At 72.1% G+C, this 114033-nt stretch carries 106 protein-coding genes, 2 tRNA genes and 2 pseudogenes (1 of these 110 only partly in view); 62 read left to right on the forward strand and 48 right to left on the reverse strand.

All coding sequences use genetic code 11. The annotated features are described in order from the left end of the window. Positions 1–119 precede the first annotated feature (119 nt). A complete protein-coding gene (locus V6U90_RS06500; protein WP_334432084.1) occupies positions 120–1160 on the reverse strand; it encodes an EamA family transporter in 1041 nt (346 codons plus the stop codon). 91 nt (positions 1161–1251) lie between these two features. Here V6U90_RS06500 and V6U90_RS06505 point away from each other — a divergent pair, with 91 nt between their 5' ends. Both V6U90_RS06505 and ychF read left to right on the forward strand, forming a co-directional pair. Then, a complete protein-coding gene (locus V6U90_RS06505; RefSeq protein ID WP_334432086.1) occupies positions 1252–1767 on the forward strand; it encodes a MarR family winged helix-turn-helix transcriptional regulator in 516 nt (171 codons plus the stop codon). 81 nt (positions 1768–1848) lie between these two features. Beyond that, positions 1849–2934, forward strand: a complete 1086-nt coding sequence (ychF, locus tag V6U90_RS06510; protein ID WP_334432088.1) for a redox-regulated ATPase YchF — start codon at positions 1849–1851, stop codon at positions 2932–2934. 41 nt (positions 2935–2975) lie between these two features. Here the strand turns inward: ychF and V6U90_RS06515 are convergent, their stop codons facing one another. Next, positions 2976–3557 (reverse strand): Uma2 family endonuclease, encoded by a 582-nt coding sequence (locus V6U90_RS06515; RefSeq protein WP_334432090.1) that lies wholly within the window; start codon positions 3555–3557, stop codon positions 2976–2978. Between the two features lie 140 nt (positions 3558–3697). Between V6U90_RS06515 and V6U90_RS06520 the strand changes: the two genes are divergently transcribed. Next, entirely contained in the window at positions 3698–4105 is a 408-nt protein-coding gene (locus V6U90_RS06520) for a VOC family protein (RefSeq protein ID WP_334432092.1), read from the forward strand. A gap of 33 nt (positions 4106–4138) precedes the next feature. On the opposite strand, the gene V6U90_RS06525 is transcribed toward V6U90_RS06520, so the two are convergent. From V6U90_RS06525 to V6U90_RS06545, 5 genes are all read right to left on the reverse strand, one after another. Next, positions 4139–4933, reverse strand: coding sequence for a maleylpyruvate isomerase family mycothiol-dependent enzyme (locus tag V6U90_RS06525; RefSeq protein WP_334432095.1), 795 nt, complete (start codon positions 4931–4933; stop codon positions 4139–4141). Positions 4934–4991: 58 nt separating this feature from the next. Beyond that, entirely contained in the window at positions 4992–5762 is a 771-nt protein-coding gene (locus V6U90_RS06530) for a TIGR03089 family protein (RefSeq protein WP_334432098.1), read from the reverse strand. Between the two features lie 49 nt (positions 5763–5811). Continuing rightward, positions 5812–6270 (reverse strand): hypothetical protein, encoded by a 459-nt coding sequence (locus V6U90_RS06535; RefSeq protein WP_334432101.1) that lies wholly within the window; start codon positions 6268–6270, stop codon positions 5812–5814. A 366-nt stretch (positions 6271–6636) separates the two neighbouring features. Next, a complete protein-coding gene (locus V6U90_RS06540; protein WP_334432104.1) occupies positions 6637–6900 on the reverse strand; it encodes a DUF6244 family protein in 264 nt (87 codons plus the stop codon). A gap of 302 nt (positions 6901–7202) precedes the next feature. Next, on the reverse strand, positions 7203–7421 hold the full coding sequence (locus V6U90_RS06545; RefSeq protein WP_334432107.1) for a winged helix-turn-helix domain-containing protein: 219 nt from the start codon (positions 7419–7421) through the stop codon (positions 7203–7205). A 279-nt stretch (positions 7422–7700) separates the two neighbouring features. Between V6U90_RS06545 and V6U90_RS06550 the strand changes: the two genes are divergently transcribed. The 3 genes from V6U90_RS06550 to V6U90_RS06560 are packed head-to-tail and all read left to right on the forward strand — an operon-like array spanning position 7701 to position 9234. Beyond that, on the forward strand, positions 7701–7880 hold the full coding sequence (locus V6U90_RS06550; protein ID WP_334432109.1) for a hypothetical protein: 180 nt from the start codon (positions 7701–7703) through the stop codon (positions 7878–7880). Then, positions 7877–8734, forward strand: a complete 858-nt coding sequence (locus V6U90_RS06555; protein WP_334432111.1) for a hypothetical protein — start codon at positions 7877–7879, stop codon at positions 8732–8734. The genes V6U90_RS06550 and V6U90_RS06555 overlap by 4 nt, the downstream gene beginning before the upstream one ends. Beyond that, positions 8731–9234, forward strand: a complete 504-nt coding sequence (locus V6U90_RS06560) for a hypothetical protein (RefSeq protein WP_334432114.1) — start codon at positions 8731–8733, stop codon at positions 9232–9234. The genes V6U90_RS06555 and V6U90_RS06560 overlap by 4 nt, the downstream gene beginning before the upstream one ends. 7 nt (positions 9235–9241) lie before the next feature. Here the strand turns inward: V6U90_RS06560 and V6U90_RS06565 are convergent, their stop codons facing one another. Genes V6U90_RS06565 through V6U90_RS06575 form a run of 3 tightly spaced genes read right to left on the reverse strand, consistent with a single transcriptional unit; the run spans position 9242 to position 10991 of the window. Continuing rightward, positions 9242–10267, reverse strand: coding sequence for a phosphotransferase family protein (locus V6U90_RS06565; protein ID WP_334432115.1), 1026 nt, complete (start codon positions 10265–10267; stop codon positions 9242–9244). A gap of 8 nt (positions 10268–10275) precedes the next feature. Beyond that, the gene (locus tag V6U90_RS06570) at positions 10276–10638 is read right to left on the reverse strand and encodes a PH domain-containing protein (protein ID WP_208814354.1); all 363 of its coding nucleotides are present in this window, start codon (positions 10636–10638) and stop codon (positions 10276–10278) included. A 38-nt stretch (positions 10639–10676) separates the two neighbouring features. Beyond that, entirely contained in the window at positions 10677–10991 is a 315-nt protein-coding gene (locus V6U90_RS06575) for a pterin dehydratase (protein ID WP_334432470.1), read from the reverse strand. A gap of 254 nt (positions 10992–11245) precedes the next feature. On the opposite strand from V6U90_RS06575, the gene V6U90_RS06580 reads away from it, so the two are divergent. After that, positions 11246–11638: a (deoxy)nucleoside triphosphate pyrophosphohydrolase gene (locus V6U90_RS06580; RefSeq protein ID WP_334432472.1), complete on the forward strand. Its 393-nt coding sequence runs from the start codon at positions 11246–11248 to the stop codon at positions 11636–11638. Positions 11639–11758: 120 nt separating this feature from the next. Here V6U90_RS06580 and V6U90_RS06585 read toward each other — a convergent pair whose 3' ends face one another. From V6U90_RS06585 to V6U90_RS06610, 6 genes are all read right to left on the reverse strand, one after another. Beyond that, positions 11759–12826 carry a succinate dehydrogenase/fumarate reductase iron-sulfur subunit gene (locus tag V6U90_RS06585; protein WP_334432119.1) on the reverse strand — a complete coding sequence of 356 codons (1068 nt, stop codon included), beginning with the start codon at positions 12824–12826 and terminating at the stop codon, positions 11759–11761. After that, the gene (locus V6U90_RS06590; RefSeq protein WP_334432474.1) at positions 12826–14751 is read right to left on the reverse strand and encodes a fumarate reductase/succinate dehydrogenase flavoprotein subunit; all 1926 of its coding nucleotides are present in this window, start codon (positions 14749–14751) and stop codon (positions 12826–12828) included. The genes V6U90_RS06585 and V6U90_RS06590 overlap by 1 nt, the downstream gene beginning before the upstream one ends. Positions 14752–14759: 8 nt before the next feature. After that, positions 14760–15581: a hypothetical protein gene (locus V6U90_RS06595; protein WP_334432121.1), complete on the reverse strand. Its 822-nt coding sequence runs from the start codon at positions 15579–15581 to the stop codon at positions 14760–14762. Between the two features lie 627 nt (positions 15582–16208). After that, positions 16209–17600, reverse strand: coding sequence for a TldD/PmbA family protein (locus tag V6U90_RS06600; protein WP_334432123.1), 1392 nt, complete (start codon positions 17598–17600; stop codon positions 16209–16211). Positions 17601–17661: 61 nt separating this feature from the next. After that, complete coding sequence (locus V6U90_RS06605; protein WP_334432125.1) at positions 17662–19098, reverse strand: TldD/PmbA family protein; 1437 nt, start codon at positions 19096–19098, stop codon at positions 17662–17664. Between the two features lie 47 nt (positions 19099–19145). After that, the gene (locus tag V6U90_RS06610; protein ID WP_334432127.1) at positions 19146–19694 is read right to left on the reverse strand and encodes a Uma2 family endonuclease; all 549 of its coding nucleotides are present in this window, start codon (positions 19692–19694) and stop codon (positions 19146–19148) included. 377 nt (positions 19695–20071) lie between these two features. Here V6U90_RS06610 and V6U90_RS06615 point away from each other — a divergent pair, with 377 nt between their 5' ends. The 5 genes from V6U90_RS06615 to V6U90_RS06635 all read left to right on the forward strand — a co-directional run bounded on the left by V6U90_RS06615 (position 20072) and on the right by V6U90_RS06635 (position 26034). After that, positions 20072–21094, forward strand: a complete 1023-nt coding sequence (locus V6U90_RS06615; RefSeq protein ID WP_334432476.1) for an ABC transporter ATP-binding protein — start codon at positions 20072–20074, stop codon at positions 21092–21094. After that, entirely contained in the window at positions 21091–22110 is a 1020-nt protein-coding gene (locus V6U90_RS06620; RefSeq protein ID WP_334432129.1) for an ABC transporter ATP-binding protein, read from the forward strand. The genes V6U90_RS06615 and V6U90_RS06620 overlap by 4 nt, the downstream gene beginning before the upstream one ends. A gap of 61 nt (positions 22111–22171) precedes the next feature. After that, positions 22172–23185, forward strand: a complete 1014-nt coding sequence (locus tag V6U90_RS06625; RefSeq protein ID WP_334432132.1) for an ABC transporter permease — start codon at positions 22172–22174, stop codon at positions 23183–23185. A gap of 12 nt (positions 23186–23197) precedes the next feature. Continuing rightward, a complete protein-coding gene (locus tag V6U90_RS06630; RefSeq protein WP_334432135.1) occupies positions 23198–24184 on the forward strand; it encodes an ABC transporter permease in 987 nt (328 codons plus the stop codon). A gap of 113 nt (positions 24185–24297) precedes the next feature. Continuing rightward, a complete protein-coding gene (locus V6U90_RS06635) occupies positions 24298–26034 on the forward strand; it encodes an ABC transporter substrate-binding protein (RefSeq protein ID WP_334432137.1) in 1737 nt (578 codons plus the stop codon). Positions 26035–26149: 115 nt separating this feature from the next. Here V6U90_RS06635 and V6U90_RS06640 read toward each other — a convergent pair whose 3' ends face one another. Further along, positions 26150–28285 (reverse strand): S9 family peptidase, encoded by a 2136-nt coding sequence (locus tag V6U90_RS06640; RefSeq protein ID WP_334432139.1) that lies wholly within the window; start codon positions 28283–28285, stop codon positions 26150–26152. An 85-nt stretch (positions 28286–28370) separates the two neighbouring features. Between V6U90_RS06640 and mshB the strand changes: the two genes are divergently transcribed. The 3 genes from mshB (at position 28371) to V6U90_RS06655 (ending at position 30362) form a co-directional block, all read left to right on the forward strand. Next, the gene (gene mshB, locus V6U90_RS06645) at positions 28371–29354 is read left to right on the forward strand and encodes an N-acetyl-1-D-myo-inositol-2-amino-2-deoxy-alpha-D-glucopyranoside deacetylase (RefSeq protein WP_334432142.1); all 984 of its coding nucleotides are present in this window, start codon (positions 28371–28373) and stop codon (positions 29352–29354) included. A 17-nt stretch (positions 29355–29371) separates the two neighbouring features. Continuing rightward, on the forward strand, positions 29372–29818 hold the full coding sequence (locus tag V6U90_RS06650) for a hypothetical protein (RefSeq protein ID WP_442933542.1): 447 nt from the start codon (positions 29372–29374) through the stop codon (positions 29816–29818). A gap of 79 nt (positions 29819–29897) precedes the next feature. Further along, positions 29898–30362: a hypothetical protein gene (locus V6U90_RS06655; RefSeq protein WP_334432146.1), complete on the forward strand. Its 465-nt coding sequence runs from the start codon at positions 29898–29900 to the stop codon at positions 30360–30362. Between the two features lie 106 nt (positions 30363–30468). Here V6U90_RS06655 and V6U90_RS06660 read toward each other — a convergent pair whose 3' ends face one another. After that, positions 30469–31434 carry a GNAT family N-acetyltransferase gene (locus V6U90_RS06660; RefSeq protein WP_334432148.1) on the reverse strand — a complete coding sequence of 322 codons (966 nt, stop codon included), beginning with the start codon at positions 31432–31434 and terminating at the stop codon, positions 30469–30471. A 79-nt stretch (positions 31435–31513) separates the two neighbouring features. Here V6U90_RS06660 and fdxA point away from each other — a divergent pair, with 79 nt between their 5' ends. From fdxA to V6U90_RS06685, 5 genes are read left to right on the forward strand one after another with little or no spacing between them, the layout of a single operon-like run. Then, positions 31514–31840, forward strand: a complete 327-nt coding sequence (gene fdxA / locus V6U90_RS06665; protein ID WP_312882260.1) for a ferredoxin — start codon at positions 31514–31516, stop codon at positions 31838–31840. Further along, a complete protein-coding gene (dapC, locus tag V6U90_RS06670; RefSeq protein WP_334432478.1) occupies positions 31837–32940 on the forward strand; it encodes a succinyldiaminopimelate transaminase in 1104 nt (367 codons plus the stop codon). Before fdxA ends, dapC begins: the two co-directional genes overlap by 4 nt. Before the next feature lie 39 nt (positions 32941–32979). Continuing rightward, on the forward strand, positions 32980–34032 hold the full coding sequence (locus V6U90_RS06675; RefSeq protein ID WP_334432152.1) for a prephenate dehydrogenase: 1053 nt from the start codon (positions 32980–32982) through the stop codon (positions 34030–34032). Between the two features lie 4 nt (positions 34033–34036). Beyond that, positions 34037–34684 carry an SIMPL domain-containing protein gene (locus tag V6U90_RS06680; RefSeq protein ID WP_334432155.1) on the forward strand — a complete coding sequence of 216 codons (648 nt, stop codon included), beginning with the start codon at positions 34037–34039 and terminating at the stop codon, positions 34682–34684. Then, positions 34681–35331, forward strand: coding sequence for a nucleoside/nucleotide kinase family protein (locus V6U90_RS06685; protein ID WP_334432158.1), 651 nt, complete (start codon positions 34681–34683; stop codon positions 35329–35331). The genes V6U90_RS06680 and V6U90_RS06685 overlap by 4 nt, the downstream gene beginning before the upstream one ends. Positions 35332–35464: 133 nt before the next feature. Here V6U90_RS06685 and V6U90_RS06690 read toward each other — a convergent pair whose 3' ends face one another. Beyond that, the gene (locus V6U90_RS06690; RefSeq protein WP_334432160.1) at positions 35465–38062 is read right to left on the reverse strand and encodes a hypothetical protein; all 2598 of its coding nucleotides are present in this window, start codon (positions 38060–38062) and stop codon (positions 35465–35467) included. A 287-nt stretch (positions 38063–38349) separates the two neighbouring features. On the opposite strand from V6U90_RS06690, the gene V6U90_RS06695 reads away from it, so the two are divergent. Beyond that, the gene (locus V6U90_RS06695) at positions 38350–41712 is read left to right on the forward strand and encodes a S8 family serine peptidase (RefSeq protein ID WP_334432162.1); all 3363 of its coding nucleotides are present in this window, start codon (positions 38350–38352) and stop codon (positions 41710–41712) included. A 53-nt stretch (positions 41713–41765) separates the two neighbouring features. Here V6U90_RS06695 and dapD read toward each other — a convergent pair whose 3' ends face one another. Continuing rightward, positions 41766–42725: a 2,3,4,5-tetrahydropyridine-2,6-dicarboxylate N-succinyltransferase gene (dapD, locus tag V6U90_RS06700; protein ID WP_334432164.1), complete on the reverse strand. Its 960-nt coding sequence runs from the start codon at positions 42723–42725 to the stop codon at positions 41766–41768. Between the two features lie 80 nt (positions 42726–42805). Here dapD and dapE point away from each other — a divergent pair, with 80 nt between their 5' ends. After that, entirely contained in the window at positions 42806–43873 is a 1068-nt protein-coding gene (dapE, locus tag V6U90_RS06705) for a succinyl-diaminopimelate desuccinylase (RefSeq protein ID WP_334432166.1), read from the forward strand. Positions 43874–43927: 54 nt separating this feature from the next. Here the strand turns inward: dapE and V6U90_RS06710 are convergent, their stop codons facing one another. Then, on the reverse strand, positions 43928–44101 hold the full coding sequence (locus V6U90_RS06710) for a hypothetical protein (protein ID WP_334432168.1): 174 nt from the start codon (positions 44099–44101) through the stop codon (positions 43928–43930). A 211-nt stretch (positions 44102–44312) separates the two neighbouring features. Here V6U90_RS06710 and V6U90_RS06715 point away from each other — a divergent pair, with 211 nt between their 5' ends. The 6 genes from V6U90_RS06715 to V6U90_RS06740 all read left to right on the forward strand — a co-directional run bounded on the left by V6U90_RS06715 (position 44313) and on the right by V6U90_RS06740 (position 54760). After that, a complete protein-coding gene (locus V6U90_RS06715; protein ID WP_334432171.1) occupies positions 44313–45164 on the forward strand; it encodes a TIGR00730 family Rossman fold protein in 852 nt (283 codons plus the stop codon). Positions 45165–45167: 3 nt separating this feature from the next. Next, on the forward strand, positions 45168–45713 hold the full coding sequence (locus tag V6U90_RS06720) for a TIGR00730 family Rossman fold protein (protein ID WP_334432174.1): 546 nt from the start codon (positions 45168–45170) through the stop codon (positions 45711–45713). Positions 45714–45843: 130 nt separating this feature from the next. Continuing rightward, entirely contained in the window at positions 45844–49170 is a 3327-nt protein-coding gene (locus V6U90_RS06725; RefSeq protein WP_334432480.1) for an ATP-dependent helicase, read from the forward strand. A 104-nt stretch (positions 49171–49274) separates the two neighbouring features. Then, positions 49275–52688, forward strand: coding sequence for an ATP-dependent helicase (locus tag V6U90_RS06730; RefSeq protein WP_334432176.1), 3414 nt, complete (start codon positions 49275–49277; stop codon positions 52686–52688). A 237-nt stretch (positions 52689–52925) separates the two neighbouring features. Continuing rightward, a complete protein-coding gene (gene cspE / locus V6U90_RS06735; protein ID WP_007464836.1) occupies positions 52926–53129 on the forward strand; it encodes a transcription antiterminator/RNA stability regulator CspE in 204 nt (67 codons plus the stop codon). 329 nt (positions 53130–53458) lie between these two features. After that, entirely contained in the window at positions 53459–54760 is a 1302-nt protein-coding gene (locus V6U90_RS06740; RefSeq protein ID WP_334432224.1) for a DEAD/DEAH box helicase, read from the forward strand. Positions 54761–54768: 8 nt separating this feature from the next. On the opposite strand, the gene V6U90_RS06745 is transcribed toward V6U90_RS06740, so the two are convergent. Next, the gene (locus V6U90_RS06745; RefSeq protein ID WP_334432226.1) at positions 54769–54960 is read right to left on the reverse strand and encodes a hypothetical protein; all 192 of its coding nucleotides are present in this window, start codon (positions 54958–54960) and stop codon (positions 54769–54771) included. A 151-nt stretch (positions 54961–55111) separates the two neighbouring features. Here V6U90_RS06745 and V6U90_RS06750 point away from each other — a divergent pair, with 151 nt between their 5' ends. Further along, positions 55112–55366, forward strand: coding sequence for a hypothetical protein (locus V6U90_RS06750; protein ID WP_334432228.1), 255 nt, complete (start codon positions 55112–55114; stop codon positions 55364–55366). A 72-nt stretch (positions 55367–55438) separates the two neighbouring features. Further along, a complete protein-coding gene (locus V6U90_RS06755) occupies positions 55439–56335 on the forward strand; it encodes a hypothetical protein (protein WP_334432230.1) in 897 nt (298 codons plus the stop codon). A 58-nt stretch (positions 56336–56393) separates the two neighbouring features. Here V6U90_RS06755 and V6U90_RS06760 read toward each other — a convergent pair whose 3' ends face one another. The 4 genes from V6U90_RS06760 to V6U90_RS06775 are packed head-to-tail and all read right to left on the reverse strand — an operon-like array spanning position 56394 to position 59562. Beyond that, positions 56394–56837, reverse strand: coding sequence for an Rrf2 family transcriptional regulator (locus tag V6U90_RS06760; protein WP_334432233.1), 444 nt, complete (start codon positions 56835–56837; stop codon positions 56394–56396). Positions 56838–56847: 10 nt separating this feature from the next. Continuing rightward, a complete protein-coding gene (locus tag V6U90_RS06765) occupies positions 56848–57726 on the reverse strand; it encodes an ABC transporter permease (protein ID WP_334432235.1) in 879 nt (292 codons plus the stop codon). Next, positions 57716–58498, reverse strand: a complete 783-nt coding sequence (locus tag V6U90_RS06770) for an ABC transporter ATP-binding protein (protein WP_334432237.1) — start codon at positions 58496–58498, stop codon at positions 57716–57718. The genes V6U90_RS06765 and V6U90_RS06770 overlap by 11 nt, the downstream gene beginning before the upstream one ends. Next, positions 58495–59562, reverse strand: coding sequence for an ABC transporter substrate-binding protein (locus V6U90_RS06775; protein WP_334432239.1), 1068 nt, complete (start codon positions 59560–59562; stop codon positions 58495–58497). Before V6U90_RS06775 ends, V6U90_RS06770 begins: the two co-directional genes overlap by 4 nt. 157 nt (positions 59563–59719) lie before the next feature. On the opposite strand from V6U90_RS06775, the gene V6U90_RS06780 reads away from it, so the two are divergent. Genes V6U90_RS06780 through nudC form a run of 4 tightly spaced genes read left to right on the forward strand, consistent with a single transcriptional unit; the run spans position 59720 to position 64502 of the window. Then, on the forward strand, positions 59720–60877 hold the full coding sequence (locus V6U90_RS06780) for an LLM class flavin-dependent oxidoreductase (protein ID WP_334432241.1): 1158 nt from the start codon (positions 59720–59722) through the stop codon (positions 60875–60877). A 36-nt stretch (positions 60878–60913) separates the two neighbouring features. Next, complete coding sequence (locus tag V6U90_RS06785) at positions 60914–62224, forward strand: M16 family metallopeptidase (protein ID WP_334432243.1); 1311 nt, start codon at positions 60914–60916, stop codon at positions 62222–62224. Further along, positions 62221–63564: a M16 family metallopeptidase gene (locus tag V6U90_RS06790; protein WP_334432246.1), complete on the forward strand. Its 1344-nt coding sequence runs from the start codon at positions 62221–62223 to the stop codon at positions 63562–63564. The genes V6U90_RS06785 and V6U90_RS06790 overlap by 4 nt, the downstream gene beginning before the upstream one ends. Next, the gene (nudC, locus tag V6U90_RS06795; protein WP_334432249.1) at positions 63561–64502 is read left to right on the forward strand and encodes an NAD(+) diphosphatase; all 942 of its coding nucleotides are present in this window, start codon (positions 63561–63563) and stop codon (positions 64500–64502) included. Before V6U90_RS06790 ends, nudC begins: the two co-directional genes overlap by 4 nt. A 180-nt stretch (positions 64503–64682) precedes the next feature. Here the strand turns inward: nudC and V6U90_RS06800 are convergent, their stop codons facing one another. From V6U90_RS06800 to V6U90_RS06810, 3 genes are all read right to left on the reverse strand, one after another. Next, on the reverse strand, positions 64683–64928 hold the full coding sequence (locus V6U90_RS06800; protein ID WP_334432252.1) for a hypothetical protein: 246 nt from the start codon (positions 64926–64928) through the stop codon (positions 64683–64685). 254 nt (positions 64929–65182) lie between these two features. Then, entirely contained in the window at positions 65183–65428 is a 246-nt protein-coding gene (locus V6U90_RS06805; protein WP_334432255.1) for a DUF397 domain-containing protein, read from the reverse strand. A 76-nt stretch (positions 65429–65504) separates the two neighbouring features. Beyond that, positions 65505–66491, reverse strand: a complete 987-nt coding sequence (locus V6U90_RS06810; RefSeq protein ID WP_334432258.1) for a helix-turn-helix domain-containing protein — start codon at positions 66489–66491, stop codon at positions 65505–65507. Between the two features lie 226 nt (positions 66492–66717). Here V6U90_RS06810 and V6U90_RS06815 point away from each other — a divergent pair, with 226 nt between their 5' ends. Further along, entirely contained in the window at positions 66718–67992 is a 1275-nt protein-coding gene (locus tag V6U90_RS06815; protein WP_334432261.1) for an MFS transporter, read from the forward strand. Positions 67993–68081: 89 nt separating this feature from the next. Here V6U90_RS06815 and V6U90_RS06820 read toward each other — a convergent pair whose 3' ends face one another. After that, positions 68082–68327, reverse strand: coding sequence for a mycoredoxin (locus V6U90_RS06820; RefSeq protein ID WP_334432263.1), 246 nt, complete (start codon positions 68325–68327; stop codon positions 68082–68084). Between the two features lie 113 nt (positions 68328–68440). On the opposite strand from V6U90_RS06820, the gene V6U90_RS06825 reads away from it, so the two are divergent. From V6U90_RS06825 to V6U90_RS06835, 3 genes are all read left to right on the forward strand, one after another. Then, positions 68441–70600, forward strand: a complete 2160-nt coding sequence (locus tag V6U90_RS06825) for an ATP-dependent DNA helicase UvrD2 (RefSeq protein WP_334432266.1) — start codon at positions 68441–68443, stop codon at positions 70598–70600. 124 nt (positions 70601–70724) lie between these two features. Beyond that, the gene (locus V6U90_RS06830) at positions 70725–71000 is read left to right on the forward strand and encodes a hypothetical protein (RefSeq protein ID WP_334432269.1); all 276 of its coding nucleotides are present in this window, start codon (positions 70725–70727) and stop codon (positions 70998–71000) included. 130 nt (positions 71001–71130) lie between these two features. Further along, complete coding sequence (locus V6U90_RS06835; RefSeq protein WP_334432272.1) at positions 71131–71496, forward strand: WhiB family transcriptional regulator; 366 nt, start codon at positions 71131–71133, stop codon at positions 71494–71496. Between the two features lie 315 nt (positions 71497–71811). On the opposite strand, the gene V6U90_RS06840 is transcribed toward V6U90_RS06835, so the two are convergent. From V6U90_RS06840 to V6U90_RS06850, 3 genes are all read right to left on the reverse strand, one after another. After that, entirely contained in the window at positions 71812–73167 is a 1356-nt protein-coding gene (locus V6U90_RS06840; protein WP_334432275.1) for an ABC1 kinase family protein, read from the reverse strand. Positions 73168–73171: 4 nt separating this feature from the next. Further along, the gene (locus V6U90_RS06845) at positions 73172–74290 is read right to left on the reverse strand and encodes a TOMM precursor leader peptide-binding protein (protein ID WP_334432278.1); all 1119 of its coding nucleotides are present in this window, start codon (positions 74288–74290) and stop codon (positions 73172–73174) included. 194 nt (positions 74291–74484) lie between these two features. After that, positions 74485–74652, reverse strand: coding sequence for a DUF5679 domain-containing protein (locus tag V6U90_RS06850; RefSeq protein WP_334432482.1), 168 nt, complete (start codon positions 74650–74652; stop codon positions 74485–74487). 517 nt (positions 74653–75169) lie between these two features. On the opposite strand from V6U90_RS06850, the gene V6U90_RS06855 reads away from it, so the two are divergent. The 4 genes from V6U90_RS06855 to V6U90_RS06870 are packed head-to-tail and all read left to right on the forward strand — an operon-like array spanning position 75170 to position 78454. Continuing rightward, positions 75170–75697 (forward strand): M48 metallopeptidase family protein, encoded by a 528-nt coding sequence (locus tag V6U90_RS06855; RefSeq protein ID WP_334432281.1) that lies wholly within the window; start codon positions 75170–75172, stop codon positions 75695–75697. A 40-nt stretch (positions 75698–75737) separates the two neighbouring features. Continuing rightward, on the forward strand, positions 75738–76331 hold the full coding sequence (locus V6U90_RS06860; protein ID WP_334432283.1) for a hypothetical protein: 594 nt from the start codon (positions 75738–75740) through the stop codon (positions 76329–76331). 57 nt (positions 76332–76388) lie between these two features. After that, positions 76389–77081: a response regulator transcription factor gene (locus tag V6U90_RS06865; protein WP_334432285.1), complete on the forward strand. Its 693-nt coding sequence runs from the start codon at positions 76389–76391 to the stop codon at positions 77079–77081. Next, positions 77078–78454, forward strand: coding sequence for a sensor histidine kinase (locus V6U90_RS06870; RefSeq protein WP_334432288.1), 1377 nt, complete (start codon positions 77078–77080; stop codon positions 78452–78454). The genes V6U90_RS06865 and V6U90_RS06870 overlap by 4 nt, the downstream gene beginning before the upstream one ends. Positions 78455–78480: 26 nt before the next feature. On the opposite strand, the gene V6U90_RS06875 is transcribed toward V6U90_RS06870, so the two are convergent. Then, positions 78481–79782 carry a zinc-dependent metalloprotease gene (locus V6U90_RS06875; RefSeq protein ID WP_334432291.1) on the reverse strand — a complete coding sequence of 434 codons (1302 nt, stop codon included), beginning with the start codon at positions 79780–79782 and terminating at the stop codon, positions 78481–78483. A 146-nt stretch (positions 79783–79928) separates the two neighbouring features. Between V6U90_RS06875 and V6U90_RS06880 the strand changes: the two genes are divergently transcribed. From V6U90_RS06880 to V6U90_RS06900, 5 genes are all read left to right on the forward strand, one after another. Next, positions 79929–80942, forward strand: a complete 1014-nt coding sequence (locus V6U90_RS06880) for a YlbL family protein (RefSeq protein WP_334432293.1) — start codon at positions 79929–79931, stop codon at positions 80940–80942. A gap of 93 nt (positions 80943–81035) precedes the next feature. Then, positions 81036–84023, forward strand: coding sequence for a UPF0182 family membrane protein (locus V6U90_RS06885; RefSeq protein ID WP_334432295.1), 2988 nt, complete (start codon positions 81036–81038; stop codon positions 84021–84023). Positions 84024–84129: 106 nt separating this feature from the next. Beyond that, a tRNA-Met gene (locus V6U90_RS06890) sits at positions 84130–84203 on the forward strand. A gap of 235 nt (positions 84204–84438) precedes the next feature. Further along, positions 84439–84512 (forward strand) — tRNA-Met (locus V6U90_RS06895). A gap of 118 nt (positions 84513–84630) precedes the next feature. Beyond that, on the forward strand, positions 84631–84876 hold the full coding sequence (locus V6U90_RS06900; protein WP_334432298.1) for a hypothetical protein: 246 nt from the start codon (positions 84631–84633) through the stop codon (positions 84874–84876). Positions 84877–84915: 39 nt separating this feature from the next. Here V6U90_RS06900 and V6U90_RS06905 read toward each other — a convergent pair whose 3' ends face one another. Beyond that, entirely contained in the window at positions 84916–86247 is a 1332-nt protein-coding gene (locus V6U90_RS06905; protein WP_334432300.1) for an ABC transporter substrate-binding protein, read from the reverse strand. 189 nt (positions 86248–86436) lie between these two features. On the opposite strand from V6U90_RS06905, the gene V6U90_RS06910 reads away from it, so the two are divergent. Beyond that, positions 86437–87273: a phosphoribosylaminoimidazolesuccinocarboxamide synthase gene (locus tag V6U90_RS06910; protein WP_334432302.1), complete on the forward strand. Its 837-nt coding sequence runs from the start codon at positions 86437–86439 to the stop codon at positions 87271–87273. A gap of 22 nt (positions 87274–87295) precedes the next feature. Here the strand turns inward: V6U90_RS06910 and glpK are convergent, their stop codons facing one another. Together glpK and V6U90_RS06920 are read right to left on the reverse strand one after the other, a co-directional pair. Then, entirely contained in the window at positions 87296–88783 is a 1488-nt protein-coding gene (gene glpK / locus V6U90_RS06915; RefSeq protein ID WP_334432304.1) for a glycerol kinase GlpK, read from the reverse strand. A gap of 76 nt (positions 88784–88859) precedes the next feature. Then, positions 88860–89315, reverse strand: coding sequence for an ATP-binding protein (locus V6U90_RS06920; protein WP_334432307.1), 456 nt, complete (start codon positions 89313–89315; stop codon positions 88860–88862). Positions 89316–89469: 154 nt separating this feature from the next. On the opposite strand from V6U90_RS06920, the gene macS reads away from it, so the two are divergent. Together macS and V6U90_RS06930 are read left to right on the forward strand one after the other, a co-directional pair. Further along, a complete protein-coding gene (gene macS / locus V6U90_RS06925; protein WP_334432309.1) occupies positions 89470–90591 on the forward strand; it encodes a MacS family sensor histidine kinase in 1122 nt (373 codons plus the stop codon). A gap of 55 nt (positions 90592–90646) precedes the next feature. Then, on the forward strand, positions 90647–91312 hold the full coding sequence (locus V6U90_RS06930) for a response regulator transcription factor (RefSeq protein WP_334432311.1): 666 nt from the start codon (positions 90647–90649) through the stop codon (positions 91310–91312). Positions 91313–91384: 72 nt separating this feature from the next. Here the strand turns inward: V6U90_RS06930 and V6U90_RS06935 are convergent, their stop codons facing one another. The 3 genes from V6U90_RS06935 to V6U90_RS06945 all read right to left on the reverse strand — a co-directional run bounded on the left by V6U90_RS06935 (position 91385) and on the right by V6U90_RS06945 (position 93834). Then, entirely contained in the window at positions 91385–91951 is a 567-nt protein-coding gene (locus tag V6U90_RS06935) for a DUF5709 domain-containing protein (protein WP_334432314.1), read from the reverse strand. 82 nt (positions 91952–92033) lie between these two features. Next, positions 92034–92762, reverse strand: coding sequence for an ATP-binding protein (locus V6U90_RS06940; RefSeq protein WP_334432316.1), 729 nt, complete (start codon positions 92760–92762; stop codon positions 92034–92036). 46 nt (positions 92763–92808) lie between these two features. After that, positions 92809–93834 (reverse strand): SDR family oxidoreductase, encoded by a 1026-nt coding sequence (locus V6U90_RS06945; protein ID WP_334432318.1) that lies wholly within the window; start codon positions 93832–93834, stop codon positions 92809–92811. Positions 93835–94115: 281 nt separating this feature from the next. On the opposite strand from V6U90_RS06945, the gene V6U90_RS06950 reads away from it, so the two are divergent. Then, complete coding sequence (locus V6U90_RS06950) at positions 94116–95315, forward strand: glycosyltransferase (RefSeq protein ID WP_334432320.1); 1200 nt, start codon at positions 94116–94118, stop codon at positions 95313–95315. Here V6U90_RS06950 and V6U90_RS06955 read toward each other — a convergent pair. The 4 genes and pseudogenes from V6U90_RS06955 to aroA form a co-directional block, all read right to left on the reverse strand. Further along, positions 95270–96278: pseudogene (locus V6U90_RS06955) on the reverse strand (hypothetical protein). The gene V6U90_RS06950 and the pseudogene V6U90_RS06955 overlap by 46 nt on opposite strands. A 118-nt stretch (positions 96279–96396) precedes the next feature. Next, positions 96397–97179: a histidinol-phosphatase gene (gene hisN / locus V6U90_RS06960; RefSeq protein ID WP_334432323.1), complete on the reverse strand. Its 783-nt coding sequence runs from the start codon at positions 97177–97179 to the stop codon at positions 96397–96399. A 114-nt stretch (positions 97180–97293) separates the two neighbouring features. Beyond that, on the reverse strand, positions 97294–98229 hold the full coding sequence (rsgA, locus tag V6U90_RS06965) for a ribosome small subunit-dependent GTPase A (protein WP_334432325.1): 936 nt from the start codon (positions 98227–98229) through the stop codon (positions 97294–97296). 136 nt (positions 98230–98365) lie between these two features. Then, on the reverse strand, positions 98366–99673 hold the full coding sequence (aroA, locus tag V6U90_RS06970) for a 3-phosphoshikimate 1-carboxyvinyltransferase (RefSeq protein WP_334432328.1): 1308 nt from the start codon (positions 99671–99673) through the stop codon (positions 98366–98368). Positions 99674–99800: 127 nt separating this feature from the next. On the opposite strand from aroA, the gene V6U90_RS06975 reads away from it, so the two are divergent. The 5 genes from V6U90_RS06975 (at position 99801) to rsrA (ending at position 103118) form a co-directional block, all read left to right on the forward strand. After that, positions 99801–100517: an SOS response-associated peptidase gene (locus tag V6U90_RS06975; protein WP_334432331.1), complete on the forward strand. Its 717-nt coding sequence runs from the start codon at positions 99801–99803 to the stop codon at positions 100515–100517. Between the two features lie 198 nt (positions 100518–100715). Then, positions 100716–101111: a WhiB family transcriptional regulator gene (locus tag V6U90_RS06980; protein ID WP_334432333.1), complete on the forward strand. Its 396-nt coding sequence runs from the start codon at positions 100716–100718 to the stop codon at positions 101109–101111. A gap of 44 nt (positions 101112–101155) precedes the next feature. Further along, positions 101156–101773, forward strand: coding sequence for an alpha/beta hydrolase family protein (locus V6U90_RS06985; protein ID WP_334432335.1), 618 nt, complete (start codon positions 101156–101158; stop codon positions 101771–101773). 240 nt (positions 101774–102013) lie between these two features. Continuing rightward, positions 102014–102829 (forward strand): sigma-70 family RNA polymerase sigma factor, encoded by an 816-nt coding sequence (locus tag V6U90_RS06990; protein WP_334432338.1) that lies wholly within the window; start codon positions 102014–102016, stop codon positions 102827–102829. 1 nt (position 102830) lies between these two features. Continuing rightward, on the forward strand, positions 102831–103118 hold the full coding sequence (gene rsrA / locus V6U90_RS06995; protein ID WP_334432341.1) for a mycothiol system anti-sigma-R factor: 288 nt from the start codon (positions 102831–102833) through the stop codon (positions 103116–103118). A 160-nt stretch (positions 103119–103278) separates the two neighbouring features. Here the strand turns inward: rsrA and V6U90_RS33905 are convergent, their stop codons facing one another. Beyond that, positions 103279–103353 carry a 50S ribosomal protein bL37 gene (locus tag V6U90_RS33905; RefSeq protein WP_369752275.1) on the reverse strand — a complete coding sequence of 25 codons (75 nt, stop codon included), beginning with the start codon at positions 103351–103353 and terminating at the stop codon, positions 103279–103281. A gap of 124 nt (positions 103354–103477) precedes the next feature. On the opposite strand from V6U90_RS33905, the gene V6U90_RS07000 reads away from it, so the two are divergent. Both V6U90_RS07000 and V6U90_RS07005 read left to right on the forward strand, forming a co-directional pair. Then, on the forward strand, positions 103478–103744 hold the full coding sequence (locus V6U90_RS07000) for a biotin/lipoyl-binding carrier protein (protein ID WP_334432486.1): 267 nt from the start codon (positions 103478–103480) through the stop codon (positions 103742–103744). Further along, a pseudogene (locus V6U90_RS07005) lies at positions 103741–104241 on the forward strand (GNAT family N-acetyltransferase); the annotation flags it as partial. The gene V6U90_RS07000 and the pseudogene V6U90_RS07005, both read left to right, overlap by 4 nt. 160 nt (positions 104242–104401) lie before the next feature. Here V6U90_RS07005 and V6U90_RS07010 read toward each other — a convergent pair. Continuing rightward, positions 104402–104968, reverse strand: a complete 567-nt coding sequence (locus V6U90_RS07010) for a TetR/AcrR family transcriptional regulator (protein ID WP_334432343.1) — start codon at positions 104966–104968, stop codon at positions 104402–104404. Between the two features lie 112 nt (positions 104969–105080). Here V6U90_RS07010 and V6U90_RS07015 point away from each other — a divergent pair, with 112 nt between their 5' ends. Beyond that, positions 105081–106757: an MDR family MFS transporter gene (locus tag V6U90_RS07015; RefSeq protein WP_442933539.1), complete on the forward strand. Its 1677-nt coding sequence runs from the start codon at positions 105081–105083 to the stop codon at positions 106755–106757. A 142-nt stretch (positions 106758–106899) separates the two neighbouring features. Here the strand turns inward: V6U90_RS07015 and V6U90_RS07020 are convergent, their stop codons facing one another. Next, the gene (locus V6U90_RS07020) at positions 106900–108741 is read right to left on the reverse strand and encodes a tetratricopeptide repeat protein (RefSeq protein ID WP_334432488.1); all 1842 of its coding nucleotides are present in this window, start codon (positions 108739–108741) and stop codon (positions 106900–106902) included. 216 nt (positions 108742–108957) lie between these two features. Here V6U90_RS07020 and V6U90_RS07025 point away from each other — a divergent pair, with 216 nt between their 5' ends. Beyond that, complete coding sequence (locus V6U90_RS07025) at positions 108958–109992, forward strand: SIS domain-containing protein (RefSeq protein ID WP_334432490.1); 1035 nt, start codon at positions 108958–108960, stop codon at positions 109990–109992. A gap of 90 nt (positions 109993–110082) precedes the next feature. Next, the gene (locus V6U90_RS07030; protein ID WP_334432345.1) at positions 110083–111603 is read left to right on the forward strand and encodes a sensor histidine kinase; all 1521 of its coding nucleotides are present in this window, start codon (positions 110083–110085) and stop codon (positions 111601–111603) included. An 83-nt stretch (positions 111604–111686) separates the two neighbouring features. Here the strand turns inward: V6U90_RS07030 and V6U90_RS07035 are convergent, their stop codons facing one another. After that, entirely contained in the window at positions 111687–113102 is a 1416-nt protein-coding gene (locus tag V6U90_RS07035) for a glycosyltransferase family 39 protein (protein ID WP_334432347.1), read from the reverse strand. Between the two features lie 386 nt (positions 113103–113488). Here V6U90_RS07035 and V6U90_RS07040 point away from each other — a divergent pair, with 386 nt between their 5' ends. Next, on the forward strand, positions 113489–114033 hold the 5' portion of the coding sequence (locus V6U90_RS07040; protein WP_334432350.1) for a nitrite/sulfite reductase. It continues 1177 nt past the right edge of the window; 545 of the gene's 1722 nt are visible here — the first part of the coding sequence; it begins with the start codon at positions 113489–113491; the stop codon falls past the right edge of the window.

The following is a 114033-nucleotide window of genomic DNA, read 5'->3' on the forward strand; positions in this document are numbered from 1 at the left end:
AAGGACCAACTCGCCCTAGCCGCATGACCCGGACAACAACCTCACTCAAAAAGAAACGCACCCGCTGGTGGACGGACGACGCCATGTGCTCCCGTGTCCCTGACCATCTGTCGCGCGTTTCAGCGGTTGTCCGATCTGATTATTCCTGCTTCGCTGCACAACTGCCCGCGTCGCCCGTCCGAAGCCCTCCGAGCCCGTCCAAGGTCGTCCGAGCCCGTCCAAGCCGGGAGGGGTTCCGTCGGTTGCCGGACGGGTGCCGGGGGCCGGTCCGTCTGGCGTCCCCGGCGGTCGGGGAGCTGCCCGGCGGCGGTGGCGGCGAGGGCCACCGCGAATCCGGCCGTCTGCAGGGCGGTCAGGGTCTGTCCGAGTACCAGCCAGCCGAGTAGGGCGGCGGTCAACGGGCTGAGCGCGCCGAGCAGTGACACCTGCACCACCGGGAGCCGTTCCGCGCCCCGGAACCACAGCGCGTACGCGAGTGCGGTGCCGGCCAGGGCCAGCCACGCGTACCCGGCGAGGGCCGGGCCGGTCAGGGCCGGCGGCGGCCCCTCGACGGCCAGGGCCAGCGGGGCGAGCAGTACGCCGCCGGCAGTCAACTGCCAGCTGGTCACGGCGAGTACCCCGGCGCCGGGCGGGCGGCCCCAGAGCCGGGTCAGGACCAGCCCACCGGCCATCGATGCGCTCGCGGCGAGGCCGGCGGCCACGCCGACCGGGTCGAGACCGGCGCCGGGCTGGACGACGACCAGTGCGATTCCGGCAGGAGCGGCCAGCGCGGCACCGATCCGCCGGGTGCTCTGAGGCTGGTGCAGCAGCAGCGCGGTGAGGGCGGCGACCAGCAGCGGCTGGGCCGCGCCGAGGACGGCGGCCACCCCGCCCGGCAGCCGGTACGCGGAGAGGAACAGCAGCGGGAGGAACGCGCCGAAGTTGAGCAGTCCAAGCAGGGCGGACCGGCCCCACCAGCGACCCCGGGGACGGGTGCGGGTGACGGCGAGGAGCAGCAGGCCGGCCGGGAGGGCCCGCAGGGTGGCGGCGAGCAGGGGGCGCCCGGGCGGTAGCAGCTCGGTGGTGACCAGGTAGGTGCTGCCCCAGGCGATCGGGGCGGCGGCGGTCAGTGCGATATCGGCCGCCCGCCTCCCGCCGGGGAAGATGCGTAACGGGCTCATGGCCGCCTCCGATCAGGTTTTCTTGACGCTAATTAGCTTAGTGCTAAGCTAATTAGCGTCAAGAAGATCAGTGGTGATGCACAATACGGTGATGTCTCGCACCCAGGGCTCCGACGGCGATGCCGTGGACGTGATCGTCGAGCAGTGGCGCCGGGAACGCCCGGGGATGCACCCCGAACCGATGGCGGTCTTCGGCCGGATCTACCGGCTCGCCCGTCTGGTCGGCGACGCCCAGGAGCAGCTCTACCAGCGGTGGGGGATCGGCCGGGGCGAGTTCGACGTGCTGGCCACGCTGCGCCGCTCCGGCCCGCCGTACGCCCTGGCGCCGAAGGCGATGACCGGGGCGCTGATGCTCACCTCCGGAGGAATGACCGGCCGGCTGGACCGGCTGGAGCGGGCCGGACTGGTCCGCCGTGCCCCGGACCCGGACGACCGGCGCTCACTGCGGATCATCCTCACCGAGCAGGGCCGCCAGGTGGCGGAGGAGGCGGCCGACGCGGGTCTGACGGTCCAGCGGCAACTCCTCGACGCGCTCCCCGCCGCCGACCAGGCCCGGCTCGGCGACCTGCTCCGTACCCTGCTCGCCGCCGCCGAACCGCCCCACTGACCCGGCGTCCGCTGCCCGCCGAACCGCCTGCGGGCCCGGCGCCTGCGCCACGGCCCCCCGACCCGCGTAGACTGGCCGCCCGTGAGTCTCACCATCGGGATCGTCGGCCTGCCCAACGTCGGCAAGAGCACCCTCTTCAACGCCCTGACCAAGAACGACGTGCTCGCGGCGAACTACCCGTTCGCCACCATCGAGCCCAACGTCGGTGTGGTCGGGCTGCCGGACGAGCGGCTGGCCCAGCTCGCCGAGATCTTCGGCTCGCAGAAGGTCCTCCCCGCCCCGGTGTCGTTCGTCGACATCGCCGGGCTGGTCCGGGGCGCGTCCAAGGGGCAGGGCCGGGGCAACGCCTTCCTGGCCAACATCCGGGACGCCTCGGCGATCTGCCAGGTGGTCCGGGCCTTCTCCGACCCCAACGTCGTGCACGTCGACGGCAAGGTCTCCCCGGCCGACGACATCGAGACGATCAACACCGAGCTGATCCTCGCCGACCTGCAGACCCTGGAAAAGGCGCTGCCCCGGCTGGAGAAGGAGGCCAAGCTCCGCAAGGACCGGGCGGCTGCGGTCACCGCAGCCAAGAAGGCGGCCGAGCTGCTGGACAGCGGGACCACCCTCTACACGGGTGCGGCCAAGGCCGGCATCGAGCTGGCCGAGCTGCGTGAGCTGCACCTGCTCACCACCAAGCCCTTCCTCTACGTCTTCAACGTCGACGAGGCCGAGCTGAGCAATCCGGAGTTCCTCGACGAGCTGCGGCTGCTGGTCGCTCCCGCCGAGGCGGTCTTCATGGACGCCAAGGTCGAGTCCGAGCTGATCGAGCTGCCCGAGGAGGAGGCCCGCGAGCTGCTGGAGTCGATCGGGCAGCCGGAGCCGGGGCTCAACCAGCTCATCCGGGTCGGCTTCCGTACCCTCGGGCTCCAGACGTACCTGACCGCCGGGCCGAAGGAGACGCGGGCCTGGACCATCCCGGCCGGCGCGACCGCGCCGGAGGCCGCGGGGGTCATCCACTCCGACTTCCAGCGCGGCTTCATCAAGGCCGAGGTGGTCTCCTTCGACGACCTGGTCGCGGCCGGTTCGATGGCGGCGGCCAAGGCGGCGGGCAGGGTCCGCATCGAGGGCAAGGAGTACGTCATGCAGGACGGCGACGTGGTGGAGTTCCGCTTCAACGTGTAGTGACGTTCCGTTCAACCTCTGGCGGAGGCGGCGCTCCCGGCTCAGCTCCTGCGGCCGGGAAGCAGCCTGTCCAAGTCGAGTTTGATCGCGAACGGCGTGCTACTGCCCAGTTCGTGGCGGTGGATTCCGGTCGGTGCGTACGCCTGAGTCGGCCCGTCGAGCTCGTAGGCGTGAACGACAGGCGACCCGTCTTCGTCCTCGACCCGCCAGTAGTACGCGATACCAGCTTCCGCATACTTACGCAGCTTGACCGTCCGATCACGGTGCGCCGACTCCGGCGAGACCACCTCGACGACCAAAAGCACCTGGTCAGGCGTGTAAAACGTGCGGTCCGGATCATAAGGCGCCGTTGTGGCGAGAAGGTCTGGTTCGGGACGGTTCCGTTCGTCGAGCCGGATCGTCATCTCCCGCTCGACCTCGATGCCTGCCGGTGCCTGTTCCGTGAGGGAGAGCACCAACGCGGTGACGAGCCGAGCATGCCAGGATCGCTGGGGTGACATCATGAAGACGAGTGCTCCATCGATCAGCTCCGTGTGACGCGGCGCTTCGGGAAGGTGGTCGAGGTCGTCGGCGTACCACCCCTCAAGGCGGGGCGGGCGCATCCACTCGGGCACCGCGGTCATGCTGTCACCGTAGCATTCCGTAACGGCGGTCTGGCTTGCCGCGCTCAGCCGTCTGATGTTGCACGCTGGCGGAATCTGGTGGAGTTTCGCTTCAACGTCCGAAAAGCGATCCCGCAGCCCTGTCCTGGCAGGATCGGTTCATGCGTGGACGGATCGAGGGCGCGAATTCATCACGAAGGGCTCGGCGCGACTACTGGGGCGTGGTGCTGGACGCACCCGACGCTGCGGCTTTGGCACGCTTCTATACCGAGTTGCTCGGCTGGGAAACGACAAAAGAGGAGCCGGACTGGGTCACGGTCGCGCCACCCGATGGTGTCGCATATCTGGGATTCCAGCGTGCCGTTGGGTACGTACCGCCGGCCTGGCCGCCGGTCGAGGGCCGGCAGCAGATGATGGCGCATCTCGACTTCGAGGTCACCGACCTTGACGCAGCCGTGTGCCATGCCCTCGAACTCGGCGCGCGGGAAGCCGGACACCAGCCGCAGGACGATGTCCGGGTCATGCTGGATCCGGCCGGTCACCCCTTCTGCCTCTACCTGGGCGCCTGACCATGGGCTGACGACAGGCGCCGACCCGGGTGGTCAGCCAAAGCCGTTGCGTTCGAGCCAGAAGTGGAGCAGCGGTCGGTCACCGAGCACCTCCACGGTCGCCTCGTCGACCGGGCGTCGGCCGTAGACGACCAGCAGTAGTTCGGTGAGGGGACCGCGTACCGCCACGGCGGCCTTCTCGTGGGCCCGCCGCCAGGCGAGGCGGTCGCCGGTCAGGTCGACCAGCCACTCCGCCCCCGCGTCCGGCGCGGTATCGGTGGCGTGGAAATGCAGGGTACGCCCGGGACCGAGTAGTTCACGCCGCTCGGGATGGAAGTCGAACATCTGCGGTAGCGAGCCCAGCTCCATCCACTCGTCCAGCGCGTCCACGGCGACATCGGGCTCGACGGTGAATTCCGCGCCGAGCGCGAGGATCGCGTCGGCCCGGTGGATCAGCGTCTCGTGCGCGAAGCGGCGCGCCCAGAACGTCGACGTCCCGTCTGGTACCGGAGTCCATGCCGCGTCGGAACCCGGGCCGGCGGCGCGCAGCGTCCCCGCGAGCTGCCCGGCGCCCTCGACCAGCCAGGGTCCGAGCTTCACCGGATCCTCGGCGCAGTACCCGGACAGGTCGCGGAAGTCGTCGTCGGGGAGCGGGCCGGTGGCCCGGGTGCGGACGATCTCCTCGACCCAGCGGTGGCCGCCACCGAGGTGCCGGACCAGTTGACCCACGTTCCACCCCGGACAGGAGGCCACGGCGGTGGTCAGATCCGCGTCCCGGATGCCGGCGGCCAGCAGGTCGCTCTGATTGCCGATCTCCGCGCAGTACCGTTCGTAACTCAGTTCTGTCATGGCGTCACGCTAGACTGCCCCACCGACAGGAGAAGGTAGGCGGCCGGGTGCGCCGTTCCTAGAACACCCGGGTGACCTGCTCAGCGACGATCCGGGACTCGACCGCTCCGGGGTCGAGGTTGGCGCAGAGCACCACCGAGGCACCGACGGAGAGCGGCGCCAGCAGCCACTTGACCGGATGCTCGTGCTCGGCCGCGTCGACCAGTACCCGGTCGCCCGCCCGCAGGTCGCGCTGCGCGGCGATCTCCTCCGCCAGGCTGCCCCACTGCTGGTAACTGGTGCCGTCCGGGGTCGCCGGATCCGTGGGCCGGACCAACGCGTACGCCGGCAGGTCGGCCGGATACTGCCGTACCTCGGTCAGCCAGTCCCGGTAACCGGCCGGTACCTCGGCCAGCGGCGCGGCGGCCGGAGCCAGGCCGAGCACGAAGCGGTGCCGTGCCGCAGGTACGTCTTCGAGCCAGTCGTCCAGCCGTTCGGGCGTGACGAAGGTGGCGTCGAACGGTTCGTCGGCGCCCGGCCCGACCTCGGCCAGGCCGGCGGTCGCCGTGAGGCGGAAGGAGACCGCCACCCCGGCCGACCAGGCACCCAGCAGCACGGCGGCGGTCTGCCAGTGCGGCGGCAACAGCACGGCCGCCCGACTACCGACACCCAGCCCACAACCGTCACGCAGCAACCCGGCGGCGCGCGCCGCCCACCGGCCCAGTTCGGTCGCGGTCAGTTCGGTCCGCTCACCGGTCGCGTCGTCGTAGTAGGTGAGCAGCGGCCGTTCGGCCTCCGTGACCCCACCACCGACATTCCCGGGTACCCCGACAACAGCACTTTCGTTCATCCGGCACTCCCCAACTTTCGTCGTTTGAACGCCGAGAATGATGTGACTCTCACTTGGCGCCTTGGTCCGCTGCCTCGATGGCGGCCTCGACCCTGTCGAGATAATTGAACCACCACTCACCTTGTTTGTTGGGATGAGAAGCGAGGAGGTTCCCCGCGATTATGAAGGCGAGGATGAAGATACTGTCGCCGGGAAGGCGGTCGGCCAAGGGTTGGCCAGCGAACACTGCTTCGATGAACGCCGCCACCTCGGATGACTGCACCGACGACCATTCTTCCAGGTCTGCTACCTCGTCAGCTAGCACCTTTATCTCGTCACTTGATGGCCGGTAGCCGAAGGCATCAACGACTGTGTAAGTGATTACTGCGATGAGAAGTTCAAGAGCTGCCAGTCGCGCGGTATCCTCAGGAAAGGTGGCGAAAGTCCTGTCCAGTTCGTTGGGGTTGCGCTTGACCACCCAGTGCAGCGCATCTCTGACACGCTGCTCAACTTCGTCGTCGATTATCATCCTGAGCTCTCCGATCCCTTTTCTTTTCTTTCCAAGCCTTGAATGCGCCGACTGTAGCGACCCCGGCCAGAAGCACTCCAGCGATGGTCTTGGGTAGTGCCGGGAGGAACTCGGCGACGCTTGCCCAGGCTGTTGCTGCGGCCGAACCTCCGACCGCGATCGCCTCCGGGCTGATCCGATCTCGCCGGCTGGGTGCCGGGGATTCTTCGTCCTGCTCGTTCCGGGCGTTTCGGCGGGAAGTCGAGCCGGGCATCGTCGGTCGAGTTCCTGTGGGCGACGCGTGGATTTCACCGCCGCCGGGCTGTCGTGGGACCGCTGGCCGGAGCGTAACGGGTGGTCGGCGGGTTGCGCTGCCACCACCCGCGCCTAGTTTCCCAGGGCTTGGACCTTGGCGATCGTCTCCTGTATTCCATGCTGGGCCGGAGCCACCGACCCGGCAGCCTGGGTCATGCTGGCGCGGACGCTGTCGAGCACGCCGACCAGTTGGCCGGAGGCGCCCTCCAGGGCGCCGGCCACGAGGGTCCGCGCCTCGTTGGCGTCCTGGGCCGCCGCTGCCGCCTTTGCCTGCGCTTCGGTCAGCTTCTGCCCGGCCGCAGCCAGCCGGGCGATCATCTCAGCCGCGCTCGCCATCGTCTCCCCAAGTGTGAATGGCTGTCGTGGCCTGGCGCTGCAACGCCGGGCCACAGTGGAGACTACGAGACGCACACCACGTTCCGCGACCATGCTGCTACGCGGGGACGGGTGGTGTCGGGTTCCCATCACCTTTGTTGCCAGGGCCTGGAGAGCGATCGGCGCCAGGGCGGCGGACGCCCTCATCTGCCCTTGATCGTTTGCAGCTCAGCTGTCCTTTGATCGGCGTGTCACCCCGCTCAACGACAAACGATCAAGAACGTCCCGGTCACGGCTGATGCCGCGATCCAGAGCTGCCCTGGTCAGCGATCTGCCACGAAGACACCGAGCCCGTGAACGCCCTGGACCCATCCCTGGGTCTGAAGCACCAGGATCGCCTGCCGGACCACGGTGGTGGAGACGCCGTGCTGCTGTTTGAGCTGCACGGTGGAGGGGAGCTTGTCGCCGGGCGACAGCTCTCCTGACTCGATCTGTGCGCGGATGTGGTCCGCGAGCTGTTCCCACTTGGGTTTGACGGGCATGTGGCTGCTCCCAGGTCTGCAGCCCTATTCGATCACAACCACGCTCTACACGACAAGCAATGACTAGTCGTGCTTGCTTTCTGCGACTAGTCGTGTAAAGCTCCCGGTTGCCAGCTCCCAGGTCTGCAAACCCGGAGCCGGTTGTCCCACCCGCACCATGCCCGGCCGACCAGCCTCCCCCTGGTCGGCCGGGCGCTCCGGTCGATGTGGCCGCCAGCGCGTACCCGCCCGACCGGAGCCACGAACCGGAGGAAGAAGACCGACAGACGGAGGCACCCCGTGAACCGGACCCCCGACCGGACCCCCGACTTTCCGTCCCGCCAGGACCTGGACGACGCCGACGACATCCTCTTCGCCCACCCGCCACGCCAGGTGACCCGCTGGGTCTGCGACTGCGGCGAGGACTACCCGTGCAACGAGGTGCGCTTCGCTCTCCTGATCAAGAAGGCCGCCGCATGACCGGCCTACCGGCAACCGACTATCACGAACTCGCCGGCCGACGGGTCGCCGAGGCACGCGGGACGCTCGCCGAGCACGTCGTCTCGACGTACACCGGGTTGTGTCTGGGTTGTGGGCGGCCCGGTCCCTGCGACGACCTGCGCGCGGCGCTCGACGATCTCGCCCGCTACGGCCCGCCGGCCGCCGGCGAGGAGCCGAATCCGACCACCGTCGCGCTCGCCGCCGTCCGGGACGGTCTGGACGAGCTTCGCACCACCTGCGCGAGCATCGTCACCGCCACCGACCGGGCCGGCTCAGTGCTGCACGGCACCAACCAAGCCGGCAACCAGCCGGCCAGCTTCCCGCGGGCCATCGTCGACGCCTGGGCCGCGCTGGGTGCGGTGTACGCCGGGCTGGACGCCGCCCGCCAGCTCCCCGAAGCACCGTCGGGGAACATCGGGATGATGCTGGCCGGGCTGCGGGCCGCCCGGGACGACGCAGACCGGGCCGCCGCGCTGGCCACCGGCGTCCGGCTCCGGCTCACCGTCGCGGTCGACCGGCTGACGCGTACCGGATCGCCGGCCGGACTGGTCGCGGCCCGGCGGCTCGGCGCGGCGATCGCCCGGTTGGACCTGGTCACCGCGCGGCTGGCGGTCGGCGGTCGCGCGCTGGACCGGTACGCCGCCGTGCTCGGGCATGCCGGCAGCCCAGGGTGCCCGGCGCTACCGACGCCGTTGCCGCCGGTCGGGTCGACCACCGACATCAGGGCCGGGGCGTTCGCGGCGGGCCGGCTGGTCGCCGCCGCGCGGCGCCGTCGGCAGTTTGACTTCTGGTCCCGGGTACGACACCAGCTGTGCATGGAGGCACGCCGATGAAACAGCCCAGCGTGGCGCTGACCGACCTGCTCACCGGACAGTTGCGCGCCCACCACCGGCGGCTGCGGGCCTTCGGTGACCAGGACTGGCAACGTTACGGCGACCTGCTCCACGGGGTTTTCCTGCTGGCCGTCCAGCGCCGGTTCACCGCTGGGGTGGACCGGGCGGCCATCATCCGGTTCGTGGCCAGTGTCCGGGAGCGGTACGACCGGAGCGGGTACGACATCGAGCCGGGGCTGGCCGAGGAACTCGTCCGGGCTGCGCTGGACGACCGGGAGCCGGTGCCGGTCACCGCGTCCGCTGTCGCCGCCCGCACCCTGCTCGTCGTGGGTCTGCTCGAAGACGAGGGGATGCCCGAGGCGGAGCTGGTCGAGTTCCTGGACGCGGCGACCGCCGCCACCGGCCGGTCGACCGGTACGGCGGCGGGGCCGCCCGGTACGGCGGCGGGGCCGCCCGGTACGGCGGCCGGACCGGCCGGGGACCCGGCGGGTGAGGGTTGACCGCCGGTCAGGGCAGCGGGCGACCCAGTGTGGTCAGCTCCTCGTCGAGCAGCCGGGTGACCAGGTCGTACCTCGGCCGGTCCGCCTCCCCGGTCATCCCACGGCTGGGCATCTCGACCGTCATCAGCAGGTACAGGTGCATCCGGTAGAGCGCCAGCCGGCGGCGGGCCGCCGCGTCCAGCCACGGCGGCAGGTCGGCCCCGCCGGTGTAACCGGTCAGGAACGGGTGCTGCGGATCGTCCTCGATCCGGCCGAACAGGGCCGGCGAGACCAGGTCGAACAGGGGATCACCGAACAGGTACCGCTCGCCGTCGACCAGGCCGGTCAGCCGCACCGTACCGTCGGCCTCGGGGCGGGCCAGCACGTTGCCGTCCCAGAGGTCGAAGTGCACCAGCGCGGGCCGGGTGACCAGGTCCAGGATGCCGGCGTGCCGCTGGACCAGTTCCCTGATCCGCTCCGTTGACGCGGGCAGCTCGACAGTCCACCGGACCCCGTCGTCGAGCAACTCGTCGACCATCGCGGTGAACGCCTGCGTCCAGCCTGAACCGTGCGCCCGCAGTCCGGGGTAGCCGAACCGGGGGCCGGTGACGGTGTGCAGCCGGGCGACGAGCGCGCCGAGCTGCCGGCGTACCGGTGCGTCGTCGAGGGCCGGGTGCCTCCGGTGCCACTCCGCCAGCGGGGTACCGGGCAGGAAGGCGGTGAAGAGCCAGTCCCCGTCCAGGACGCTGCGGTCGGTGCCGTGGTGCAGCACGGTCGGGACCGGTACTCCGGGCAACCGGGTCGCGACCAGCCGGTAGTACGCCGCCTCGGCGGCGATCAGGTCCCGCTCGTACGCCAACAGTGGCACGTCGGGCGGTGGGGAGACCTTGAGGACGGTCTGCCGACCGTCGGCGAGGCGTACCCGCCAGACGGCGGCGAAACCGCCACCGGGCAGCTCGGCGCACTCGATCACGGTGGTGGACGGGCCGAACGAGGCCCGGGCGAGCCGGATGACGTCAGCCGGGCCGAGCCGGCGGGTGGTGGGACTCGACACCGGGCGGCTCAGGAGATGTGGTGGAGGATCACGTTGTGCACGTGGTGGCTCTTGTGGTCGCCCCGGAACTCCACCTCGTAGGTGTGCGTACCGACGTGGATGGCGATCGCCCCGGTGGAGAAGAACGAACCGCCCCAGGACTTGTTGCTCACCACGCTGACACTGCTGATCTTCGAGTACGGGATGCTGGTGATCGCGAACTTCTTCCCGACGAAGGACCGGTCCTGGATGATCACCCGCCGGTCGGTCAGCCCGATGAACCCGGTACCGGTGCCGATGGCGTCGTAGACGGCGATGATCTGCTCGCCGGGGAGCAGGCCGCTCTGGATCTGCTGGAACTGTTCCCGGCGGTCGTACGTCGCGTTGGCCATGCCCCCACGCTAGGCAGGCCGCGCCAATCCGCCCGGCGTCACGCGGACGGGTCGGTGACCACCCGGTACGCGTCCTCGATGCGCGCCGCGAGGAGCACCTCACCCTCGCTGAGCGCCTCGCCGTCCCGGCGCCCCACCTTGATCTGGGTGTGCCCGGCGAGCCGTCGGACCTCGGGCCGCAGTCGGAGCGCGTCAGCCACCACCTGGATCCGCTCGGTCAGGGCGGCGTGCTGCGCATCGTCCAACTGGAGGGTGCGTCGGATCTGCTGGCCGTCCCGGATCCACCCGGTGAGCAGCGTGAGCGCGTCGGTAAGGTAGTCGCCCTTCGGGCGACCGCTCCACAGCGCTCGTATCACCGTGCCTCCCAGGCGTCGTCGCCGGCTTGTGGCCAAATCGTCGCCATCCCGTGTCTTGATCGGTGCTTCCAGTCTCTAGTCATACGGCCGGTGTGTCCACGGCCACATTTCCCAGTCTTGTTGTCCTAGCGGACGACTCCGGTACCCGAACCGCCGATTGATCTGGCACGCTGGACGCCCGTGCGGGCCGGACAGCTTGACGGGAGCGGGTGATCACGGTGACCGAGGGTGTCGGACAGCGTACGCGGAAGGTGATCGTGGGGGCGGCCATCATCTCCGCCGGCCGGGTGCTCGCCTGTGCCCGCTCCGCTCCGCCAGAGGTGGCCGGGATGTGGGAGTTCCCCGGTGGCAAGGTCGAGCCGGGTGAGACCGAGCAGGCCGCACTGGTCCGCGAGTGCGCCGAGGAACTGGCCGTACGCGTCGAGATCGGCGCCCGGGTCGGCCGGGACGTCCGGATGGCCCACGGTCGCTCGGTGCTGCGGGTGTACACCGCCCGGCTCCTCGGCACCGACCGGCCGCAGCCGTTGGAGCACGCGGAACTGCGGTGGCTCACCGCCGAGGAACTGGACACGGTCATCTGGTTACCCGCCGACACGCCGATCGTCACCGCCCTGCGCCCGTTGCTCGCCACCGGAACGGTCTGACCCACCGGAACGGTCTGACCCACCGGAGCGGGCCGACCCTGCGGCAGGGACCGCAGAGCCGGGCCGAAACGGCACGGGGGCCGCCGGCAACTGCCGCGGCCCCCGTGCTGACTGTCCGGTTCAGTGCTTCGTCTCGTCCTGCTCCGGGTGGGCGTAGTTGAGATGCTCCGCCGGCATCGGGAACGTCACGTCGTCACCGAACGGCGACGGCGCGGCCGGCCGGTCGAAGGTGAGCTCGGTCAGCGGCAGCCTGCCGTGCTCGTCCACCGGCGGGGCGGTCGGCTTCGGTACCTGACGGTGCCAGTTCACCCCGTGCTGCGCCTCGACCTCCGCGTGCGGATCATGCGACCCACCCGCGTGCGAGTGCACCCCGCCCTTGGCCTGCGCGTGCACGGCACCGAGGACGCTGGTCTCACCGTGCCCAACGGTCTCGGTGAGAGGCCGTCGGAAGATCTTGCTACCCAACCACACCAGGGGATCGTACCTGCGGTCGACGACGCGTTCCTTCATCGGGATGATCGCGTTGTCGGTGATCTTGATGTGCTCGGGGCAGACCTCGGTGCAGCACTTGGTGATGTTGCAGAATCCGAGGCCCTGTTCCGACTGCGCGTACTCCTTGCGGTCGGTCTTGGCGTCCAGCGGGTGCATGTCCAGTTCGGCGGCCCGGATGAAGTACCGCGGCCCGGCGAAGGCGTGCTTGTTCTCCTCGTGGTCACGCACCACGTGGCAGGTGTTCTGGCACAGGAAGCACTCGATGCACTTGCGGAACTCCTGCGAGCGCTCCACGTCGACCTGCTGCATCCGGTACTCGCCCGGGGCCAGGTCGGCCGGCGGCGCGAACGCCGGGGTCTCCCGGGCCTTCTCGTAGTTGAACGAGACGTCGGTGACCAGGTCCCGGATGATCGGGAAGGTCCGCAGCGGGGTGACCGTGACCGTCTCGTTCTCCTCGAACGTCGACATCCGGGTCATACAGCCCAGCTTGGGCATCCCGTTGATCTCCATCGAGCAGGAACCGCACTTGCCGGCCTTGCAGTTCCACCGGCAGGCCAGGTCCGGCGCGTCGGTGGCCTGGAGCCGGTGGATCACGTCGAGGACCACCTCGCCCTCGTTGACCTCGACCTGGTAGTCCTGCAGCTCACCGCCGGACTCGTCGCCCCGCCAGACGCGGAAGTGGCGCTTGCCTCCCATTACTTACCCGCCTCCTCAGCGTCCGCGGCGAGGGCGTCGAAGTCGGCGAGCTCCTCGTCGGTCAGGTACTTGGCCAGCTCCGTCCGGTCGAAGAGCCGGATCAGCTCCGCGCGCATCTTCGGTAGCGGCTTGTGGGTCAGCTTCACCTGGTCGCCGTCGAGGGCGCAGACCAGGTTGACCTGGCGCCACTTCGACGACATCGTCGGGAAGTCCTCCCGGGTGTGCCCACCCCGGGACTCCGCCCGCTCCAGGGCGGCCTTGGCGGTGCACTCCGAGACCACCAGCATGTTGCGCAGGTCGAGCGCGAGGTGCCAGCCCGGGTTGTACCGGCGGCCACCCGAGGCACTGACCTTGGTCACCCGCTCGCGCAGCTCGGCGAGGCGGACCAGGGCGCTCTCCAGCTCCTCCCGGCGCCGGATGATGCCGACCAGGTCGCCCATCACGGCCTGGAGATCCTGCTGGAGGGTGTACGGGCTCTCCCCGGTGTCCCGCTGCAACGGGGCGAGCGCGGCGTCCACCGCAGCCTCCACGTCGGTGGTGGACACCTTCGGCCGGGTGGTCAGCTGCTCGGCGTACGTGGCCGCGTGGCCACCCGCCCGCCTGCCGAAGACCAGCAGGTCGGAGAGGGAGTTGCCGCCGAGCCGGTTGGAGCCGTGCATGCCACCGGAGACCTCACCGGCGGCGAAGAGCCCTTGCACGGTGCCGTACGCGGCCCCGCTGTCCGGGTCGACCTCGACGCCACCCATCACGTAGTGGCAGGTCGGCCCGACCTCCATCGGCTCCTTGGTGATGTCGACGTCGGCCAGTTCCTTGAACTGGTGGTACATCGACGGCAGGCGGCGACGGATCTCCTCGGCGGGCAGCCGGCTGGCGATGTCGAGGTAGACACCGCCGGCCTTGGTACCCCGGCCGGCCTTGACCTCGCTGTTGATCGCCCGGGCGACCTCGTCGCGGGGAAGCAGCTCCGGTGGACGCCGGTTGTTGTCCGGGTCCTTGTACCAGCGGTCCGCCTCCTCCTCGGTCTCCGCGTACTGCTTGCGGAAGACGTCGGGGACGTAGTCGAACATGAACCGCTTGCCCTCGGAGTTCTTCAGGATGCCACCGTCACCCCGGACACTCTCGGTGACCAGGATGCCCTTGACCGACGGCGGCCAGACCATGCCGGTCGGGTGGAACTGGAGGAACTCCATGTTGATCAGCGTCGCGCCGGCCCGCAGCGCGAGCGCGTGGCCGTCCCCGGTGTACTCCCAGGAGTTCGAGGTGACCTTGTAGGAACGGCCGACCCCACCGGTGGCCAGTACCACGGCCGGCGCCTCGAAGAGGACGAACTCGCCGGACTCCCGGTAGTAGCCGAACGCACCGGCGACCCGGTCCCCGTCGAGCAGCAGCTCGGTGATGGTGGTCTCGGCGAAGACCTTGATCCGCGCGTCGTACGAGCCGAACTCCTGCTTGTCCTCCTGCTGGAGGGAGACGATCTTCTGCTGGAGGGTGCGGATCAGCTCCAGGCCGGTCCGGTCGCCGACGTGCGCCAGGCGCGGGTACTCGTGGCCACCGAAGTTGCGCTGCGAGATCTTCCCGTCCTTGGTGCGGTCGAAGAGCGCCCCGTAGGTCTCCAGCTCCCAGATCCGCTGCGGCGACTCCTTCGCGTGCAGCTCGGCCATCCGGAAGTTGTTGAGGAACTTTCCGCCGCGCATGGTGTCCCGGAAGTGGACCTGCCAGTTGTCCCGGCTGTTCACGTTCCCCATGGCGGCTGCTGCGCCGCCCTCGGCCATCACGGTGTGTGCCTTGCCGAAGAGCGACTTCGAGATGATCGCGGTCTTCTTGCCGGCCAGCCGGGCCTCGATCGCCGCCCGCAGGCCGGCACCGCCGGCCCCGATGACGACGACGTCGTAGTGGTGTCGTTCGATTCGCGTAGTCATGTCCAGGGGGCCCTTTAGTTGATGAACCGCAGGTCGGGGATCCACTCGGCGGCGACCGCCATGACGTAGAAGTCGGTCAGCGCGAGGGTGCCGAGGGTGATCCAGGCCAGCTGCATGTGCCGGACGTTCAGCACGGAGATGAAGGTCCAGGCCCGGTACCGCACCGGGTGCTTGGAGAAGTGCTTCAGCCGGCCGCCGATGATGTGCCGGCAGGAGTGGCAGGAGATGGTGTACGCCCAGAGCATGACCACGTTGCCGAGCAGGATGATGTTGCCCAGCCCGAAGCCGAAGCCCTTGGGGCTGTGGAAGGCGAGGATCGCGTCCCAGGTGTTGATCAGCGAGATGATGGCGGCGGCGTAGAAGAAGTAGCGGTGCAGGTTCTGGCCGAGCAGCGGGAAGCGGGTCTCACCGCTGTAGGTCTGGTGCCCGTCCGGCACGGCACAGGCCGGCGGCGACAGCCAGAACGACCGGTAGTACGCCTTGCGGTAGTAGTAGCAGGTGAGCCGGAACAGCAGCAGGAACGGCAGGGTCAGCGCGGCGTCCGGGATGATCCACCAGCCGGGCAGGAACCGCCCGAAGTGGGAGGCCTCCTCGACGCAGCGGTCCGTGACACAGGGGGAGTAGAACGGGGTCAGGTAGTGATACGCGTCGACCCAGTACCACTTGTGCATGAAGACCCGGACGGTGGCGTACGCGACCCAGGCACCGAGCCCGACCACCGTGATCAGTGGAGCGAGCCACCAGCGGTCGGTACGCAACGTCTTCGCCGCGATGGCGGCGCGCGGTCGCGCCTGCCCCGGCTTGAGGGTCGGCGTCGTGGCCGACTTAGTAGTCATTCCAATGTCTCCCTGACGGGGCCCGGTCTGGCTGACGGGCACGGATGGTGGTCCGGCCGGGCGCGCGGCCGGAAACGGACCCGCAGCCGCGTCCCCTGCGCGCTCCGATACCGCGCCGGAGCCTTCCGGCGCAGTTCGCGGTGCACACGTTACGCCGCACGTCGAGGGCGTTACGCGCAAGGGAGTGTCGCGTGTGTCCCGCCGGCTAGGAAAGTGTCGGCACCGGATCAGTGCCGGGATGTTAAGAACTTCACTTTGCTGACCGGTGTCCGGGCAGCTCCGGCCCGTTTCTGCACGCGTCATGTCGACTGGGCGGGCAGGTTGTCACGCTGCGTGATATCGGCTGGTTGTCACGCTCCGTGTCCCTGGGTGCGCGGCTGCTGGGCGCCCCTTCTCTCCTTTGCTCTGCTTCAACGACGGCTACACCGGCAGTGACCAGCGGTTATCAGTGGAAACGTGAACGGCGGGCGTCAGGGCCTGTGACGCTGAGTGCCTGTTTCCTTGATTGAAGCAGAGCAAAGCGGCGCGTGTAGGCGGGCGGCCTGCCAACCGTCATGACAATCCGTCACCCGTCACCCGTCACCCCGTCGGTCCTGGATGCCCGGGTGGGGAGGGTGGCCCGTCCGGTCAGCCCGAGGCGCCGCCGGTGAAGTTCCAGGCGGCGAGGTGCAGCGCGGGAGCCGACCACCGCACGGTGTCCCACCGGGCGGGCTGGCGTACCGCACGACGACCGGTGCCGAGGACCGCACCGGGGGCGAGTGCCCTCGGGTACGACTGGGTGAACCGGAGATCCCGGACCGCCCGGGTCACCACACCGTCCTCGACCAGCCACACTCCGTTGCGGGTCAGCCCGGTGATCACCAGACTCTTCGGGTCCAGCACCCGGGTGTACCAGAGGTCGGTCACCAGCAGCCCCCGCTCCATCCCGGCCACCAGGGCCGCGGTGTCCGGATCGGTGGGCGCCGCCGGACCGGGGGTCGGCTCCACGGCAGCCGCGTCCGGCGGTCCGGCCGGGAGAAGACAGAGGTGGTGCGGCACCGGGCCGGAGGTGGCCGAGTCCCCGGTGGCGTGCCCGGTGGACTCCGCTTTTGCGGTCGACGCGGTACGCCGGTCATGGGTCACCGCCCGGGTCACGCCCTCGTCGACCAGGACGAGCCGGCGGCGCGCGGTGCCCTCGGTGTCGAACGGCCACTCCGGCCCGGCCAGCGGATCGTCGACCAGGGTCACCTTCGGGTCGAACTGGGCGGCACCCAGCGCCGCGAAGGATCGCCGCTCGATGTACGACCTGCCGTTGAAACCCCAGGTGGAGAAGTTCTGGAGCAGGTCGGCGACCGCTTCCGGCTCCAGCACCACCTGGTACGCCGCTGGCGGCAGCTCGACCGGGTCGGTGCCGGCACGGGCCTTCGCCGCGGCGCGCGCACCGAGCGTCGCGCCGTCCAGGTCGGCGAGCCGGTCGGCGGCCAACCGGGCCATCCCGTCCACCCCGCCCGCCCGGGCGATCCCGTCCATCGCGGCCTCGGCCGCCCGTCCGGTCGCCGTCTGGCCCGCCGTGTTGGCGAACGCCCCGACCCGGTGGGTGGTACGGCAGAAGCCCGCCGCCTCCAGCCCGCCGGCCGCGTGCACGAAGGCACGTACCCGTGCCGCCCGCTCGTCCGGGCCCGCGTGCGCGGTGGCGGCGTCCCAGTCGGCTGCGTCCGGAATGCTCGTCGGTGCGGTCAGGCCTGGCCAGGCCGGGTCCGGTGGGCAGAGTCGGCTGGCGGCGATGGTGCGCTCGACCAGCGCCCGCAGGCCGTCCCCGGTAACCACGGTGCTGCCCCCGGCGGCGGTACGCCCCTCCCGGTGCAGCCGTAGCCGGACGGCGGTGGTCACCGAGCTGACGTTCTGGTGGATGGCCGAGTTGGCGAAGCGGGTGAGGGCCAGTTCGCCGCGTTCGGCCACCACCTCCGCCTCGGTGCCCGGTCCGGCTAGCCGGCGGACCAGTTCGACCACCTGCCCGGCGAGGTCCAGTTCGGTGCTCACCCGTGCCGCCTTTCGTTCGCGGCTGCGGGGCTCACTCGCTGCGCTCGTGCACTCCTCGCGCTCACCCGTGTACCCCCACCCGTACTCCTTGAAAGCGGGCCGGCGCGGCCGGATGGCCGGTGTGGCCGATCTGCCCCGGCTGGCCCTTGCCGCAGTTCGGGGTACCCCAGGAGACCGTCTCCGAGGAGAGCATGTCCATCGAGCGCCAGAAGAGCGGACCGATCCCGGTGTAGGTGGGGTTCCGCAGCATCCGTCCGCGTCGGCCGTTGCGCACCTCCCAGCCGATCTCGCAGCCGAACTGGAAGTTCAGCCGTTTGTCGTCGATCGACCAGGACCGGTTGACGTCCATCAGTACCCCGTCGTCGGTGGCCGCGATGATCTCGTCCAGGGTGTGCGGCCCCGGTTCCAGGCCGACGTTGGTCATCCGGACCATCGGCAGCCGGGACCAGCCGTCGGCGCGTACGCTGCCGGCGTAGTCCAGGCCGGCCACGGCGGCCGAGTCCCGGCCGGCCAGTACCCCGACCCAGCGTCCCTCGCGCACCGCGTCCCGTTTCGCCGCCGGGGTGCCCTCGTCGTCGAAGCCGAAGCTGCCCAGGGCGCCCGGGATGGTCGGGTCGATGGTGACGTTCATCAGCTCGGAGCCGTACCGCAGCGAGCCGAGCTGGGTCAGGTCCAGCCAGGACGTGCCGGCGAAGGCGGCCTCCCAGCCGAGGATGCGGTCCAGCTCGATGGCGTGCCCGACCGACTCGTGGATCTGCAGGGCGAGCTGCTCGCTGCCGAGGATGAGAGTGGTCTCGCCGGCCGGGCAGAGCGGCGCGGTGAGCAGGGCCCGGGCCTCGTCGGCCATCCGGGCGGCGTGTGCGGCCAGGTCGAGCGAGTCGACCAGTTCCCAGCCGGAGGTGCCGTACTGCCCCCGGTAGCTCGGCCAGGACCGGCGCTGGGTCTCCCCGTCGCCGATCGCGGTGGCGGAGATGCCGGCACCGCACTCCCGGATCCGCTGGTCGATCCGGTGCCCCTCGCTGGAGACGAACCACTTGGCGGTGTCCCAGATCTGGTAGAGCCCCTCGGCCAGGTCCGCCCCGTGCGCGACCATCGTTCGGGTCGCGTCGACCAGCAGGTCACCCTTGTCGCTCAACGGGACGGCGAGCGGGTCGACGGCACACTCCGAGGCCCAGGACGCGGTCACCGCGTGCGCCGGGACCAGGTCGACGTCGGGGCCGGCCACCCGGGCGCTGGCCCGGGCGGTCTCGGTGGCCCGCCGACCGGCCGCGCGGGCGGCGGCGTCGGAGAGATCGGGTACGGCGTGGAAGCCCCAGCTCGACCCGACCAGTGCCCGGACCCCCAGCCCCAGGGTCTCGTCCTGGGCCAGTTCCTCGATCTCGCCGTTGCGGGCGGACATCGACTCGTACCGGCGGTGCATCACCCGCGCGTCGGCGTACCGCGCCCCGGCGTCGAGGGCGGCCTGCACGGCTGCGGTCGCCGCGTCGAACTCGGTCATGGGGCGACCCTATGCGAGCCGTCCCGCTCCGGGGAGGGGGAAATTGATCAGGGGAGCAGGTCCTCGGGGCGGATCGCGACCGACACCGGCTCGGTGAGCTCCAGGACCCCGCCCACCTCCGTCTTCGAGTGCAGCCGGTAGTTCGCGCCGGAGCGGCGGTGCAGATGCAGGTTGCCGGTGTCCTGCTCGACCAGGAGATACCAGTCGATGCCGGCGGCGGCGTAGTAGTGCATCTTGAGCACCTTGTCGGTGGCCGCGTTGCCGGGGGAGATGATCTCGCAGACCAGCCGGACCGAGGCCGCCTCGACGATCGGCTCGTCGAAGTCGATCTCCCCGACGACCACCAGGTCGGGGATGGGGATCCGCCCCGGAAAGAGCCGGACGTTCACCGCTTCGAGCAGTTCCAGGCCGGACTGCACCGCCGCGGCTTCCAGAAGGTTGCCGAGCCGGCGCGAGATCCGCTGGTGGCGGGGGGTGGGGGCAGGGGTCATGTGGAGGCTCCCGTCGAAGAGTTCGACGCGTTGCCGCGTCTCGTCGAGCGCGAGGTACTCCTCTTCCGTCCACGGTCCGTCGTGGCCGAACACCGCCACGGTCATCGTCACCTCCGCGTCGTCCTGCCGGGCTCAACGGGCAGCCGTTGCCTCATCGTCGCACGTACGGTGCGTCGACCGGGGCGTTGCCGTGCGATGCGGAGGCAGGCTTGAATGTGTCGGGGTGCGGGTCGGGTCGGGCGATACCGACTCGTTACGCCACCGGCCGCTGACAGACCCCGTTTGTGTAGCTTATTTTCACCCTCTGAGTTCTGCTGTAGGTTCCTTTCGTCGCATCCCGCCCCGGCGGGTCCGGTGTGACCAGGGGACCTCCGGGTGGGGCGGACACGAGGGAGGCGGTCGTGGGCAAGCCGGAACCGGCGTCAACCGGGGCACCGGACGACCGGCAGCCGACGGCGGCGGCCAGCGGTGCCGGTCCGTACCTGCGGGTGACGGACCTGCGGGTGCGCTTCGACACCACCGACGGCGTGGTGCGTGCGGTCGACGGAGTCTCGTTCAGCGTCGACCGGGGCCGCACCCTGGGCATCGTCGGTGAGTCCGGTTCGGGCAAGAGCGTGACCAGCCTCGCCGTACTCGGGCTGCACGATGCCCGGCGGACCACCATCACCGGCAGCATCTCGCTCGGCGGCCGGGAACTGGTCGGGCTGGGCGACGAGGAGATCCGCCGGCTGCGTGGCCGGGACCTGGCGATGATCTTCCAGGACCCGCTCTCCGCGCTGCACCCCTACTACACGGTGGGCCGGCAGATCGCCGAGGCGTACCGGATCCACCACCCCCGGGCGTCCCGGCGGGTGGCCCGGCAGCGCGCGGTGGACATGCTCGGCCGGGTCGGCATCCCACAGCCGGCGAAGCGGTTCGACCAGTACCCGCACGAGTTCTCCGGTGGCATGCGGCAGCGCGCGATGATCGCGATGGCCCTGGTCAACGACCCGGCCCTGCTGATCGCCGACGAGCCGACCACCGCGCTGGACGTGACCGTGCAGGCGCAGATCCTCGACCTGCTGGCCGACCTCCAGGCCGAGTTCCACTCCGCGATCATCCTGATCACCCACGACCTCGGCGTGGTCGGCCAGGTCGCCGACGACGTGCTGGTGATGTACGGCGGCCGGGGCGTCGAGCACGGCACGGTCGAGCAGGTGCTGCGCCGGCCGCAGCATCCGTACACCTGGGGCCTGCTCTCCAGCGTGCCCTCCCTGCACGGCCCGGCCGACGCGGACCTGGTCCCGATCCGGGGAAACCCGCCCAGCCTGATCGACCTGCCGAGCGGCTGCGCGTTCCACCCGAGATGCGGGTACGCCGGTCGTACCGGCGGCCGGTCGACCAGCGAGGTACCCGAGTTGCGGCCCACCGACGAGCCGGGTCACCTGGTCGCCTGCCACCTGCCCGCCGTCGACCGGGTCCGGATCCGCACCGAGGAGACCGCCCACGTGGGAGCCGAGCTATGAGTGCCCCTGTCGAGCCGTTGTTGCAGGTGAAGGGGCTGACGAAGCACTTCCCGGTCCGGGGCGGGTTCCGGACCACCGGCCTGGTCCGTGCCGTCGACGGTCTGGATTTCGAGGTACGCCCCGGCGAGACGCTCGGCCTGGTGGGGGAGTCCGGCTGCGGCAAGACCACCACCGGCCGGATGCTGGTCCGGCTGCTGGAGCCGACCGGCGGGACGATCACCTTCGAGGGCCGGGACATCACCCACGCCCGACGGGGTGCACTGCGCCCGCTCCGCCAGGACCTCCAGATCATCTTCCAGGACCCGTACGCCTCACTGAACCCCCGGCACACGGTGGGCCGGATCGTGGCGATGCCGTTGCAGGTCAACGGGGTCCGGCCGCCGGGCGGGGTGAAGGCCCGGGTACAGGAGCTGCTGGAGCTGGTCGGCCTCAACCCGGAGCACTACAACCGGTACCCGCACGAGTTCTCCGGCGGTCAACGGCAGCGCATCGGCATCGCCCGGGCCCTGGCCCTGCGCCCCAAGCTGATCGTGGCCGACGAGCCGGTCTCCGCCCTGGACGTGTCGATCCAGGCGCAGGTGATCAACCTGCTCCGCGACCTGCAACGCGAACTCGGCCTGGCGTTCGTCTTCATCGCCCACGACCTGGCCGTGGTCCGGCACTTCTGCCAGCGGGTCGCGGTGATGTACCTCGGCCGGATCGTCGAGATCGGTGACCGGGCGGACATCTACGAGCGCCCGCAGCACCCGTACACCCGGGCCCTGCTCTCGGCGGTTCCGGACCTGACCCGGCTCGGTCCGGCCGGCCGGATCCGGCTGACCGGGGACGTGCCGACCCCGCTGGACCCGCCCTCGGGGTGCCGGTTCCGGACCCGCTGCTGGAAGGCCCAGGACCGGTGCGCCACCGAGGAACCCGCCCTGGTGCCGCGCGGTGGCGGACAGGAGACGGCCTGCCACTTCCCGGAGGAGGGGCCGGTGGACGGGCCGGTCGCCGACGTGCTGGAGGTGGCCGAGTGAGCCGGTCCGGAGCGGAGCGGGCGGCCCGAGTGAGCCGGTCCGGAGTGGGGAAGGTGGCGGAGTGAGCCGGTCCGGAGTGGAGAAGGTGGTGCCGGACGGGGCCGGGCCGGTCGGTGAGCCGGGCGTCATGTCGGAGGAGCGGAAGGCGTTCGTCGGCCGTTCCCCGGGACAACTCGCCTGGGCCCGGCTGCGCCGGGACCGGACGGCCATGGTCAGCGGTGGCGTCCTGGTGGTCCTGATGGTGCTCGCGCTGGCCGCGCCACTGATCTCGAAGCTGTACGGGGTCGGGCCGAACGAGCAGTTCCAGGAGCTGCTGGACGGCAACGGCATGCCGCTGGGCTACGTCGGCGGGATCACCGGGGACCACTGGTTCGGGCTGGAACCCGGGCTGGGTCGGGACATCTTCATCCGCATGATCTACGGGATGCGGACGTCGCTGTTCATCGCGTTCGCCGCCGCCCTGGTCACCACCACGATCGGGGTGGTCGCCGGCATCGTCGCCGGGTTCCTGGGCGGGATCGTCGACACGGTGATCAGCTGGATCACCGACGTCGCGCTGGCGCTGCCCTTCCTGATCTTCGCGTTGGCCGTGGTGCCGACCGTGGCGCTGCGGTTCTACGGTCCGCGCGAGGAGGTGCCGGCCTGGTTCCAGGTGGCAGTATTGATCGGGATCTTCGCCGCGTTCGGCTGGACGAGTACCGCCCGGCTGGTCCGGGGACAGGTGATCTCGTTGCGGGAGCGGGAGTTCGTCGAGGCGGCCCGGGCCAGCGGGGCGGGGCTGGGGCACATGCTCTTCCGGCAACTGCTGCCGAACCTCTGGGCGCCGATCCTGGTCGCCTTCTCGCTGGCGGTGCCGCAGTACATCACCGGGGAGGCGGCGCTGTCCTTCCTCGGTATCGGGATCCTCGAACCGACCGCCGACTTCGGTCGGATGATCTTCCAGAGCATCCCGTACCTGCAGACCGACCCGGCGTACGTCTTCTTCCCCGGCATCACCATCTTCGCGCTGGTGCTGGCCTTCAACCTGTTCGGTGACGCGCTGCGCGACGCGCTCGACCCGAAGTCTTCCCGGTAGGGGGTCCGGACGATGACGCGATTCCTGGTCCGGCGGCTGCTCACCGCCGTGCTCACCCTGTTCGCGGTGAGCGTGCTGAGTTTCCTGATGTTCTTCGGACTGCCCCGTGACCCGGTCAGTGGCATGTGCCCGAAGAACTGCAACGCCGAACGGCTGGAGCGGGTCCGCGAGGAGCTGGGGCTGCGCGACCCGCTGGTCGAGCAGTACGCCAACTACATGAAGGGCATCGTGGTCGGCCGGGACCTGGGCAGCTCCCAGGGCGGCCGGTGTGAGGCCCCGTGCCTGGGCTACTCGTACGTCAACAGCGAGGCGGTCACCGACACCCTCGCCCGGGTACTCCCGGTGACGCTGAGCATCGTGATCCCGGCGGCGATCCTCTGGCTGCTGCTCGGGGTCGGGCTGGGCATGGTCTCCGCGCTGCGCCGGGGCACCCTGCTGGACCGGCTGGCCATCGGCTTCTCGCTCACCGGCGCCTCGTTGCAGCTCTACTTCGTCGGTGCGGTGCTGCTGCTGATCTTCACCTACCACCTGCGGATCACCCCGGTGCCGAACTACACCTCCATCTTCGACAATCCGGTGAAGTGGGCCAGCGGCCTGGTGCTGGCCTGGGTGGCGTTGGCGTTCCTGTTCTCCGCGATCTACGCCCGGCTGTCCCGGGCACAGATGCTGGAGACGCTGTCGGAGGACTTCGTGCGGACGGCCCGGGCCAAGGGGCTGGCCAAACGGAAGGTCTACGGCCGGCACGCGCTGCGGGCCGCGATCACCCCGGTGGTCACCATCGCCGGGCTGGACGTGGGCAGCGCGCTGGGCGGGACGGTGATCACCGAGACCACCTTCGGTATCCAGGGGCTGGGGCGTACCGCAGTGGACGCGGTCCGGGCGGGTGACCTGCCGACCATCATGGCGACCGTACTGATCTCGGCGGTCTTCATCGTGGTCGCCAACATCGTGGTGGACATCCTGTACGCCACCATCGATCCCCGGGTGCGGTTGCGATAGAGCATCGGCTGGCCCGTGAGCATGGAAACTTCCGCCGGACTCTGCTAGACAAACCGTAGCTTTTCTACAGATTCTGCCACGCTGAACAGGGTTAATCAGGGAGGAGGCGCGAGATGCGCCTAAAGAGGGCAGCCGCCGCCGGCGGAGCGCTCGCACTGCTCGCGGTCATGGGCGCGTGCAGCGAGAACAAGGGCACCGACACCTCGGACGACACCACCCGGGTGTCCAGCGGATCGATCGCCGCCGACCCGAAGGACTCGATGGGTCCGGCCGCCGAGGTGCCCGGAGCCGCCAAGGGGGGCACCTTCCGGATCATCCGGGAAACCAAGATCTCGCACATGGACCCGCAGCGGGTCTACTCGTTCGCCGGCCTGATGAACGCCCCGCTCTACAGCCGCTTCCTGACCACCTTCAAGGACGACGGTTCCGGCAAGGTGACCCTCGTCGGTGACCTGGCCGAGACGCCCGGCAAGGACGTCAACGGCGACTGCAAGGTCTGGGAATTCACCATCAAGGACGGCGTGAAGTTCGAGGACGGCCGGCCGATCACCAGCAAGGAGATCGCGTACGGCATCGCCCGCTCGTTCGACCCGGACCTGACCGGTGGCCCCACCTACCTCCAGGAGTGGCTCGCCGACACCCCGCAGTACGACACCAAGTGGAACTTCAAGGCCAACAAGACCGCGCTGCCGCCCGGCCTGAGCACGCCGGACGCGAAGACGCTGAAGTTCGAGTTCGCCAAGCCGCACTGCGACCTGCCGTTCGCCGCGTCCCTGCCGTACACCGCGCCGCTGCCGGCGGACAAGGACACCGGGGTCAACCTGGACAACGCCCCGTTCTCCTCCGGGCCCTACAAGGTCACCAAGAACCAGGCCGGCGTCGAGACCGTGCTGGAGCGCAACGAGCACTGGGACGCCAAGACCGACCCGGTGCGGCACGCGTACCCGGACAAGATCGTGTGGACCTTCGGCCCGGACAGCGAAGCGGGCGCCAACCGGGTGATCGCCGACAACGGCGACGACCAGACCGCGCTGGCCTGGAACGGTGTCCCCTCCGCGCTGGTCGCCCGGGTCACCGGGGACGCCGCGCTGAAGCCGCGCTCGGTGCAGGGCCCCACGCCCAGCCTCTGGCGGCTGACCATCAACACCGAGCGGGTCACCGACCTGGCGGTACGCCAGGCGCTCAACTACGCCATCGACCGCTCCGGCTTCATCAAGGCGTACGGCGGTGAGGCCTCCGCCCGCGCGGTCACCACGCTGCTGCCGCCGTCGACCATCGGTTACGAGCAGTACGACGCGTACCCGGCCGGCCCGACCGGCGACGTGGAGAAGGCCAAGGAGTTGCTCGCCGGCAAGACCCCCGAGCTGGTGCTCGGCATCTCCGACGACTCCACCGAGCTGGCCACCCAGCTCAAGGGCAACCTGGAGAAGGCCGGCTTCAAGATCACGGTGAAGACCATCCCGACCGACGCCAAGCTCGACGAGGTGGGCAAGAAGGGCAACCCGTGGGACATCTACACCGACCAGTGGGCGGCTGACTGGCCCAGCGGCGCGGCGATCCTGCCGGTGCTCTTCGACGGTCGCACCATCAAGGCGGAGAACAACAGCAACACGGCGTACGTCAACAACGACGCGATCAACGCCGAGTTCGACCGGATCCTCGCCCTCCCCGTGACCGAGCAGGGCAAGGAGTGGGCGAAGCTCGACCAGCGGATCATGAAGGAACTCGCCCCGGCGGTGCCGCTCTTCGTCGAGAACGGCTACTACCTGCACGGGTCGAAGGTCGGGGGGATCTTCATCTCCAGCATCTTCGGCTACCCGGCCCTGGTGAACGTCCACGTCAAGCAGTAGTCGCCCGACTGCGCTGAGGTGTAAGGAAGGGCCCCTTTTTAACACGTGAGTGTTAAAAAGGGGCCCTTCCTCTACCGAAAGCGTTAATAGGGGGCCCTTCCTTACACCCCAGCCCTCAGTTCAGGTGGGTGCGGAGGAAGTCCAGCTCCAGGGCGAGCAGGCGTTCGGCGGTGCCGCCGGCCGCCATGTGGGTCGCGCCGGTCAGCGGGATCACCGCGTGCGGCCGGCCGGTGGCCAGCAGCGCGGCGGAGAGGCGCAGCGTGTGCGCGGCCACCACGTTGTCGTCGGCCAGCCCGTGCACCAGCAGCATCGGCCGGGCGTCGTCCGGGCGGATCACCGGCTCGGCGGCCAGCTCGACCAGCGAGTGGTGCGCGTACACCTCGACACCCTCGGCCGGCAGCCCCAGGTAGCGCTCCGTGTAGGCGGTGTCGTAGAGCGCCCAGTCGGTGACCGGGGCGCCGACGATGGCGCAGCGGAACAGCTCCGGCTGGCGCAGCACCGCCAGCCCGGCCAGCCAGCCACCGAACGACCAGCCCCGGACCGCCACCCGCCCGAGGTCCAGGTCCGGGTGTTTCCCGGCGAGTGCGGTCAGCGCGTCGACCTGGTCGAGCAGCACCACGTCGGCGACCCGCCGGTGGATCACCTTCTCGAACGACGGTGCGACGCCGGGGGTACCCCGGTTGTCCACGGTGACCACCGCGAAACCGCGGTCGGCCCACCACTGCCGCTCCAGCCACGCGGACCGGGCGGCCACCACCTCCTGGTGACCGGGTCCGCCGTACACGTCGAGCAGAACCGGCAGCCGGCGCCCGGACACATGGTCGCGGGGGTAGAGCACCGCGGTCGGCAGCCGCCGGTCGGTGACCCGTTCCAGCACCGGGCGCGGGGCGTACGGCGGGGTTGCCGCGAACGACCGCAGGGTGGCCAGCTCGGTGTCGCCCCGCCACACCGTCCACCGGGTACCCGGGTGGTCGAGTGAGGCACTGCCCACCACCAGTACGTCGCCGCCGACCGCAGCGGTGTGCCAGCCCGGATCGGTGGTCAGCCGGCGGGCCTCCACCCCGGCCCCGATCGTCGTGCGGACCCGGAACAGGTGCCGCTGGCTCGGCTCGCCGTCACTCGCCTCGACCAGCAGATCGGCCGGCCCGTCGCCGGTGGCGAGCCGCCCCACCACCCGGCGGACGTAGAGCGAGGGCGGGGTGAGCAGCGTCCCGTCGGCGAACAGGCAGCGGGCGTCGTACCCGTCGTGCGCCAGCTCCCCGCCGACGAGTACCCGGCCGTCCGGCAGGTGCGCCGGGGTGCCCGGGATCGGCTCCACCCAGCGCGGGTCGGCCAGTTCCGCGTGCACCTGGGTCTCGCCGGTACGCGGGTCGATCGCGAGCACCAGGCCGTGCTGCTGCAACCGGCGCAGCACCGTGATCAACGGTCCGCTCTCAGCCCAGTGCACCGACACCAGGTACGGGTAGGTCTCCCGGTCCCAGTGCACGTCGACCCAGCCGCCGTCCAGGTCGAGCAGGTGTAGGCTCACCTCGGCGTTCGGCCCGCCGGCCGCCGGGTAGGCGGCGCTGGTCGGCTCGCTGTCCGGGGCGGCGGGGTCGTGGGTGTACCAGCGGGGCAGGCGGCTCTCGTCGACGCGGGCGGCGAGGACGGACCGGCCGTCCGGCGCCCACCAGTAGCCCCGGTACCGGCCGAACTCCTCCGCCGCGATGTGCTCGGCCACCCCCCAGGAGACCCCGGAGTCCTCCCCGGCGAGCAGGTTGTCGGTGCCGTCGGGCTCGATCACCCGGAGCTGACCGGTCCCCTCGGCCTGGGTGACGTAGGCCAGCCGCTGACCGGTCGGATCGGGTTGGGGGTCGATCACCGGCCCGACGGTCGTGACCTCGACCACGTCCCGGTGCACCAGGTCGGCCCGGAACAGGCGGCCGGCGACCGTGAAGACGGCCACCCGGGCCGCCGGGTCGGTGGCGTACGAACCGATGCCGGCGGCGGAGAGTCGCAACCGTTCCCGCAGGGTCCGTTCCGCCGGGGGCAGGGCGGCCAGGTCGGCGTCCGCGCCGAGCAGCGCCGCCGGGTCGGCGACCAGGCGTTCCCCGCCGGTCGCCACATCCAGCAGCCAGAGGGCGTCGGCCGGGTCCTCAGGGCCGCCGGACCGCAGGAAGATCACCCGCGACCCGTCGTCGGCGACTGTGACGGCGCGGGGGGTGCCCCGGGTGAAGCGGCGGGTACGGGCGGCCAGCTCCGGATACTCCACACCGAGATCGTAGAGGGGTACCCGCGGTGATGTGGCCTACCTGCGTGGACGCGTCAACGTCGGTGCGCCCGACCAGGGCACTAGAGTGGCGGTCGTGACTGACCTGCCCGACCGCCGGCTCCTGCTGGTCCACGCGCATCCCGACGACGAGGCGATCGGCACCGGCGCGACGATGGCGTACTACGCCGCCGCCGGTGCCCACGTCACCCTGGTCACCTGCACCCTCGGCGAGGAGGGGGAGATCCACGTACCGGAGCTGGCGCAGCTCGCGGCTGCCGAGGCGGACCAGCTCGGCGGGTACCGGATCGCCGAACTGGCGGCGTCCTGCGCGGCGCTCGGGGTGACCGACCACCGGTTCCTCGGCGGCGCCGGCCGGTACCGGGACTCCGGGATGATGGGCATGCCGACCAACGACCACCCCCGGGCGTTCTGGCGGGCCGACCTGGAGACCGCCGCCGGTCAGCTCCTGGCGGTGATCCGCGAGGTCCGTCCACAGGTCATGATCACGTACGACGACAACGGCTTCTACGGTCATCCCGACCACATCCAGGCGCACCGGGTGGCGATGCGCGCCGCCGAGCTGGCCGCCGCAGAAGGCATCGGACCAGCCAAGATCTACTGGACGGCGCTGCCGAAGAGCGTGCTCGCCGCCGGGATGAGTGCCTTCGCCGAGTCGTCGGACAACCCGTTCGCCGGGGTCGACCAGCTCGACGAGCTGCCCTTCGGTACCGACGACGAACAGATCGCCGCCCGGATCGACGCCACCGACCAGCACGCCGCCAAGGAGGCGGCGATGCGGGCGCACGCCACCCAGATCCCGGAGAACTCCTGGCTCTACTCCATCGCCGGGAACTTCGGGGCGGAGTTCATGGGGGTGGAGTACTACACCCTCGCCGCAGGTGTCCGTGGCCCGGGCGCCGGGCCGTACGGCTGGGAGGACGACCTCTTCGCCGGGCTGCCGCTGGACGGCCCGGACCCGGCCGGGTCGGCGGGCGGCCCGGACCCGGCCGGACCGGCGGTGCGGACCCCGGCGGAACCGGGTGCGCCGGAAGCGGCCGGCGTCCGGTGACCCTGCCGAGCCCGCCGATGTCCGCCGCCGTACCCGAGCAGGCTCCACCGGCCGACCCGGCCCCGCCGGAGTCCTGGCGGCGTACCGCGGACCTGGTGCTACGGGCGGTGGCCGGCGTGCTCGCGGTCTCCGGTGCGGTGCTGACCGGGCTGGTGGAGCTGATGCTGGCCGGGGTCCGCGCCGGTGGTCACCTGATCGGCGTCGCGGTACCCGTGGTGGTGGTGGCCAACCTGGTGCTGAGCTGGTTCGCCCACCGGGCGGTGGGTGCCGGCTGGGCGGTCGCCCTGCCGGCGGTGCCGTGGTTCGCGGTGATGGTCGTCGCGGCGGTCCGCACCGACGAGGGGGACCTGCTGCTCGCCGGGGACAACTGGGTCGGTCTCGCCATGATCGTCGCCGGTGCGATGACCTTCGCGGTGATGGCGTTCCGCCTCGTCCTCGCCCCGGCGGCGGCCCGTTCCAGGTGATGACGTCCACAGCTCCGGGTGGTACATATTCCTGCCAGGAGACCCCGGTAAGAGCGGGGTGATACAGCGGGAGGCGTGGATGAGGGAGCGTTGGCTGCCGGTCGGGGTGCTCGCCGGTGTGCTGTTCGTGGTCAATGTGGTGGCCCGGTTGGTGACCCGGTTCGGGTTCGACGGCGACTCCGAGGCGGCTGACCGGATCTCGCTCGGCATGTTCGCGGTGATCGGGCTGATCCTGGCGGTGGTCGCGTTCGTGCAGGGCCGGCGGCTGCCGGTCGCCCGGTGGGGTGCGGATTTGGCCGCGGCGGTGCTGGTGGCCATGGCGCTGACCGTCCTGGTCGGGCCGTTCCTCAGCGGCAGCCAGCCGTTCGCCGACGGGGCGGGCGGGTTCTTCGCCCAGATCGGGCTCTACGCGGCCTTCGCCGCCGGTGGGGCGCTGCTCGGTTACCTGGTACTCACCGCGCTGGGCTGGGACCACCGCTCGGAGTCGCTGCGCCGGTACGCCGAACTCAAGCAGTCCAAGCCGCGTCGGGTGGTACGCCGCTGAGCGTCCGGGCCGCCTGTCCGCTGAGCGTCTGGGCTCGCGCTGCCCGGGGTGTTAAGAAGGGGCCCTTCCTCTACCGGAAGCGTTAATAGGGGGCCCTTCCTTACACCTATCCACCGTGTGCTTCGCGGCGGGTGAGGTAGGTGTGGTGGGTGCGGAAACCGAGCCCCTGGTAGAGCGTCACCGCTGCGGTGTTGCGCTGTTCCACCTGGAGGAAGGCGGCGGTGGCGCCGGTCTCCCGGCCCCAGGCGGCCAGGGCGGCGATCACGTGCCGGCCGAGACCGCGTCGCCGGGCGTTCTCGGCTACCTCGACCAGGCTCAGCCCGAGCCAGCGGTCCGGTCCGGTCACCGTGCCCCGGGCGATGGCGACCAGTTCGCCGCCGTCGTACACCTCGGCGAAGCGGAGCTGGTCGACGGCGGTCAGCACGTGCCGGGCCGCCGGTGGGAAGCCACCCTTGCGGCCGGCGGCCAGCCCGATCCAGTCGTCTGACGGGGCCTCGGCCAGCCGGACCGGGGGCAGGCCGGTGGCCGGCGGTGCCGCGTCGATGACGGTGTCCAGCGGGGCGGTCTGCACCAGGACCAGCGGGCTGGCCGTCCAGCCCCGGGCGTCCAGTTCGGCGCCGACCGGACTGGCCAGCGGCAGCGGGGTGTTGATCTGGGCAGGCTGCTCCCGGTCGGCGTACCAGGCCTGCACCGCGTCCACGGCGGCCGGCAGCGGCCGGTCCGGGTCACCGACCGGCAGGGCCGAGTTCGCCCGCCCGGTCCAGCCGTCGGCGCTGCGCAGCAGCCAGTCGCCGAGGCGGTGCTGGTCGGGTGCGGGCCATGCCTCGTTGGCGGCACGTTCCAGGGCGGCCATCGCGGTGGCGGTCGGCCGTCGGGCCGGTGGCACCCGTTTGGCCCGGTGTACCTCCGAGTGGGGTACCCGCAGCCGGCCCTGGGCGGTGGCCAGAGTGAGATGGGTCTCGCTCAGCTCCACCAGCTCGCCCAGCGCGTCGGAGAAGAGCGTCCGCCCGTCGCAAATCCCCACAATCCGCCGGACTACGATCCGGTGTCCCACATCCTGCCGTCGGAGCATGGTCGACCCCCTCCCCGGCGAGATACTAGGCTCTAACCGTCGCGGGTGATCGCGGCGTAGCTTGCGGAGGAGAAGACCGGTGACCTACATCATCGCCGAGCCCTGCGTGGACGTGCTCGACAAGGCATGCATCGAGGAGTGCCCGGTCGACTGCATCTACGAGGGCAACCGGATGCTCTACATCCACCCCGACGAGTGCGTCGACTGCGGTGCCTGTGAGCCGGTCTGCCCGGTCGAGGCGATCTTCTACGAGGACGACGTGCCGGAGCAGTGGAAGGACTACACCTCGGCGAACTACGAGTTCTTCGAGGACCTCGGTTCGCCGGGCGGCGCTTCCAAGATCGGCAAGGTGGAGAAGGACGCCACGTTCGTGGCCGCCCAGCCGCCGCGCGGAGAGGGCCACTGAACCGCCCAGCGGCCGTCTCGGCCCGGCTACCCGAGTTCACCTGGGACGCCCTGGACGCCGCGGCCGTACGGGCTGCGGCACACCCGGGCGGGCTGATCAACCTCTCCATGGGTACGCCGGTCGACCCGGTGCCGCCGGTCATCCAGGCGGCGCTGGCCGGGGCGGCCGACAGCCCCGGGTACCCGCTGACCGCGGGCACTCCGGCGCTGCGTGCGGCGATCACCGCCTGGGTGCGCCGGGCCTGCGGGGCGGCGGAGGGGTTCGGCGTGCTGCCGACGATCGGCTCCAAGGAACTGGTCGGTTGGCTGCCCACCCTGCTCGGCATCGGTCCCGGCGACACCGTGGTGGTCCCGCGCATCTGCTACCCGACCTACTCGGACGGGGCGCGGCTGGCCGGTGCCGACGTGCTGCGTACCGACTCGCTGACCGCAGCCGGTCCGACTCCCCGGGTCCGGCTCGTCTGGGTCAACTCGCCCGGTAACCCGACCGGTCAGGTGCTGCCCACCGCGCACCTGCGCAAGGTGGTCGACTGGGCCCGGGAGCGGGGCGCGGTGGTCGCCAGCGACGAGTGCTACCTGCCGTTGGGCTGGGAGGCCGAGCCGGTCTCGGTGCTCTCGCCGGAGGTCTGCGGGGGCTCGTACGACGGGGTGCTGGCGGTGCACTCGCTGTCCAAGCGTTCCAACCTGGCCGGGTACCGGGCCGGCTTCGTGGCCGGTGACCCGGCCCTGGTCGCCGAGCTGCTCAAGGTCCGCAAGCACGCGGGGATGATCGTGCCGGCGCCGGTGCAGGCCGCCATGGTGGCCGCCCTCGGCGACGAGGAGCACGCCACCGCGCAGCGGGACCGGTACGCGGCCCGGCGGGTCCGGCTGGCCGAGGCGTTCACCGCAGCCGGGTTCACCATCGAGCACTCCGAGGCCGGGCTCTACCTCTGGGTCACCCGGGGCGAGGAGTGCTGGCGCAGCGTCGAGTGGCTGGCCGAGCGGGGCATCCTCGCCGCGCCCGGCGTCTTCTACGGTCCCGGCGGGGAGCGGCACGTACGGGTGGCGTTGACCGAGTCGGACGAGCGGATCGCCGCCGTACCCGACCGGCTGCGGCACTGATCCGCCCGGTACCTGATCGAGACGTCGAGGTACCTGCTGATGGTGGAGACAGGCGGTTCGCCGGTCCGGGTGGCGGTGGTCGGTACCGGCCTGATCGGTGGTTCCATCCTGCTCCGGCTGCACCAGGCCGGTCTGCCGGTGACCGGGTGGGACCCGGATCCGGCGACCCGGGCCGAGGGGCGGCGGCAGGGGTTGGCCTTTCCCGACGAGCTGGTCGACGCGGTCCGGGACCGGGACGTGGTGTTCCTCGGTGCCCCGCTCGCCACCCTGCCGGAGATGCTGGGCCGGATCGGCGGATGGACCGGTGAGGGGTGCCTCCTCACCGACGTGGGCAGCACCAAGTCGGCCGTCGCGGCAGCCGCGACGGCGTACGGGCTGGCCCACCGCTTCGTACCGGGACACCCGATGGCCGGTGCCGAGCGGGCCGGGCTGACCTCGGCCGCGCCGGACCTCTTCACCGGGGCCGCCTGGGTGCTCTGCCCGACCGCCGAGACGCTGCCCGACCGGTTCCGGATGCTGGCCACCCTGATCCTGGACGTGTTCGGGGCGCGGATCGTGCCGATGTCCCCGACGGTCCACGACTCGGTGGTCGCCCTCGCCTCGCACGTGCCGCACCTGCTCGCCGGCAGTCTCGCCGGGGCCACCGCCGGCTCACCGGTCCGCGAGGCGGTGCTCGGCCTCGCCGCCGGGAGCTTCCGGGACGGTACCCGGGTCGCCGGTACGCCGGCGAAGCGGACGGTGGACATGCTGATGAGCAACCGCGCGGAGATCCTCGCGCAGTTGGCCGGGGTGACCGCGTTCCTGGACGGGCTCGCGGCGGCCCTGCGGTCCGGAGACGATGAACAGCTACTCGCGCACTACCTGCGGGCACAGGCGTTACGTGCCGCCCTCCCCGACCGCGGGCTGTCCCGGTCCCGGCGCTCCTTCCCGGTTACCGGTCCGGTCGACGAGGAATTGCGGTTCCTGCTGGAGCTGGGTGCCGCCGGGGGGCACCTGACCGGCTGCGACGTACGGGACGGGACGGTGACGTACCTCGTGCACCGTCCGGACCACGACGAACCCGGCGGGGACGGCGCCGCGCCGCTAGGGTGAAGCCATGGTCGATGCCCCGGTCGTCGCGGTACGCGGCGAGGCGTTCCGTGAGGTCCCCCCGGAGATCGCCCGGTTCACCGTCACGGTGGTGGCGCGGGACCGGGACCGCCAGGCGACCCTGACCCGGCTGGCCGAGCGGGCTGCCGCGATCCGGGTGCTGATCGAGGAGTACGGTCCGGCCGTCGATCGGCGGGAGACCGGTGACCTGCGGGTCCGACCCGAGTTCAAGCGCTCCGGGGAGCGGGTGGTCGCCTATCACGGCAGTGTGGCCACGACCGTGACGATGACCGACTTCGCGGTGCTCGGTGAGCTGATGCTGCGGCTGGCCGAGCAGGACCAGGTCGAGGTGGCCGGCCCCTGGTGGTCGCTGCGCCCGGACAGTCCGGTGCACCGGGAGGCCCGGCACGCGGCGATCCGGGACGCGGTGCAGCGGGCCCGGGAGTACGCGGAGGCGCTCGGCGCCCGGGTGACCGCCCTGCTGGAGCTGACCGACACCGGGATGACCAATCAGCCGATGCTGACGCGGGCGGCGTTCGGGTTCGGTGGCGGGGCCGAGTCGGCCCCGGAACTGGACCTGGATCCGCAGGTGCAGACCGTGCAGGCCGGCGTGGAGGCGCGGTTCGCGATCAGCGAGCCGGTCCTGGACCGGTGAGCGCCACCCCGCCCGCACCGCGCGGGTGCACCTTCGACCAGCTCGCGGACCGGGCCCGGGTACTGGCCGACGCCGGGCCGCGTCAACTCCTCGGCATCGCCGGTGCGCCGGGTGCCGGGAAGTCGAGCCTGGCCGAGCGGATCGTCGCCGCCGTCGGACCGGCTGCCCGGCTGGTGCCGATGGACGGTTTCCACCTGGCCCAGGTCGAGCTGCGCCGACTCGGCCGGATCGAACGCAAGGGTGCGGTGGACACCTTCGACGCCAACGGGTACGTCTCCCTGTTGCGCCGACTGCACCGGCTGGAGCCGACGACGGTGTACGCGCCGGAGTTCCGCCGTGATCTGGAGGAGCCGGTCGCCGGGGCGATCCCCATCCCGCCGTCGGTACGCCTGGTGGTGACCGAAGGGAACTACCTGCTGCTGCCCATCGATCCGTGGGACGAGGTGCGATCGCTGCTGCACGAGGCGTGGTTCCTCGATCTGGATGCGGGGGATCGGTTGCGCCGGCTGACCGAACGGCACGTCGCGTACGGCCGGTCCCTGGCCGAGGCGGAGGCGTGGGCGCGGGGGAGCGACGAGGCCAACGCCACCCTGGTGGCCGGCACGGCCCGGCGCGCCGACCTGGTGGTCCGGCTGGCACCGGCCTGACAACCCGTCCGCCCGGTCATCGGCCTGGCGGTGCCATCGGCGCCTGCGCTGAGCCAGAATCCCAGCTCGTCGTCGGTGTTTCCGTGATTGAAGCAGAGCAAAGCGGCCGGGGCGGGGGTGGCCTTCGCCCGGGTCAGCCGGTTCCGGCCCGGGGCGCGGGTATCGCGCCGCTGAGCAGGGTGGCCACCCGGGCCCGCTCACGGCGGTACTCGGGCGCCTCCGGGTAGCCGCTGTGGTTGCGGATCGGCGGATCGGTCACCTCACCGCCGCTCGGGTGCAGGGCGGCCGGGTCCCGGACGACCACCTCCCGCTCGCCGGCGGTGACCTGCCAACCGAGCGGGTCGGTGTCCCGCCAGAAGTTCGTCCAGCCCGGCTCGGCATGACCACCCGGGCGGTCGGTGCCGCCGCCCCCGTCCGGATCCGCACCGTCGTCGTGGCTCAGGGCGGCGGTCAGGGTACGCAGCCGGTCCGGCCCGAAGAAGGCGGGGAAGACCCGGCCGTAGAGGCGGGTGAACTGGCAGCCGTAGGAGAAGAACCAGATCCGGCGCCGCCACTGGGCCGGCATCTGGAGGATGACCGCTGCGGAGATCACCGCACCCTGGCTGTGCCCGGAGAGGATGATGGCGTCCGCCTTGTACGAGTGTGTTGCGGGCAGGGCCAGCAGCCCGGCGGTGCGCGTCTGCAACTGGGGCACCGCCCGTTCGGCGTAGCTCGGCGGTGCGAGCGGGTGGGCGGCCCGGGGCCAGAACGTGCCGACGTCCCAGAGGACCCCCACCGAGCGGCGGACCGTGTCGTTGCGGTAGACCAGCAGGCCGACCCCGGAGATGGCGACCGGTAGCCAACCGAGCAACGAGTCGCCGATGTCCACGGCGGTCTTCAGGACGACCTCCCAGCCGGTGGGCTGGGCGGGTACCGGACGGGTGTGGGCCAGTCCACCGGCGAGGCCGGCGACAGCGAGCGGAACGGTACCGGCCGCGAACCAGCCGGACAGGCGCAACGCGTGCCCGCCGACCAGCCGGTGCAGCGCCTGGAAGGCGGCCACGTCCCGGCACCGTCGCAGGTCGTGTCCGGACAGCGGGGCCGCCGGACGGGTGAGCGCGGCGAGCCGTCGGCGGCGCAGCCCGACGAAGAGGCACCAGGCCCGCAGCCCGGTCAACGCCAGTCCGACCAGGGCGACCAGGAAGGCCAGCCCGGCCCACATCACCGGCAGCGGCGGGGTGATGGCGGAGAGACCACTGGGGGTGGCGCCGTTGTTGAGCCAGTCGGTGGCCCAGTACAGCCCGCCCGCGCTGTAGGCGATGCCGAGCAGCCAGCCGAATCCGGCGAGCACCGCCGGGCCGCAACCGCCCCAGGCGACCCCGTCCTGGCGATGCGGCGGGGATCCTCCGGAGGCGGACGGCGTACGCGGAAGCAGCAGGCCGAGGGCGGCCAGGGCGACCGCCGGGGCGGCCACCAGGGGAGTGCTCAGCCAGTCCGGCGCCGGGGGCGCGCCGGGCAGCCAGCCACCGAGCCAGCCGCAACCGAGGACGATCAGCACCACCCCGGTGGCCGGTACCAGCAGTGCCCGACGACCGGACCGGGAGACCGCCCCGATGGCGAGCAGCAGGATTGCCTGACCGGTGCCGTACCAGGCGATGATCCAGTCGAACCCGGGCAACGAGCGGTCCTCCCGGCATCCGGGGACACCGCCGTCGAGGGTGCAGCCGTCGGGTGGGCGCTGGTCGGCCAGCGGGATGCCGGCCGGTCCGTCCGGCAGCAGCAGCAGGGCCACCGTGCCGACCAGCCCGGCGAGGGTGAGGACGGCGATCAGGGCACTCCACGGCCCGAGCGGGGTGTCCCCGGCCCGCCGGCTCAGGTACGGCTGACCGAGCGCGACCAGGGTGATCACCAGCGGAACGGCGAGCAGGGACACGGTGGACCAGGCGAGGATCGCCCGACCGCCGGTGGGCGGGTCCATCACCAGTACGGCGCCGAGTGGCACCGCTGAGGCGATCACCACACCGGTGCAGAGGTGCAGTACCGCCGCACGGCGTACCTGGCCCTCCCCGCACCAGAAGGTGGGATCCTGGAGGGGGTTCGTCAGCGGACCGGGGTCCGGTGCCCCGGTACCGGCCGGCATGGCCGCCTCGTACTGGTAGGTGCGCCAGGTGAGCAGCCCGATCACGGTGAGCAGGCCGAGCGGGACGAGCAGCCCGATGGCGAGGGAGTGGGCGCCGGTACCCCACCAGCCGGATCCGAGGAACTCCCACGGGCCGGGTATCCGACGCAGACAGTGGTTGTCCACGCACTGCCAGCCGATCAGGTCGACCCCGATGCCGGTGGCGGCGAGCACCAGGGTGCCGGTGAGGCTGAGGCAGAAGAGCCGGATCAGCCAGGCGGCGACACCGGGCCGGTCCCGCCACCGTTCGGTCTCCGGGTCGGCCGGGATGTCCGGTCTGGCGTGCAGTGCGACGTTGGCCAGGGTGAACGGGAGCAGTGCGGTCCACAGCGCCCGTTCCACATCCTTCGCGGTACGCGCACCCGACGTGAGCTGACCCCAGCTGTACGCCTCGACGGCGACCGGTTCGGCCGGGTCGGGTGCGGTCGACCGGTAGAAACCGGTCATGGCGTCGCCCGCGACCAGCCACGGGGTCGGGCCGTCGTTGCCGGGTTCCGGGGTCAGGCACAGAATGTCCGCCGGTGGGGTGTTCGATACCCCGTGTACGCGTAGCTCCACAACCCGAGCAGCCATCGCGTCCTCCCCTGGGAGTGATGACCTCACTACCCAGAGTGCTCCTCCCGGGTGCTGCGCGGCTAGTTGATTCACCCGTACGTGAATAGTTGTTTTCGCAGCTCATGCCGGGCGAAGGTCGACCGTCGCGCCCGGCGGGGGGCGATCATGTCGCTTCTGTCGACGAAGTCGCCTTCTTTGCATATTTAGTAATATTTCTGACTCCATGATGGATACCGAGTATGTAAGTCTGGTTGTGGTCAATGTAGACCATCCGTCTGTAACAACGCCCCACGAGGAGGTTCGCGTTGCGGCGAACACGGAAACTCACCGGTGCCGGGCTCGTGCTCGGCCTGGTACTCGGTGCCCCTGCGGCCGGCTGGGCCGCGCCACCCGACCGTCCCGGTTCCGCAGTGGCCGGTGCCGGAGCGGTCCCCGCCGGTGCCGGGCGGGGACCGGGCGTCCCGGCCACCGTCACCCTGCTGACCGGTGACCGGGTCACGCTGACCGCCGGTGGGGCGGTGAGCGTGCGACCGGGGGCCGGCCGGGAGCACCTCCGCTTCCTGGTCACCCGGGCCGACGGGCACGTCCGGGTGGTACCGCAGGACGTCGTGGCGCTGCTGCGCACCGGCCGGGTCGACCAGCGGCTCTTCGACGTCACGGAGCTGGTGGAGTCCGGGTACGACGACGCGCGGCGGGACGCCCTCCCACTGCTGTTGACGTACCGTCCGGGCGCTGACCGGCGGACCGCCACCGCGACCGCCGGGATCCGGATCACCCGGGACCTGCCGGCGATCGGGGGCGTGGCGGCCACCGCGGCGAAGGACCGGGCCGCGACGGTCTGGGCCGGGCTCACCACGGCACGCTCCGGTGCCCGCGTCGACACGGCGGGGGGCGTCGACAGGATCTGGCTCGACGGCCGGCGCCGGATCAACCTCGACCACAGTGTGGCGCAGATCGGCGCGCCCGCCGCGCACGCCGCCGGTCTGACCGGGCGTGGCGTGACCGTCGCGGTACTCGACACCGGGGTGGACACCGCGCACCCGGACCTGGCCGGGCGGGTCGCCGAGGCGCGCAACTTCAGCGAGGCGCCGGACGAGGGTGACACCGTCGGGCACGGTACGCACGTCGCCTCCACCATCGTCGGCACCGGCGCCGCCTCCGGCGGGAAGTACCGGGGCGTCGCCCCGGACGCCACCGTGGTCTCCGGCAAGGTCTGCGAGTCCTTCGGTTGCACCGAGTCGGCCATCCTGGCCGGCATGCACTGGGCGGCCAGCGAGAAGCGGGCCATGGTGATCAACCTGAGCCTCGGTGGCCGGGACACCCCGGAGACCGACCCGCTGGAGGAGGCGGTCGAGACCCTGACCGCGCAGACCGGTGCGCTCTTCGTCATCGCCGCCGGCAACGACGGCTCGGACGGGTCGGTCGGCTCACCGAGTACCGCGGACTCCGCGCTGTCCGTCGGCGCGGTGGACCGCTCCGACCGGCTCGCCGAGTTCTCCAGCCGGGGCCCCCGGGTCGGTGACGACGCGATCAAGCCCGACCTCACCGCGCCCGGGGTGGACATCGTGGCGGCCCGGGGTGCCGGGACCGAACTCGGTGACCCGGTCGGCGAGCAGTACGTGACCCTCTCCGGCACGTCGATGGCGACCCCGCACGTCGCGGGTGCGGCGGCGCTGCTCGCCCAGCAGCATCCCGACTGGCGTGCCGGGCAGCTCAAGGCCACCCTGATGGCCTCGGCGAAGCCCCACCCCGGCCAGACGGCCTACCAGCAGGGCGCTGGCCGGGTGGACGTGGCCCGGGCCATCACCCAGACGGTGACCAGCGAGCCGACCTCGGTCTCGTTCGGCCGGGCGCTCTGGCCGCACGACGACGACACCCCGGTCACCCGGACGGTCGGCTACACCAACCCGGGTGGTACGGCGGTCACGCTGGACCTCTCCCTCGTCGCGGCCGGCCCCGGCGGTGCCCCGGCGCCGGCCGGCATGTTCCGGCTCGGTGCCGAGCGGCTGACCGTACCGGCCGGGGGCCGGGCGGAGGTGACGGTGACCGCCGACACCCGGGTCGCCGCCCCGGACGGGCACTTCACCGGTCAGCTCGTTGCCCGCTCCGGCACCGGACTGGTGACCACGCCGCTCGCGGTGCACCGGGAGGTGGAGAGCTACACCCTCACCCTGGACCACCGGGACCGCTCGGGCCGGAAGACCACCAACTACGACACCCTGCTGGTGGGGCTGGACGGGTTCCGGTTCGACAGTGTGTACGACCCGGACGGCGTGGCCGAGCTGCGGGTGCCCAAGGGCCGGTACGGGTTGACCAGCTACCTCTGGACCACGGACGCGGACGGCAACTGGACCAGCTTCACCATGCTCGCCCAGCCGGAGCTGGTGGTCGGCGGGGACCTGCGGATCGCGGTGGACGCCCGGCGGGCCAAGCCGGTGAAGACCACCGTGCCGGACCGGTCGGCCACGCCGGCGCTGATCGACCTGACCGCCAACTTCCTGGCCGACGAGGGCTCCTACAGCATCGGGCTCTGGGCGGACAGCTTCAGTGGGCTGTCCAGTGGGCAGCTCGGCCGTACGGTCAGCGGTGAGCAGTTCGTGGCCACGGTCAGCAGCCAGTGGGCCGACCTGAGGGCGCCGAGCAGCCCCTACCTGTATGCGATGGCCGAGGCATTCCCCGGCCGGATGCCGACCGGGTTCCTCAAGCACTACCGCAGCCGGGACCTGGCCACGGTCACCCACCGGTTCCGGGGCGGCGACCCGGAGCTGCTCACCGAACGGATCGTCATCCCGGAGCTGGTCGGGCACAACACCGGAGCCTCCGCGATCATCCTGCCCACTGCGGTGCCCGGTCAGCGGACCGAGTACTACAACGTCAGAGGTACCCGGTGGGAGACCGAACTCGACTTCGGGATCCGCAACGAGGACGGCTGGCTGGACGTGAAGTCGGTCCTGGTCTCCCCGCCCACCGCCTACTCCGGTGGCCGGCGCTACGCCGAGGTCTGGAACACCGCCCCGTACGGGCCGGTCTTCCCGCCGGTGCGCTGGGGCGACGAGGGGATCACCCGGCGGGGTGACGTGATCGGTGTCCTCCTGCCGGTACACGCCGACAGCGCCGGGCACCTGGGTGGTTCGCTCAACGACAGCGCCCGGACGGCGCTCTACCGCAACGGGACGTTGGTCGGGGAGACGACCGACGCGGGATGGGGTGAGTTCGAGGTACCGGCCGAGGCGGCCGACTACCGGGTGGAGACGGTCGCCCGGCGGAGCTTCACCGACCTTGCCACCGAGGTCGGGGTGAGCTGGACCTTCCGCTCCCAGCACGCCAACGGGGACGAGCCGGTGTCGCTGCCGGCGATGACGGTGCGGTTCGCACCGAAGCTGGACGTCACGAACAGTGCACCGGCCGGGAAGGCGTTCGAGATCCCGGTCACCGTGGACCGGCAGGCGGGTGCCCCGGCCGCCGGTGTGCGGACGCTGACCGTCGACGTCTCGTACGACGGCGGGCGGACCTGGGTCGCGGCGGGGATCCGGGCCACCGCGCACGGCTGGGTGGCGCGGGTCGTCCACCCGGCCGGCACCGGCCACGCGTCGCTGCGGGCCACCGCAACCGACACCGCCGGTAACACGGTCAGCCAGCACGTCATCGGGGCGTACCGGCTGACGTGACCGGAACCCGTCCGGACCCCGACCACCCGGCCGGGGTCCGGACGGCGTCCGGGTCAGTCGTTGGCGTGCAGCGCGGCGTTCAGTTCGATGCCCCGGCCGGTACGCGGCCGGGCCTCCAACGCACCGGTCTGCGAGTTGCGCCAGAAGAGCAGGCCGGCCACCCCGGACAGTTCCCGGGCCTTGACCACCCGCCCGTCCGGCAGGGCGATCTTCGAGGCGGCGGTGATGTAGCAGCCGGCCTCGACCACGCAGTCGTCGCCGAGCGAGATGCCGACACCCGCGTTCGCGCCGATCAGGCTGCGCTGCCCGATGCTGATCTTCTCGGTGCCGCCGCCGGAGAGGGTGCCCATGATCGAGGCGCCACCGCCGATGTCCGAGCCGTCGCCGACCACCACGCCCTGCACGATCCGGCCCTCCACCATCGAGGTGCCGAGGGTGCCGGCGTTGAAGTTGCAGAAGCCCTCGTGCATGACCGTGGTGCCGGGGGCCAGGTGGGCGCCGAGCCGGACCCGGTCCGCGTCGGCGATGCGCACCCCGGACGGGGTCACGTAGTCGGTCATCCGGGGGAACTTGTCCACCCCGTACACGGCCAGGTGCCGGCCGGTGGCCCGCTCGATCACCCGCAACTCGTCGACCCGCTCCGGCGGGCACGGCCCGGCCGAGGTCCAGGCCACGTTCGGCAGGGCGCCGAAGATCCCGTCGAGGTTCAGCTCGTTGGGCCGGACCAGCCGGTGGGAGAGCAGGTGCAACCGCAGGTACGCGTCCGGGGTGTCCTTGATCGGGTCGGCCAGCGAGCCGATCTCGGTGACCACCACGACCGTCCGCAGCCCGGGCAGGGCGCGTTCACCGATCGCGGTCGGCGGCAGGTCGAGAACGTCCCCCTGGTCCTCACCGGGCACCAGCGGCAGTTCGCCCAGACCGAGCTTTCCGGTCGGGTACCAGGTGTCGAGTACCTGCTCGTCGGCGGTGACGGTGGCCAGGCCGATGCCCCACGCGGGCTGTGCGGATGTCACTCTTCCACCTTTCGTTCGCGGCTGCGGGGCTCGCAAGATCACTGCTCGTGCGCACCGGTTTTGACGGTACCGTGCCCAACATGAGGAACCCGTTGACCCCCGATGTACTGGCCGATCCGGTCGCGTTGACCCGGGTGCTGGTCGACATAGAGTCCGTTTCGCTCAACGAGAAGGCGATCGCCGACTGCGTTGAGGAGGTGCTGCGCGGCGTTCCGCACCTGACCACCCAGCGGTACGGCAACACGGTGATGGCCCGTACCGACCTGGGGCGGTCCCAGCGGGTCGTGCTCGCCGGTCACCTGGACACCGTGCCGCACAACAACAACTTCCCGTCCAGCATGCGCGGCGACCTGATGTACGGCTGCGGCACCTCGGACATGAAGTCCGGTGTGGCGTACGCGCTGCACCTGGCGGTCACCCTGCCCGAGCCGCGGTACGACGTGACGTACTTCTTCTACGAGGCGGAGGAGATCGAGTCGAGGTACAACGGCCTGTTCCTGGTCGCCGGGGCGCACCCGGAGTGGCTGACGGCCGACTTCGCGGTCCTGCTCGAACCGACGTACGGGGTGGTCGAGGCGGGCTGCCAGGGGACCATGCGGGCGATGGTCGCCACCACCGGGGTACGGGCCCACTCGGCGCGCTCCTGGCACGGCGTGAACGCCATCCACGGCGCTGGTGAGGTGCTCCGGCGGCTGAACGAGTACCAGGCACGCCGGGTCGTCATCGACGGGTGCGAGTACCGGGAGGGGCTGAACGCGGTACGCATCCACGGCGGGGTGGCCGGGAACGTGGTCCCGGACCGGTGCGAGATCGAGGTCAACTACCGGTTCGCGCCGGACCGGACGGAGGAGGAGGCGCACGCGCACGTACGCGAGGTGTTCGCCGGCTTCGAGGTCACGGTGACCGACTCGGCGGCCGGGGCCGCACCGGGGCTGGACGCACCGCCGGCCCGGGAGTTCCTGGCCGCGGTCGGCGCGGCGCCGATCGGCAAGCTGGGCTGGACGGACGTGGCCCGGTTCGCCGCGATGGGCGTGCCGGCGCTGAACTTCGGACCGGGTGACCCGAACCTGGCCCACCACCCGGACGAGCACGTCGAGATCAACAAGATCCGGGACGGGGCGGCGACGCTGCACCGCTGGCTGGCGTGAGTACCCCGCCCAGGACCGGCGGTCCGGTCCCGGGCGGGCACCACCCCCTGGCGGTCAGCCGGTCGTGCCGCAGGCACCTGCCGGACACGCCTCGGCCGCCGCAGCGACCTCGTCCGCGGCCTCGGCGACCGGCTGCTCCAGCCGGGCCCGCCGCCGCTCGGCCACCACGTCGCGGATCCGACGCTGCATCTGCCGCCGGATCCGGATCATCTCGCTGTTGCTGATCACGGTTGCTCCTCCCCCGAGAGACGCGGCACTGCGCACCCACGGCGGCCCTGGTCTGTCCGCCGCGTCTGCCAGGCATACCCGGTATGTGAATGGTAAGACGCACCTGCGACCGAATTAGTTGCCTGCGAACCTCATCCTTCCTGTCATCTTTCGGTCGTCCGGTCCGACGCCTTCCGCGCTGCGGCCAGGTCACTCCACTACCGTTTCCCCCATGAACCACAAACACGCCGCCGAACAGCCCGGAGTCGTCGGCCGGGAACGGCACCGGGGCGCGGTCACCCTGCGCCGCAGCGCCATCCCGACCAGCACGGCGGACCAGCGGCTGCTCGACTCGCGGGGGCGCGAGGACTGGAAGACCAAGGACGCGTGGCGGGCCCTGCGCATCCTCTCGGAGTTCGTCGAGGGCTTCGACACCCTCGCCGACCTGCCCCCGGCGGTCAGCGTCTTCGGCTCCGCCCGCAGCAAGCCGGAGAGCCCGGAGTGGCGGATGGCCGAGGAACTGGGCGGGGCGCTGGCCCGCGCCGGTTACGCGGTGATCACCGGTGGCGGGCCGGGGGTGATGGAGGCGGCCAACCGGGGCGCCACCGAGGCCGGTGGGCTCTCCGTCGGGTTGGGCATCGAACTCCCCTTCGAGCAGGGCATCAACGAGTGGGTCGACCTGGCCATCGACTTCCGGTACTTCTTCGCCCGCAAGACCATGTTCGTCAAGTACGCCCAGGCCTTCGTCGTCCTGCCCGGCGGGTTCGGCACGATGGACGAGCTGTTCGAGGCGCTGACCCTGGTGCAGACCGGCAAGGTGACCCGCTTCCCGGTGGTGCTGATGGGTACCGACTACTGGCGGGGTCTGCTCGACTGGCTGCGGGACACCATGGCCGCCGACGGCAAGATCGGGCCCGCGGACCTGGACCTGATCTGCCTGACCGACGACGTGGCCGCCGCGGTCCGGCACATCGTGGACGCCGACGCGGCGCTCACCGCCGAGCAGGAGGCGCTCCATGAGACGGCCGAGGCGCAGACCGAGGCGGCCCGTCGGGGTGCGGCCGACGCCGGGCGGAGGTTCTGAGCGATGGCCGCCATCTGCGTCTTCTGTGCCTCCTCACGCACCCTCGACCAGCGTTACCTGGACCTGGCCACGTTCACCGGTGAGGAGATCGGCCGGCGGGGGCACACCCTGGTCTCCGGCGGCGGTTGCGTCGGGATGATGGGGGCGGTGGCCGACGGGGCACGCGCCGCCGGTGCCCCCACCATCGGGGTGATCCCGCAGGCGCTGGTCGACCTTGAAGTCGCCGACGTGGCCTCCGACGAACTGGTGGTGACCGACGGGATGGCCAGCCGCAAGACCGCGATGATCGACAAGTCGGACGCGTTCCTGACCCTGCCCGGCGGGCTGGGCACCCTCGACGAGCTTTTCGAGGTCTGGACCACCGCCACCCTGGCGATGCACCGCAAGCCGATGGTGCTGGTGGACACCGATGGGTTCTACCGGCCGCTGACCGAATGGTTGGCCCGGCTCACCGGGGAGGGTTTCATCCGTCCGGCCGGGCTCGACCTGCTCACCGTGGTCGACTCGGTGCCGGCGGCGCTCGACGCGATCGAGTCCCGCCTCGCCTGACGCCCCGGTCCCGGGTCACCCGGCCGGGCAGCGGGTCGGTGGACCGGAACGGGTCGGTGCTCCGGGTGCGTGCGGAACGGTGGGATGTCCGGTTCGCCGGGTGTCGCACGGGCATGGTGAGATGGGCGCCATGCAGGCGTACCGGCTGGTCCGCCGGCCGGCGGAGGCCGCGCCGGCCCGCCACGACGACCCCCGGCAGCGGGAGGTGGTCGCGCACACCCAGGGCCCGCTGCTGGTCCTCGGTGGTCCCGGTACCGGCAAGACGGAGACCCTGGTCGAGGCGGTCGCCGCCCGGGTCGACGAGGGCGTCGATCCGGAGCGGATCCTGGTGCTCACCTTCGGTCGGCGGCAGGCCACCGCGCTGCGCCACCGGATCGAGGCGCGGATCGCCGGGGGCGGGCGCCGGGTGGTGCACGAGCCGCTCGTGCGCACCTTCCCAGGGTACGCCTTCGGCCTGCTCCGCCGTTCGGCGGCCGAGCGGGGTGAGCCGTCGCCCCGGCTGCTCACCGGGCCCGAGCAGGATCTGATCATCCGCGAGCTGCTGGACATGGTCGACGGGGTGACCGCCCCGGACCCGGAGCGCCCCGATCCGGCGGAAGGCGACGACCCGGTCGGCTGGCCGGAGGAGCTGCGCCCCGCGCTGCGTACCCGGGCCTTCGCCGGCCAACTACGGGACCTGCTGCAACGGGCCACCGAGCGGGGCATCGGCCCGGTCGAGCTGGCCCGGCTGGGCGAGCGGCTGGGCCGGGCCGACTGGCCGGCTGCGGCCCGCTTCCTCCGGGAGTACGTCGCCGTCCTCGCCCTCCGGGACGTCAGCAACCGGGGTTCCGTCGCGTACGACCCGGCGGAGCTGGTCCGGGCGGCCACCGGCCTGCTCGCCGACGACCCCGAACTGCTCGACGCCGAGCGGCACCGGCTGGCGTACGTCTACGTCGACGAGCTGGCCGACACCGATCCGGCCCAGGTGGACCTGCTGGCGATGGTGGCCGGCGGGGGGCGGTCGCTGATCGCCTTCGCCGATCCGGACTCGTCGACGTACGCCTTCCGGGGTGCGGATCCGGCCGTGGTGGGTGCCTTCGCCCACCGGTTCCGTACCGCCTCCGGGGTACCCGCCCGGACGGTGGTGCTGGACACCTCCTACCGCGCGGGTACCGGTCTGCTCGCCGCGACCGGGCGGCTGGCCCGGCGGTTGCGCGGTCCGGGCGGCCACCGCCGGCTGTCTCCCCGTCCCGACGCCGAACCGGGCACCGTCGAGGTACGCGTGTTCCGCTCGGCGACCAGCGAGGCGGCCTACCTGGCGCACGCACTCCGCTCGGCGCACCTGCTCGACGGGGTGCCCTGGTCCCGGATGGCCGTGCTGGTCCGGTCGACCGCACTGCAACTGCCGTCGGTGCAGCGGGCCCTGCACACCGCCGGGGTACCCACCGTGGTGCACGCCGAGGACCTGCCGCTGCACCAGCAGCCGGCGGTGGCCCCGCTGCTGCTCCTGCTCCGTTGCGCGCTGGAGCCGGCCCGGCTGGACGAGGAGGCCGCCGTCGCGCTGCTCCACTCGCCGCTGGGCGGGGCGGATCCGTTGGCCGAGCGGCGGCTGCGGCAGGGGCTGCGGGCGCTCGCCCTGGCCGCCGGTGACCGGCGGCCCTCCGGGGACCTGGTCGTCGAGGCGCTGCGTGACCCGGCGGTACTGGCCGGTGTCGACCGGCGCTGGGCCGAGCCGGCGCAGGTGGTGGCCGGCCTGCTCGCCACCGCCCGGGAGGCTGCGGTGGCGCCCGGCGCGACGGCGGAGACCGTGCTCTGGGCGGTCTGGCGGGCCAGCGGACTGGCCGAGCGCTGGGCCGCCGGGAGCCGGGGCGGGCCGGCGGCGGGGGAGGGGGAGGCGGCCTCCCGCTGGCGGGCGGCGGCGGCCGACCGGGACCTGGACGCGGTGATGGTGCTCTTCGACGCGGCGGCCCGGTTCGTCGACCGGCTGCCCGGTGCGCGTACCGAGGTCTTCCTCGACCACGTGCTGGGCCAGCAGCTCCCCGCGGACACGCTCGCCCCGACCGCCGACCGAGGTGAGGCGGTCCGGCTGCTCACCGCCCACGCGGCCAAGGGCCTGGAGTGGGACGTGGTGGCGGTCGCCGGGGTGCAGGAGGGGATCTGGCCGGACCTGCGGCTGCGGGGCAGCCTGCTCGGCTCGGAACGGCTGGTCGACGTGCTCGCCGGGCGGGCCGACGGTACCGGCACCGTGGCCGGTCTGGTCGGGCAGACTTCCGCGCTGCTCGACGAGGAACGCCGGCTCTTCTACGTGGCGGTCACCCGGGCGCGGCGCCGGCTGCTGGTCAGCGCGGTCGACTCGGCGGCGGTGGGCGGCACCGACCACGAGGAACAGCCCAGCCGGTTCCTCCACGAGTTGGGCCCGACCGTGCCGGCAGCGGCGTCGGGCGAGGACGGTCCGGTCGAGCTGCCGGTCGGCCGGCCGCCCCGGGCCCTCACCCTCGCCGCGCTCGTCGCCGAGCTGCGTACCACGGCCACCGACCCGGCCGCGCCGCTCACCCGGCGGCACGCGGCGGCGGCCGAGCTGGCCCGGTTGGCCGCCGCCGGGGTGCCCGGCGCGCATCCGGACGAGTGGTGGGGGCTGCGCGGTCTTTCCGACGATCGGCCGCTGGTCGACGAGGGCGAGCCGGTCCGGGTCACCCCGTCGAGCATGGAGAGCGCACTCCGGTGCAGCCTGCGCTGGTTGCTGGAACGGCACGGCGGCACGGGGCCGCCCAGCGCCGCGCAGGGCGTCGGCAACCTGGTGCACGCGGCGGCGATGCTGGCCGAGGACGCCAGCGCCGACCGGGGCAAGCTGCTGGAGTACGTCGCCGGGCGGTTCGACGCGATCGAGTTGGCCGCCCGGTGGATGACCGGGGCGGAGCAGTCCCGCGCCGAGGCGATGGTCGACAAGCTGCTCCGCTGGCTGGCCGGTAACCCGCGCCGGCTGCTCGCCATCGAGCAGGAGTTCGCCGTCCGGCTCGACGATCCGGCCCGCCCGGTCGAGCTGGTCGGTCGGGTGGACCGGCTGGAGGTCGACGCCGACGGCCGGCTCGTGGTGGTCGACCTGAAGACCGGCCGGACCACCGCCGCCACCGGCGCCGAGTTGGCCGAGCATCCGCAGCTCGGCGCCTACCAGGTGGCGGTGGAGTCCGGGGGGTTCGCCGAGTTCGGCACGGAGTCGGGCGGGGCCGCCCTGGTGCAGCTCGGCACCACGGGCCGGGACGCCCGGGAGCAGACCCAGGCTCCGGTCGACGAGGCGGCCGAGGCGGGCTGGGCCAGGGCGATGGTCCGGCGGACCGCCGATACGATGGCCGCCGCCACCTTTGCCGCCGTCGCCAACAGCAAATGCCGGGTCTGCCCGGTGCGTACGAGTTGCCCGGTGTCCGGGCAGGGGCGCCAGGTGGTCGAGCCGCCGACCATCCGCCCTGAGAGTTCACCGTGAGTGCGAGGAGTGAGCTTGCGAGCCCCGCAGTCGCGAATCAGGGCGATACCGTGAGCGCGAGGAGTGAGCTTGCGAGCCCCGCAGTCGCGAACTAGGGCGATACCGTGACCCAGCCCTCGCTGTTCCGCGCACCGACCCAGACGCAGCGGACCGCCGACGCCGGTCCCCGCTACACCCCGGTCGAGCTGGCGCGACTGCTGCGGCTGCCGGCACCCACCCGCGAGCAGGCGGCCATCATCGCCGCCCCGGTCGAACCGTTGCTGGTGGTCGCCGGGGCCGGCTCCGGCAAGACCGAGACCATGGCGGCGCGGGTGGTCTGGCTGGTCGCCAACTCGTACGTCCGGCCCGAGCAGATCCTCGGGCTCACCTTCACCCGCAAGGCCGCCGGTGAACTCGGCCACCGCATCCGGACCCGGCTCGACCAGCTGGTCCGCCGGCTCGGTCGGCAGGACCGCGACCCGGCCGGGGACCTGCTCGGTGGCGAACCGGCGGTGGCCACCTACCACTCCTACGCGGCCCGGATCGTCACCGAGCACGGGCTTCGGTCCGGGTACGAGCCGGCCACCCGGCTGCTCACCGAGGCGTCCCGGTGGCAACTGGTCGAGCTGCTGGTCCGCAACTACGACGGGGACATGTCGGAGGTGGACCGGGCCCCCGGCACCATCACCGACGCGGTGCTGGCCCTCGCCGGTGAGCTGGCCGAGCACCTGGTCACCCCGGACGAGCTGGCGGCCTGGACCGGCCGGTTCTTCGCCGACGTGCAGTCCCGACCCGGGCGGCTCTACGCCGACGTCCGGCGGGCGCTGGCCGTGCAGCAGACCCGGCTGAAGCTGCTGCCCCTGGTGCGGGCGTACCAGCAGCGCAAGGACGACTTCGAGGCGATGGACTTCGGTGACCAGCTCTCCCGGGCGGCTCGGGTCGCCCGGGACCACCCGGAGGTCGGTGCGATCGAACGGGACCGGTACCGGGTGGTGCTGCTCGACGAGTACCAGGACACCAGCCACGCCCAGGTGGTGCTGCTGAACTCGCTCTTCGGCGGCGGTCACCCGGTCACCGCCGTGGGTGACCCCTGCCAGTCCATCTACGGCTGGCGCGGTGCCAGCGCCGGCACCCTGGACCGGTTCCCGGCCGAGTTCACCGTCACCTCCGGTCGACCCGCCGGGACGCTCTCGCTCACCACCAGCTGGCGCAACCGGCCGGAGATCCTCCGGGTCGCCAACGCCCTCGCCGCCCCGTTGCGGGCCGCCGGGGCCCGGGTACCGGAACTGCACCCGGCGCTGACCGTCGCCGAACCGGTGCCGGGGCGTACCGGCCGGGGTGCCCCCGGCGGCACCGTGCACTGCGCCCTGCTGCCCAGCTACGCCGACGAGGCGGAGTGGATCGCGGACAGCCTGCTCGCCGCCTGGCGTGGTGCCGCCCGGATGCCCGGCGCGCTGCCCGAGCAGATTCCGCTGGACCGCCGGCCGACGGCTGCCGTGCTGGTCCGGCTGCGCAGCCAGCTGCCGGCCATCGAGACCGCGTTGCGGCAGCGGGGCCTGCCGGTCGAGGTGGTGGGGCTCGGTGGTCTGCTGGACACCCCGGAGGTCCGGGACGTGGTCTGCACCCTCCGGGTGCTGGCCGACCCGACCGACGGCGCCGCGCTGCTGCGGCTGCTCACCGGTCCCCGCTGGCGGATCGGCCCCCGGGACCTGGTGGCGCTGCACCGCCGGGCGAAGTCACTCGCCTCGGCCCGGCGGTCCGGTCCCGGCCGGCCGACGGCGGAGGACGAGATAGTCACCGACCGGCTCGACGAGGCGACCCTGGTGGAGGCGCTGGCCGATCTCGGCCCGGCGCAGGCGTACTCGGTCCAGGGGTATTCCCGGCTGCGCGCGTACGCCGACGAGCTGGCCCGGCTGCGCTACCGGTTGGACCAGCCGTTGCCGGACCTGGTCGCCGACGTGGAACGGACCATGGGGCTGGACGTGGAGGTCGCGGTCCGGGCCGGGCGGGGTGGTGCCGGTGGGGACGCCGGGCTGGCCCGTGGTCATCTGGACGCCCTGGGTGACGTGGCCGCCCGGTTCGCCGGGGAGTCCGCCGGGGCGCCGCTGTCGGCCTTCCTCGCCTTCCTGGCTGCCGCCGAGGACTCCGAGCGGGGCCTGGCCCCCGGCGAGGTGGAGGTGGTGGAGGGGGCGGTGCAGCTACTCACCGCGCACGCGGCCAAGGGGTTGGAATGGGACGTGGTGGCGGTCGCCGGGCTGACCCGGGGGGTCTGGCCCGGGCCGGTCCGTAACTCCGACCACTATCTGGGCGGGCTCGGGGTGCTGCCGTTCCCGTTGCGCGGCGACGCGGACGGGCTGCCGGCGCTGGAGCTGGCCGGCGCCGAGGACCAGCGCGGGGTGGCGGGCGCGCTGGCGGCCTTCACCGACCGGTGGCGGGCGCACGACGAGCGGGAGGAGCGCCGGCTGGCGTACGTCGCGGTCACCCGACCGCGCCGCCTGCTGCTCTGCTCCGGCTACTGGTGGGGTGAGGGGACGAAGCGTCCGCGTGGTCCGTCGGTGCTGCTGACCGAGATCCACGACGCCTGCCTGGACGGCCGGGACGGGTACGTGGTGGACGCCTGGGCGCCGGAGCCGGCGGGGGATGCCGTCAACCCGACCACCGAGGTGGTACTCCGGGCCGAGTGGCCGGCCGACCCGCTCGGCGCCCGACGGCCGGTGATGGCGGAGGGTGCGGCCCTGGTCCGCCGGTTCCTGGCCGACCCGCCGCCCGATGCCGGTGACCCGGACCGGACGGATCTGGACCCGGCTGACCCAGGCCGGACGGCACCCGAGCTGCCGGAGCCGGACGAGGTGGTCCGGGGGTGGCACCGGGAGGTGGATCTGCTGCTGGCCGAGCGGGCCGCCCTGGTCGGGCGGGACGGGCCGGTGGAGGTCGCCCTGCCCGGGCAGCTCTCGGTCTCCCAGCTGGTGGCCCTGCGCCGCGATCCGCAGGCCCTGGCCGGGGTGCTGCGCCGGCCGATGCCGGCCCGCCCCGACCCGTACGCCCGTCGGGGTACCGCCTTCCACGCCTGGCTGGAGGAGCGGTTCGGGGCACCGCGACTGCTGGACGTCGACGAACTGCCGGGTGCGGCGGACTCCGACGCCGCGCCGGACGGGGAGCTGGTCGAGTTGCAGGAGCGCTTCCTGGCCAGCGAGTGGGCCGACCGGGTACCGCTGGAAGTGGAAGTGCCGTTCGCCACAGTGATCGCCGGGGTGGTGGTCCGTGGCCGGATGGACGCGGTCTTCACCGCCCCCGGTGACCGGTACGACGTGGTCGACTGGAAGACCGGCCGACAGCCGGACGGGCCGGCCGCCGAGGCGGCTGCCGTGCAGTTGGCGGCGTACCGGTTGGCCTGGGCGGAGCTGGCCGGGGTCCCGGTGGACCGGGTCCGGGCGGCCTTTCACTACGTTCGGGCCGGGGTGACGGTCCGGCCGGCGGACCTGCTGGACGCAGAAGGGCTGGCCGCGTTGATTGTCGGCATCCCCGAGCGCCCCCGCTGACGGGCGTGCTATGTTTGTCGGGTTGCAGTTTTGGTTCCCAGAGACTTCCGCAGTTCAGTCTCAAAGACGTGGCGTGCGCCTGGCGGGATTGTGGCCCCAGGCGCCGTTTGTTATGTCCGGAGTTCTCCGGATGGGGCGACCAGAATCGACAGTCGATCCACGCCTGCCGGCGTGGACGATCCTCTTCGGCCCCACAACAGGTGTGGGTCCGATCGTTCCGTCAAGGAGACGAAACACATGGCAATTGGCACCGTCAAGTGGTTCAACGCTGACAAGGGCTTCGGCTTCATCACCCCGGACGGCGGCGGCGCCGACGTCTTCGCCCACTTCTCGGCGATCCAGTCCTCCGGCTACCGGAGCCTGGACGAGAACCAGCGGGTCGAGTTCGAGGTGACCCAGGGCCAGAAGGGCCCGCAGGCGGAGAACATCCGCCCGCTCTGAGCTTCCGCCCGACCACCGTCGCCACCCGCGGCCCGGTGACGCCACCTGCCGGTTCGGCAGGTTGACGCGTCCCGCCGCCGGGGGTACCACGCTCCGGTGGTCTGTTCCACCACCGTGCCGCTGCCGGCCCGGTGGACTGTTCCACCATCGTGCCGACCCGGCACGGTGACGCGATCCGGCCCGCGTTCCGCACGGGACGCGGGCCGGATCCGCGTACCACCCAGGTTCGTGCTTGCGACCACCGGGCAGCGCCCGGTGACAGCGCCCCGACCGGTCGACCGGTCCCGGCGCCTTCCTCGACACGTGCCGCCTGCGAGGAAGGTCCTGACATGACCCGCACCATCGTTTCCTTTACTGATGCCGCGCTCGCTCCCGCCCTGCACCGGGAGCTGACCGCGCAGGGCATCACCGATCCGTTCCCGATCCAGGCGGCCACGCTGCCGGACTCGCTCGCCGGCCGGGACGTGCTCGGCCGTGGGCGTACCGGCTCCGGCAAGACCCTGGCTTTCGGGCTGCCGCTGCTGTCCCGTACGGCCGGCCGACGGGCCCGGCCCGGTCGCCCGCTCGCCCTGGTCCTGGTACCGACCCGGGAACTGGCCCAGCAGGTGACCACCGCACTGGCGCCGTACGCCACGGCGGTCGGCCTGCGTTGTGCCACCGTCGTCGGCGGGCTGTCGCTGCAGCGCCAGGCCGACGCGCTGCGGGCCGGTGCCGAGGTGGTGGTGGCCACCCCGGGTCGGCTGCACGACCTGATCAACCGGGGTGACTGCCGGCTGGACCAGGTGGCCGTCACGGTCCTCGACGAGGCCGACCAGATGGCCGACATGGGCTTCCTGCCGCAGGTGACGAAGCTCCTGGAGCAGGTGGCGCCGGACGGGCAGCGGATGCTCTTCTCCGCCACCCTGGACTCCGGTGTGGACCGGCTGGTCCGTCGGTTCCTCACCGACCCGGTGTCGCACTCGGTGGACCCGGGTACCGCGACGGTCAGCGCGATGACCCACCACCTGCTGCACGTGGACCCGCTCGACAAGGCCGCCGCGGTGACCCAGATCGCCGCCCGGGACGGCCGCACGATCCTCTTCATGGGTACGAAGCACCGTGCCGACCGGCTGGCCCGCCAACTGCTGGCCAGCGGGGTACGCGCCGCCGCACTGCACGGCGGCAAGTCCCAGCCGCAGCGGACCCGGGTCCTGGAGCAGTTCCGCACCGGCCAGGTGACCGCGCTGGTCGCGACGGACGTGGCGGCGCGGGGCATCCACGTCGACGGCCTCGATCTGGTGGTCAACGTGGACCCGCCGACCGAGGCGAAGGACTACCTGCACCGGGGCGGCCGGACCGCCCGGGCGGGGGAGACCGGCACCGTGGTGACCCTGGTCCTGCCGGAGCAGCGCCGGGACATCGCCCGGATGATGAACACCGCCGGGATCCGCCCGAAGTCGGTCACCGTACGCCCCGGCGACGAGGCGCTGACCCAGGTCACCGGTGCCCAGGTACCGTCCGGGGTGCCGGTCACCATCGCCGTCCCCACGCCGCCCGCACCGGCGGGCCGGGGCACTCCGGGCCGCCCGGCGCACCGTGGCTCGGGTCGGCCGCGTCGATCCCGCCGGCCCGCTGCGTCCCGGCCGGTCTGACCGTCAGCTCAGTCCGTGCCGAGGCGGATCAGGCGGAGCAGCGCCTCGCCGTACGCCTCGGCCGGACCGGGCCGGCTGATCTCCACCGGGCCGCCGCCCGGCAGGCCGAGCCGGACGGTCCAGGCGTCCGTGTCCCGGCGCAGTCCGCGGAACGTACCGCCCAGCAGTTCCCGGAGCTGGTCCCCGCCGAGCCAGTTCAACGGGGATCACCGGGCCATTGTGGCGCGGTACCTAGGTATCCGTGCGGATGGCGGATTGGGTCCGATCGCTGACTGTTTCGGCGCCCCGGATGGGCGATCCTGGGCGCGGAGGCGTACGGGTCGCGGTGACCCGTACCGGGAGGGGTAGGCGATGGCGGTCCGCGCCGGTACGGCGGCGGTACGCGCAGCAGCCGTACGCGAGATTCTGTTCGTCCTGTTACTGGGGGCCGGCGGGTTGCTGCTGGCCCTGCTGGCGGCCTTCGCGCCCTGGTATCCGGCCCCGACGGGCCGGCGTCCGGCGGCGGTGGTCGATCTGAACAGCCCGGCCGAGCCGGTGTCCAGCAACGGCCTCACCGCAGCCGACATGGTGGGTGGGCCGTCCCGGGTGCCGGGGGTGGCAAGCTGAGCGGGCCGGTGGTGGCGTGACCACCCCCGGCCTGTTGCCGCTTTCTTTCCTGCGTGGTGTTCACTTTCTGTCATGAGTCTCAATCCGTTGCCGCCCGGTCCGCAGTGGCGGTCCGGGCCGGTCACCCGGCGGTACTCCGCTCCGGTCGGGACCCCGACGGTGCCGACGGGTCCGGTGGTCCCGCCGTCGTCCGGGGCCACCCGGCGGCTGTGGTGGTTCGCCGGTGCGGCGGGTGCGGTCCTGGTGATCGGCCTGGTCGTGGTGCTCGGCGTGACTCTCTCCGGCAACCCGCAGCCGTTCCGTGGACGTCCTGCGGCCCCGGCCGATGTCCGGCCCCCGCTGGCCCGGCTCTGCCCGTCGCCGGCCGTGACCGGACCGTCCGGTGCGGCGCCGGACGCGCCGACCGTGCCCGATCCCGGCCCCCCGCCATCCGGGTCGGTGCAGACCGGTCAGCGTACGGTCGACGAGGCGGCCGGCATCTCCTACCGGCGGTACGGGGCGCCCTGGTTGCCCTGGGCCGAGGTGTGGAACGCGGGCACCCTGGAGGTGCCGTACCGGGTCGGGCAGCACTTCGTCACCGAGGAGAAGTACGACGGGGGCAGTGACTACCACGCCTCGATCCTCTCGGCGGCGGTGCCGGCGGCGGAGAACGACGCGTTGACCTTCGACCTGGCCTGCGTCGGCCGGCAGGTCGCCGCCGACGTCCGCGCCGAGTACTACCCGCAGCCGACCCGGATGGAGTTGCTGGCCGACGGGCGGACCACCATCGGTGGCCGTCCGGCCTGGGTGACGAAGTTCCGGCTGCACTTCAAGCGGGCCGGGTTGCGGGCCACCAACGAACTGGCCGCTGTGGCCTGCATCGACGTCGGCCGGTCCACCGCGGCGGTCTTCTACGTCTCGATCCCGGGTACCCACCGGCACCTGGACTGGGTGGTGGACGACGCGCTGGCCTCGGTCCGGCCGCTCTGAGTCCGGCTCTGCCGGGTACCGGCCACCGGCCGGGGCCGACCCCGGCCGGTGGCCGGGCTCACCGGCCCGGGTCGGCCCCGGCCGGGACCTGCCCGCCGACCTGCCCGCCGAGCAGGTCGGCCAGGCTGGCGGCGTCGACCACGTCCTCGATGGCGTGGTGCACCGCCAGCCACACCGCCCGGAGTCCGATGGCGTTGCCGTGGTAAGTGGCCCGGCCGGCGGGCTGGCCACGGACCGTGGTCAGGGAGCCGTTGACCGCGCGCAGGATGTCGCCGACGGTGATCTCGGCTGCCGGCCGGGCCAGGGCGTATCCGCCGTCGGTGCCCCGGTGGCTGATCAGGAGGCCGCCCCGGCGTAGGTCGAGCAGGATGCCCTGGAGGAAGCTGAGTGGGATGTCCTGGCTGGTGGCGAGCGTGGCGGCCTTGACCAGTTGCCCGTCGCGTCCGGCGGCGACGGCGAGCATGGCCCGGAGTGCGTACTCACTGCGTGCGGAGACGTGCATGTCCGGTCCCCTAGCTACCGGCCTGGTCGAGTACGCCCCACCGGCGCCGGATGGCCTTGTCCGCCGCCCCGAAGGCCGAGTCCACCAGCAGACCGATCACCAGGATCACGATCATGATGGCGATCAGCCGGGGCGCCTCGGACAGTTCCCGGGCGTAGGTGAGCTGGGCGCCGATCGAGGTCTTGGTGGCGATCACCACCAGCAGTTCACCGGCCATCAGGCTGCGCCAGGCGAACGCCCAGCCCTGCTTCAGCCCGGCCACGATGGCCGGTAGGGCGGCCGGCGCGATGACGTACCGGTAGAGGTTGAGCCCCCGGGCGCCGATGTTGCGACCGGCCCGGATCAGGATCGGTGGTACGTAGTCCACGCCGTGGATCACCCCGTTGGCGATGGACGGCGCGGCACCGAGTACCACCACGAAGAAGATCGCCTGCTCACTGAGCTGGAAGAGCAGGATCGCCAGCGGGAACCAGGCGATCGACGGCATGGTCTGCAACGCGGTGATCATGGAGCCGAGCGCGGCCCGCAGGACCCGGACCCGGGCCACCGCCAGACCGGTCAGCAACCCGACGACCAGTGCGGCGACGAATCCGACCGCAGCCCGTCGGGCGGTGGTGGCCAGTCCGTCCCAGAGCGCGGAGGTGAGCAGGTAGCTGCCGAGGTCGGACAGGACGGTGACCGGCCCGGGCAGCGCCCAGGGTTCCTTCCAGCCGGTCCAGACGACGACCTGCCAGATGCCGAGCGCCAGGGCCAGGGCGGCGATCTTCGGCCAGGTGGCCGACCAGAGCCGGCCCAGCCGGGACGCGCCCTTCTCCTGGGTGGCCAGGTCGAGTGCGTCCAGTCCGGACAGGGTGCCGGAGCCGGTCCGGGCGAGGGTGTCACTGGCCATGCCGGCCCACCTCCGTACGCAGCCGGTCGGTGACCTCGGCGGCGATCGCGGCGATCTCGGCGGAGTCGATGCGACGCGGCCGGGGGATGTCGACCCGGGTGGAGTAGATGATCCGCCCGGGGCGGCTGGAGAGCAGGATGATCCGGTCGGCCAACCGGGCCGCCTCCCGGACGTTGTGGGTCACGAAGAGCACGCTGAGCTGACGCTCGGACCAGATCCGTTCCAGCTCGTCGTGCAGGATGTCCCGGGTCATCGCGTCGAGTGCGCCGAACGGTTCGTCCATCAGCAGCACCGGCGTGTCCAGCGCCAGGGTGCGGGCCAGGGCGACCCGTTGCCGCATCCCACCGGAGAGTTCGTGTGGCCGTTTGCCACCGAACTCGGCGAGGTGGACGGTGCGCAGCAGATCGGCGACCCGTTCCTTCCGCTCGGCGCGGGGTACGCCGCGCAGCCGGAGCGGCAGCTCCACGTTGGCCGCCACGGTCAGCCACGGGAAGAGGGCCGGCTCCTGGAACATCAGGCCGGCCGACTTCTCGGGGCCGGTCACCTGGACCTGCCCGCCGCTGGGCCGGTCGAGCCCGGCGACCAGGTTGAGCAGCGTGCTCTTGCCGCACCCGGAGGCGCCGACCAGGCAGACGAACTCGCCGGGCGCGACGTCGAGGGAGACCCCGTCGAGGGCGAGGACGGCGTTCTCGCCCCGCCCGTACACTTTGGTCACGCCGTCGAGCGTGACCGCGGGGGTCACGCTCGACGGGGCCGTCGTGGTCGACGTCATGGCTGCGGGACCTCGGGCTTGCCCTGGGCCTTGAGCACCTCGTTGAGGAAGCTCAGGTCGTAGAGACCGTTGAGGTCGACCGGCTGGGTGAGCTGTACGGCGACCGCGTGGTCCAGCCCGGCCTTGAGCGAGGAGGCGATCGGGTCGTTGAGGAACTCCAGGGTCGGCCATGCCTGCTTGATCAGCTTCAGGTCCAGCGGCTTGCCGGTGATCTTGCCGATGTGGTCGGAGATCGCCTGCTGTGCCTCGTCCGGCTTGGTGTTGACGAATTCGTTCGCCGCGACCTGCCCCTCGACCAGCTTCTTCACCACGTCCGGGTGGGCCTTGAGGAACTTGGTGCTGACGATCAGGTTGGTGATGACGAACTTCTTGTCCGGCCAGAGGTCGCGCTCGTCCACCAGGACCTTGCCGCCCGCGTTCACCAGCCGGGAGACGAACGGCTCGGGTACCCAGGCGCCGTCGATCGCGCCGCTGCCGAAGGTCTCGATGGTCTGGGCGTTCTCCTGCGGGACGATCTTGACGTCACCGCCGCCCTCCTTGGTGGTGGTGAGTCCCTTCTCCTTGAGCCAGTAGCGGATCGCCACGTCCTGGGTGTTGCCGAGCTGCGGGGTGGCGATCTTCTTGCCGCGCAGGTCCTCGACCGAGGTGATGTTGGGCTTGACCACCAGCGCGACCCCACCGGAGGCGGCGCCGGAGACGACCCGGACGGCCTCGCCCTTGGACTTGGAGAAGGCGTTCACCGTCGGGTTCGGGCCGATGTAGGTGGCGTCCAGGGCGCCGGAGAAGATCGCCTCGATCGCGGCCGGGCCGGCGTTGAAGGTCTTGGTATCCAGCTTCACGTTGCTGCCGAGCTTCTCGGCGAAGATGCCCTTCTCGACGCCCACCACGGCGGGAGCGTGGGTGATGTTGGGGAAGTAGCCGAGTCGGAGGGTCACCGGTCCGGAGTCGCCGCCTGCGGTCGCGGCGCTCTCCCCGTCACCGCAGCCGGCGGTGGCCAGGGCGGCGACGGCCGTGACGGTGAGGGCGGCCAGTGCGGTCAGCCGACGGGAGGGGAGCCGTCTCATCGTTGTCCAATCCACATAATTCCTACTTGCTTGATAGGGACAGTGGATTATCCGACCCTCTCCCGTCAAGACCCATCCACATCTCGGGAAGGGGCTGTTCCGGCGTGCCGGGATTTTCCTACTATTCCGATAGGCGATCGGGAGGGGTGGCGAGCAGATGACGTTCCACTGGTTCCTGCCGACCTCGGGGGACGGCCACCAGGTCGGCGCCGCGACGGTCACCGCCGGAGCCGCCCGGCACGACCGGGCGGCCACCGTGGACTACCTGGCCCGGGTCGGTCGCGCCGCCGAGGAGAGCGGCTTCACCGGCGCGCTCACCCCGGTCGGCTCGGGATGCCCGGACCCGTGGATCATCTGCACGGCGGTCGCCCGGCACACCAGCCGGCTGCGGTTCCTGGTCGCGGTACGGGCCGGCTTCGCGCTGCCCACCCTGATCGCCCAGCAGGCCGAGGCGTTCCAGTGGGCCACCGGTGGCCCACTGGCCCTCAACATCGTCACCGGCGGGGACCCGGCCGAGCAGCGGGCGTACGGCGACTTCCTCGACCACGACGCGCGCTACGCCCGGACCGGGGAGTTCATCGAGGTGCTCCGGCAGGCCTGGCGGGGCGCCCCGTTCGACCACGCCGGGGAGCACTACCGGATCGAGCGGGGCGGGCTGGTCCAGCCACTGGCCGAGACCCCGCCGGTCTACTTCGGCGGGGCGTCCCCGGCCGCCGAGGCGGTGGCCGCCCGGCTGGCCGACGTGTACCTGATGTGGGGCGAGCCGCCGGCCGCGATCGCCGAGCGGGTCAACCGGATCCGCCGGCTCGCCGCCGGGCACGACCGCGAACTGCGCACCGGACTGCGGCTGCACGTCATCGCCCGGCCGACCGCCACCGAGGCGTGGGCCGAGGCGGACCGGCTGCTCGCCGGGATGGACCCGGACCGGATCGCCGCCGCCCAGGCCCGGTTCGCCCGGATGGACTCCGTCGGTCAGGCGCGGATGACGGCGCTCAATGCCGGCACGACCGGTGAGCTCACCATCGCGCCGAACCTCTGGGCCGGGATCGGTCTGGTCCGCGAGGGCGCCGGCACCGCGCTGGTCGGCAGCTACGCCGAGGTTGCGGCCCGGATCGACGAGTACGCCGGGCTCGGTGTCGACGAGTTCGTGCTCTCCGGTTGGCCGCACCTGGAGGAGGCGTACCGGGTCGGCGCGGAGGTGCTGCCCCGCACCGGCCACGCCCGGGGCGTACCGGTCGGTGCCGCGCCCGACCGGGCCGTGCCGCCCACCGACGCCGGCCCGGCGCCGTCCGCACCGGTACCCGCCGGGAGGTAGCCGCATCCGCGGGTGCCGACACGCTAGGGTCGAGCCGTGGCGGCGCGGAGATCGAGAATTCCAGCGACGAAGTACCCGGTCGAGCGGTTCACCCTCGACAACGGCCTGCGGGTGGTGCTCACCCCGGACCGTAGTGCCCCGGTGATCGGGGTGGCCGTCGTCTACGACGTCGGCATCCGGTCCGAGCCGGAGGGGCGTACCGGCTTCGCCCACCTCTTCGAACACCTGATGTTCCAGGGGTCGGAGAGCCTGGAGAAGCTGGCCCACTTCCGGCACGTGCAGGGCGCCGGTGGCACCTTCAACGGCTCCACCCACCTGGACTACACCGACTACTTCGAGACCCTGCCGAGCAACGCGCTGGAGCGGGCGCTGTTCCTGGAGGCCGACCGGATGCGCGGCCCCCGGCTGACCGAGGAGAACCTGCGCAACCAGGTCGACGTGGTCAAGGAGGAGATCCGGGTCAACGTGCTCAACCGGCCGTACGGCGGGTTCCCGTGGCTGAAGCTGCCACCGGTCATGTTCGACACGTTCGCCAACGCGCACGACGGCTACGGCTCCTTCGTCGACCTGGAGAGCGCCACGACCGACGAGGCGGCCGACTTTTTCCGGCGCTACTACGCCTGCGGCAACGCGGTGCTCGCGGTCAGCGGGGACATCGACGTCGCCGAGGCGACCGAGCTGATCAACCGGCACTTCGGCGACGTCGAGGCCCGTCCGGCGCCGGTCCGGCCGAGTTTCGCCGAGCCTGATCTGACCGCCGAGCGCCGCGAGTCGTACGTCGACCCGCTGGTGCCGCTGCCCGCGGTGGCCAGCGCCTGGCGGGTACCGGACCCGGTCACCGACTTCGCCAACTACCTGCCGTACGTGGTACTCGCCGAGGTGCTCACCGACGGCGACGCGTCCCGGCTGGTCGAGCGGCTGGCGCACCGGGACCGGACGGTCACCAGCATCGGCGGCTACCTCGGATTCATGGGCGACCCGTTCGACGTCCGCGACCCCACCGCGCTGCTGCTCCAGGCCCACCTGCCGCCCGGCGGGGACGTCGACAAGGTGCTGCGCACCATCGACGAGGAGCTGGACCGGTTGGCCACCGACGGTCCGGGCGAGGGCGAGCTGGCCCGGACCCAGGCCCGGATGGCCACCCACCTGCTCCGGGACACCGACGCGGTACTCGGCCGGGCACTCAACATGGCCGTGCTGGAGCAGCAGCGCGGCGAGCCGGGCCTGCTCAACGAGCTACCCCGGCTGGTCGGCGAGGTCACCGAGGAGCAGATCCGCAGCGCCGCTGCCACCCTGCGGCCGGAGCGCCGCGCGTCCGTCCAGGTGATGCCCGGAGGTGCCCGATGACGGCGACGACCACCCCCGCTCCGCGGACCCTGCCGCCGCTCGGACCCACCCGTCGCCTCAAGCTGCCGCCGCAGGCCGAACGGACGTTGACCAACGGCCTGACCGTCATCGCGGTACGCCGACCGGCCGTCCCGCTGGTGGAGGTACGGCTCTGGGTGCCGTTCGGCGGTGCCCACCTGGCCCGGGGCGCGGTGCTGTCGCAGACCCTGCTCTCCGGCACCGCCACCCGGTCCACCATCGAGATCGCCGCCGAGTTGCAGAAGGTCGGCGGCGGGCTCTCCGCCGGGCTCGACCCGGACCGGCTGATGGTCTCCGGCGCCGGCCTGGTCACCGGGCTGGACCGGATCCTGGAGCTGCTGGCCGAGGTGCTGACCGGGGCGGCGTACCCGGTCGACGAGGTGGCCACCGAGCGGGACCGGCTGATCGACCACATCCAGGTCGCGCAGAGCCAGCCGGCGCACCTGGCCCGGGCGGCGCTGCTGAAGCGGATGTACGGCAAGCACCCGTACGCGGTGCAGACCCCCGAGCCGGAGCAGATCCGGGCGGTACGGCCGGCGGCGCTGCGCCGGCTGCACGCCGAGCGGGTACACCCGGCCGGTGCGGTGCTGGTGCTGGTCGGCGACATCCGGCCGGAGAAGGCGCTGGACTCGGCCGAGCAGGCGTTGGGTGGCTGGAACGGGGCCGGACGTGCGGTCACGCTGCCGCCGGAGCCGCCGCTGGAGCCGGGGCCGCTGCTGCTGGTCGACCGGCCCGGCTCGGTGCAGTCCTCGCTGCGGATCGCGTTGCCGGCGGTACCGAGAACCCATCCCGACCACGCCGCGTTGCAACTGGCCAACCTGGTTTTCGGCGGCTACTTCTCGTCCCGCTGGGTGGAGAACATCCGGGAGGACAAGGGCTACACCTACGGCCCGCACTCGATGATCGAGCACTCGGTGGCCGGGTCGAAGCTGGTGGTGGCGGCCGAGGTGGCCACCGAGGTGACCGGTCCGGCCCTGCTGGAGACGTACTACGAACTGGGCCGGCTGGCCTCGCTGCCGCCGGAGGAGGAGGAACTGGAGCAGGCCCGGCAGTACGCCCTGGGCACCCTCCAGCTCGGAATGTCCACCCAGGCGGGGTTGGCGGCGCTGACCACCGCGTACGCCGGCAACGGGCTGCGGCTGGACTTCCTCGCCGAGCACGCCGCCCGGTTGGCGCGGGCCACCCGGGACGAGGTGGCGGCAGCGGCGGCCCGGTACCTCGCCCCGGCCCGGGGGGTAACCGTGGTGCTGGGTGACGCCGATCGGGTCGCCGACCCGCTCTCCGTGCTGGCCGAGGTCCGGTCGGAGCCGGTGTCCGGGTGACCGACGCCGCTCCGCCCCTCGCCCGGTCCACCCTGGACCGGGCGGCGCACCGCCGGACCGACCCGGCCTGGCTGGCCGGGGCGTGGTCGCGGGGGCGGACGCTGGTGGTGGACGTGGCGGCCGGTGGCCGGGCGCTGGTACGCGACGGTGACCGGCCGGCGCTGGTCCTGCTGCCGGCGGCGGAGGCACCTCCGGTCCCGGAGGCAGCGCGGCTGTTCCTGGGTGTCGAGCCGGACGGCGGGCCGGTCTTCGCCGTGGTGGCGGAGTTGCCGGCGGTCACCGGTGCCCGTCCGGCGGGCCTGCGGGAGGTCGGTCACCTGCTGACCGATCGGGACGCCGGGCTGCTCACCACGGCGGTCGCGTTGGCGAACTGGCATGCCGGGCACGGCTACTCCCCGGTCACCGGCCGGCCGACCACCGTCGACGAGGGCGGCTGGTCGCGGGTGGACGACACCGGTCACCGGATATGGCCGCGGACCGATCCGGCGATGATCGTGCTGGTACACGACGGGGTCGGTGGCCCGGATGGCCGGTGTCTGCTGGGCAGCAACGCGGCCTGGTCGGGCCAGCCGGGCGGGCGCCGGTTCTCCTGCCTGGCCGGCTACGTCGAGCCGGGCGAGTCGGCCGAGGCGGCGGTGGTCCGCGAGGTCGCCGAGGAGGTGGGCGTACCGGTCGACCGGGTCGAGTACGTCGCCAGCCAGTCCTGGCCGTTTCCCGGCTCGCTGATGCTGGGCTTCCGCGCGGTGGCCGATCCCGCCGGGCCGGTACGCGTCGATCCGGCTGAGATATCCCACGCGCTCTGGTTCTCCCGGCGGGAGATCAGCCGGGCCCTGGCCGGTGAGCCGGTCCCGGTGGACGACGGGATCGTGCTGGTGCTGCCACCACCGCTGTCGATCGCGTTCCATTTGATCCGGCACTGGCTGGAGTGGGACGACTGAAGGCCCGTCCGGGGTGTGTCGTCGGCTCCGGTACGACCGGGGTATGTCGTCGATCCTGGACGGTCTTGGTCCGTGACCGTCGTTGCCGCGGCGGTCACGGACCAAGAACCCTGTCCGTCGTGGCCGGTTGAGGCGTGGTGCACGGCGGGGGAGCCGCACCGGTCCACGACGGGCGTCTTGTCAGCGACCCGGTGGGTCGTTGATCGGCAGCACCTTGACCCGTTGCCGGCCGGAGCGGACGGCACCGACCGCGGCGAGGGCCCGGGCCAGGGTCAGCGCCGCCTCCCGGTCCTCCGCGTGCAGGGTCTGCCGGCGTGGCTCGGGGGTGGTCTGTTCGTCGCGGAGCCGTCCCCCGCCCGCGAACGCGGCGGCAAGGTCGGCATCGGCGGCGGCGCGGATGTCGGTTCGTACGATCAGGAACCGCATGGGTGTCTCCGGTGACCGTGGCGGTGACTGGCACGGTGACGTGTCTGCCCTGGTAGGGGGCTTCCGTGGAAGTTCCACGTCAGCTATCTCGTCATGTTACGCAGTGAGACTGTCTCGGCAAGTGGAACGGCCAACCGGATTTCCGACTCCACCGATCGGACGATCGGATCCTGCCTGCCCGGCGTACCCGAGACGTCAACGGGACCGCCGGCCCGCCCGGGTGGGCGGACCGGCGGCCCCGGTCGGGGTACGGGTCAGGCCAGGTCGAACTGACCGTTCTTGGTGCCGGCGATGAAGTCGAGCCACCCGGCGCGGTCGAAGAGCAGCACCGGGCCGCTCCGGTCCTTGCTGTCCCGCAGGGCCACCGCTGCGGCATCGCCGCCGAGCGGCGCCACCTCCACGCAGTTCGATGTCTGGCTGCGTGTGCTGGTACGCCACGGGGCATCCGCCAACTGCTCGGCAAGGAGGGCGTACGGCAGGGTGCTTCGGGTCTTGTTCATGGATGTGCTCCTGGTCGGATAACTCCAGTGGGATGAGTGCTCCGCGCGGGCCGACCGGAACGTGACCCCCCGTAGGTCAGTGCTCCGTCAGGTGTCCACTGTGCCGGCTGCGTTGGGTTGGCGCCGTTGCCAACCCGTGCGCCATCAGGGACGGTGTCGGCCCGTCACCCGCTCGACCCGCCGCCCGGGACAGCCAGTCCAGCGAGTCCGCGGCGGAGAGTGCCGCCGCGCAGAGCCACTCGAAGACCAGTTTATACCTATTGAGGTGTTCTCGCTCGTAAACCATGAAGTTGAGAAATTCGCCCTCGATCGCGAGGGTTTCTGGATCGAGGGGATCCGCGAACCGGTAGAGCGAGAACGCGGTCGGCGGCAGGTACCAGTCGGCGACCGGGACGTCCCGGGGCAGGATCCGCAGGGTCACGTTGGGCAGCATGGCCAGGTCGCAGAGCTGGTTGAGCTGCTCGCGCAGCATCTCGGCAGGCCCGACCCGCCGGCCCAGGGCGGCCTCGTCCAGCACCGCCGTGTACTGCGGCGCATCGCCGGCCCGGTCCAGCAGGGACTGCCGGGCCAGCCGGGCGGCCACCTCGGTGTCCACGTCCTCGGACTCGACCGTCCCGTCCGGATCCCCGGCCGGGTTCAGCGGCCGGGTGGACATGATCCGTACCCGGGCGTACGCGGCGGTCTGGAGCAGACCGGGTACCAGCGCCGGGCTGTACTCGCGGATCTCCGCGCAGCCCGCCTCCAACTCGGCGTAACTGCGCTGGCGCTGGGTCATCACCGGGTACGACCGCAGCCAGCCGCGCATGTCGCCGGCCTCCCGGGTGATCGCGGCCAGCTCCTCGCGGACCTGGTCGTCCACCTGGTAGAGGGTGAGCAGGTCCAGCACGTCCCGCAGGTCCGGCCGGCTGCGCCCGTTCTCCAGCCGGGACAGTTTGGACGCGGACGCCCAGCCGACCCGGTCGATGACCTGGTCACCGGTGAGTCCGGCGGCTTCCCGCAGCCGGCGCAGCTCGGTGCCCAGTCGACGCCGGCGCAGGATCGGGCTCGGTACGGCAGGAGGCACGGGAGTCCCCTTCTCGGTGACGACGCCCCGGTTTTCGAACCGGGGCGGTGACTCTATGGAATTCGCCCCCCACGGTCAGTATGGACGTCATGCTCGCCGCCCGTTGTCCCCGTCCGGGCGTGTCTCGCCACAAAAATTGCCGCCCGTACCGCCCGGGGCTGCGGAAACACGCCGACGGGCGGCACCGGGCCGGCCCCACCCATCGACCGGAAGGGACCCCTCGCCCATGCGCACGATCCTGCGCCATCCCGACTTCCGACTACTCTTCAGCGGCCTCCTCGCCAGCATGGTCGCCGAGTCGATCCTGCTACTGGCCCTCGCGATCTGGGTCAAGGACCTGACCGGGTCGGACGGGATGGCGGGAGCGGCCATCTTCGCCACGGTCGCCCCGATGGCCGCCGCGCCGCTGGTCGGCTGGGTGGTGGACCGCTTCCCCCGGCGGCCGTTCTTCGTCACCGCCAACCTGGTGACCGCCGTGCTGCTCACCCCGCTGCTCGCGGTCCGGGACGCCGGGGACGTCTGGATCATCTACGCGGTCGGTGCGCTCTACGGGCTCTCGTACATCGCGCTCACCGCCAGCCTCAACGCGCTGGTCCGGGAGATCGTCCCCGGCGACCTGCTGGCCGAGGCGAACGGGGTACTCCAGACCGTCAAGCAGGGGTTGCGGCTGGGCGGCCCACTGGCCGGAGCCGGCCTCTACGCCGGGGTGGGCGGCTGGGCCCTGGTCGCGCTCGGCGCCACCGGCTTCGTCACCGCAGCCGTCGTGGTCCGGGCGGTCCGGGTACGGGAGGTCATGCCCGTCCGGGACCAGGTGAGCTGGTTGACCGAGCTGGGCGCCGGGCTGCGCCACCTGCTCGGCGTGGCTCCGCTGCGCCGGGCGGTGACCGGCACCGGCCTGGCCGTCCTGGTGATGGGGCTGAGCGAGGCGCTCATCTTCGCGTACGTCGATCAGGGGCTCGGCCGGGAGCCCGCCTTCGTCGGCGTCCTGGTGACCGTGCAGGGCATCGGCGGTCTGCTGGGTGGGCTGATCTCCGCAGCGGTGGTCCGGCGGGTCGGGGAACTCGGCGCCCTCGCGATCGGTAACGCCGCCTTCGCCCCCGCCATGCTGGCCCTGGTGTACCCGGAACTCTGGTTGGGTTTCCTGGCACTGATCCTCGCCGGGGTCGCCCTGCCGCTGACCTTCGTCGGGCTCACCACGCTCATCCAGCGGCGTACCCCGGCACCGCTGCTCGGCCGGGTCACCACGGCGTCGGAGGCACTGGTCAACGGCCCGCAGTCGCTCTCCATCGGGTTCGGCGCGCTGCTCGTCGGCGTGGTCGACTACCGCCTGCTGTTCCTGCTGATGGCGCTGGCGGTGCTCGGCGCCGCAACCTACCTCTGGACCGGCCGGCGGCTCTCGGCGCCCGGGTCGGTGCCGGTCATCCCCGGGCCAGTCGTCCCCGCGCCGCGTCGACCGGTCGCCTCCGAGGTGGGCGTACCCGCCGGGGGCCGGACCGGGTGAGCCCCTGTTGAGTCGGGCGCTGGCGTTAGGAAGGGCCCCTTTACCTACCGAAAGCGTTAAGCGGGGGCCCTTCCTCACACCGTTCCCGGTCAGGCCCCGGCGATCGCCGCGAGCTGCTGCTTGACCTGGTTGATCGTCGGGTTGGTCAGGGCCGAACCGTCGGCGAACCGCAGGGTCGGTACGGTCTGGTTACCACCGTTGACGCTCATCACGAACTCGGCGGCGGCCGGGTCCTGCTCGATGTCGATGACCTCGTACCCGATGCCCTCCCGGTCGAGTTGCGACTTCAACCGGTGGCAGTAGCCGCACCAGGGGGTGGAATACATCGTCAACATGCTCAGGTCCTCCACGACGTCGATCCGGCCGGTCTGCCGGGCGGCCCGCATACTCCGCCGACCAGCCAGGCTAACCGCTGCAACGCTTCGGGCGGCTGACATGATTCCTAGCTGTGGTGGTTGACTCAGGGATCCGGCAGGTACTCGGCGGGCTGGACCCGGAGCAGTTGGCGGCGGTGACCGCACCGGCCGGGCCGGTCTGCGTGCTCGCCGGGGCCGGCACCGGCAAGACCAGGGCGATCACCTCGCGGATCGCCCACCGGGTACTCGCCGGGGAGATCTCCACCCGGCACGTGCTGGCGGTGACCTTCACCGCCCGGGCCGCCGCCGAGATGCGGGCCCGGCTCACCGCGCTCGGGGTGGGCGGGGTGCAGGCCCGGACCTTCCACGCCGCCGCCCTGCGCCAGGTCCGCTACTTCGCCCCCCGACTGCTCGGCGGCCGGGAGATGCCGGAGTTGCTGGACAGCAAGGTCCGGCTGGTCACCCTGGCGGCGGCCCGGGCCGGGGTACGCACCGACCGGGCCGCGGCCCGGGACCTGGCCAGCGAGATCGAGTGGGCCAAGTCGTCCCTGGTCGAGCCGGGGGAGTACGTCGTGGCGGCGGCCAAGGCCCAGCGGGAGACCTCGCAGGAGGCGGCCAAGGTGGCCGAGGTCTTCGCCGGCTACGAGCAGATCAAGCGGGCCAACGGCGTGATCGACTTCGAGGACATGCTGCGTGCCGCGGTCTGGGGCATCGAGGAGCACCCCGATGTGGCCGAGCAGGTACGCGGCCAGTACCGGCATTTCGTGGTCGACGAGTACCAGGACGTCAACCCGTTGCAGCAGCGGCTGCTGGAGGCGTGGCTGGGCGGACGGGACGACGTCACCGTGGTCGGTGACGCCAGCCAGACCATCTACTCGTTCACCGGGGCCACCTCGTCGTACCTGGTCGACTTCCCGCGCCGGCACCGCGAGGCGGTGGTGGTCCGGCTGGTCCGCGACTACCGCTCCACCCCGCAGGTGGTCGGGCTGGCCAACGCGGTGATCCGGCAGGCCCGGGGTGCCGAGGCCCGGCTGCGGTTGGAGCTGGTCGGGCAGCGCCCGTCCGGCCCCGAACCGGACCTGCGGATCTTCACCGACGAACCGGCCGAGGCGGCGGCCGTCGCGGCCCGCTGCCGGCAACTGATCGAGGCGGGTACCCCGGCGCGGGAGATCGCCGTGCTGTTTCGGACCAACGCGCAGTCCGAGGCGTACGAGAAGGCGCTCACCGAGGCCGAGGTGCCGTACGTCGTGCAGGGCGCCGAGCGGTTCTTCGAACGCGCCGAGATCCGGCAGGCGATGGTGGCGCTGCGGGCCGCCACCCGGTCCATCCCGGGCGACACGCCCCTGGTCGAGGCCGTGGTCGAGGCGCTGGCCGCAGTCGGCTGGGCGCCCGACTCCCCGCCGCCCGGTGGTGCCGCGCGGGAGCGCTGGGAGGCGCTCGCCGCCCTGGTCCAGCTTGCCGAGGAGTACGCGGCCAGCCCGGCCGTACTGCCCATCGGCGAGGCGGCGGCGGTCGAGCGCCCGGTCACGTTGGCCGACTTCAACGACGAGTTGCAGCGGCGGGCCAGCCAGCAGCATGCGCCGACGGTCGACGGGGTCACCTGCGCCTCCCTGCACTCGGCCAAGGGGCTGGAGTGGGACGCGGTGTTCCTGGTTGGCCTCGCCGACGGCACCCTGCCCACCACCTACGCGAAGACCGCCGAGCAGCAGGAGGAGGAGCGCCGGCTGCTGTACGTGGGGATCACCCGGGCCCGGGAGTGGCTCTGGCTGTCGTACGCCTCGGCCCGCTCGCCGGGTGGTCGTCCCCGCCGGCCCTGCCGGTTCCTGCCCCAGTTGGACGGCTCGGGCGGGGGTGAACGGGCCGGCGCCCCGGCGGCCCGTAAGGGTGAGCGGCGGCGCAACCAGATCGTCTCCTGCCGGATCTGTGGCGCCACCCTGCTCGCCGGTGCGGACCGCAAGCTGGGGCGCTGCCCCACCTGCCCCTCCGACATCGACGAGGAGCTGTTCGAGCGGCTACGCCTGTGGCGGATCCGGGTGGCCGGAGAGCAGAAGGTGCCGGCGTACGTGGTCTTCACCGACGCGACGCTGACCGCACTGGCCGAGCGCAAGCCCAGTCGTACCGAGGAACTGCTGGCCATCGCCGGGATCGGCCCCCGCAAGCTCGGCCTGTACGGCGAGGCGGTGCTGGCCCTGGTGGCGGGCGCGGCGGTCGACGACTGGGCGCCGGAAAAAACTTCGGAAATCGAGTCGTAAATTCGTTTGCCCTCGCCCCAGGGTGAGGAATAGCCTCAGGACACACCTCGCGAGCGGCGCCATTCCGGCTGCTCACGGGGGGTCGACCGGGTTCATCACGAGAGTCAGTCAGGAGGTGGCACCAATGGAGATTCTCGCCTATGCGCAACCGTCGGTGCTGCCGGCTGCCCTCGTCTCCCCGCGTGCCCTGGGCTCGCAGTGGGCCCCGGGTCGGGCTGTCTGCGCACCGCAGGCGCACCAGCTCCCGCAGGTGCACCAGCTCCGGGATCGGGTCGAACTGATCCTGGCTGTCGCGCCCAACGGAGTTGACGGGACCAGTGGCTTCACCGGCAACGGTGTCGATGGCGCCACGAAGCGTATGGCCGTCCGCGGCGTTCCACCTCGAGGTAGACCGGTCTGAGTCTCAGACCAACCGGCTCACCTCGAGGCCGCGGAACCCGCTACCGGGATCCGCGGCCTCAGTTTTTTGCACCGCCGAAGTGTCGGAACACCGATCGAAGAGATCGAAGTGAGAGAGAGGTGACCGGGAGATGAGTCTGGCGTTGGCCCCACTCGACCTGAGCGTCGAGATGGAGGCGAACCTCCCCTGCCGGAAGTTCGACCCCGACCTGTGGTTCTCGGACTCGCCTGCCGAGCTGGAGCTGGCCAAGTCGCTCTGCGGGGACTGCCCGCTGCGCGTCGAGTGCCTGGCCGGCGCGGTCGAGCGGGCCGAGCCGTGGGGTGTCTGGGGTGGCGAGATCTTCGAGCGTGGCGCGGTCGTCCCGCGCAAGCGGCCCCGGGGTCGCCCGCGTAAGGCCGACGTCGCCCGCGACGCCGTGCTGCGGGTCGAGGCCGAGGCCCGGCTGGCGGCCACCGGGGTCGTCACGTCACGCAACACGGTCCGGCTGGTGGCCTGACATGTTCCCGATCCGTAGTTCCGCCGGTCCGCGACCGGCCCTGAGAAAAACCCGCGCCACCGAGTTCCCGATCCGAAACGGAGCCAACGAGATGTATTTACTCCACGAAGCGTTGTCGAGGGCGCGAATGCGCCGGCCTCAGGCCGGTTCCAGCACCACGCGCACTGAGGCAGCACCCCGATCCGCCCGTACCGTCGCCGCCGACGCCCGCCGTCAGGCGGCCCGCGACCTGGGCTCCGTGTAACCCCTATCTCCCCCCGTCGCACCAGGGCATGTCGTCGATCCACGGATCGTGCGGCATGCCCTGGTGTGCGTTCAGGGGGCGGCGAACCCGGGCAGCCAGCGTTCCATGATCTCCCGGTACGGCGCCTCGGCCTCCAGTTGGCAGAGCACCCCGATCGAGCCGAGGGTGACCCGGTGGATGAGCAGGTACGACGGGGGCAGGTTGAGCTGCCGGCCCAGCTGGTACGCCGCGGACCGGGGGTTGCCCAGCCGGGTCGCCTCGGCCCGCAGCCAGGCCCGGCTGAACCGGAACCGGTCCACCGCCACCGGCTCCAGCATCGGCCGGACGTAGTCGAGTATCGCCTGGGCGTCGATCGAGTCGGTGGATTTCACGAAACCCTCGGCGTGCAGGCCGGCCACGACGGCGTCGGCGTCCCCGTCCAGCGCGAGCCGGACCAGGCGCCCGATCGGTTCCGGGGTGCCCTCCGGCAGGCGCGCGACCGCGCCGAAGTCGATCACACCGAGCCGCCCGTCGGGCAGGAGCCGGAAGTTCCCCGGGTGGGGGTCGGCGTGCAGCAGCCCGACGCGCTCGGGCGCGGACAGGTGCAGGATCGCCATCAGCCGGCCGGCTGCGTCCCGGTCCTCCCGGCTGCCCTCCCGGATGATCGTCGACAGCGGGGTGCCCTCGACCCAGTCGGTCACCAGGACTCGGGGCGCGGCGGCGACCACCGCCGGGATGAAGATCTCCGGGTCGTCGGCGTACGCGGCGGCGAAGGCCCGCTGCGACTCGGCCTCCAGCTCGTAGTCCAGCTCCTCGGTGATCCGTTCCCGTAGCTCGACCAGCAGCGGCTTGATGTCCAGCCCGGGCTGGATGGCACGGAACATCCCGCCGAGCCGGGAGAGCTGCTTGAGATCGGTGAGGAGGGCGTCACCGGCTCCCGGGTACTGGATCTTGACAGCGACCGGCCGGGCGACGGCCTTGGCCCGCCGGCCCCGCCCGGTGGCCGGTACCGGTCCGCGCCAGCGGGCCCGGTGGACCTGCCCGATGCTCGCCGCCGCCGCCGGGGTGTCGTCGAACTCCTCGAACAGGTCCCGCCAGTCCGGGCCGAGCTGCTCGGCGAGGACCCGGTGCACGCTGGCCGCCGGTAGTGGTGGGGCGGCCTCCTGGAGCTTGGTGAGGGCCTGCCGGTAGGGTGCGGCCACCTCCTCGGGGAGCGCGGCCTCGAACACCGACAGGGCCTGACCGAACTTCATCGCCCCGCCCTTGAGCTGGCCCAGGACGCTGAAGAGCTGTTCGGCGGTGCGCTGTTGGATCTCGGCGGAGATGACCTCGGACGCGAGCCCGGTGACCCGCTTGCCCATGCCGAGGACGGTCCGCCCGGCGAAGCCGAGCGGCAGTGCGGCGAGCTTGGCGGTGCGGGACACGGCCCGGCGCGGGATGTCGGTCACCCGATCATTGTGACCGACTCGGGGGCTGCGGTGCTGCCAACGAGAGGGTGGCCGGGACCACCTCCCGTCCCAGCGGTCGCCGACCGCCACAGTCGCACCCCGGGTGCGGGGGCCAGGCCCGCCGACGCAGCCGTCCGGGCGAGCTGATCTCCACCGATCCGCCGATGGTCTCCGGGGTACCGCCGTCCAGCACGGCCAGCACCTCGCTGGTGGCGTAGGCGACCGCGGCGAGCAGGGTCGCCGTGGCACAGGGCTCGCCGGCGGTCTCTCCGGCGAGCTGCGCGGCCAGGCTCGGCCAGGCCGGGTCGCGGTCCCGGCGGTGCAGGTCGAGGCAGTTCAGGCAGGGGCCGGCGGGTGGGCGGACCAGTGGCCCGATCACCGGTACGCCGTCGCGGAGCCCGACCAGCAGGTGCGGCTGCCGGCGGCGGGCGTACCCGGCGGCGAGCAGTCCGGCGGGGCGGTCGCTCCCGCCCTGGACGACCAGGGTCGCGTGCCGGCGACTGACCGGGCCGGTCCGGGTCTCCGGCGCGGTCCGGTGGATCGCGTCGGCGACGGCGACCGACCGGGGTCGCCCCTCGTCGCCGCTGACCAGCCATCCGGCGGCGATGTCCACGGCGTCCACCCGCCCGTCGAGTGCCGGATCCACATGACCGACACCGGACTGCGCCAGCGTGACCGCGAGCGGACCACCGAGGCGTCCGTACCCGGTGACCACGACCCGGGCGGCGCGTCGGCGGCGGAGCAGTTGGGCGGGAGTGCCGGGGTGCTCCGGGGCCCGTAGCGCGATCGCCGCCGCCTCACCGGCGAGCCGGGCGCGGGCCGGCCCGGTCAGCTCGCGGGGGAGCAGGGTGTGCGCGGCGACCACCAGGCCGGCGGTGCGCAGCGCGTCGAGCAGGCTGCGGGCATCCGGGCGGTCGACCCTGATCCGGGCGGCGTGGTCGAGGATGGCCCGTTCGCTGTGGCCGCCGTCGAGCAGGTCGAGCAGCCGGGCGGCAGCCGGGTTCGCGATCTCCAGCAGTACCGCCCGGGCCGGATCGAGACCGAGTTGCAGGGTGTGCCGGTCGCGCCACAGGCGGGTCAGTCCGGGCAGCAGGGTGGGCCGGGGGAGTGAACTGTGCGTCATGGCACACCACTGTCAGCGTCACGCTGCCTGTGCGTCAGTCGTTATCCACAGAACGTCATCCGTCAGGCCAGCGCTATCCACAGGAATCAGCCGGATATCCACAACCGGTGGGTAACTTCTGTCGTGGTTCCGACACCAACGACGGGAGGGGGTGGCCGAATGGCCACCCCCTCCCGCTGATCGGTTCTACTGCGTCAGACCTTCGCCTTGCCCAGGATGCGGTTCACTGTTGTGCCGCACACCGGACACTTGCCCTTGGCCATGTTCATGCCGGTCTTCGAAACCTCGACGGTGCCCTCGAAGTCCCGCTTCTCCTTGCACTTGACGCAGTACCCGTTGTAGGTCTGGGCCTTGTCGGCCACGGTGCCCTCCTCGTTTCGTCCGCCGGCTGTCGCCGGGCGGGGTGCCCTGCGACGGGCCCACGGGGCGCCGGCGCGGGGGATGTCCACGATCACCCGTGTGATCGCTGGTCCGCGGACCCTACCCAGGTCTGGGCGGTTCCATGTCGGCAATGCATCGACACTGTGAGTAAGTCGACGTCGAGAGTGTGCATGCCGGAATAGGTCGGATAAGTCAGTTTCGCAGGGACACGCCGGGTAAAGCCCCCCAGATCACCGAAGGGTGGGGGTTGGATGGTCCCCGCAGCGGTGATCGCCTACCGTGGTGATCACGATCCCGGGTCACGTCCGGCGGCACGCGACACTGCCACAGACGGTGATCGGCACCGATACGGTGCGAAGTCACAAAGAATTTTTACGGACGCCCCGCCACCAACCGGGTTATTCCCGGCGCGTGTCGTGCGGTTGACCCTTGCGGATCCCTGGTCAGTACGCATTAGCTTTCCCTCGTGAACGGAATCCGAGGCTGCGCGGCCCGCTGATGGCAGGCGTGCGCAAGCCGGTCGTCGAGGTACGGCGCAGCGAGCGCCGGCGCCGGACGGTGTCCGCCTACCGGGACGGCGAGCGCGTGGTCGTCCTGATCCCGGACCAGTTCTCCCGCGCCGAGGAGAGCGAGTGGGTCGACCGGATGCTGGCCCGGCTCGCCGCCCGGGAGGGCCGCGCCGACCGCTCCGACGAGGAGCTACAGGTCCGTGCCCGCCGGCTCATCGGGCTGTACCTCAGCGAACACCGGCGGACAGCGGTCCCCGCGAGCATCCGGTGGGTCACCAACCAGAACGGCCGCTGGGGGTCCTGCACCCCGGCCGACGGCACCATCCGGATCTCCCACCGGTTACGCGACATGCCCGACTGGGTGATCGACTACGTCCTGCTGCACGAGCTGGCCCACCTGGTCGTCCCGAGCCACAACGAGCGGTTCTGGGCGCTGGTCGGGCGGTACCCCAGGGCGGAGCGGGCCCGGGGTTACCTGGAGGGCGTGGCCGCCGCCGGAGCGGTCCTGGCCGACTGACCGTTGCCGACCCTCCCCGCGCAGGGCCTAGGCTCTGCTGGTGGCTCGACGTGTGGTGGTGGTACTCCTGGCGCCGGTGGAGTGGGCGCCACCCGGTACCGATCCGGACCGGTGGCGCTCGGCGCTGGCCGAGGACATGGTGGACCTGGTCGCCGCGCTCAACGAGGTCGAACCGGCCATCGCGGTGACCCCGGCCGACCGGCCGCTCGCCGAGGCGGTGCTCTGGCCGGGGATGGCCGTCCATGAGGTCGCCGAGCCGACCGTCACCGCCGTACTCGACCGGCTGACCGGGTACGACCAGGCGGCGGTGCTCGCCCCCGACGCCCCCGACCTGCCCGGCCTGGTGGTCGGCAAGCTGCTCCGGCCGCTGACCACCCGGTCGGTGGCGCTGGCTCCGGCGGCCGGCGGCCCCGGACTGCTCGGGGTGGCGACCCGGCTGCCCGCGCCGTCCTGGCTGCCCGCGATCGATTTGGACGCCACGGACCCGTCGGTGGTGCGCGCGGCGGCCCCCCGACCCGCGGACGTGACGGTCACCCCGTCCTGGCGACGGCTGCGCGGCCCGGCCGACCTCGCCGGCCTGGACCCCGCAGTGGAGGGCTGGGAGACGACCCGGGCCCTGCTCACCGGGGCGTAGCCGGTCCGACCGCGTTCTCATCCAACTCACATCCTGCCGTGCTGTGATGACCGGGAGATGAGCGCTGCCGTACGGGTGCTGGTGGTCGACGACCAGCCGAACATCGTCGACATGCTCGCCACGGTGCTGCGGTTCCACGGCTTCGAGGTGACCACCGCAGGCACCGCTGCCGAGGCGCTGCGGCTGGCCCGGACGGAGGCGCCGCACCTGGTGGTGCTGGACGTACTCCTGCCGGACGGTGACGGGTTCACCCTCTGCCGGGAGCTGCGGGCCGCCGGACACCAGGTGGGCATCGTGTTCCTGACCGCCCGGGACGCGCCCCGGGACAAGATCGCCGGGCTGACCTACGGCGGGGACGACTACGTGACCAAACCGTTCTCGGTCGACGAACTGGTGGCCCGGGTCCGGGCCGTACTGCGCCGGATCCGGCCCGGCAGCCACCCGGAGGCCGGCGCGGTGCTGCGGTACGCGGACCTGGAACTGGATGAGGAGACCTGCCAGGCCCGTCGCGGCGGCCGGCTGCTCACCCTCTCGCCGACCGAGTTCAAGCTGCTGCGCTACCTGATGCTGAACCCCGGCCGGGTACTCTCCCGTACCCAGATCCGGGAGGCGGTCTGGAGCTACGACTTCGGCGGCGCCTCCAACGTCGTCGACACCTACATCGGCTATCTCCGGCGCAAGCTCGACCCGGGGCCGCCGTTGATCGTCACCCAGCGGGGCTTCGGCTACGCCCTGCGGGTCGGCGGGTGAACCGGCTCCCGCTGCGGCGCAGCCTGCTCTGGGGGATGGTACTGCTGACCGCAGCCGCGCTGCTGGTCGCCGGGGTGACCGCCGCGCTCGGGCTACGGGACTACCTGCTCGACCGGACCGACGACCAGTTGCGGTCCGCAGCGGTACTGGCCCGGCAACGGACCGGACCGGTCTTCACCGACCCGGCCCAGACGATGCGGACCGCGGTCGCCCCCTCCGAGTACGTCGTGGAGATCCGCCGGGACGACGGCCGGTCCCTCCAGCTGGGCGGGCCGGCCGGACCGCTGCTGGACCAGGCGCCCGTACCACCGGCGGACGGCCGGACCTCACCGGTCGTCACCATCGGTGACGGCGCCTACCGGGCGGTGACCGTCCGGTCCCGGGACACCACCGTGCTCATCGCGCTCCCGCTGGCACCGGTCCGGCAGACCGTGCAGCGCCTGATCCTGGTCGAGCTGGTCACCGGGACGGTGGTCCTCCTGCTGCTCGGCCTGTTCGCCCGGTTGCTGCTGGTCCGGGGCCTGCGCCCGTTGGACCGGATCACCGACACCGCGACCGCGATCGCCGCCGGTGACCTGGACCGGCGGGTACCGGTCGACGACGACCGGGTACCGGACGCCCGTACCGAGGTGGGCCGGCTGACCTTGGCGGTCAACGGGATGCTGGCCCGGCTCCAGGCCGCCATGGCCGCCCGGGCCCGCTCCGAGCAGCGACTACGCGACTTCGTCGCGGACGCCTCGCACGAGCTGCGTACCCCGCTGACCTCCATCCGGGGCTACCTGCACCTGCTCCGCCAGGGCATGGTCGACGCCGACCGGCGGCCCGACGTGCTGCGGCGGACCGACGAGGAGGCGACCCGGATGAGCGCGCTCGTGGACGACCTGCTCTACCTGGCCCGGCTCGACGCCGAGCCGGCGTTGCGGCACGGGCCGGTCGACCTGGCCGTGGTGGTCCGCGAGTCGCTGGCCGACGCGCTCGCGGTGCAGCCCGGCCGCCCGGCCACCCTCACCGCGCCGGACACCTGCCGGGTCGTCGGGGACGAGGACGCCCTGCGCCAGGTGATGGCGAACCTGCTCGGCAACGCCCGCGCGCACACCCCGCCGGACACCCCGGTCGCCGTCGCCGTCACCGTGGCCGACGGCACCGTCCGGGTGAGCGTCGCCGACCAGGGACCGGGTATGGCCCCGGAACTCGCCGACCGGGCCTTCGACCGGTTCACCCGGGCCGACCCGGGGCGCAGCGGCGGGGGCAGCGGACTCGGACTGGCCATCGTCGCCGAGATCATCGTCGCGCACCACGGCCGGGTCCGGCTGGAGACGACTCCCGGCGCGGGTACGACCGTGCTGTTCACCCTGCCCACAGCCGACTGCTGACTGCTGACGTCGGGCGCCCGACCCGGTCAGGCCGGCTGCGGGCCCCGGCCGGGGTCGTCGTCGTCCCCGCTCCGGTCGTCCGGCTCGCCGCCCTCGCGGGGGGCCGGGCCGGTGCCGAAGTCGAAGTCGCTCAGGTCACCCAGGTCGAGCTGGGCACGGGCGAACGCCGCCGGGTCGGCGAAGTCGTCACCGGAGGGCAGCAGGTCGGGGTGCCCCCACAGGTCGTCCCGCCCGGCGATGCCCCCGTGCTCGGCGAGCGCGGACCAGAGCGCGGCGGCCTCCCGTAGCCGGCGGGGCCGCAGCTCCAGCCCGACCAGGGCGGCGAAGGTCTGTTCGGCCGGACCACCGGCCGCCCGGCGCCGCCGGAACGCCTCGGCGAGGCGTACCACGTTGGGCAGCCGGCCGGTCGCCGCGCTGTCCACCACGTGGCAGACCCACCCCTCGACCAGGGCGAGGGTGGTCTCCAGCCGGGCCAGGGACGCCTTCTGCGCCGGGGTGTCCTCCGGGGTGAAGATCCCCTCCAGGGCCATCGCCTGAAGCGACTCCGGGTTGGTCGGATCGACCCGGCCCATCGCCTCCTCGACCGCCTCCCGGTTGACCCGGATGCCGGCGGCGTACATCTCCACCGCACCGAGCACGTGCCCGCGCAACCACGGGACGTGCTGGAAAAGCCGCTGGTGGGCGGTCTCCCGCAGGGCCACGTAGAGGCGTACCTCGTCCTCGGGTAGTTCCAGGCCCTCGCCGTACTGACGGATGTTGGCCGGGATCAGCGCGGCCGTGCCGGCCGGGCCGAGCGGCAGCCCGATGTCACCGGCGGAGAGCACCTCCGCGGCGAGCGAACCGAGCGCCTGGCCGAGCTGGCCGCCGAAGAGCGCACCACCGAGTGTGGCCACCATCGACTGCATCGGGCCGAGCTGGGCCCGGGCCTCCGGCGGCACGAGGTCACCCATCGCGCCGACCATCCGGCTGGCCACCGGGTCGCAGAGCTTGCGCCAGACGTCCAGGGTCCGGTAGATCCACTCGTTGCGGTTCCAGGCCGCCGAGGTCTGCACGCCCGAGGGCAGCGCCGAGGTCGGCTCCAGCCAGAGATCGGCCAGCCGCAGCGCCTCCTCGACCGCGTTGCGCTCGTACGGCGAGACCGCCGGGTCACCGGACGCGGCCAGTTGACTCGCCGCGACCTGACGGGCCAGATCCCAGTTGACCGGGCCGCTGCCCGGCGCGGAGAGCATCTGCTGCAACTGCGCCATGAACTGTTGCAGCTGTGCGGGGTCGTTGGGGTCGGGCGGTTGCCCGCCGGGGAGCGCGAAGCCGAACGGGATATCAGGCACGAGGTCTACGGTACGCGGACCGGACCGCTGATCGCGGTTGGCGGCGTTGCGCTGAGGGCGAAGTCGGCACCCGTGGTCGGGCACCCGTCCGGCGGACCGCCCCGCATGCGCCGGCCGGCGGGTCCCCGGTCGGTACGCTCTGCCGCATGAGACGTCGCGGTGTCACGGTTCTCCTCGGCGCGCTGGTTACCACCCTGCTCAGCATCGGTGTGCTCGCGGCGCCCATCCCGTACGTGGTGCTCGGGCCGGGACCGACGGTGGACACCCTCGGCACCTCCGACGGCGCCGAGGTCATCCAGGTGACCGGCCGGGAGACCTCCACCTCCGCCGGTCAGCTCCGGTTGACCACCGTCGGCGTGCAGCCGGAGGTGAAACTGGTGTCGGCGATCGCCGGCTGGTTCTCCGACGACGAGGCGGTGGTGCCCCGCGAGCTGATCTATCCGCCCGGCCAGACCGAGCAGCAGATCGAGCAGCGCAACGCCGACGACTTCGCCGCCTCGCAGACCAGCGCCGAGACCGCCGCCCTGCGCGAGCTGGGCTACCCGGTCCAGGTCACGGTGAAAACGGTCGCCGCAGACGGACCGTCGGCGGCGGTGTTCCGCCCCGGGGACGTGCTGACCTCGGTCGACGGACAGCAGCTGACCACCGCCGGCGGGCTGACCGAGGCGATCCGGGGCAAGCCGGCGGGCACCGTGTTCACCGTCGGCTACCAGCGCGACGGTGCGCCCGGCACGGCCACCGTGACCAGTCAGGACAAGGACGGCCGGCCGAGGATCGGGGTCGAGATCGAGCAGAAGCAGCCGCACCCGTTCCAGCTCAAGATCGACCTTGAGGACATCGGTGGGCCGAGCGCCGGTCTGATGTTCGCCCTCGGCATCATCGACAAGCTCCAGCCCGAGGACCTGACCGGCGGGCGGATCATCGCCGGCACCGGCACGATCGACGACGCGGGACGGGTCGGGCCGATCGGCGGCATCGCACAGAAGCTGGTGGGCGCCAAGCAGGCCGGTGCCAAGGTGTTCATGGTACCGGCGGACAACTGCGCCGAGGCGCTGCGCAACCCGCAGCCCGGACTGCCGCTGCTGAAGGTCGCGACCCTCGACGACGCGCTCGACGCACTGGCCACGCTGCGGGCCGGTGGCGAGCCACCCCACTGCTGACGGAACCTTCACCCGGCGTTTTCAGGAACACCACGTACTCTGGGTGGCCTGATCGCAGCCGGTCACACTCGACGTGCGGAGCCAACATTGGTCATGCGGAGCACCCCCCCACCGAGGATGAGCCGGCGCGGACGCGTCACGATCGGCGTACTGATCGGAGTCTTCCTGCTCTTCACCCTGCTCGGGTGGGGGGTACAGGCGTGGACCGACTGGCTCTGGTTCTCCGAGGTCGACTACCAGCGGGTCTTCACCGGAGTACTGGGTACCCGGCTGCTGCTCTTCCTGGCCGTCGGCCTGGGCATGGCCGCCCTGGTCGGCGGGAACCTCTGGCTGGCGTACCGGTTGCGCCCCAAACTGCGCCCGCACTCGCCGGAACAGGCCACTCTGGAGCGCTACCGGATGGTGCTCGGTCCCCGGATCGGCACCTGGATCGCGGTGGTCGCGACGGTGGTCGGGCTCTTCGCCGGGCTCTCCGCGCAGAGCCGGTGGAGCCAGTGGCTGCTGTTCCGTAACGGCGGCAGCTTCGGCACCAAGGACCCGGAGTTCGGGGTCGACGTCGGCTTCTACGTCTTCCAGCTGCCCTTCTGGCGCTACCTGCTCGGGGTCGGATTCACCGCCGTGGTGCTCTCGGTGCTCGGCGCGCTCGCCGTGCACTACATCTTCGGCGGGGTCCGGCTCCAGGGCGTCGGCGACCGGATGACCAACGCGGCCCGCGCCCACCTGACCACCCTGGTCGCGGTCTTCGTCCTGCTCAAGGCCGTGGCGTACGTACTGGACCGGCGGGTGATGCTGCTGGAGTACAACGCGGGGGCGGGCATCTACGGCGCCGGGTACGCCGACGTCAACGCGCTGCTGCCGGCCAAGGAGATCCTGGCGTACATCTCGATCGTGGTGGCGCTGGCGATCATCGTGTTCTCCAACGCGGTGATGCGGAACCTGGTCTGGCCGGGCATCTCACTGGCCCTGCTCGGCATCTCGGCGGTGGCCATCGGCGGCATCTACCCGTGGGCGGTGCAGACCTTCGAGGTCAAGCCGAGCGCGCGGGACAAGGAGGCGCCGTACATCGAGCGCAGCATCAAGGCCACCCGGGCCGCGTTCGGCCTGGAACCCACGACCATGACGCCGTACGCCGCGTCGAACCTGACCCCACCGGCGACGCTGGCCACCGACACCTCGGTGGTGCCGAACATCCGGCTGCTCGACCCCCAGCTGGTCTCCGAGACGTACACCCAGCTCCAGCAGGTCCGGGGCTTCTACGACTTCGGCTCGAAGCTGGACATCGACCGGTACACGGTGAACGGCAAGACCCAGGACTACGTGGTGGGGGTCCGGGAGATCAACTACGGTGAGCTGACCGAGCAGCAGCGCACCTGGATCAACCGGCACACCATCTACACCCACGGCTACGGGCTGGTGGCCGCGCCGGCCAACCGGGTGTGCAGCGGTCAGCCGTACTTCGTCTCCGGCTTCCTCGGCGAGGTCGGGAAGGAGCAGAACGGGCAGGAGCAGTGCTACTCCCAGACCGAGCAGATCCCGGCCCAGCAACCGCGCATCTACTACGGCGAGCAGATGGACGCCGGGGACTACGCCATCGTGGGGCAGAGCGACGCCGGCCGTAACGTCGAGTTCGACCGGCCGACCAGCACCGGTGGCGAGCAGTACTACACCTACACCGGCTCGGGCGGCGTGGAGATCGGTTCGTTCGGGCGGCGGCTGCTCTACTCGATCAAGGAGCAGGAGACCAACTTCCTGCTCTCCGAGGCGATCAACGACAACTCCAAGCTGCTCTACGTGCGTAACCCGCGGGACCGGGTGGAGAAGGTCGCCCCGTTCCTCACCCTCGACGGCGACCCGTACCCGGCGGTGGTCGGTGGGCGGATCCAGTGGATCATCGACGGCTACACCACCAGCGCGACCTACCCGTACGCGGAGCGGGTGAACATCCAGGAGGAGACCACCGACGAACTCACCGGGCGGGGCACCTTCCGGCTGGCCCGGGAGGACGTCAACTACATCCGCAACTCGGTGAAGGCCACCGTCGACGCGTACGACGGGACGGTCAAGCTCTACGAGTTCGACACCGAGGACCCGGTGCTGAAGGCGTGGAACAAGGCCTTCGGCGGCGATCTGGTGGTGCCGAAGGACAAGACCCCGGCGGAGCTGGCGGAGCACTTCCGCTACCCGGCGGACCTGTTCAAGGTGCAGCGCAACCTGCTCACCCGGTTCCACGTCACCAACCCGGGCGACTTCTACTCGGCCCAGGACTTCTGGGAGGTGCCGAACGTCCCGGACGCCCCGGACACCGGCCAGAAGCAGCCGCCGTACTACCTCTACACCCAGTTGCCGGGCCAGGACGGCACCCGGTTCCAGCTGACCTCGGCGGTCACCCCGAAGGGCCGGCAGAACCTCGCCGCGCTGATCTCCGGGTCGTACGTCAACGGCCGGCCCAGCCTGGAGGTGCTGGAGCTTCCGGACCAGACGGCGATTTCCGGTCCGGTGCAGGTGCACCAACGGATGGTCAACACCAACGCGAAGATCCGCCAGGACCTGAACCTGCTCGCCTCCTCGAACCAGGCCCAGGTGCAGTACGGCAACCTGCTGTCGTTGCCGTTCGCCGACGGCATGCTCTATGTCGAGCCGGTCTACGTGAAGAGCACCCAGGTGCAGAACTCGTACCCGATCCTGCAACAGGTGCTGCTCTCCTACGGGGACGGTGGCTCGTACATCGTGCTGGCCCGCGGCGACGACCTGGCCGCCGGGATCAAGGAACTCGTCGAGTTGGGGAAGCGACCCGGGGCCACCCCGCCACCGGCCGGTACGCCGCCCCCGCCAGCGGGTGGGCCCACACCGTCGCCGTCGGTGACCACCACCCCGCCACCGGCCGGTGACCTCGCTGCCGCCGCAGCTCGGGTGCAGAGCGCGATCGTCGAGGTCCGGGCCGCCCAGGCGTCCGGCGACTTCGAGCGGTACGGCCGGGCGTTGAAGGCGCTGGACGAGGCGATGGCCGCGTTCCAGGCCGCCCAGCAGGGGACGAACCCTGCGCCCGGTGCCGGTACCCCGGCACCCTCGCCGGGCGGCTGACCGACCGGGCGGGAACGGTCTCCGGGCCTGCTCCGGGCTGCTGTGGCGGCCCGGAGCGGGCCCGTTTTGCGGCGCGAAGATCAGTGCGCTAGGGTTAACAGGTCGACGCGGGGTGGAGCAGCTCGGTAGCTCGCTGGGCTCATAACCCAGAGGTCGCAGGTTCAAATCCTGTCCCCGCTACGAAAAGGAAAGTCCCCTGAGGTTCGCCTCGGGGGACTTTTTCGTTTCCACGCCATCTCCGGTGTCGGAACGTCGAGGATGAAGATGGGCCGACCCGGTCGTCGCACGGGCCGGCCCGCAGCTCCGTGCACCAGCATGGCTGCGGGCTCTGCGCACCAGCATCGTTGCGGGTACGGCGGAATTGGCCGGGTGCTGCGCGGGCCGGTCCGGCGGTGCGGTAGGGTTAACAGGCCGACGCGGGGTGGAGCAGCTCGGTAGCTCGCTGGGCTCATAACCCAGAGGTCGCAGGTTCAAATCCTGTCCCCGCTACGAAAAGGAAAGTCCCCTGAGGTTCGCCTCGGGGGACTTTTTCGTGTCCGGTCGACCGGTCGGGTCGTACTGCCCGTGCCGCGCTGCTGGTCTTGCCTGTCTGCGGGAGGATGAGGGCATGTCTTCTTGGGGTAGATGGTGGACACGGCTGACCGCGATCCTCGGTACGGCCGTACTGACACTCTTCGTACCGGTTGCGGCCTGGGCGTCGACCGGTACCGGCGAACTGGTGGTCGAGGCGGCCCGGCGGCGGTCGCGGGGTGGTGGCTTCGGCTTCATCGGCCTGCTCTGCTGCCTGGTCGTCATCGGCGCGATCGTGCTGGCGGTGGTCCTGGTGATCCGAAAGCGGAACGGCCGCCGCTGAGCCTCCAGGGGGCGCTGGGCACCTGCCCCGAGAGCGGGGTCAGCTGCTCAGCGCCGCGTCCGCCTGGCGGAGAAAACCCGTCGCCGCAGCCCGACTGGTGAGGCGTCCCTGCTGGGTCGCCTCGGCAGCGGTCACCAGCAGGGCCCGGACCTTCGCATGGCCCCGTGGCGGGGGTGGCGGTGCACCGCCGAACCGATCGGTCATCCCGATCTCGAACGCGGCTGAGCGCTGCATGGCGGGATCGGTGAGCGTCTCCTGGACGAGCCGACGCACGCTCAGATTGGCGTTCAGGCCACGTTCGGTGCCGAGCACCCGACCCACCTCGACGTTGTTGGTCAGGAAGTTCATCACGTCCACCACCAGTTCCGGGTGCCGCGTCCCCCGGAAACCGGCCCAGTACATCGAGGCCCGCGCCCACTGGGCAGCCGGGTCACCGGGGTAGCTGACCAGATCGAGCTCGTCCCGGGTGTACTTCTGCAGTTCCGGTAGCTGGTTCGACCACATGAACGAGGTGGCCGCGTTGCCGGTCACCACCAACTGCCGGGTGACGTCCGAGCTGTTGGCCCGCTGCACCACCGCCGCTCCCGGGGTGGCCCGCCGGGCCCGTGCCTCCTGCCAGAGGTCGAACCACCCGGTCAGGTCGGCGGCGGTGAAGCCGAGCTGACGCCCCCGGTAGAACTCCTTGTTCTGGCTGCGGAGCCAGTGCCAGAGCGCCTTCTGGTCGGCGGCCGGATCCATCGTGCCGGCCACCTGGCCGTCGCTGCGGCGGGTCAGGTTCGCGGCCCAGCCGATCAGTTCCGGGTACGACATGCCGATGGTCGGCGCGGGCAGGCCCAGCCGGCGGACCAGGGCCCGGTTGTAGACCATCGCGGCGGTGTTGCTGGCCGCCGCGACGGCCACGGTCCGCCCGTCCACCTGCCCGTACTGCACCAGGCTGCGGGGCAGGCCGCGCAGGTCGAGCCGGTTCTGCTGAACGTTGCGGGTGAGGTCGAGGAGGATCCCGCGTTCGGCGTACTCGGTGAGGTTGTTGTCGTCGATCTGGAACAGGTCCGGGATGTTGCCGCCGGCCGCCTGGGTCGCTAGCCGGTCGTAGTAGCCGGTGCTGCCCTGCCAGGTGACCTTGAACCGGACCTCCGGGTTCTGCGCCGAGTAGAGTTGGAGAGCCTGACCGGTGAGATCGGCCCGCTTCTGGTCACCCCACCAGAACACGGACAGCTCGATCCGACCCTTCCTGGGACTGCCGGCATCCTCGGTACACCCGGTCAGTCCGCCCGCGATGGTGACCGGCGCGGCGAGCATCGCGCCGAGCAGCCGGCGCCGCCGGGGATCGGCTACCGGCGCCCGGACGGGCCGGGGCGGGACGAGGGGCACGGGTTCTCCTGAGCATCGGCCGCGCTGCGGTGATCGCGATATTTAACCCAAGGTACGAGGTGGGGTGTCAACATCCGTCCGGTCAGCCGGGTCGAACTCGGCGTCCGGATCTGCCCGGTACCGGCCCGGCAGTCGGGCCGTCCGGTGGCAGCACCGGGCGGCCCGCCGTCACATGGTGTACTAGGGCCCGTGGAACTTCTGCACTCGGGCAAGGTCCGTGATGTCTACGCGGACGGCGACGACCTGATCCTGGTGGCCTCGGACCGGATCTCCGTCTACGACGTGGTGCTGCCCACGCCGATCCCGGACAAGGGTAGGTTGCTCACCGCGCTCTCCCTGTGGTGGTTCGAGCAGCTCGCCGACGTGGTGCCGAACCACGTCATCTCCGCCACCGACGTGCCGGCCGAGTTCGCCGGGCGGGCGATCCGCTGCCGGCGGCTGGAGATGGTCCCGGTGGAGTGCATCGCCCGGGGCTACCTGACCGGGTCCGGGCTGCGCGAGTACGAGCGGACCGGCGGTATCTGCGGGGTCGAACTGCCCCGTGGACTGGTCGAGGCGTCGATCCTGCCCAAGCCGATCTTCACGCCGACCACCAAGGCGCCGGTCGGTGCGCACGACGAGTTCATCACCTTCGACGAGGTGGTGGCGAAGGTCGGCGCGGAGACCGCCGAGCGGCTGCGGGAAATCACCATCGACGTCTACCGGCGGGGCGCCGAACTCGCCGCCGACCGGGGCATCCTGGTCGCCGACACCAAGATCGAGCTGGGCTTCACCCCGGACGGCACCCTGGTCCTCGGCGACGAGGTGCTCACCTCCGACTCGTCGCGGTTCTGGCCCGCCGAGTCGTACCAGCCGGGCCGGGCCCAGTTCTCCTTCGACAAGCAGTACGTGCGGGACTGGGCGACCAGCAGCGGCTGGGACAAGCAGGCGCCCGCGCCGGAGGTGCCGGCGGAGGTCGTCGAGGTCACCCGGGCCCGGTACGTCGAGGTCTACGAGCGGCTGACCGGCCTGCGCTGGGACGGCTGACCGCCCGGACCGGCGGCCCGGTTCAGCCCGCCACCCAGTCCAGGGTGCGCCGTACCGCCTTGCGCCACTGGCGCAGCTCCCGCTCCCGGTGGGCCGGGTCCATCGCCGGCTCCCACCGGGCGTCCTCGCGCCACTGGTCCCGCAGCGTCGCCAGGTCCGGCCAGAACCCGACCGCCAGACCGGCCGCGTACGCCGCGCCCAGGCAGGTCGTCTCGCGTACCCTCGGCCGGACCACCGGCACGTCCAGGACGTCGGCGAGGAACTGCATCAGCAGCTCGTTACCGGTCATCCCGCCGTCGACCCGGAGCCGGCGCAGCGCCACGTCCGAGTCGGCGTTCATCGCGTCGACCACCTCGCGGGTCTGCCAGGCGGACGCCTCCAGCACGGCCCGGGCCAGGTGGCCCCGGGTGATGTATCCGGTCAACCCGGCGATCACGCCCCGGGCGTCGCTACGCCAGTGCGGGGCGAACAACCCGGAGAAGGCCGGCACGATGTAGCAGCCGCCGTTGTCGTCCACGCTGCGGGCCAGCTCTTCGATCTCCGGGGCGGAGGAGATCAGCCCGAGGTTGTCCCGCAGCCACTGCACCAGCGAGCCGGTGACCGCGATCGCCCCCTCCAGCGCGTACGTCGCCGGCTCGGCGCCGATCCGGTAGCCGACCGTGGTGAGCAGGCCGTGCTGGGAGGCGACCGGGGTGGCACCGGTGTTGAGCAGTAGGAAACTGCCGGTGCCGTAGGTGCACTTGCCCTCGCCGGGGCGGAAACAGGTCTGCCCGAACAGCGCGGCCTGCTGGTCACCGAGGGCACTGGCCACCGGTACCCCGTCCAGTGGGCTCCCGGCGGTCCCGTAGACCTCGGCGGAGGAACGGATCTCCGGGAGCATGGCCGCCGGGATGTCGAGTGCGGCGAGCAGCTCCGGATCCCAGTCGAGGGTGCGCAGGTCCATCAGCAGGGTACGGCTGGCGTTGGTCACGTCGGTCACGTGGCGGCCGGTGAGCTTCCAGATCAGCCAGCTGTCCATCGTGCCGAACAGCACCTCGCCCCGTTCGCCGCGGTCCCGCAGGCCGTCGACGTGGTCCAGCAGCCAGCGCAGTTTCGGCCCGGCGAAGTAGGTGGCCAGGGGAAGGCCGGTGCGGTCGCGGAACCACTGCTCCCCGTGGGCCGAGGCCAGGTCGGCCAGGATCGGGCCGGTCCGGGTGTCCTGCCAGACGATCGCGTTCGCCACCGGGCGACCGGTCGCCCGGTCCCAGACCACCGTCGTCTCCCGCTGGTTGGTGATGCCGATCGCGGCCAGCCCGTCCGGACCGACGCCGGCCGCGTCGAGCGCCTCGACGACCACCTGTCCCACGTTCTGCCAGATCTCCTCGGCGTCGTGTTCCACCCAGCCGGGGCGGGGAAAGACCTGCCGGTGCTCGCGCTGGGCGACCGACACCGGGTCGCCGGACCGGTTGAAGACGATGCACCGGGACGAGGTGGTGCCCTGATCGATGGCGGCGACAAGCTCCTCGGTCACCGCAGCACCGTACCGCCGACCGGCGGGCGTCGCACAGGCCCGATCGCCCGCCCGCCGAACCGGACGGGCCGGACGGTCAGTGGGGCAGGTGGTGGGTGGTGGGTACGGCGGCGGTGATCCGCACCGTCGTACCGGTCGGCCCGGTGTCGATCGTCATCTCGTCGCTCAACTGCCGGGTGAGCCAGAGCCCCCAGCCGCCGGTACTGTCCGGCGCGGGGCGGGACTCGTCGTCCAGCCGGGCGGGGGTGATCCCCGGTCCGGCGTCGGTGACCTCACAGCACAGCATCCCCGGCTGGCGCCAGAGTCGGAGCCGGCCCTGGCCGCCCCCGTGCCGCACCGCGTTGGTGATCAGTTCGTTGACCGCGAGTACGAAGTCGTCGAGGCGTTCTCCGGCCAGCCCGGCAGCCTGCGCGCAGCCCGCAACGTCGTGCCGCAGACCGGTCACCCGGTCCCGGTCGAAGGCTACGGCGATGAGGGGGTCAACTTCTATGGGCACCACGGTACGCCGTCTCAGGTGGTCAGCGTCCGTCATGACCCCGTCCTGCGGCTCGTCTCGAGAGGTGAGGTGGCATTTCCACCTTACGTCAGGGTATGCACCAGCGACCGGAGGCAACCTCCGGGCGGCCGGCGGTGGTGAGGTCCCGTGGCCCGTCCCACGTCCCGGCCGGTATGGCATGGTCATCGCCATGCCGTCCGAGCCCGGCAGCCTCCAGGTCCCCCTCTGGCGGGCTCTTGCCGTCTTCCGGTTCGCCTCGCTGGCGTACGTGGGGATCCTGGTGCTGCGCAACGCCGCCGGGTACGCGCATCCGATCGCCGCGCTGCCGGTACTGCTCCTGATGCTCGGCTGGACCGTGCTGGCCGCGTACGCCTATGCCCGGCCGGCCTGGCGTGGCTGGCCGCTGCTCCTCGCGGACCTGCTCGCCGCCCTCGGCGTCCTGCTGGTCACCCCGTTCGTGGTGGGTCACGCGGCGATGACCGGCGGCGGGCCCACCCTGGGCGTCGCCTGGGTGGGCGGTCCGGTCGTGGCCTGGGCGATCTCCGGTGGGCGGCGCCGGGGCACGGTCGCGGCGCTGCTACTGGCCGGCGCCGACCTGGTGGTCCGGGGTGGGTTCAACCAGTCCTGGCTGAACGGTGCCACGCTGATGCTGCTGGCCGCCCTCGCCGTCGGGCACGTCGCCCGGTTGGCGGTCACCGCCGAGGAGCGGTTGCAGCGGGCGGTCGAGTTGGAGGCGGCCACCCGGGAACGCGAGCGGCTCGCCCGGGGCATCCACGACTCGGTGCTCCAGGTCCTCGCGCTCGTCCAGCGGCGTGGGGCACACCTCGACGGGGAGGCCGGTGAACTGGCCCGACTGGCCGGGGAGCAGGAGGCGGCGCTCCGTTCGTTGATCACCACCCGGCCGGCCGACGACGGTGGGAACTGCGCCCTCGACCTGCGGACCGTCCTCGCCCGGTACACCGCACCGACGGTCTCGATCGCCGCACCTGCCACCCCGGTCTGGTTGCCGGACCGGCTCGCCCGGGAGGTGGGCGCGGCGGTGGGCGCGGCCCTGGACAACGTGGCCCGGCACGCCGGCGGGCAGGCCTGGGTGCTGGTCGAGGAGGAACCGGACGCGGTCACCGTCTCGGTACGCGACGAGGGGCCGGGTATCCCGCCCGGTCGACTCGCCGAAGCGGCCGACCAGGGACGGCTCGGGGTGGCCCAGTCGATCCAGGCCCGACTGGCCGAGCTGGGCGGCTCAGCACGGATCCACTCGACGCCGGGGGAGGGTACCGAGGTGGAGCTGATCGTCCCCCGTCCACCCGGTTGAGCCGCCGTCGGCCGGCGGTCGCCAGGGCCAACATGAGGGTTCCTACCCTTGAGGCATGAGTGAACCGACGCCGGTCCGGGTGATGGTGGTCGACGACCACCCGATGTGGCGGGAGGGCGTGGCTCGGGACCTCACCGAGGCGGGCCACCTGGTGGTCGCCACCAGTGGTGAGGGACGTCAGGCGGTACGCATCGCCGCCGCCGTCCGCCCCGACGTGGTGGTGCTCGACCTCCAGCTACCGGACGTCTCCGGGGTGGAGGTGATCCGTCGGCTGGTCACCGCGCTGCCGGAGGTACGGGTACTGATGCTCTCGGCCAGCGGTGAACAGCAGAGCGTCCTCGACGCGGTCAAGGCCGGGGCGACCGGGTACCTGCTCAAGTCGGCCTCACCCGCCGAGTTCCTCGACGCGGTGGGGCGTACCGCGCAGGGGGAACCGGTTTTCACACCCGGGCTGGCCGGGCTGGTGCTCGGGGAGTACCGGCGCCTGGCCAGCCAGCCGGGTCCGGCCGGTGGCCGGGAGGCCGCACCCCGGCTCACCGAGCGGGAGACCGAGGTGCTGCGTCTGGTCGCCAAGGGGATGTCGTACAAGCAGATCGCCCAGCGGCTCGGCCTGTCCCACCGGACGGTGCAGAACCACGTGCAGAACACGCTGGGCAAGTTGCAGCTACACAACCGGGTGGAGCTGACCCGGTACGCCATCGAGCAGGGGCTCGGCGACTGACCCGACCGCCAATAGCGTGGCCACCCCGGTCACCGGCCCGGGCGGGTCACTCCGGTCACCGGCCCGGGCGGATCACTCCGGTGGCCGGGTCTCGTGGATGGCCAGTTCCTCGGCCGACGCGCCGCCACCGGCGGAACCCGCGTCGTACGCGACCGAATCGGTCTCCTGGTCGGTGTGTGCCCCCTCGTCCGGTTCGACGAGCCGGCCAACCTGGTGGTCGGCCACCGTGCCCAGGTTGCCGTGATCGTAGATGGACACCGGCGACCTGGGGTCCGACGTCGGGCCGGGATTGAGCACGTCCGCGTCGAACTGGGCCTGCGCGGCGGCCTCCTCGCTGTCCGCCTCGGCGGCGATGTCCGGATCGACCGATCCGGCCAGCGGGTCGTCCACCGGTCGCTCCAGCCGTTCCCGGCCCAGCTTGTAGTCGAGTGACTCGCCGTCGAGCTGCTCCTCGGCGGTGTTGCCATACCGGTCGACGGCCACCGGGGACCGGTCACCCGGTAACTGCGCCGGGTTCGGACCGTCGGCTTCCCGCCCGGTGGAGACGTCGTCCTTGGCGGTCGAGTCGTCGTCGGCGGTGTCCGGTAGGCCGTCGGCCTCCGGGTCGGAGACGGGGGTCGGATAGTCGTCATTGCGCATGGCTGATCACTACCCACTGCCTCTGCCCGATAACCGGAACCAAGGTGGCAAAAGGAACGCTGACCGGCCGGTAACCTGCGGCTCAGTACTCTGCGGCGTCCTCCGGGTGGAGAACCGCCCAGACGACCTTGCCGTCCGAAACGGGCGTGTCACCCCACCGGCGGGCCACCGCGTCGATCAGCAGCAGCCCCCGGCCGCCGGTCGCGGTGGGCGAAACCAGCCCGGCGTACGCCGGACGCTCGGCCGACCAGTCCCGGACAGCCAGGCGCAGCGCCCCGTCGCGTACCGCGAGCCGCAGGGTCATCGGAGTGTGCGCGTGCGTGACGACGTTGTTCACCATCTCGGTCACCGCAATGCAGCCCGGTCCGGCCAGCTCCGGCACGCCCCACCGGAGGCAGGCGTCGGTGACCAGCTCACGGGCCTGTTTGGCGGCACCGACCGCCGGTTCGAGTGGCACGTCGAGCGGGGTCACCGGTACCGTCCCGGCCAACGCCTCGGCGGGGGTACGGGACACCGCCACGCCGTGCCCGGTCCAGTCCCGGGCGGCCATCCCGTTCTCCGCGCAGAGCAGCAACTCGGCCACCGGCCATTCGGCGGCTGCGGTGCGTACGTCGGCGAAGACGGCCCGGCTGTCCGGCCCGGTGGCCCGCAGCCCGGAGACCTCCACCACCAGCGGACCCGGATGGTCGGCCCGCCGGGCGAGCAGCATGTCCCGCAGCGAACGGGCACCCGCCGGATCGAGCGTCCCGGTGGCCCGGACCAGCGCACGCGACCCGTCGTTCGTCACGAGGCAGCGCACGTCGGTCGGCATGATCATCCCATTGTGCACCGCGCCGCCCGGTCGCGCATCCGGCCGATCAGCGGCGTACATCGGTCCACCCCGTCCGCCGGGTCGGGCCACGCCGGCGGTTCAGCGCGGCCACCGTACCGACCGCGGTACCGGCCACCGCCAGACCGAACGCGGCGGTCGACCGGACCGCCCGGCGCCGTCGCCCCTGCCAACCCCCGTCCCGGCCGGCGACCCCGCTGGGCCGGAAGACGTTACCGCTGCTCGGTGGGCTCGCCGCCGGCCCGAACTGGGTCTGCCGGGCGTACCAGCCGAGCAGTCGTTCGGCGAGGGCGGGGGCGAGCCGCCAGTGCAGACCGAGCAGGCGGGCCGAGCCCGGCGCGTACACCTCACGCCGTGGCCGTCGCAGCAGCCGGACGATGGTCTCGGCGACCACCTCCGGCGGGTACACCGGCGGTGGCGGGGTGACTTCCTGGCCGCTGTGGTTCGCGGCGTGCCGGAAGAAGGGGGTGTCGATGGTGAGCGGAAGGACCGTACAGACCGAGATGTTCGACCGGCCGGTGACCCGCAGTTCCTGCCGCACGGTGTCGGCGAGTCCGCGTACCCCGTGCTTCGCCGCGTTGTAGGCGGACTGGTACGGCATCGCCACCTCGGCGAGCACCGAGGCGTTCGTGACCAGGACGCCACCACCGGCCTCGGCCAGCCGGGGGAGTGCGGCCCGCATCCCGTTCGCCACCCCGAGCAGGTCCACCTCGATCACCCGGCGGAACTCCGCCGCCGGGATCTCCTCGAACAACCCGACCGTACCGACCGCCGCGTTGTTGATCCACGCGTCGATCCGGCCGAACCCGGCGACCGCCCGGGCAGCCAACTCCTCCACCGCCGCCGGGTCCGTGACGTCGGTGGGTACCACCAGCGCCGTCCCGCCGAGGGCCCGACACTGCTCGGCGACCACCGCCAGGGCGGATCCGCTCCGGGCGGCGAGGACGACGTTGGCCCCGCGCCGGACCAGCGCGTGCGCGAGGGCGGTACCGATGCCACTGGAGGCACCCGTGACCACCACGGTGGCGGCGTCGAGGCTGCGGGTCAGGGGCATTGTGTGTCGGTACCCCGGGCACCGTCCGGTCATGCGGCCCGTCGGGTCTCAATTCGGTCGCTGTGGCGTGACCTGGCTCTCCGTGGGCCGTCCCGTGCGCGGGTGCTCTTTTGGGCCGGGGCAGCCCACCGGGGCTGCGGGCCACCAGCGGTACCGCGGACCGCGTCCACCGGTCCGGCCCCGGCAGCACCCGACTTGGCAGGTTTCGGCTCGGCGCCGCCCGGTTAGTGGGACTCTCTGACCGGAGGACTCTCGGCTCGTCGTACCCATGGAGGTGACCCATGCGAGTGGGCCTCGTCTGCGCACATCCCGGCCCGCCCCGACCCGACGGGTCCACCGTCGGCACGCACCAGCACCTTGCCCGGGTGGCCGCCGAGCTGACCAGCCGGGGCCACGACGTACGGGTCTACGAACGACGCGACGATCCCGACCTGCCGCCCACCGAGGAACGCGGTGGCTACCGGGTGGAGCGGGTACCGGTCGGCCCGGCCAGCCCCACCCCGACCGCGAAACTGGTGCCGTACGTCGCGGAGTTCGGCCGGTGGTTGCGTGACCAGTGGTCGGGCGGTTGGACGCCGGACGTGGTGCACGGCCACTTCTGGATCGGCGGGCTCGCCGCCGCGAACGCGGTCCGGGAGACCTCGATCCCGGTGGTGCAGACGTTCCACTCGCTCGGCACCGAGCAGCAGCGCAGCCTCGGCGCGGCGTACCCCGGACCGCAGGAACGCATCCCGTTGGAGCGGGCGTTGACCCGGGCAGTCGACATCGCGGTCGCCCAGTGCTCCGACGAGGTGGACGAGCTGACCCGGATGGGCCTGCAACGTGCCTCGGTCGCGGTGGTGCCCGCCGGGGTCGACACCGGACACTTCCATCCCGACGGGGAGGCGGCACCCCGGGAACAGCGGGCCCGGATCCTGTCGGTCTGCGAACTCTCCCCCGGCCACGGGCAGGAGGACCTGATCCAGGCGATGCGGCTGGTCGGCGACGCGGAACTGGTCATCGCCGGCGGGCCGGCCCCGGGGACGCTCAACGGGCACGCCGAGGCCCGCCGGCTGCGGGAGCTGGCCCAGCGGGCCGGGGTGGGCGACCAGGTGCGCCTGGTGGGCGCGGTGCCGCACGACCAGATGCCGACCTGGTACCGCTCGGCCGACGTGGTTGCCTGCACGCCCCGGTACGCCGCCGCAGGGCGGGTGCCGCTGGAGGCGATGGCCTGCGGGGTGCCGGTGGTCGGCTACGCCCGGGGCGGGGTGGCGGACACCGTGGTGGACGAGGTGACCGGGCGGCTGGTCAAGCCGGGCGACGTACGCGGGCTCGGCATCACCCTGCGGCGACTGCTCGCCGACGACGCCGGCCGGTTCGCGTACGGCCACGCGGCGGTCGACCGGGTCCGGTGCAGCTACACCTGGGAGCGGACGGCCGGTGCGCTGGAGCGTCTCTACGAGCGGGTGGTACGCCGGCGCAAGCCGGTGGAGGCGGCCTGACCGGGGGCGCGGGCTGGCGGGGTGCGCGGCCTGACCGGGCCGGGCGGTCCGGCGGGTGCGCGGCCTGACCGGGTGTTAAGAAGGGCCCCTTCCTATACCGGAAGCGTTAAGCAGGGGCCCTTCCTTACTCGGGGCGGGTTGCTCCCGGCGGTCGGCGGTGGCGTGGTGGTGCTGCGGTTCGGCGTACCGGGTCAACCCGATCACCGAGGCCAGGGTGATCAGGAATCCGGCGGCGGCGAGCCACTCCCGCCCCGGCCAGATCTTGTCGTTGAGCAGCAGCAGCCCGACGATCGCGGCGGGTACCGCACCGGCGGCGTCCATCGCGGCCACCGCCGCCGTGGTCGACCCACGCTGCATGGCCAGCCCGAGCAGCAACTGCCCGACGATGGAGTGCGCGATCAGCAGGTAGAGCAGCGGGTCGCGGAGGAAGGCGTCCCAGGTGGGGGCCGAGGCCAGCGGTCGGGCGGCCACTGCGGCGGCGGAGAACGCCAGTCCGGCCAGCGAGCCGAGCGCCACCGAGCCGGGCGCGCCGTGCAGGCGTACCGCGAAGAAGCCGAGCACGGCGATCACCGCCAGCGCCACCGCCAGGGCGATCAGGCCGGCCGTACCGAGCTGTTTCGACGGTGCCGGACGGGCCGACAGCACCAGTGCGGAAATCCCGGTGAAGAGGAGCACCAGCAGGGCGATCTCGGCGGCCGGGAGGCGCCACTTGAGCACCACCACCCCGAGCACCGCGGTCACCCCGAGGCCGGCCGCGACGCTGGCCTGGACGAGGAAGAGCGGCAGGTCCCGCCGGGCCAGGAAGGCGAGCACGAACCCGAGCATCTGGCAGCCGAGCCCGATCAGGTAGGTGCGGTGGCCGGCGAGCCGCAGCAGCAGCCCCGGGTCGAAGGTGTGGTGCACGGTCGTCCGGGTCGCCGCGACGGACTGGAGCAGGTTGGCGACGCCGTACGCGGCGATCATCGCCGTGAGGAACCACCAGCCCGAGGAGACCACCTGGCGAGGATAGAGGTTGCCGCCGGGGTGCGCGCGGTGGGCTGACCGGGCCCCGACAGGATCTCGGCGTACAGCGGGAGGCGTGCTAGCCGAGCCGGGACAGGATCTCGGCGTGCAGCGGACCGTTGGTCGCCACCGAACTGCCGTCGCCCGGGGCGGGCCGACCGGTCAGGTCGGTGAACGTCCCGCCGGCCTCGGTGACGATCGGGACCAGCGCGGCGATGTCCCACAGCGACAGCTCCGGCTCGACCATCACGTCCAGCGCACCCTCGGCCAGCAGCATGTAACCGTAGAAGTCGCCGTACGCCCGGGTGCGCCAGCAGGCCCGCAGCACGTCCAGCATGGCGGGGAGCCGGCCGGCCGCCTCCCAGCCGTCCAACGAGGCGTAGCAGAAGCTGGCGTCGGCGAGCTGCCGTACGCCGGAGACCCGGATCGGGGTGCCGCCCGGGGCGTCCGGTCCGGCGTACGCCCCTGCACCGGTCGCGCCCCACCAGCGGCGGCCCAGCGCGGGGGCGGAGACCAGACCGAGCACCGGCCGGTCGTCCTCCAGCAACGCGATCAGGGTCGCCCAGATGGGTACGCCCCGGATGTAGTTCTTCGTGCCGTCGATCGGATCGACCACCCACCGGCGGCCACCGGTACCGGCCGTCGCACCGAACTCCTCGCCGATGATCCCGTCGGCGGGGCGCTGCGCGGCCAGCAGCGCGCGGATCTCGCGCTCCACGGCGGTGTCCGCGTCGGAGACCGGGGTCAGGTCGGGTTTCGCATCCACCCGCAGGTCAAGGGCCCGGAACCGGTCCATCGAGACGGCGTCCGCGCGGTCGGCGAGCGTGTGGGCGAGGGCGAGGTCGTCGGCGTACCCGGTCATGCCGGTCACGCTAGTCGACCCGCGTCGACCCGCCGTGGTGGACCGCCGGGGCGTCCAACCGCCGGACGACCGGACCGCCGGACGACCGGACCGCTCGACCGCCGGCTGGGCCGGCTATTCGGCGATGCCCGACCAAGAGGCCAGCAGCCGGCGGTACGACGCCAGCCGGCGCGGGTCGGCCCGGCCGGCCGCGACCCAGGCGTCCAGCGCGCAGTCCGGGTCGTCGGCCCGGTGCCCGCAGTTGACCGGACAGTCGACCGTCCCCTCGACCAGGTCGGGGAACCCGTGCAGCAGACTGTCGGCGGAGACGTGGGCCAGCCCGAAGCTGCGTACCCCCGGGGTGTCCACGATCCAGCCGGGATCGGTCCGCCCGTCGCCCACCGGTGGCAGCCGCAGGGCCACCGCGCTGGTCGAGGTGTGCCGCCCCCGGCCGATCGCGCTCACCGTGCCCACCGCCCGGGCGGCGTCCGGCACCAGCCGGTTGACCAGCGTCGACTTGCCCACCCCGGAGTGCCCGACCAGCACCGAGACCTGCCCGGTCAGCCGGTCGCGCACCTCGCCGAGGTCGGAATCCGGGCGGACCAGCACGTACCGCAGGTCCAGCTCGGCGTAGTAGTCGAGCACCGGCTCCGGGCCGGCCAGGTCGGCCTTGGTCAGGCAGAGCAGCGGGGCGACCCCGGCGTCGTACGCGGCGACCAGGCAGCGGTCGATGAACCCGGTGCGCGGCGGTGGATCGGCCAGCGAGCCGACGATGACGAGCTGGTCGGCGTTGGCCACGATGACGCGCTCCAGCCGCCCCTCGGCGGTGGTGTCGTCGTCGTCCGCACTACGCCGCAGCACCGAGGTCCGTTCGGCGATCCGGACGATCCGGGCCAGTGCCCCGGGCACCCCGGAGGTGTCCCCGACCAGTCCGACCCGGTCCCCGACCACCACCGACTTGCGGCCCAGTTCGCGGGCCCGCATCGCGGTGATGGTGCCCCCCTCCGGCAGGCCGGTGTCCGGGGCGCCGGCCAGCACGCAGGTGTACCGGCCCCGGTCCACGGCGATCACGAACCCGTCGACCGCGTCGGCGTGCTGGGGGCGGGTACGCGTGCGCGGGCGGGACGACCGCCCGGGTCGTACCCGTACGTCGTCCTCGTCGTACTCCCGCCGCTTGCCCGCCAGGACGGTCCCCTTCCGCGTCGGCCTACCGGTCGGCCCCTCCGGCCACCATTGCTGACCATAGCGCCGGGAAGTCCGGCATGGTCTTCGAGGTGCACCCCACGTCGCTCAGCTCGACCCCCGGCACGGCCAGCCCGATGACTGCGGCGGCGTGCGCGAGGCGGTGGTCGTCGTAGGTGCGGAACGCCGTACCGCGCAACGGACGGGGGCGGATCTCCAGGCCGTCGGCGGACTCGGTGACGTCCGCGCCGAGGGCGGTGAACTCTGCGGCCAGGGCGGCCAGCCGGTCGGTCTCGTGCCCCCGGATGTGCCCGACGCCGTACAACCGCGACGGCGAGTCGGCGAGCGTGGCCAGCGCGGCCAGCACCGGGGTCAGCTCGCTGACGTCGGAGAGGTCGGCGTCCAGCCCGTGCACGGTGCCGGTGCCCCGTACGGTCAGTCCGTCGGTGTCCAGGGTCACCTCGGCGCCCATCCGGGCCAGCAGGTCGCGCAGCGTGTCCACCGGCTGGGCGCTGCTGCGCGGCCAGTCCCGCAGGGTCACCGAGCCCCCGGTGACCAGGGCGGCGGCGAAGAACGGCACGGCGCCGGACAGGTCCGGCTCGATCTGCCAGCTCCGGGCGGAGAGCCGGCCGGGCTCGACCGTCCAGACATCCGGCTCGCTGTCGTCGACCGCCGCTCCGGCGGCCCGCAGCATCTGCACGGTCATCCGCAGGTGCGGGGCGGACGGCACCGGCGGGCCGACGTGCCGGACCACCACGCCCCGGTCGAACGCCGGGGCGGCGAGCAGCAGGCCGGAGACCAGCTGGCTGGAGGCGGAGGCGTCGATGACCACCTCACCGCCGGTCACCCCGCCGGTGCCGTACACGGTCAGCGGCAGTCCACCGGAGGGGGCGGAGTCGATCCGGACGCCGAGGGAACGCAGGGCCCCGGTCAACGGCCCGAGCGGGCGCTTGCGGGCGTGCGGGTCCCCGTCGAAGGTGACCGGCCCGTCGGACAGGGCGGCCACCGGCGGCACGAAGCGCATGATGGTGCCGGCGAGCCCGACGTCGACGTGCGCCGGCCCGTGCAGCGGGTTGGGGCGGACCAGCCAGCGCTCGTCGTCGGCGATCGAGACGTGTACGCCCATCGCGCGCAGCCCGCCCGCCATGAGCTCGGTGTCCCGGGCGCGCAGCGGGCGGAGCAGGGTCGACGGGCCGGTGCCCAGCGCGCTGAGCACCAGGGCGCGGGCGGTCATCGACTTGGAGCCGGGTAACCGGAGGGTCGCCGTGATCGGATCGGAGGCGGTCGGGGCGGTCCACGGCTGCGGCGGCCGGGTCGCGGTCAGGTTCGCCACCCGTCCATTCTGCCCCGGCGCGGCCCTTTCGCGGCGGGTCGCCCGGTGCCGGTCCCGGCTGGCGGGACGGTGACCGCGCGTTGCGGCGGGACAGTGGATCAGCCGGCGGGGCGCTAACGTACCCGCCATGTGCGGAAGGTACGCGACGACCCGCAGCGCGGCGGACCTCGGCGCGCTCTTCGAGGCGTACGACGACAGCGGCGGACGGCTGGCCGTCGACTACAACGTCGCGCCGACCACCCCGGTGCCGGTCGTGCGGGTGGCCGACGGGGTGCGCACCCTCTCCCTGGCCCGGTGGGGCCTGGTGCCCTCTTGGGCGAAGACCCCGACCGGCGGTGCCCGCATGATCAACGCACGGGTGGAGACGGTCGCCACCAGCCAGGCGTACGCCGCCCCGTTCCACCGGCACCGCTGCCTCGTGCCGGCGGACGGCTGGTACGAGTGGGTCCGTGCGGAGGACGGCCGCAAGCAGCCCTACTACCTGACCCCGGGAGACGGCCGGGTGCTCGCCTTCGCCGGTCTCTGGTCGGTGTGGCGGGGCGCCGACACGCCGCTGACCACCTGCACCGTGCTCACCACCGGGGCGGCCGGGGCGCTGGCCGCGGTGCACCCCCGGATGCCGTTGCTGCTGCCCGAGGAGCGCTGGGCAGCCTGGTTGGCCGAGGGGCCGGGCTCGCCGGAACTGCTGGTCGCGCCGGACGAGGAGTGGCTGGCCGGGATCGAGATCCGGCCGGTCGGGGCAGCCGTCGGCAACGTCCGCAACAACGGTCCGCAGCTCATCGAGCGGGTGTCCGTACCGTCGCCCCGGGCGACCGCCGACCCGGCGGAAATGACGCTGTTCTGATCGCCTTCGGTCGCATTGTCGCGTACTAATTTGCCATCATTCCAACCGGATCGTCGGCCAATTAATTAGGCCAGTTTCCGGTGAACCCTTGTCCCGTCCCCGCTAAGTGCGATAGAACACAGCGCCGGTGGTGGGTGTCGATTCGCACGGGGCGGGCGATGTTCATCGATGGGCCGGTCCCACGGGGGAGGTGGGTGGATGACACGGGCGCGAATGCCCCGTCCGCATGAGGTGGATGCCGCACGACGTGACCCGAGGTTGCTGCGTGCGATCAGTGAACGACGACTGGACGACGCCTGGCGTACCCGAGGCACCTGCCAGAGCGTCGATCCGGAGACATTCTTCCCGGCGCCGAACGAGCCGGCGGACACCGCCATCGCGCTCTGCCGGACCTGCGACGTGCAGGGGCCCTGCCTGGCCTGGGCGCTGGAGGTCGGCGACTGCCACGGCGTGTGGGGTGGCACGACACCCCGGGAACGCCGGGCGATGCTGGTGGCCTGGCGCAGTGAGGTGGTACCCGATCCGGACGCGGCCGACGACGCCGGTCCCCCGGTGCGCGACCGCCTGCTCACCCTGATGCCGCTCAGCCGCTGAGCCGTCCTCCGCCCGGTGACCGAACCGGGCGGCACAATGACCCGGTGCCCGACGAGACCCAGCGGATCGAAACGTCGCGTGGCCCTGCCCGGGTCGACCTGGACCACCCGGCCGGCGAGCCGTTGAGCCTGCTCGTTCTCGGACACGGTGCGGGTGGGGACACCGACGCCCCGGATCTGGTCGCGGTGACCGGCGCGACGCAGGACGCCGGGGTGCTGGTGGCCCGGGTGACCCAGCCGTACCGGGTCGCCGGGCGTCGCGCGCCCGCCCCGGCGGGTCACCTCGACGAGGCCTGGACGACCGTGCTCCGGCACCTGCGGGAGCGGTTCCGGCCCGGCGTCCCGCTGGTCGTCGGCGGACGTTCCAGCGGTGCCCGGGTGGCCTGCCGGACCGCCGTGACGCTCGGTGCGGACGCGGTGCTGGCGCTGGCCTTCCCGCTGCACCCGCCGGGTCGCCCCGAGCGCAGCCGGGCCGACGAGTTGGCCACCGGGCTGCCCACGCTGGTGGTCAACGGCGACCGGGACCCGTTCGGCCTGCCGGCTGCGTCCGGGACGGTACGGGTCGAGGTGCGCCCCGGTGAACGGCACGACCTACGGCGCGACCCGGCGGGTACGGCGGCGGTGGTGCTCGGGTGGCTGCGGGCGTACGGCTGGGCCCGCTGAACCGTTGCCCGGATGATCCGGCGGGTACGCCGGGCGTTTCCCTGGCCGGCGCAGGTCGTTGCATTCGGTGGTGCCGGCCGGCGTGCCCGCCGACCGCGCCATCCTCCCAGGTCCTTCCTGGTCCCGGCGGTGACTCCCGGTGGTCGCCGGGACCAGGGAGAGGGCGGTGGGTGGAATGCGCCGCCGGTGGCCGGGTGTTACCCCCTTTCGGGAGCAACACCGAGGCGAGGGGGTTGACCGGTGCCGACCGAGACACGGAGCCCGGACTGCGACAGGCAGGCGGAACAGCTGCGAGAGCTGTTGCACGGTCCGGCGTGGCCGGTGTCACCGCCGGCCGTCGGAGCTGCGGTGAGTACCAGCACACCCGGCGGAAGTGAATCTACGGCCCGGCCGTTGCGCGTATCCTCGGCGAGACAGCAGCCGACGCGAGGAGATGTGCGGTTGACCACCGAGAAGACGGACGAGCGACGGGCTCGCTTCGAGCGGGACGCACTGCCCTTCGTCGATCAGCTCTACGCTGCCGGGCTGCGGATGACCCGTAACCCGGCCGACGCGGAGGACCTGGTCCAGGAGACGTACCTGAAGGCCTTCGCGGCCTTCCACCAGTTCGAGCAGGGCACCAACCTGAAGGCCTGGCTCTACCGGATCCTGACCAACACCTACATCAACTCCTACCGTCGCCGGCAGCGCCAGCCGATCCAGGCGCCCACCGAGGAGATCACCGACTGGCAGCTCGCCGAGGCCGAGTCGCACACCTCCAGCGGCCTGCGTTCGGCGGAGACCGAGGCGCTGGACCGGTTGCCGGACACCGACGTCAAGGAGGCGCTCCAGCAGTTGCCCGAGGAGTTCCGGCTGGCGGTCTACCTGACCGACGTCGAGGGCTTTTCGTACAAGGAGGTCGCCGACATCATGGGTACACCCATCGGTACGGTGATGTCCCGGTTGCACCGTGGTCGGCGCAATCTGCGTAAGCTGCTTGAGCGCTATGCCGCCGAGCGTGGCTTCACGGCCGCCCAGCCGGGTGGGTCGACCGCTGCGGCGAGCCGGGAGGTATGACGTGAGCTGCGGAGATCCGCACGAGACCGACTGCCGCGAGGTGCTCGCCGAGGTCTACCTCTACCTGGATCTGGAATGCGTCGACGAGCGGCGTGAACTGATCCGGCACCACCTCGACGAGTGCGGACCGTGCCTGCGGGAGTACGGCATCGAGCAGGAGGTCAAGGCTCTCGTCGCCCGCTGCTGCGGCAACGAGACCGCTCCGACGGAACTGCGCGAGCGGCTCCGGGTCCGGCTCAGCGAACTGGTGGTCTTCGAGAGTTCGGAGTCCCGGGAACTCGCCGACTGAGAGGCCGTCAGGAATAGCCCAGCGGAAAGACGGGGGAACCCACCGGGCAATCCGCGCCGGCCGTGGCCGGGGTCGCGGGGAGTGCGGCCAGGCTGACCCGATCGACACACGGTGTACGGCCCGGATCCATCGGATCCGGGCCGTACGTTGTTTCGCCGGCTCAGGAGTTGGGGCGCTTGCCGTGGTTCGCCGAGCTCTTCTTCCGGGCCTTCTTCTTCCGGGCCTTCTTGGCCATGTCGACCTCCTTGTTCGCTGGTCATCGTCCGCGTGGGTACGGCCGCGGCGCCGCCGGGCCCCCGTGGCGGCTCCGACCCGCTGATGCTAGTCGCGTCCGCTCGGCCACTGGCGTGGGCCGGCACATGATTGGATACCGTTCGCATGCACACTCGCTGACGAGGGAGGGCCGCGCCGTGGCCGAGGAAATCCGCGCCGAGATGGTGGCGAACGTCTGGAAGGTGGTCGTGTCCACCGGGGACACGGTGTCCGAGGGCGACACGCTGGTCATCCTGGAGTCCATGAAGATGGAGATCCCGGTGGTGGCGGAGTCCGACGGCGTCGTCGCGCAGCTCGCGGTGAACGAGGGTGACGTGGTGCAGGACGGTGATCTGATCGCGGTGATCGGTTGACCAGCCCGCTCGTGCGGACCGCCGAGCCCGCCGACTTCCCGGCGGTCGCCCGACTGACCCTCGCCGCCTACCGCGCCGACGGTCAGTTGGAGAGCGACGACGGCTATTCGACGGTACTCGCGGATGTGGCGACCCGGGCCAGTAACGGTACGGTCCTGGTCGCTGCGGATCCGGCCACCGGGGAACTGCTCGGCTCGGTGACGTTCGTGTTGCCGGGCAGCCGGTACGCCGAAATCTCCGGCCCCGGTGAGGCCGAGTTCCGGATGCTGGCGGTGCACCCCGAGGCGCAGGGGCGCGGTGCCGGGGAGCTGCTGATCCGGGCGTGCGCCGAACGGGCCGTCCGGTTGGGTTGCCGGGCGCTGGTGATCTGCACCCGGCAGGGGTTCGCCGGCGCCGCCCAGCGCATCTACACCCGGCTGGGCTTCACCCGGATACCCGAGCGGGACTGGTCCCCGGCGCCGGGTGTGGACCTGATGGCGCTCCGGCTGGACCTGACCGGCGGTGACCCGGTCCCGGCCGGTGTCGGATCGCCGTCCGGCCGGTCCGGCTACCGTCCGGCATCCGGATAACGTCGGCCGTTCGGACAGCGTCGGCCGGGTCGGGTGGCGGTGCCGGTCAACCCTCCCTGATTGCCGGTCAACCCTCCCTGATTGCCGCTCAGCCCTCCCTGATGCCGGCCAGCAGTTCCTCGGCGACCTCCAGGGCGATCCGCTTCCGTTCCACGTCGGTGATGTCCGGCGCGCGCAGGGTGAACCAGCTGCTGTGGATCGCGAAGAACGACAGCACGGCCCGGAGCTGGGCCTGTGGTGAATCGTCCCCCCGGGCCAGGACGTCGGCCAGTTGCAGCAGCCGTTCCCGCATCTGCTGCCCGGCGACGAGGTTCTTCAGTGCGGTCTGGTTCTGCTCGAAGAACCGCATCACCGACGGCTGCTCGTCGGCAAACATTGTCTCGGCGTACCGGGAGAGCAGCTCGCGCCGGTTGGCCAGGGTGGCCGGCTGCCCCTCGGCCCAGGCGATCAACTCGTCCATCCGGTCGAGCCGCTCCTCCACGAAACTGGAGACGATCTCGTCCTTGCTCCGGAAGTGGTAGTAGAGGGCGGCCTTGGTGACGCCCAACCGTTCGGCGATCTCGCGCAGCGAGGTCTTCTCGTACCCCTGCTCGGTGAAGAGCTCAAGCGCGACGGCCCGGATGCGGCCCCGGGTGCCCCCTGTGCTCTCGATCACCGAATGCCCCTATCCCGCTTGACGGTCGAGTCGACGCCAACTTACCGTCCGGCTAGTAAGCTAGCTAGCCGGGCGGCAAGTAAGTCAGCAAAATCTCAGGGGGAGCCTACCCATGACTGAAACCGTGGCCGAGCAACGACCCAACGTCAGGGTCGTGCTCTTCGGTCTCATGATCGCGATGATGCTCGCGATGCTCGACAACATGATCGTCAGCACCGCGCTGCCCCGGATCGTCGGGGATTTCGGCGGGCTGGACCACTTCACCTGGGTGGTCACGGCCTACGTGCTCGGTACCACGGTCTCCACGCCAATCTGGGGGAAGCTCGGCGACCTGTACGGCCGCAAGAGCGTCTTCCTCACCTCGGTGGCGATCTTCCTGGTCGCCTCCGCGCTCTGCGGCATGTCCGGATCCGCGCTGTTCGGCGGTCCGCAGGACGGCATGATCCAGCTCATCGGGTTCCGGGCCCTCCAGGGGCTCGGTGCCGGCGGCCTGATGGTCGGTGTCATGGCCATCATCGGCGACCTGGTGCCGCCCCGGGAGCGGGGGCGTTACCAGGGCATGATGGCCGGCATCATGGCCATCGCCATGGTGGCCGGGCCGCTTGTCGGCGGCTTCATCACCGATCACCTCTCCTGGCGCTGGGCGTTCTACGTCAACCTGCCGCTCGGCGGGGTGGCTCTGGTGCTGCTCGTCGCCACCCTGCGGCTGCCGAAGTACCGCACCGAGCACCGGATCGACTGGCTCGGCGCCGCCCTGCTCTCCGTGGGCATCACCGCGATCGTGCTGATCACCACCTGGGGTGGCAACGAGTACGACTGGACGTCGCCGCAGATCCTCGGGCTGGCCGCGCTGGCCGTGCTCGCCCTGGCGGTCTTCGCACTGGTGGAACGGCGGGCGCCGGAACCGATCCTGTCGCTCGGTCTCTTCACCAACCGCAACTTCGCGCTGATCTCGATCATCGGGTTCCTGCTCGGCTTCGGGATGTTCGGCGCGATGAACTTCCTGCCGATGTTCCAGCAGACCGTGCAGGGCGCCTCGGCCACCAACAGCGGTCTGCTGCTGCTCCCGCTGATGTTCGGCATGCTGGTCGTCTCGATCGTCGTCGGCCGGGCCATCACCAGGACCGGCCGGTACCGGATCTACCCGATCGTCGGTGGTGTGCTGATGACGGCCGGCCTGGGGCTGCTGACCATGCTCGACGTGCACACCAGCAAGGTCGAGTCCTCGCTCTACATGGTGGTGCTCGGCGCCGGGATGGGCTTCCTGATGCAGACCTCGATGCTGATCGCGCAGAACAGCGTCGAGCAGCGGGACCTCGGGGCGGCGAGCGGGGCGGCCACCTTCTTCCGGTCCATCGGCGGATCCTTCGGTATCTCGCTCTTCGGCGCGATCTTCGCCAACCGGCTCGGTGACTCGGCCGCCGGTGCGGCGTTCAGCGGCGGTGGTGAGGGCGCCTCGTTCAACCTGGACACGCTGCGGGCGCTGGATCCGGCGGAGCGGTTCGCCGTACTCGGCGGGCTCGCCGACGCCATCTCCGGGGTCTTCGTCTGGGCGGTGCTCTTCGCCGTCGCGGTGCCGGTGCTCGCCTGGTTCATCAAGGAGATCCCGCTACGCGGCACCAACGAGCCGTCCGCCGCGGAGCCTGCGGACCAGGATGCCGACGGCCCGTCCGGTCACGGTGCCGGTGGTGCCGTGGGCCGGGGTACCGGTGGTGCCGTGGGCCGGAATGCCGGACAGACTCCGGAGGAACAGGCCGAGACCGCCCTCGCCTCCACCCCGCTGCACTGACCCACCCACCCTCGTCCACGCCGGCACCCCCCTGCGGTTGACCATGAGGTTGACGGCCACCCTGGAGATCCGGAAGGCCGTCAACCTCATGATCGACTGGTCAGCGGGGTCAGCGGGGTCAGCGGGGTCAGGGAGCAGGGAGTCAGCGCCAGAAGGTGAGGCGGCGCAACAGGCGGCGTAGTACCCCGGGGGTCGGTGTCGACGTACCGGCCGCCGGGGTGGACTGTGCGGTGATCAGGTCCCGGGCGGTGGCCGCCACGGTCGGGTCGAGTCCGGGGGCGGCCAGGACGAGCCGGGCCAGCGACTCCGCGATCGACACCGGCCGCCGACGGGCCACCGCGATCACGTCGGCAAGCCGTTCCGCGGCGATCCGGGCCACGTCCGGGCGTACCGAGGGGTCCACCCAGGCCGCGGTGACCAGGGCGAAGAGGGCCGCCTCGGTGATCCAGTCCTCGACCCCCCAGACCAGGTCGAGCAGGACGGCCCGACGGGCCGAGTCCGCCCACGGCTCGTCGGTGCGGTGGTGCAGCAGCCCCAGGCACGCCCACACCTGGACGCACCGTACCCAGAGCGTCGGGTCGTGCTCGGTGAGCGCCCGACCGAGCGGGGTGGCCGGCGGAGCGGGCGGGTGCACCAGCAGCGCCAACAGGTCGTCCACGGTCAGCGTGGCCAGCCGTACCGCCGCGTCGTAGGCGGCCGGTGGGTGCGGCCAGGCCGGATGGGCGAGCTGCCGGATCTGCCGTACCGCCTCGTCCGACGGGGACGCCAGGACCGGCTCCGGCGCGGTGTCCACCCAGCGCCACAGTTGCCGGACCCCGGGCCGACGGGGCTGGCGCAGGTCCGGCTCGGCGATCCCGGCCACCATCAGGGTCAGGCCGGGCAGGGCGGCCCCCACCGCCTGTAGTGCGCTCGGTGCCTCCAGCCCGCTCAGCCGGAGTTCGCCGACCACGTCCGCCCGGTCGCCGGTGCCACCGGCGGCGAGTACCCGTCGCAGCGCGTCCACCACCGCCTCGCCGGCCGTCGGGAGCTGTCCCAGCCAGGGCTGCCCCTGGCAGCACTCGGCCAGGTCGCTGTGCTCGTGTGAGTCGTCCGGATGCTCCCGCTGGAAGTCGGCCAGCCCGACCAGGTGGTGCAGTTCCCCGTCCCGCCGGTAGCGCAGCCGGTGCGCGGTGTGCACCGCGCAGTCGAAGGTCGGGTCGCGCTCCAGCGCCCGGTCGGTCCAGGTCAACGCCGCTTCCAACCGGCCGTGGTCGGCGAGGGTGCCGGCGATGTCGGCGTACACCGACAGGTCGTCCGGGTCGTGCTCGACGGCGCGTTCCAGCGCGGCGAGCGCCTCCTCCAACCGGTCGGCGCTGCGGTAGGCGTACCCGAGCCAGACCTCGCCGAGCTTCGACGGCGCCGCCTCGACGCCCCGCTGTGCCCAGTCGAGCGCCAGGTCCACCTCGCCGAGCCGGCGGGCCAGCGCGGAGGCCGCGCCGAGCAGCAGGCCGTGCGTCGGATGCGCGGTGACGGCGTGGCGGGCCAGGGCGAGGTACGGCGTCAGCGGCGGGCGGTTCGCGGCCGGTACCGGGTCCGGCAGTGCGGCGCAGAGCCCCATCAGCACCCGCGCGGCGACATCAGGGGTGATCCGGAGACCGAGGTCGGGAGCGACCACCCAGGGCACTCCGGCCCAGTCCGCCTCGGGTGCGTGCGCGGTCGCGGCGGCCAGCAGTTCCAGCCCTTCGGCGGGTCGGCCGGCGGCGGCGAGCAGGTGCGCCCGGGCCACCACCGCACCGATGAAGGCATGCCGGTCCAGCGGGAACAGGTCGATCCCGCCCTGGTCGCGGACCGCGATCTGGGCCAGTACCTCATGCACCTCGGGCATGGTGGGGGCATGGGTCAGCGCGACGGCGAGATGACCGGCGGCGTGGGACAGGTCGCCTTCGGCCAGTGCCAGCCGCGCCAGCGCCAGTTCACCCTCGGCGCTCAGGCGCGGATCGTCCATTCCCTCCGACACGTCGGCCTCTCGCTCACGGTTCGGTCCCGTCATGTTGCGCAGCGCAGCCTAGGCCATGATCGCGGTTATTGGTGATCAACTGCTCATTGGTGTTCGATGGATTGCTCGTACCGGCGAAACCGTGCAAGACTGAGCACCAAATGCGCGGCAAACGCGCAATCGTAGACGTGAGGAGAGGTACGGGTGACACAATCAGGGGCCGGAATGGCCGCCGACATCGCGGAGCAGCCGGCCGGGTACGCCCGGTTGCTGGAGACCGGGCCCGTCGCCGCGATCGCCGAGGTGGCCGCCGTCATCGCCGCCCGCAGCCCCCGGCACGTGGTGTTCACCGCCCGGGGGACCTCCGACCACGCCGCGCTCTACGCCGCGTACCTCACCGAGATCCGGCTCGGCCTGCCGGCCGGGCTCGCCTCGCCCAGCGCCATCACCCTCTTCGGCGCCCGCCCCGACCTCTCCGACGCGCTGGTCGTCGGGGTCAGCCAGAGTGGTGGCTCCGCCGACCTGGCCGAGGTGCTCCGGGTGGCCCGGGCCGCCGGGGCGCTCACCGTCGCGGTGACCAACGCCCCCTCGTCGCCGCTCGCCGGCATCGCCGAACTCTCCGTCGACGTCTGCGCCGGGCACGAACGCGCGGTCGCCGCCACCAAGACGTACACCGCCGAACTGCTCGCGCTGCTGATGCTCATCGAGGGCGTACGGGCCGGTGACGGGGTGTTGCCCGCCGCCGAGCGGGCCGCCCTCGACACGCTCCCCGGGCTCGCCGAGCGCACCCTGGCCGACCGGACCCCGGCCCAGCTCGCCCACCGCTACCGGTTCGCCGCCCGGCTGGTCACCACCGGTCGGGGGTACGCCTACCCGACAGCCCGGGAGGCGGCGCTGAAGCTGATGGAGACCTCGTACCTGCCCGCGCTCGCCTTCTCCGGGGCGGACCTGCTGCACGGCCCGCTGGCGATGACCGACCCGGACGTGCCGGTGCTCGCGGTGGTCGGCTCCGGCCCGGGCGGCGACTCGATGCGCGAGGTGCTGCCCCGCCTCGGTGAACGCGGCGCGGACGTGGTCACCGTCGGCTCCGCCGACATCGCCGGGGCGACCGCCCGGCTGGGCGTGCCCGAGATCGACGAGCGGTACGCCCCGCTGCTCGACATCCTGCCGCTGCAGCAGCTCGCCCTGGCCCTGGCGCTGGCCCGGGGCGAGGACCCGGACGCGCCGCGTGGGCTGAAGAAGGTCACCACCACGCTGTGACCTCCCCGGTCGCCGGTGGCCCGCGACCGGCGGCCGGCGACAGTGGGCCCTTGACCGGTGGTCCGGCCGGGGGCGTGGCAGGCTTGCCCCGTGTCCACGCTGCGCGACCTTGCTGAGGAGCACACCAACCTCCGGCCCGCCGACATCGACCATCTGCACCGGGTGGCCGGGGACTGGCAGCTCCTGTCCGACCTCTCCTTCGCCGACCTGCTGCTCTGGGTACCCGTCGACAACGACGAGACGTTCCTCTGCGTCGCCCAGGTCCGGCCGACCACCGCGCCGACCGCGTACCAGGACGACCAGGTCGGGCGGATCGTCGGCGGGCCGGAGATCGCCCACCTGACCATCGCCTACAGCCAGGGCCGGATCTGGCGGGAGGGCGACCCGGTCTGGTACGGCGACGTGCCGGCCCGGCACGAGGCGATCCCGGTACGGCTGCGTCGCGGGGACGGGGACTCCGAGGTGATCGCGGTGGTCGGCCGGGACACCAACCTCTCCACCGCCCGGACCCCGAGTCAGCTCGAACTGAACTACCTCACCACCGCCGACGACCTGGCCCAGATGGTCGCCGACGGCACGTTCCCGCCGCCCCGGCACCCCGGCGAGACCACCTCGGCGCCCCGGGTCGGTGACGGGCTGATCCGGTTGGACGCCAACGGCAAGGTCACCTACGCCAGCCCGAACGCGCAGTCGGCGTACCGGCGGCTGGGGTTCTCCGCCCACCTGGTCGGTGAGGATCTCGCGGCGCTGAACCAGCGGCTCGCCACCGACCCGCTGGAGGGCACCGACGTGGCCAACGGGATGCTCGCTGCGCTGCGCGGCGAGGCCCCGCCGCGCCGGGAGCTGGACGCCCGGGGTGCCACCATGCTCACCCGGGCCCTGCCGCTGATGCCCGCCGGAGTGCCGATCGGCGCCCTGGTGCTGGTCCGCGACATCACCGAGGTACGCCGCCGGGACCGGGCGCTGATCACCAAGGACGCCACCATCCGGGAGATCCACCACCGGGTGAAGAACAACCTGCAGACCGTGGCGGCGCTGCTGCGGCTCCAGGCCCGCCGGGTCGGCATTCCGGCCGCCAAGGTCGCGCTGGAGGAGTCGGTACGTCGGGTCGCCTCGATCGCCCTGGTGCACGAGACCCTCTCCATGTCCAGCGACGAGGCGGTCGAGTTCGACGGGATCGTCGACCGGGTGGCGAGCGCGGCGACCGAGGTGGCCGCGACCGAGGTGGCGGTCCGGATGCGCCGGGAGGGCACCTTCGGGGTGCTACCCGCCGAGATCGCCACGTCCCTGGTGATGGTCCTCAACGAGCTGCTGCTCAACGCGGTCGAACACGGTTTCCCGCCGCCGGGTGAGGGTGAGCCGGCGATGGGCGGGGCCGAGGTGGTGGTCTCCGCCCACCGGTTCCGCAAGCAGTTGCACGTCACCGTCGCGGACAATGGTCGGGGCCTGCCCGAGCAGTTCGACGCGGACTCCTCCGGGCGGCTCGGTCTGCAGATCGTCCGGGCGCTGGCCACCGGGGAGCTGCGCGGCACCATCGAGCTGCGGAACCGGGCCGGCGGTGGCACCGAGGCGGTGCTGATCGTCCCGCTGGCCGCCGCCCGGGTCCGCTGAGGCACCCCCCGCGCGCCGCCCGGGTCCGCTGAGGCGCCGCCGGTGGGTGGCGGCGCCGCCCGCGTCGCGGGTAGGGACCGGGTTCAGCGTCGGGTCAGCAGCGCCACGGTGAGTCCGGGGACCCGCCAGCTCCGTTCGGTCCGGTAACCGGTGCGCAGTGCCGCGCCCCTGGCCCCGGTGACCGCCCCGGGCGGATCCGCCGGGGTACCGGCGACCAGCAGCCACACCCGGTCGTGGCCGGCCAGGCACGGTGCCGGGTCGGCGCACTCGTCGACCCAGAGGTCACCCCGGGCGGCCTGGTCCCGCACCAGCAGCGCGTCCCGGGGCTGGGGCCGCCCGCGCAGGTGGTACGCCATTGCCAGGTCCAGGAACCGCCAGCCGTCCCGGGGCGAGTAGACGACCGCATCCCCGGGGCGCTGCCCGTCGGCGATGATCCGGGCGGCTCCGGCGTAGTCGACCGGAGCGGTCCGGGGCCATTCGTGGGTACGCCGCAGGGCGAGCTGTTCGGGAACCCCGAGCAGGGCGGTGACGGCGACCACCAGAAGCGCGGCGCGCAGCCGCAGCGTGCCGGGTGCGACGGCGGCGAGCAGGCAGCCGAAGGGCACCGTGAAGGTCAGGTAGCGCGGTACCCACAGCGGGGTGGCCAGGCCGGCGACGAGGAGCAGCACGGTGGGCAGCAGCACGCATCCGGCGACGGCGAGCCCCCGCCGACCCCGGCTGACCGCCCCGAGCGTGGCCAGGCCGAGCAGCAGCCCGCCGACCTGGCCGCTCTGCGCGAGGACGCCGGGGAGCGCGGCCAGGTCACCCGGGGTCGGCGGGTCCACCCAGTCCAGCTGCCGGCCCTGCTGACCGCGGCCGAGCACCACCAGCGGGGTCAGCGCGAGCACCGCCGGCACCACGGCGAGCAGCCAGCCCCACCACCGGTCCCGGCGCCCCCGGCCGGCCGCCAGCACCCCCGCTGCGTGGCCGGCGAGCAGGGTGAGCGCCACCAGGTGGGTCAGGCCGAGGACGGTCACCGCGAGCGCGTACCCGAGCCAACGCGCGGGCGTCGGCCGGCGCAGCGCGCGTACCAGCAGGACCGAGGCGAGCAGGGCGAACGCGGTGGCCAGGGCGTAGGAGCGCGCCTCCTGGGCGTACCGGGAGGTGCTCGGGACTACCGCGTAGAACAGACCGGCGACCAGTCCGGTCCGGGCCGAGAAGAGCAGCCTGCCGAGTACCGCCACCAGCCCGGCCGCAGCGGCGGTGGCGAGCACGGCGGGGGCCCGCAGGGCGGCGACCGAGTCACCGAAGACCGCTGTCCAGCCGTGCATGAACAGGTAGTACGGGGCGTTGACCGCGTCGATGGTGCCGGCCATCCGGAACAGGTCGTCGACGTCCCGGCCGGCGGCGCTCCAGGTGGCCAGCTCGTCCCGCCACGGCTGGGCGCCGGTCAGCCGGTACCCGGTCACGGCGAGTGCGGTCAGCACCGGCCAGATCCAGCCGTACCGGCTCAGCCCCATGCGCCGAGCGTGTCATCCCGGCCCGCCCCGCCGGCGGCGGATCGGCGCAAATGCCGCCCTGGGGCACACCCCCTAGCCGGACCCCGGAAAGCTGATCCGTGATGTGGGATGGACCATGCATTCATTGGCCGTGACCACGGTGGTGTGGCAGCATAACGGCATGACCGCCGCTGTGGAACGCCGCTTCGTGGCCCGCCGCCACGTCGATTACGGCCGCGTCCGCAGCGCGATCTGTCCGGCCCACTGACGACGCCCGACCCCTGTGTCTCGGGCGCGCACCGCGCCGGCTCTCTCGACATCGTTGTCCACAGCCCCCCATTCCGGGCTGGCCGTCGCGTTCGCGCTCCACGAGCCATTCGCCACAGCAGACAACGGAGGACGCCGCGATGGCGGTCAGCAGCATCCCGGCCCAGGCCGGCGAGCCCACCACCCCGGCCACTTCCGCCGCCCGCGCGCCGCGTCGGCCGCGCGGTGAGGGGCAGTGGGCGCTGGGTCACCGGGAGCCGCTCAACCCGAACGAGCGCAACAAGAAGGACGACAACCCGCTCAACGTCCGGGCCCGGATCGAGAACATCTACGCGCACCGGGGCTTCGCCTCCATCGACCCGTCCGACCTGCGGGGCCGGTTCCGCTGGTGGGGTCTCTACACCCAGCGCAAGGCCGGCATCGACGGCGGGCGCACCGCCGTGCTGGAGCCGCACGAGCTGGAGGACGAGTACTTCATGCTCCGGGTCCGCATCGACGGCGGACAGCTCACCCTGGCCCAGCTACGGGTGATCGCGGACATCTCGCAGCGCTACGCGCGCGACACCGCCGACATCACCGACCGGCAGAACATCCAGTACCACTGGATCCGGGTCGAGGACATGCCGGAGATCTGGCGCCAGCTGGAGTCGGTCGGCCTGCAGACCACCGAGGCGTGCGGTGACTG

Source organism: Micromonospora sp. CPCC 206060, from assembly GCF_036906895.1.
GTDB lineage: Bacteria > Actinomycetota > Actinomycetes > Mycobacteriales > Micromonosporaceae > Micromonospora.

Coding starts and splice junctions, on each gene's coding strand:
- V6U90_RS06500 (WP_334432084.1), bottom strand. CDS start 1,160: ATGAGCCCGTTACGCATCTTCCCCGGCGGGAGGCGGGCGGCCGATATC.
- V6U90_RS06505 (WP_334432086.1), top strand. CDS start 1,252: ATGTCTCGCACCCAGGGCTCCGACGGCGATGCCGTGGACGTGATCGTC.
- V6U90_RS06515 (WP_334432090.1), bottom strand. CDS start 3,557: ATGACCGCGGTGCCCGAGTGGATGCGCCCGCCCCGCCTTGAGGGGTGG.
- V6U90_RS06520 (WP_334432092.1), top strand. CDS start 3,698: ATGCGTGGACGGATCGAGGGCGCGAATTCATCACGAAGGGCTCGGCGC.
- V6U90_RS06525 (WP_334432095.1), bottom strand. CDS start 4,933: ATGACAGAACTGAGTTACGAACGGTACTGCGCGGAGATCGGCAATCAG.
- V6U90_RS06530 (WP_334432098.1), bottom strand. CDS start 5,762: ATGAACGAAAGTGCTGTTGTCGGGGTACCCGGGAATGTCGGTGGTGGG.
- V6U90_RS06535 (WP_334432101.1), bottom strand. CDS start 6,270: ATGATAATCGACGACGAAGTTGAGCAGCGTGTCAGAGATGCGCTGCAC.
- V6U90_RS06540 (WP_334432104.1), bottom strand. CDS start 6,900: ATGGCGAGCGCGGCTGAGATGATCGCCCGGCTGGCTGCGGCCGGGCAG.
- V6U90_RS06545 (WP_334432107.1), bottom strand. CDS start 7,421: ATGCCCGTCAAACCCAAGTGGGAACAGCTCGCGGACCACATCCGCGCA.
- V6U90_RS06555 (WP_334432111.1), top strand. CDS start 7,877: ATGACCGGCCTACCGGCAACCGACTATCACGAACTCGCCGGCCGACGG.
- V6U90_RS06560 (WP_334432114.1), top strand. CDS start 8,731: ATGAAACAGCCCAGCGTGGCGCTGACCGACCTGCTCACCGGACAGTTG.
- V6U90_RS06570 (WP_208814354.1), bottom strand. CDS start 10,638: ATGGCCAACGCGACGTACGACCGCCGGGAACAGTTCCAGCAGATCCAG.
- V6U90_RS06585 (WP_334432119.1), bottom strand. CDS start 12,826: ATGGGAGGCAAGCGCCACTTCCGCGTCTGGCGGGGCGACGAGTCCGGC.
- V6U90_RS06595 (WP_334432121.1), bottom strand. CDS start 15,581: ATGACTACTAAGTCGGCCACGACGCCGACCCTCAAGCCGGGGCAGGCG.
- V6U90_RS06605 (WP_334432125.1), bottom strand. CDS start 19,098: ATGACCGAGTTCGACGCGGCGACCGCAGCCGTGCAGGCCGCCCTCGAC.
- V6U90_RS06610 (WP_334432127.1), bottom strand. CDS start 19,694: ATGACCGTGGCGGTGTTCGGCCACGACGGACCGTGGACGGAAGAGGAG.
- V6U90_RS06620 (WP_334432129.1), top strand. CDS start 21,091: ATGAGTGCCCCTGTCGAGCCGTTGTTGCAGGTGAAGGGGCTGACGAAG.
- V6U90_RS06630 (WP_334432135.1), top strand. CDS start 23,198: ATGACGCGATTCCTGGTCCGGCGGCTGCTCACCGCCGTGCTCACCCTG.
- V6U90_RS06635 (WP_334432137.1), top strand. CDS start 24,298: ATGCGCCTAAAGAGGGCAGCCGCCGCCGGCGGAGCGCTCGCACTGCTC.
- V6U90_RS06650 (WP_442933542.1), top strand. CDS start 29,372: ATGTCCGCCGCCGTACCCGAGCAGGCTCCACCGGCCGACCCGGCCCCG.
- V6U90_RS06655 (WP_334432146.1), top strand. CDS start 29,898: ATGAGGGAGCGTTGGCTGCCGGTCGGGGTGCTCGCCGGTGTGCTGTTC.
- V6U90_RS06660 (WP_334432148.1), bottom strand. CDS start 31,434: ATGCTCCGACGGCAGGATGTGGGACACCGGATCGTAGTCCGGCGGATT.
- V6U90_RS06675 (WP_334432152.1), top strand. CDS start 32,980: ATGGTGGAGACAGGCGGTTCGCCGGTCCGGGTGGCGGTGGTCGGTACC.
- V6U90_RS06680 (WP_334432155.1), top strand. CDS start 34,037: ATGGTCGATGCCCCGGTCGTCGCGGTACGCGGCGAGGCGTTCCGTGAG.
- V6U90_RS06690 (WP_334432160.1), bottom strand. CDS start 38,062: ATGGCTGCTCGGGTTGTGGAGCTACGCGTACACGGGGTATCGAACACC.
- dapE (WP_334432166.1), top strand. CDS start 42,806: ATGAGGAACCCGTTGACCCCCGATGTACTGGCCGATCCGGTCGCGTTG.
- V6U90_RS06715 (WP_334432171.1), top strand. CDS start 44,313: ATGAACCACAAACACGCCGCCGAACAGCCCGGAGTCGTCGGCCGGGAA.
- V6U90_RS06720 (WP_334432174.1), top strand. CDS start 45,168: ATGGCCGCCATCTGCGTCTTCTGTGCCTCCTCACGCACCCTCGACCAG.
- V6U90_RS06725 (WP_334432480.1), top strand. CDS start 45,844: ATGCAGGCGTACCGGCTGGTCCGCCGGCCGGCGGAGGCCGCGCCGGCC.
- cspE (WP_007464836.1), top strand. CDS start 52,926: ATGGCAATTGGCACCGTCAAGTGGTTCAACGCTGACAAGGGCTTCGGC.
- V6U90_RS06740 (WP_334432224.1), top strand. CDS start 53,459: ATGACCCGCACCATCGTTTCCTTTACTGATGCCGCGCTCGCTCCCGCC.
- V6U90_RS06750 (WP_334432228.1), top strand. CDS start 55,112: ATGGCGGTCCGCGCCGGTACGGCGGCGGTACGCGCAGCAGCCGTACGC.
- V6U90_RS06755 (WP_334432230.1), top strand. CDS start 55,439: ATGAGTCTCAATCCGTTGCCGCCCGGTCCGCAGTGGCGGTCCGGGCCG.
- V6U90_RS06760 (WP_334432233.1), bottom strand. CDS start 56,837: ATGCACGTCTCCGCACGCAGTGAGTACGCACTCCGGGCCATGCTCGCC.
- V6U90_RS06765 (WP_334432235.1), bottom strand. CDS start 57,726: ATGGCCAGTGACACCCTCGCCCGGACCGGCTCCGGCACCCTGTCCGGA.
- V6U90_RS06770 (WP_334432237.1), bottom strand. CDS start 58,498: ATGACGTCGACCACGACGGCCCCGTCGAGCGTGACCCCCGCGGTCACG.
- V6U90_RS06775 (WP_334432239.1), bottom strand. CDS start 59,562: ATGAGACGGCTCCCCTCCCGTCGGCTGACCGCACTGGCCGCCCTCACC.
- V6U90_RS06780 (WP_334432241.1), top strand. CDS start 59,720: ATGACGTTCCACTGGTTCCTGCCGACCTCGGGGGACGGCCACCAGGTC.
- V6U90_RS06790 (WP_334432246.1), top strand. CDS start 62,221: ATGACGGCGACGACCACCCCCGCTCCGCGGACCCTGCCGCCGCTCGGA.
- V6U90_RS06800 (WP_334432252.1), bottom strand. CDS start 64,928: ATGCGGTTCCTGATCGTACGAACCGACATCCGCGCCGCCGCCGATGCC.
- V6U90_RS06805 (WP_334432255.1), bottom strand. CDS start 65,428: ATGAACAAGACCCGAAGCACCCTGCCGTACGCCCTCCTTGCCGAGCAG.
- V6U90_RS06815 (WP_334432261.1), top strand. CDS start 66,718: ATGCGCACGATCCTGCGCCATCCCGACTTCCGACTACTCTTCAGCGGC.
- V6U90_RS06820 (WP_334432263.1), bottom strand. CDS start 68,327: ATGTTGACGATGTATTCCACCCCCTGGTGCGGCTACTGCCACCGGTTG.
- V6U90_RS06830 (WP_334432269.1), top strand. CDS start 70,725: ATGGAGATTCTCGCCTATGCGCAACCGTCGGTGCTGCCGGCTGCCCTC.
- V6U90_RS06835 (WP_334432272.1), top strand. CDS start 71,131: ATGAGTCTGGCGTTGGCCCCACTCGACCTGAGCGTCGAGATGGAGGCG.
- V6U90_RS06845 (WP_334432278.1), bottom strand. CDS start 74,290: ATGACGCACAGTTCACTCCCCCGGCCCACCCTGCTGCCCGGACTGACC.
- V6U90_RS06855 (WP_334432281.1), top strand. CDS start 75,170: ATGGCAGGCGTGCGCAAGCCGGTCGTCGAGGTACGGCGCAGCGAGCGC.
- V6U90_RS06865 (WP_334432285.1), top strand. CDS start 76,389: ATGAGCGCTGCCGTACGGGTGCTGGTGGTCGACGACCAGCCGAACATC.
- V6U90_RS06880 (WP_334432293.1), top strand. CDS start 79,929: ATGAGACGTCGCGGTGTCACGGTTCTCCTCGGCGCGCTGGTTACCACC.
- V6U90_RS06885 (WP_334432295.1), top strand. CDS start 81,036: ATGCGGAGCACCCCCCCACCGAGGATGAGCCGGCGCGGACGCGTCACG.
- V6U90_RS06900 (WP_334432298.1), top strand. CDS start 84,631: ATGTCTTCTTGGGGTAGATGGTGGACACGGCTGACCGCGATCCTCGGT.
- V6U90_RS06920 (WP_334432307.1), bottom strand. CDS start 89,315: ATGACGGACGCTGACCACCTGAGACGGCGTACCGTGGTGCCCATAGAA.
- macS (WP_334432309.1), top strand. CDS start 89,470: ATGCCGTCCGAGCCCGGCAGCCTCCAGGTCCCCCTCTGGCGGGCTCTT.
- V6U90_RS06930 (WP_334432311.1), top strand. CDS start 90,647: ATGAGTGAACCGACGCCGGTCCGGGTGATGGTGGTCGACGACCACCCG.
- V6U90_RS06935 (WP_334432314.1), bottom strand. CDS start 91,951: ATGCGCAATGACGACTATCCGACCCCCGTCTCCGACCCGGAGGCCGAC.
- V6U90_RS06940 (WP_334432316.1), bottom strand. CDS start 92,762: ATGCCGACCGACGTGCGCTGCCTCGTGACGAACGACGGGTCGCGTGCG.
- V6U90_RS06945 (WP_334432318.1), bottom strand. CDS start 93,834: ATGCCCCTGACCCGCAGCCTCGACGCCGCCACCGTGGTGGTCACGGGT.
- V6U90_RS06950 (WP_334432320.1), top strand. CDS start 94,116: ATGCGAGTGGGCCTCGTCTGCGCACATCCCGGCCCGCCCCGACCCGAC.
- hisN (WP_334432323.1), bottom strand. CDS start 97,179: ATGACCGGGTACGCCGACGACCTCGCCCTCGCCCACACGCTCGCCGAC.
- V6U90_RS06975 (WP_334432331.1), top strand. CDS start 99,801: ATGTGCGGAAGGTACGCGACGACCCGCAGCGCGGCGGACCTCGGCGCG.
- V6U90_RS06980 (WP_334432333.1), top strand. CDS start 100,716: ATGACACGGGCGCGAATGCCCCGTCCGCATGAGGTGGATGCCGCACGA.
- V6U90_RS07000 (WP_334432486.1), top strand. CDS start 103,478: ATGATTGGATACCGTTCGCATGCACACTCGCTGACGAGGGAGGGCCGC.
- V6U90_RS07015 (WP_442933539.1), top strand. CDS start 105,081: ATGACTGAAACCGTGGCCGAGCAACGACCCAACGTCAGGGTCGTGCTC.
- V6U90_RS07020 (WP_334432488.1), bottom strand. CDS start 108,741: ATGGACGATCCGCGCCTGAGCGCCGAGGGTGAACTGGCGCTGGCGCGG.
- V6U90_RS07025 (WP_334432490.1), top strand. CDS start 108,958: ATGGCCGCCGACATCGCGGAGCAGCCGGCCGGGTACGCCCGGTTGCTG.
- V6U90_RS07035 (WP_334432347.1), bottom strand. CDS start 113,102: ATGGGGCTGAGCCGGTACGGCTGGATCTGGCCGGTGCTGACCGCACTC.